Here is a 111,114-nt window from a genome sequence, read left to right as displayed (position 1 = left end):
TCGACCAGGATGCAGGTACGGCCTTCGACATCACCGATGATGTGCATCACTTCGGAGTGGTTGGCCTTCTCGCGACGCTTGTCGATGATGCCTAGGTCGACGCCCAGCGACTTGGCCACGGCGCGTGCACGCACCACGCCACCAATGTCGGGGGAAACGATCATCAGGTTCTCGAAGCGCTGGTCTTCGATATCGTCCACCAGAACCGGAGAACCGTAGATGTTATCGACCGGGATATCGAAAAAGCCTTGAATCTGGTCGGCGTGAAGGTCGACGGTGAGGACACGGTCGATGCCCACTACGGTCAGCATGTCGGCGACGACCTTGGCGCTGATTGCCACACGGGCAGAGCGCGGACGGCGGTCTTGACGAGCGTAACCGAAGTAGGGGATCACGGCGGTGATTCGCGAAGCCGAGGAGCGGCGGAAGGCATCGGCCATCAGCACCAGTTCCATCAGGTTGTCGTTGGTCGGCGCACATGTAGGCTGGATAATGAAGACGTCTTTACCGCGAACGTTTTCATTGATCTCGGTGCTGATTTCACCATCGGAAAACTTGCTGACGGAGACATCACCGAGAGGGATATGCAGCTGACGCACAACGCGTCGAGCCAGATCGGGGTTTGAGTTCCCCGCAAAGACCATCATCTTGGACACGCGCAGTACCTGCCGGCTGAGGGTATACCTGGATGAGTATAGGAAAATGGCAGGGGCGGCTGGATTCGAACCAACGCATGGCAGGATCAAAACCTGCTGCCTTACCGCTTGGCGACGCCCCTGTAGCTTGAAACTTCCGAGTGCCCAGCACTCGTTTCCTGTTACAGACTCTCTGTTACAGACTCTGCAGCTTGCGATGCAACATCGAAACGTTGCTTCCCTTGGCCACGAACCCTGTAAGGGTGTCTGCAAGAAGGTGCGAAACTCTATCAGCTTCCGCTTTGCTTGGGAAGGCCCCAAACACACAACTTCCAGTGCCTGTTAGCCGAGCTTCAGTGAATTTGCCAAGCAAATTCAGTGCGTTACGTACATCAGGGTAACGACGCTCTACTACTGGCTGGCAGTCATTACGACTGTTTCCCTCAAGAACGGGGCGCACTTTAATGGGCGCCGAGTCACGTGTCAACAACGGATCCGAAAAAATTTCCGCTGTACTTACAGAGACTTGCGGTACAAGCACGAGATACCAGGGCTGTGGCAGTTCGACCGGGGTCAGTTTCTCGCCCACGCCTTCGGCGAACGCCGCATGGCCGCGCACGAACACCGGCACATCGGCGCCCAGGGAAAGCCCCAGCTGCGCGAGCTGATCTTCACTGCAGCCGGTCTGCCAGAGGTGGTTCAGGGCGAGCAGGGTGGTGGCGGCATCGGAGCTGCCACCGCCGATACCACCGCCCATGGGCAGTACCTTGCGCAACCAGATATCGGCGCCCAGTGCCGTACCCGTCAGTGCCTGCAGCTGCCGCGCGGCCTTGACGATAAGGTTGCTGTCGTGGGGCACGTCGGCTATCTGGGTGTGCAGGCACACCACGCCGTCGTCGCGAAGGGCGAAATCCAGCTCATCACCGTGGTCGAGAAACTGGAACAGCGTCTGCAGCTCGTGATAACCATCCGCGCGCCGGCCGAGGATGTGCAGCATCAGGTTGAGCTTGGCCGGCGCGGGCAGGGTCAGTACGGGGTTCATGGAAGTGCCTGCGCTCATGTCACTGCCCCAGCCGGCGCGGCTGCCAATCCTTGACCACCAGGGTCACGTCCAGGTCCTGGCCATGCAGCTTGATGCGTTCGGGGAGCCAGTAGCCGTTTTGTTCGGCATAGCTCAGGTACTCGACCGTCCAGCCGTCCTGGGCAAGCCCCGCGAGGCGGCTGTCGCCATCCAGGGTCAGTTGGCTCTTGCTGTCGGGGGCCGGCAGGCCGCGGACCCACCAGGACAGATGCGAAACCGGCAGCTTCCAGCCCAGTTGCTGTTCCAGCAGTTCTTCGGGGGTAGTGGCCTGGTAGCGGCCCTGGTTGGCCACCTCCAGGCTGACATCGCCCGGGCGTCCGGTCAGGCGCGCCGCACCGCGCCCCAGAGGGCCGGACAGGCGGATGTCGTAGTAATCCTGACGCTGCAGCCAGTACAGGGTGCCGGAACCGGAGTCCTTGGGCGCACGGATGCCGATCTTGCCGTTGATCTCCCAACCGTCGAGCTGGGTGAGTTGCTGTTTGTGCACTTGCCACTGTTGCGGGTTGCCCTGACCCTGCAGGGCTTCGTGGGAGCCCATGCCGGCGCAGCCGGTGAGCACGGCGATGAAAGTGGCAACCAGCAGGTGACGCATCATGTAGGAGGTAGGACGCAAAGACATGGATTAAAGATTCTCTGAACCGGTCAGGCGCAGGATGGTGCTGCGCAGGACAGGGCTGTCGGGTTGTTCTTGCAGGGCCTTGCCCCAGATTTTGCGAGCCTCGCGCTGCTTGCCGCTGGCCCACAGCACTTCGCCCAGGTGGGCGGCCACTTCGTGGTCGGGAAAGCGTTCCAGCGCGTCGCGCAGATAGCGCTCGGCGGCGTCGAGGTTGCCCAGTCGGTAATTGACCCACCCCAGGCTGTCCAGCACGGCTGGATCTTCGGGGTTGATCTGGTGGGCCCGCTCGATCAGGGTGCGGGCCTCCTCGAAGCGAGTGGTGCGGTCGGACAGCGTGTAGCCCAGGGCATTGAGCGCCATGGCATTGTCCGGCTCGCGAGCCAGAATGGCCCGCAGGTCCTTTTCCATCTGTACCAGGTCGTTACGCTTTTCAGCCAGCATCGACCGTGTGTACAGCAGGTTCAGGTCGTCCGGATTCTGTTTGATGGCGTTCTGCAGCACCAGCCAGGCGGCTTGGGTCTTGTCGTTGTTGGCCAGGGTTTCGGCTTCGATCAGGTACAGCTGGATTGCGTAGTCGGGCTGGGCATCGCGTGCCTCGGCCAGGCGCCGTGAAGCCTCGTCGGCGCGGCCGTTGGCGATCAGGATATCGGCTTGACGCAGCTGGGCGGGCAGGTAGTCGGTACCGACATCCACCTGGGCGTACTCATCGAGCGCTGCCTGTGGATCGCCGCGTTCTTCGGCGATGCGGCCCAGGTTCAGGTGTGCGGAGTCGACGTGGCTGCCGCGCTCCACCAGTTGCTGGAGGTAATTGTAGGCTTCGTCCCAGGCCTTGCCTTCGAGGCACACCAGGGCCAGCGAATAGCGCAGTTCGTCGTCGTCCGGGTATTGCTGAACGAGAATCGCGAACTGCAGCTTGGCGTCGTCCATGCGGTTCTGTTCGACCAGCATGCGCGCGTAGGTCAGGCGCAGACGCTTGTCGTCGGGGATTTTCTTGAGGTTTTTTTCCAGCAGTGGCATGGCTTCGCTGCCGCGATCCAGCGCGGCGAGCAGACGGGCGCGCAGCAGGATGGGGGCGATTTCACCTTCCTGGGGTGGATTGCCTTCCAGCAACGCCAGGGCGCCTTCGGTATTGCCATCCTGTTGCATCAGCAAGGCCTTGCCGAAGATCAGCTGGCCGTTGCCGGGGTACTTGCCCAGCAGGCGATCGAAACTTTGCAGCAAGCCGCGCCGGGTACTTTCGTCGGTGTCGGCCGCCGACAGCGCAAGAAAGTCGAAATGGGTGTCACCCTGGCCCTGCAGGACCTTCTCCATGTACACCAGCGACTCGTCGTACTTGCCATTGCGCGCCAACTGAATGGCAGCAGCACGCTGCGCGTCGAGGTCGGCGGGGGCGTTTTTCGCCCACAACTGCGCGGTCTCCAGCGCTGGCTGATCGGCGCCCAGGTATTCGGCGATGCGGAAAGCGCGTTCGGAAATGCCCGGATCCTGCGTCTTGCGGGCCTGGGTCACGTAGTTGCCCAAGGCAAGATCGAAGCGATCACGCTGCCCGGCCAACTCTGCACTGAGCAGGCTGAACACGGTTTCCTCGCTGAACGAGCCGTAGACCTTGGGCGTCTCGTCCGGCGCAGGCGCCGGCTGCGCCACGGGAACCGGAGTCGCCTGCTCTTTGGGTGGCCATGACTGGCAGCCCTGCAGCAAGGCGAAGGCGAGGAGCAACGTGGAGGTTCTATTCATAGAGGGGATTTTGGCGGCTTACCTGCGGTCGGATCATCATGACACAAGCCACAGGTCAAACCCATAACTCGAGGTTGCCTATTAGGACAATAGATAGCGGTGGTTGTTCTGGGCCGGACGAAGTAGGACAATTACCGGCTTCTCGACATCATCAGCGACCTTGAATGGCCTTTCTCGCCCTCGGTATCAACCATAAGACTGCTTCGGTAGACGTGCGCGAGCGCGTGGCGTTTACCCCGGAGCAGCTGGTAGAGGCCCTGCAGCAGCTTTGCCGGCTGACCGACAGCCGTGAGGCCGCGATCCTCTCGACCTGCAACCGCAGCGAGCTGTACATCGAACAGGATCACCTGGCTGCCGATGCCGTGCTGCGCTGGCTGGCCGATTACCACCGTTTGAGTGTGGAAGAGCTGCGCGCGAGCGCTTATGTGCACGAAGAAGATGCGGCTGTTCGTCACATGATGCGCGTGGCGTCCGGGCTCGATTCGCTGGTGCTGGGCGAGCCGCAGATTCTCGGGCAGATGAAATCCGCCTACGCCGTGGCCCGCGAGGCCGGCACCATCGGGCCGCTGCTGGGGCGTCTGTTCCAGGCGACCTTCAGCGCTGCCAAGCAGGTGCGCACCGACACCGCAATCGGCGAGAACCCGGTTTCGGTGGCGTTTGCCGCCGTCAGCCTGGCCAAGCAGATCTTCAGCGACCTGGCGCGCAGCCAGGCCTTGCTGATCGGCGCCGGCGAAACCATCACCCTGGTCGCACGTCACCTGCACGAGCAGGGGGTCAAGCGCATCGTGGTGGCCAACCGCACCCTGGAGCGCGCCAGCACCCTGGCTGCGCAGTTCGGCGCCCATGCCGTGCTGCTTTCCGATATTCCCCAGGAGCTGGTCAACAGCGACATCGTCATCAGCTCCACCGCCAGCCAGTTGCCGATCCTGGGCAAGGGCGCGGTCGAGAGCGCGCTGAAACTGCGCAAGCACAAGCCCATCTTCATGGTCGATATTGCCGTGCCGCGCGACATCGAACCCGAGGTCGGCGAGCTGGACGACGTCTACCTGTATACCGTCGACGATCTGCACGAAGTGGTTGCCGAGAACCTGAAAACCCGCCAGGGTGCCGCCCAGGCCGCCGAAGAACTGGTAAGCGTGGGTGCCGACGATTTCATGCTGCGCCTGCGCGAGCTTGCGGCGGTGGACGTGCTCAAGGCCTACCGCCAGCAGGGCGAGCGCCTGCGCGACGAGGAGCTGCAGAAGGCCATGCGCCTGCTGGCCAACGGCGGCAACGCCGAAGAGGTGCTTGCGCAACTGGCCCGGGGCCTGACCAACAAGTTGCTGCACGCACCCAGCGTGCACATGAAAAAGCTCTCCGCCGAAGGCCGCGTCGATGCGCTGGCCATGGCCCAGGAACTCTTTGCCCTCGATGAGGGCTCAACGGATAAACCGCCGCAATGAAAGCGTCACTGCTCAACAAGCTGGACACGCTCCAGGACCGATTCGAGGAACTGACCGCCTTGCTGGGCGACGCTGAAGTCATTTCCGAGCAAACCCGCTTCCGCGCCTATTCCAGGGAATACGCCGAAGTCGAGCCCGTGGTGCTGGGTTACCAGCAATGGGCCAAGGTGCAGGCTGACCTGGAGGGCGCGCAGGCGTTGCTCAAGGACAACGACCCGGACATGCGCGAGATGGCTGCCGAGGAAGTGCGCGAAGCCCGCGAGCAGTTGGTGCAACTGGAGGGCGCGCTGCAGCGCATGCTGCTGCCCAAGGACCCCAACGACGGTCGCAACGTTTTCCTCGAGATCCGCGCCGGTACCGGCGGCGATGAAGCGGCGATCTTTTCCGGCGATCTGTTCCGCATGTATTCGCGCTATGCGGAACGCCGTGGCTGGCGCCTGGAAATTCTTTCCGAAAACGAAGGCGAGCATGGCGGCTACAAGGAAGTCATCGCCCGCGTCGAAGGCGACAGCGTCTACGGCAAGCTCAAGTTCGAGTCCGGCGCGCACCGTGTCCAGCGCGTGCCGGAAACCGAATCCCAGGGCCGCATCCACACCTCGGCCTGCACGGTGGCCGTATTGCCTGAACCGGACGAGCAGGTGGCCATCGAGATCAACCCGGCCGATCTGCGCGTGGACACCTACCGGTCCTCCGGTGCCGGTGGCCAGCACGTCAACAAGACCGACTCGGCGATCCGCATCACTCACCTGCCGACCGGCATCGTGGTGGAATGCCAGGAAGAACGCTCGCAGCACAAGAACCGCGCCCGTGCCATGAGCTGGCTGTCGGCCAAGCTCAACGACATGCAGAGCAGCGCGGCGGCCAATGCCATCGCCAGCGAGCGCAAGCTGCTGGTGGGGTCGGGCGACCGTTCCGAGCGCATCCGCACCTACAATTTTCCGCAGGGCCGGGTAACCGACCATCGTGTCAACCTGACCTTGTACTGTCTGGATGAAGTGCTGGCCGGCGGCGTCGATGCAGTGATAGAGCCGCTTCTGGCTGAATACCAGGCCGATCAGTTGGCCGCGTTGGGTGAATAGAACATGACCATCATTGCCAGTCTGTTGCGCGCTGTCGAACTGCCCGATTCCCCGACCGCACGCCTGGATATCGAGCTGTTGCTGGCCGCGGCACTGGGCAAGTCGCGCAGCTACCTGCACACCTGGCCCGAGCGCATCGTGCCCAGCGAAGCTGCCAACGCCTTCGCCGCCTTCATAAAGCGTCGCCAGGCGGGCGAGCCGGTTGCCTATATCCTGGGCCAGCAAGGGTTCTGGAAGCTCGACCTGGAAGTGGCCTCGCACACATTGATTCCGCGTCCCGAAACCGAGCTGCTGGTAGAGGCTGCGCTGCAATTGCTGCCGACCAGCTCGGCGCGAGTACTGGATCTGGGCACGGGTACGGGAGCGATTGCCTTGGCCCTGGCCGGCGAATGCAGTGCCTGGCAAGTCACCGCAGTCGACCGCGTCGCCGAAGCGGTGGCCCTGGCCGAGCGCAACCGGGTGCGCCTGAACCTGGGCAATGCCCGGGTGCTCGAGAGCCACTGGTTCAGCGCCCTGCAGGGCGAGCGTTTCGACCTGATCGTCAGCAACCCGCCGTACATCGCCAGTGCCGACCCTCATCTGCGTGCCGGCGACGTGCGCTTCGAGCCCGCCAGTGCATTGGTGGCCGGCGAAGACGGCCTAGACGACCTGCGCCTGATCATCGGCCAGGCACCTGCACACCTGCATCCGGGCGGCTGGCTGCTGCTCGAACACGGCTACGACCAGGCGCCAGTGGTGCGTGAGCTGCTGGCTCAGCATGATTTCGAGCAGATCGAAAGCCGCATCGATCTCGGCGGTCACGAGCGCATCACGCTGGGGCGGTTGCTGTGCTGACCGATCAGGAGCTGCTGCGCTACAGCCGGCAGGTGCTGCTGTCGCAGGTCGACATCCAGGGCCAGCTGAGGCTCAAGGGCAGCCGGGCACTGATCGTCGGCTTGGGTGGGTTGGGCTCGCCGGTGGCGCTGTACCTGGCTGCTGCGGGCGTCGGCGAGCTGCATCTGGCAGACTTCGATACGGTCGATGTGACCAACCTGCAGCGCCAGGTGCTGCACGACAGCACCTCGGTGGGTATCAGCAAGGTCGATTCGGCCATTGCCCGGCTGGGTGCGATCAACCCCGAAATCGCCCTGGTGGCGCACCGCGCCGCGCTGGATGAAGACTCGCTCAGTGCAGCGGTTGCTGCCGTCGACCTGGTGCTCGACTGTTCCGACAACTTCGCCACGCGCCATGCGGTGAATGCCGCCTGCTTTGCCGCCGGCAAACCGCTGGTCAGTGGTGCCGCGATCCGCCTGGAAGGGCAGTTGTCGGTGTTCGACCCACGGCGTCCGGAAAGCCCCTGCTATCACTGCCTGTACGGCGAGGGCAGTGATGCCGAGCTGACTTGCAGCGAAGCCGGCGTGGTGGGTCCGCTGGTGGGGCTGGTAGGCAGCCTGCAGGCGCTGGAGGCGTTGAAGCTGCTGGCGCAGTTCGGCGATGTGCTGGTCGGTCGGCTGCTGTTGATCGACGCACTGGGCACCCATTTCCGCGAAATGCGGGTCAAGCGCGATCCCAAGTGCCCGGTCTGTAGCATGCGGCATGTCTGAAGCGCCTGTCGGCGTGTTCGATTCCGGCGTCGGCGGCTTGTCGGTGCTTGGCGAAATCGAACGGCTGCTGCCTCGCGAGTCCCTGCTGTACGTGGCCGACACCGGCCACATTCCCTATGGCGAAAAATCCAGCGAATTCATCCGTGAGCGTTGTGCCACGGTTGCGCATTTTTTTCACGGCCAGGGCGCCAAGGCATTGGTGCTGGCCTGCAACACGGCCACGGTCGCTGCAGTGGCGGATCTGCGTCGAGGCTATCCCGACTGGCCCATCGTTGGCATGGAGCCAGCGGTCAAACCTGCCGCGGCAGCGACCCGCAGTGGTGTCGTCGGTGTGCTGGCCACCACCGGCACCCTGCGCAGCGCCAAATTCGTGGCACTGCTCGATCGTTTTGCCAACGAAGTGCAGGTCATCACCCAGCCGTGTCCCGGACTGGTCGAACTGATCGAAACCGGCGATCTGGACAGTCCGGCGCTGCGTCTGTTGCTGCAGGGGTACGTGCAACCGTTACTGGACGCTGGCTGCGATACCCTGATTCTGGGCTGCACGCACTATCCGTTCCTCAAGCCCCTGTTGGCCACCATGGTCCCGGCCAACGTGGCGCTGGTCGATACCGGCGCCGCAGTAGCGCGTCAGCTACAGCGATTGCTGAGTGCCGGAAACCAGCTGGCTGATGGGCCGGCGCGGCCCGCGCAGTTCTGGACCAGCGGATCGGTAGATATTTTTCGAAATGTCCTACCGAAGCTGTGGAAATTTTCTGACAATGTGCAAGTATTCACGTTGTAAAAAAAATGTGAAAAAAACGGGGTGTAACACTGAACTTACGTTCCAAGTCCGATTCCATAGCATGTCCATTTTTTCGACAAAAATTCTTACAACTGCATTCGGTAGGATGTTTCTCATGAAGAGACTGTTCAGTTTGGCTGCGCTTGCGGCTTTGATGTTGGGGCAATCGGTGACCGCGAACGCGGCCGACCTATCGTTTTCCGCGGGCGAAACGGGCGAATCGTCCCAGGTCTATCGCATTGGCTTGCAATCCAACTGGGACAAGAGCTGGTTCCAGACCGACGTCGGTCGCCTGACCGGCTACTGGGATGCCGGCTATACCTACTGGGATGGCAAGGACTTCAAGGACAACCACAGCCTGTCGTTCGCGCCAGTATTCGTCTACGAATTCGGCGGCGGTTCGATCAAGCCCTACATCGAGGCCGGCATCGGTGTCGCCGCCTTCGCGCACACGCAGATCGAAGGCAACAAGCTGGGTTCCTCGTTCAACTTCGAAGACCGTATCGGCTTCGGTTTGCGCTTCGGTGGCGGTCATGAGCTGGGTGTGAGAGCGATCCACTACTCCAACGCCGGCATCAAAGAGCCAAACGATGGTATCGAAGCCTACACCCTGAACTACCGCATGCCGCTGTAAGCTGTCCCTCGGCCAGCATTGGCCGACGCGCGGGCAGGATTCTCTGCCCGCGATTGCTTCAATCCTTCTTCCCTATTTGGCTTTGCGTGGCAGATTCTTGAATGCCGCCAAGGCGCGTGCGCGTCCTTCCTTCAGATCCACGATCGGCCGGGCATAGTCGTTCTGCTTGAGCGCATCACCTGACGGCGCATGGACCTGCTTGCGATCCAGTCCTTCCAGCTCGGGCAGCCATTGCTTGAGAAACACGCCTTGCTCGTCGAAACGCTGCGACTGGCTCACCGGGTTGAAGATCCGGAAATAGGGCACCGAATCGGTACCCGTGGATGCACTCCACTGCCAGCCGCCGTTGTTGGAGCACAGGTCGCCGTCGATCAGGTGCTGCATGAAGAAACGCTCGCCCTCGCGCCAGTCGATCAGCAGGTTCTTGCTCAGGAACATGGCGGTAACCATGCGCAGGCGATTATGCATCCAACCGGTGGACACCAGTTGACGCATGGCTGCATCGACGATGGGGATGCCGGTGCGTCCTTCTTTCCACGCCTGCAACTCGCTGGGCGCCTTGCGCCAGGGCAGGGCGGCGTATTCCTCGCGAAACGGCCGGTGCATCGAGACGCGCGGATAGCCCACCATGATGTGCCGGTAGAACTCGCGCCAGATCAACTCGCCGATCCAGGTCACGGCGCCGACGTTGCCGCTCTCGAACTCACCGCGATTGCTGTTGAGCGCCGCATGCAGGCACTGGCGTGGAGAAACCACGCCGGAAGTCAGGTAGGCGGAGATCTGGCTGGTCCCAGGGTGGGCGGGTAGATCGCGCTCGACCTTGTAGTCTTCGATCGGTTGGTCGGTGAAGGTGTCCAGGCGCTTGTGCGCCTCTTGCTCACCGGCCGGCCAGAGCTTGAGCAGCGCCTTGTCGGGGACGGCGAAGCCCTTCACTTGATCGGGCACTGTGTCGGCGGCAATGTGCACCGGTTTCTGCGCGTGGGGCTTTTTCACCAGCGCCGGGACGGACTGGTGCAGGCGTTCGTAACACACCTTGCGGAACTGGCTGAAGACCTGGAAATAAGTGCCGCCTTTGGTCAGTACGCTGCCGGGCTTGAACAGCGCCTGATCCAGATAACGGTGCAGGGGAATGTCCACCTTGGCCAGGGCCGCTCCTACTGCCTCGTCGCGGCGGTTCTCGTTGACACCGAACTCGTCGTTGCAATGCACGGCCTCGATCTTGTGCTCGGCGCAGAGCGCGCTGATGACCTTCGGTGCCTTGTCCCAGGTATCCGCTTCACGCAGCAACAGGGGGATGTGCAGGGCCTTGAGGCTGGCGCTCAGTTCCTTGAGATTGCGCAGCCAGAAGTCGACCTTGTTCGGTGAGTCGTCGTGCTCCAGCCATTGCTTGGGGCTCAGCAGGAACACGGCCAGGGTCGGGCCCTGCTCGCAGGCGGCCGCCAGGGCGGGGTTGTCGTGCACTCGCAGGTCGCTGCGCAGCCAGATCAATTGCATGAAAGCCTCGTCATTCGAATTCAGGGTTGCCGGTCGGCCAACACGCCAGACGCCTGCAGCAACTGCTGGGCGTGCAACGGATCGGTCGCCAGGTGCAGATCGGCAATGGGGGAAGGGCCGTCGCCTGCGGCGGCGCGGTGAATGAGCACGGCCGAGCCCACCAGCCATTTGGGGCACGTGCAACCGACCAGCAACCGCCCCAGCGCCGCGAGGTTGAGGGCCTTGTCGGCGTACAGCACCAGCGCGCGTGCCTCAAGCTTGTCGCAGGCCAGGGCCAGCTCGCCCGCCGGCAGCGGCGCGTCGAACACCTGCACCGGGCAATCGCTGCTGCTGATCAGCCAGGCGCCGAGCCACAGGTAAGGGTCCGGAGTGACGTCGGCCTGATTGACCAACACCACGGGCGCACCGTTCAGCTGGCGGTTGTTGTGATAGAGGCGCGCACCCAGTTTGCTGCGCAGCCAGCCATGGAAGAACACCCGCTGCATCTGCGCGCCGAACTGGCCGGCCCAACGCTGCTCCAGATCGGTCAGCAGCGGCAGCAGCAAATGCTCGCACAGGGTGGCAGGTGGATACAGGGCCATCGCTTGATTGAACAGATCATCCAGTTGACGCTCGGCCATGTCGGCGATGGCCTGGATCAATGTCTGGCGCAGCTGCTGCCAATCGCTCTGGACTTGCGGCCGGGCATCGCGAGGAGCGTCGAGCAGTTGCTTCACCTGACTGACGGCCACGCCCCGGTTGAGCCAGGTCAGCACGTGCTGGATCCGTGCGATCTGCGCGGCGTCGTACAGGCGATGGCCCTTGGCGGTGCGGTGAGGCACGATCAGGCCGTAGCGCCGCTCCCAGGCCCGCAGGGTGACCGGGTGCACGCCGGTTTGCCGGGTGACTTCGCGGATCGGCAGCCAGTCGGTGCCATTGGCGTCAGATGGCATTGCGCAAGCTCAGGTTTTCCGGGTGCGGCTGCAGGTAGGTCTGCTGGGCGATGTACGGGTCCGGATGGATGCGGAACAGGTGCTTGAGCAGCGTCATCGGCACCACCAGCGGCACAATGCCCTCGCGGTACTGATTGATCAGTTGTTGCAGTTCTTGCTTGTCCTGCGCATCGATGTCGCGCTTGAGGTAGCCGCTGATGTGCTGCAGCACATTGCTGTGGGTGCCGCGGGTGGCGCAGCGCTTTAGCGCCTGCATCAGCTCACTGAAATACTGCGGGCCGATCTGCGCGGCATCGCCGCGGCCCATGCTGCCCAGCAGCTTGCCCAGAACCTTGTACTGCAGCGGGTTGTTGGCCATCAGCTGGTATTTGAAGCGCGAGTGGAATTCGGTCAGGGCGCGGCGCGTCAAGCCGTCCGCCAGCAGCGCTTGCCACTGGGCATAGGCGCCGACGCGCACGAGGAAGTTTTCCCGCAGCACCGGATCGCACAGGCGACCTTCCTCTTCCACTGGCAGATCGGGGTGGCGCGCACAGAACGCCTGGGCATAGATGCCTCGGCCACCTTCGCGCTGGGGAGCGCCGTTGTCTCGATAGATCTTCACCCGCTCCAGGCCACAGGACGGCGACTTCTGCATGAAGATGTAGCCACAGAGATCGGTCAGCTCGCCGGCCATCCGTTCGCCGTAGGCGGCCAGGGGCGCGGTGACGTTGATGTCGGGGTGTACGGTACCCACGGCCTGGGTGTGATCCTTGTCGCCGACCAGGCGAATCGGCTCGCGGGGCGTACCCAGGCCGATGGCGACCTCGGGGCAGACCGGGACGAACTCGAAATGCTCGACCAGGATCCGACTGCACCAGCGCGATTCCTTGTGCCCGGCGTTGTAGCGCACGGGTGCACCGAGCAGGCAGGCGCTGATTCCGATCTTGGGTTTGCTGACGCTGGGCTCTTGCATGACGGACCTCTTCTGAAACCTGTACATACTGACAACGCTGTACAGCATAGTTTCATCTTAGGTCCGTATTTGTACAGGCCAAATGCTTTGTACAGAAATACAGCTCTTGGCAGGGTGTCACTGCCAGCCCATTTTCCAGTTCTGCATATCCTGCAAAGCCTGCCAGGGCATGCGCTCGGCACGGTGTGTGAGAACCGCCTGCAACTCGACCTCCAGCACGACGCCTTCGTCATCGCAGAACACTTCGCTGACCAGGAAATGCTTTTCCCGGTTCAGCGGGCGCACGGCGGTCCATTTCGACAGCAACAACTTGCGCGGATTGAGCCGATGCCGGGCATTCATTGCAGGTGCTCGAGCAGGCGCCGCGCGGCTTCCTGGCCACTGAGCCAGGCGCCTTCGACGCGGCCTGACAGGCACCAGTCGCCGCACACGTACAGGCCCAGGTCGGGGTCGGCCAGCGCACCCCATTCATGGGGCTGAGCCGGGCGCGCGTAGAGCCAGCGATGGGCGATGCTGAAGCTTGGCGCAGGCATCGGGCAGTTCACCAGCTCGGCGAAGGCGCCATGCAGCTGTTCGATCACCGCCTCGCGGGACAGGTCGATGTGCTGTTTGCTCCACGCGCTGGTGGCGTGCAGTACCCAGGTGTCGCTGCTGTCGTCACGGCCGGGCTTGCTGCCGCTTCGCGCCAGCCAGTCCAGCGCACTGTCCTGCACGAAGCAACCCTGCATCGGCGTGTCCAGCGGCGTAGCGAAACTCAGTGCCACCGACCAGGTAGGGTCCATCTTGACCCCGGCCACCTGCGTGGCGAGCTTGGGCGCACTGGCCAGCAGCGCCGTGGCCTGGGGCGCCGGCACAGCGAGCACGACGTGGCTGAAGGGTCCATGGCTGGTGCCCTCTGCATCCAGCAGCTCCCAGAATTCCTCGCCCTTGAACACCTCGGCGATGCGGCAGGAAAAAGCGGCAGGCAGGTCAACGGCCATGGTCTTGGCAATGGCGCTCATGCGTGGTGCGCCGACCCAGCGTACCTGCTCGTCCGGCGACGGGCTGAGGCGACCCTGCTTGGCGTTGTACAGCAATGGCGACCACGGCTGCACGCAACCTTCGGCCTGCCATTGCTGGACCTGCGCCACGAAGCGCCGGTCGCGGGCCGTGAAATACTGCGCGCCCAGATCGATGGAGCCGACCTCGCTGCGTTTGCTGGACATGCGGCCGCCCACACCGCGCGCCTTGTCGAACAACTGCACGGCATGGCCAGCCTTGTGCAACGCCTGGGCAGCGGAGAGGCCGGCCATGCCGGTACCGATGATTGCAATGGATACGGTCGCTGCAGGTCCAGTCGTCGTAGATGAAGTCGGCGTAGGTAAACTCATAGTGCCCTCGTAACAGCTTCGTAAGCGCTATGCACACGTGTGTTCGGAAAAACAAACCTGTACAAAAGACTTAATAAGTATAAGTTAACGGGATCCTTTTTGCTCAGGTGTCCTATGGTTCATGAGAGAGGCACGCGGATGGAAAGTGCCTGTCTCATGAAAATAGACTAGCGCTGCAGACGCAACGCCACATTGGAGAAACCTTATGCACATATTGCTGACCGGCGGCACCGGGCTCATCGGCCGCAAGCTTTGCCAGCACTGGGTAGGGCAGGGGCATCGGCTGACGGTGCTCAGTCGCCAGCCGGGACAGGTCAAGCAGCTGTGCGGAGCCAGCGTGCGTGGCGTGGCGCAGCTCGAGGAAATCGGCGACGAAACCGTGGATGCGGTGGTCAATCTGGCCGGCGCGCCGATTGCCGACCGTCCGTGGACGGCGCGGCGCCGGGCGTTGCTGTGGAGCAGCCGGATCACCCTCACCGAGCGCCTTCTGGCATGGCTGGAAAGCCGTGCGCAGCGGCCCGAAGTGTTGATTTCCGGCTCGGCGGTAGGCTGGTATGGCGATGGTGGCGAACGTGAATTGAACGAGACCTCGCAACCGGTCAAGGAGGACTTCGCCAGTCACTTGTGCATTGCCTGGGAAGAGACGGCGCTGCGCGCCGAAGCGTTGGGCGTGCGGGTGGTGCTGGTGCGCACCGGGCTGGTGCTGGCGAGCCAGGGCGGCTTTCTCAAGCGCCTTGTGCTGCCGTTCAAGCTGGGGCTGGGAGGCCCGATCGGCAGTGGCCGGCAGTGGATGCCGTGGGTTCACATCGACGACCAAATCGCCTTGATTGATTTTCTCTTGCACCAGACCCAGTGCCGCGGTCCCTATAATGCCTGCGCGCCAGAGCCGGTGCGCAACCGTGAATTCGCACGACAACTGGGACGTGCCCTGCATCGCCCGGCTTTCCTGCCACTGCCGTCGCTGTTGCTCAAGGCAGGGCTCGGCGAGCTGTCAGGGCTGTTGCTAGGTGGCCAGCGCGCACGCCCGGTGGCGCTGCAGGCCGCAGGTTTCAATTTCCGCTACAGCGAACTATCCGCCGCCCTGACCGAACTGTCGCGGCGCCTCTGAGCTCTAAACGACGAACCTGAAATAGGACGCTGCATGACCGATCACGCCCTGCTGCTGGTCAACCTGGGGTCGCCCGCATCGACCCAGGTGGCCGATGTACGTAGCTATCTCAACCAGTTCCTGATGGACCCTTATGTCATCGACGTGCCATGGCCGCTGCGGCGTCTGATCGTGTCGCTGATTCTGGTCAAGCGCCCCGTGCAATCGGCACACGCCTATGCCTCGATCTGGTGGGAGGACGGCTCGCCGCTGGTGGTCCTGACCCGGCGCCTGCAGGCGGTCATGGCCGAGCAGTGGCGCCATGGTCCGGTGGAAGTCGCCATGCGTTATGGCGAGCCTTCGCTGGATACGGCGCTCGCGCGCCTGGCCGAGCAGGGGGTGCAGAAAGTTACCCTGGCTCCGCTTTATCCTCAGTTCGCCCAGAGCACCGTGACCACGGTGATCGAGCAGGCACGCAAAGTGGTGCGCGAGCGCAAGCTGGCCATGCAATTCAGCGTGCTGCAGCCCTTCTATGACCAGCCGGAATACGTGGATGCCTTGGTGGCCAGTGCCAAGCCCTACCTGGCGCAACCCCATGACCATCTGTTGATGAGCTTCCACGGACTGCCCGAACGGCACCTGACCAAGATCGACCCTACCGGCGGCCACTGCCTGCGTACGGCCGACTGCTGTCAGAATGCACCGCCTGAAGTGCTCGCTGTCTGCTATCGCGCGCAGTGCCTGCGTACGGCCAGTGCCTTCGCCGAGCGCATGGGCCTTGCCGACGGTAGCTGGTCGGTGTCCTTCCAGTCGCGACTGGGCCGGGCCAAGTGGATCGAGCCCTACACCGAGGCGCGTCTGGATGAACTTGCCAAACAAGGGGTGAAGAAGTTGCTGGTGATGTGCCCGGCGTTCGTCGCCGATTGCATCGAGACCCTGGAGGAGATCGGCGACCGTGGGCGCGAGCAGTTCTGCGAGGCGGGGGGCGAGGAGTTGGTGCTGGTGCCGTGCCTGAATGATCACCCGCAATGGGGTGAAGCGTTGAATACCCTGTGCGAGCGGGCACCCTTGATGCTTTGACGCTGAATCTGCCAGCAGGGAGCGCCGCCATGGCGCTCCCTGACGGCTTCAGGCCTGCGAGTCCTTTTTCCAGTCACCATGCCCCGGCAGCAACAGGTTCAGGGCAATCGCCACCACGGCGCACAGGGCAATGCCCTTGAGGCCGAAGTCATCGGGCCCGGTTCCGGTGCCGACCAGCACCCCGCCGATACCGAACACCAGGGTTACCGAGACGATCACCAGGTTGCGCGCCTCGGCCATGTCGACCTTGTGGCGAATCATCGTGTTCAGGCCCACCGCTGCGATGGAACCGAACAGCAGGCACAGGATGCCGCCCATCACCGGTACCGGAATGCTCTGCAGCAGCGCGCCGAACTTGCCGACGAACGCCAGGCTGATCGCGAAGATCGACGCCCAGGTCATGATCTTGGGGTTGTAGTTCTTGGTCAGCATGACCGCGCCGGTCACTTCCGCGTAAGTGGTATTGGGCGGTCCGCCGAACAGGCCGGCGGCAGTCGTGGCAATGCCATCGCCAAGCAGGGTGCGGTGCAGGCCGGGCTTCTTCAGGTAGTCACGACCGGTCACGCTGCCCACGGCGATCACGCCACCGATGTGCTCGATGGCCGGTGCCAATGCCACGGGCACAATGAACAGGATGGCCTGCCAGTTGAACGCCGGCGCCGTGAAGTGTGGCAGGGCCAGCCAGGAAGCTGCGGCGATCTTGGCCGTGTCCACCACACCGAAGACGAATGCCATGGCGAAGCCCACCAGCACCCCGGCGATGATCGGCACCAGGCGAAAGATGCCCTTGCCGAACACGGCGACGACGATGGTGGTGAGCAGCGCCGGCATGGAGATCCACATGGCTGTGGCGTAGGGGATCAGTTCGGTGCCATCGCCGGCCTTGCCCATCGCCATGTTGGCGGCGATCGGCGCCATCGCCAGGCCGATGGAAATCACGACCGGGCCGATTACCACGGGTGGCAGCAGGCGGTCGATGAAGCCGGTGCCCTTGATCTTCACCGCAAGCCCGAGGAAGGTGTAGACGAATCCGGCCGCCATGATCCCGCCCATCGTCTCGGCCAGGCCGAACTGGCCCTTGGCGAGAATGATCGGCGTGATGAAAGCAAAGCTCGATGCCAGGAATACCGGCACCTGACGACCCGTCACCAGTTGGAACAGCAACGTGCCCAGGCCCGCAGTGAACAGCGCCACGTTCGGGTCAAGGCCAGTGATCAGTGGCATCAGTACCAGCGCGCCGAACGCCACGAAGAGCATTTGCGCGCCTGACAGCACCTGCCGCCAGAGCGGATCGTTGAACTCGTCCTGCATGGGTCAGGCGTCCTTCTGCTTGGTGCCGAAGATCTTGTCACCGGCATCGCCCAGCCCGGGGATGATGTAGCCATGCTCGTTCAGGCGCTCGTCGATCGAAGCAGTGTAGATCTGCACGTCGGGATGTGCCTTTTCCACGGCGGCAATGCCCTCGGGGGCAGCCACCAGCACCATGGCGCGGATTTCCTTGCAGCCGGCCTTCTTCAACAGGTCGATGGTGGCAACCATGGAGCTGCCGGTGGCCAGCATCGGGTCGATGATCATCGCCAGGCGCTCGTCGATTTCATCGACCAGCTTTTCCAGGTAGGTGTGCGCCTGCAACGTATCTTCGTTGCGCGCAACGCCGACGGCGCTGACCTTGGCACCCGGGATCAGGCTGAGCACGCCGTCGAGCATGCCGATGCCGGCGCGCAGGATGGGCACCACGGTGATTTTCTTGCCCGCGATTTTTTCGACCACCACCGGGCCGGCCCAGCCTGCAATTTCGTAGTTTTCCAGGGGTAGATCCTTGGTGGCCTCGTAGGTGAGCAGGGCTCCCACTTCCTGGGCGAGCTCGCGGAAGTTCTTGGTGCTGATGTCGGCACGGCGCATGAGGCCGAGCTTGTGGCGGATCAGCGGGTGGCGGATCTCACGGATAGGCATGGGGAAAGGCTCCGAACGGGCAAAAAAACGGCGGTAGATTAATCTATTGTATCGGGCTGTCCTATAGACATACTGCACGTTAGTGCATGAAAGCCTGGATTGTGCTTGATTCATGCCAGGTGTGTGCGTACCTTTGCCCGCTTTTCTTCCACCGCCCCCCTTGGAGAGCGTCATGTCCGCTGATCTCGAGCACATCCGTCAAGTCATGCGAGAGGCCGACTGCCTGTACACAGAAGCCCAGGTCGAGGCTGCCATCGCCAAGGTCGGCTCGCAGATCAACGCTGAACTGGCCGACCGCAACCCCGTGGTGTTCTGCGTGATGAACGGCGGGCTGATCTTCTCCGGCAAGCTGCTGACCCATCTGGATTTCCCGCTGGAGGCGTCGTACCTGCACGCCACCCGCTATCGCAACGAAACCCGCGGCGGCGATCTGTTCTGGAAGGCCAAGCCGGAAATCTCTTTCATCGACCGCGACGTGCTGATCATCGATGACATCCTGGACGAGGGCCACACGCTCAGCGCCATCATCGATTTCTGCAAGCACGCCGGCGCCCGCGCCGTGCACACCGCCGTGCTGATCGACAAGGACCACGACCGCAAGGCCAGTCCCGACCTCAAGGCCGACTTCGTGGGTCTGCCGTGCATCGACCGTTATATCTTCGGTTACGGCATGGACTACAAGGGCTACTGGCGCAACGCTGCGGGTATCTTCGCCGTCAAGGGGATGTAAGGCCTCCCTCCCGAAACCGACCCCGGGTTTATTGCATTCCTCCAGACCCATGGCACGCACCGCCGACGCGGCTTGCGCCGCTGCTACAGGGATTGCGTGTGCTGCCGGACGCGGCTCGCGCCGCTGCTACCGGGATTGCGGGCGCTGCCGGACGCGGCTCGCGCCGCTGCTACAGGGATTGCGGGCGCTGTCGGACGCGGCTTGCGCCGCTGCTACAGGGGTTGCGGGCGCTGCCGGACGCGGCTTGCGCCGCTGCTACAGGGGTTGCGTCGTTCTTGTAGCAGCGGCGCGAGCCGCGTCCGGCCTCGCCGCAGACCCGCCCCCCTTGCAACATGCTAAAGTCCGCGGCTCTTCCACAAGGAGCCGCCCATGCGCCTGACCGTTGCCGCCATTGCCTTGCTGACCTGTCTGCCGCTGGCCGCAGCGCCTGTGCATGGGCTCGTACATGAACAGTTCCTGCCGCCCGATGAGCAGTCCCTGCGCGAAGGCGATCCGCAGCAGCAACTGGTGCAGGTGACCAGCTACTCGGTGGTCATGGGCAATCAGCGCCTTTCCAACCAGCAGCCCATACCGGTGACCGCGCCCATGCTGTTGCGCTTGAAGGGCAAGGCATTGAGCAAGGACGCGAAACTGGCCGAAGTGCTGATCACCTTCGATGGCGAGAGCAAAAGCCTGAAGCGGCCAGCCTTCGATGCGGCCACCGGCACCTTGGCCCTGACCTATCCGCTGAGCCAGTATCGGATCCTGCTCGACCTGCTGCGAAACGACACCGTTTACGTGCAGTTCCTCAGCTACCCCAATGGGCATGTCTGGGCCGATCTGCACACCGGCAGCCTACGCGCGCGTTGAGCCCATCGCCAAGCCGAGGGTAAACTGCCTGCCCCGTGAATGACCGTGATAGCGAGTTGGAGTCGGTAATGCGTAAAGACAAGAAGCAATTGATTGGCGACGAGATCGGCGATGAGCAGATCAAGCTGTTCCTGAATTTCGAGCCGGTCGATGCCACCTCGCCGTCGCTGCACAAGCTGATCAAGGCGTACCGTGGCCTGCGCGTCGATGATTTCGCACGCTTTCTGGTGTTCTTCAAGGAAGCCGGTTACGACCTCGACGGCAAGGACGAGCACGGCAACGATTTCATCACCTTGATTCGCGACCAGCGCAACGCCCAGGAATACATCGACCTGATCCAGCGAGCCTGAAACGACCCCTGTAGCAGCGGCGCAAGCCGCGTCGGCGGCACGCGCGGTGTGTCTGTAGAAACGCGGTGAGCCCGGACGCGGCTTGCACCGCTGCTACAAGGGCGGTGCGCCCGGGCGCGGCTTGCACCGCTGCTACAAGGGCGGTGTGCACGGACGCGGCTTGCACCGCTGCTACAAGGGCGGTGCGCCCGGACGCGGCTTGCACCGCTGCTACAAGAGCGATGCAATTCCCTGTAGCAGCGGCGCGAGCCGCGTCGGCGGTACGTGCGGTGTATCAGGCGTAATGCTGCACGCCGTCCGCTTTTTCCGCGAGTTCGAGCGCCACGTCGCTGTCATGGCTGACGCGACGGTAGGTTTCGGCATCGTTCGCCAGCACCTGTTCACGGGCAGGGAAGATCTCCGCCAGCTTGGTCGCCCACGCCTGTGATTGGGTCTGCTCGGGGAAGCAGCGTTCCAGCAGGTCGAGCATGATCGACACGGTCACCGAGGCTCCTGGTGATGCACCGAGCAAGGCCGCCAGCGAACCGTCGGCGGCAGACACCAACTCGGTGCCGAATTGCAGCACGCCGCCTTTCTTCGGATCCTTCTTGATGATCTGCACGCGCTGGCCAGCCACCTCCAGGCGCCAATCCTCGGCCCGGGCCTGCGGGTAGAAGCGCCGCAGCGAATCCAGGCGCTGCTCCATGGACTGACGCACTTCGCTCATCAGGTACTTGGTCAGGTCCATGTTGTCGCGGGCCACGGCCAGCATCGGGCCGATATTCGCCGCGCGCACCGACAGCGGCAGGTCGAGGAACGAGCCGTGCTTGAGGAACTTGGTGGTAAAGCCGGCGTAAGGGCCGAACAGCAGCGACTTGTTGCCATCGACCACCCGAGTGTCCAGGTGGGGCACGGACATGGGCGGTGAGCCCACCGCCGCCTGGCTGTAGACCTTGGCCTGGTGCTGCTTGACCACCTCGGGATTGTCGCAGCGCAGCCACTGGCCGCTGACCGGGAAACCACCGAAGCCCTTGCCCTCTTCGATCCCGGACATCTGCAGCAGGGGCAAAGCAGCACCGCCTGCGCCGAGGAATACGAATTTGGCGTCGATTTCGCGGGTATTGCCGGTGTTGACGTCCTTGACGCTGACCGTCCAGCCGGTGCCCTTGCGCGCCAGGCCGGTGACCTTCTTGCAGTACTTCACCTGCGCGCCGGGTGCGCTGGCCAGATGAGCCAGCAGCTTGTTGGTCAAGGCGCCGAAGTTGACGTCGGTACCGCCCATCACACGGGTGGCACTGATGTGCTGGTCGGCGGGACGCCCCGGCATCATCAGCGGCATCCACTCGGCCATCTTTGCCTTGTCTTCGGTGTATTCCATGTCGGCGAAGGCATGGTGGGCCTTGAGCATTTCATAGCGCTTCCTGAGGAAGGCCACACCCTTGTCACCCTCGACATAGCTCAGGTGCGGGACCGGGCTTATGAACGAACGTGCCGAGCCGAAGCTGCTCTTCCTGCTCAGGTAGGCCCAGAACTGCTTCGAGACCTCGAACTGAGTGTTGATCTGTACGGCTTTCTTGATGTCGATGGAGCCATCGGCGGCCTGCGGCGTGTAGTTGAGCTCACACAGGCCGGCATGGCCGGTCCCGGCGTTGTTCCACGGATTGGAGCTCTCCGCGGCACCGGAGTCCATGAGCTCGACGACTTCCAGCTTCAATGCCGGGTCGAGTTCCTTGAGCAGTACGGCCAAGGTGGCACTCATGATGCCGGCCCCTACCAATACCACGTCGACTGCTTCGTTTTGCGCCATTTAACGCGTCTCCAAAATCTTCAGCACCCATTGACAGCATGGGACCCCGGTACGTCTGTGCAGGCCTGGGTCGCCATGTCCGAATCTTCGCAACTGCATCGCTGAAATGGCCTGTGCCGACAAGTCTGCCGGGCATTGCCCATGAACTCACGTTCGGCCCGCCAACGCCATAGGACCATGGTTGATACGTGCGTTCAGCGAACTGGAGCCATCATGCGAAGCGTTCGATCCTTCCTCGTTGGGCTGTTCGGGACGCAGATAGTGCTGGTACAGATCCAAGACTTTTCATTTGCTCGCCACACTCTTGTGAAGTTGTGAAACCCGTTTATTTCACGCTCTTTTGGAGTCGTGAACCTCAAGAAGGCTGCTTGGAGGATCGGCAGCGGCAGGGTGGCACGAGCGAATGGAAACGCCAGCGCGTGACCTGCGTGGGCGGCTCTCTGTGGGCGGTGCGGAGGCCAAGACGAGTGTGTTGGCAGTGCTGCGAGGCCCGATCAGGAGACGTCCTTATAATCGGGGGAAGATTATAGCGATGAAACGCGGCGAGTTGATCGTTATTTACAGGCTTTTGGTGACCGGCCGGTCAGGCGTGCACGGCCCGAATCCCGCCAGCCCCCGTAGCACGGGAGCTGACGCGGGCATGGGCAGGCAATGGCTGGCCCAGCCATTGTGGGCGAATATCGCCAACCTCGACCCAACCCTCGCCGACGGGCGCCTGCTGGCACTGCTTGAAGGCGCGACACAGGCCCTGCTGGTCGAGCGCGACGTAGCAACGGTAGGGCTGGCTGGCGCTGAACAGAGACTTGAGAAAACCCATGAGCGATTCTCCGTGCGATGGCGTGCGGTGGACTGTAGACGCGATACTGCCCGCCGACGGTGACAGGCTGATGACACGGACCGCACCGCACTGGCCTGCACGTGTTTCATAACTGGTCCATTGCCCGCAGGCCCCGCTATACTCGCGGCTTATCCACTGCCCGTTGCCGGAGAGATGCGCATGTTGCACCGCCTGTTGTTCGCTATGATCGCTGTGACCAGTCTGACGTTGGTCGGTTGTGCCAACAGCCCGCAACAACTCAGCCCGCAGCCGCGCCTGACCTCGCAGTTCGCCGCCGTAGGCCAGGGCCAGGCAGTGGCCGTGCGTGTGGTCGACGGTCGACCTTCGCCGACCCTGGGCACCCGTGGCGGCCTGTATCCGGAAACCAGCGCGGTCAGCGTTGCCGCCAACGACGTGCTGCCCAAGCTGCAGGCCCAGGCCGAAGCGGCCGTGCGCCTGCTCGGCTTCACGCCCACCGGCAACAACGGCAGCGCACCCACGTTGACCATCACCCTGGCCGAGCTCAAGTACCAGTCGCCCAAGGACAAGATGTACGTCACCGAGGCCAACATCGGCGCCACGTTCAAGGCCGACGTCACCAACGGTGGCCGCCACTACAGCGGCCGCTATGGCGCTTCCTTGAACCAGCGTTTCGGCATGGCGCCGAACCAGGAAACCAACACCAAGCTGGTCAGCGATGTGCTGAGCGATGCGCTGACGCGCGTGTTCAAGGACGCCACCATCGGCCAGACCCTGTCCCAGAGCAATTTCTGACAGCCTGTGCCAGCCATGAAAAAGCCCGCGATGTTCGCGGGCTTTTTCATGGGCCGGATTCGACTGCGTGCAGGCTTCAGGCCGCCTGCAGGTGGAAGTCGAGCACGCTGATGCCCGTGCCCAGGTCCAGATCGGGCCAGTCACCGTGCTGATGACCGCCTAAGGCGCAATACACCAGCCACTGTCGGTCCTGGACATTGAACGCCAAGGCGTCGATCAGGGCTTCCTGCTCGTCGCTGGCGGTAATGTGGTAGAGACGATCCTGGTTCAGGGCGTGCAGCATGACGGGCATCCGAAGCGTGTTGGGTGAGGGTGCAACACGATGCCTGTTTTGTATGAAGGGTGCATGAAGGGCGCATGACAGAACCATGACGGCCGCGTGGCACCCCATGCCCAGAGTGACCCTAGAGCGGCAGCCCTGCCTTGACGCGATACTGGTTGCGCACCGGTGTGGCGTATTGCACCACCAGGAACGGTCGTTGTTCCACCGGGCACTCGCGCAGCCGTCGCAGCCATTCGGCACGCGCCTTTTCCAGCTCGGCGGCCGGAAATACATCGGCTGCCACAGGCACCTGCAGCTCGGGGTCGGCATCCGTCCACTGCGCGTAGGCCAGGTAGTGCACCGGGAACAGGCGATAGCCGCCCAGGATCTGCCGATCGATCTCCATGGCCAGCTGCTTGGTGTCTTCGAACGACTCGGTGATGGGCGAGGCAAAGTTGATGTGCACGCGGCCCTTGTAGCCGGTAATGCCCTGGGCAATGCTGACGTCGTCTTCGCCAGGCGCCTTGTTGTAGGCGCCCTTGGTTGCACGGATGTACAGCTCGCGCGCCTTGGCCTGATCGCAGGGGTCGTATTCGTAGCTGATCGACACCGGCGTCAGGTTCAGCGCCTTGATGGTTTCGCCGAAAGGCTCGTCCTTGCGGCTCATGTGAAACATCTTGAGGATCGCCGAGTCGGTGCGGTCGTCGCCGTCCTTGGCGCGGCCTTCGGCCTGGGCAATCCAGATCGAGGCGCAGTCGTGGCGGATCGAGTGGTTGATGTAGGCCGAGAGCAGCTGGTAGGACGCCAGCTTTTCACGCCGCCCAACCAGCGAGCGATGAACGATGAAGCTTTTGTTCAGGCGCATCAGGTCGCTGACGAAAGGCTTCTGCAGCAGATTGTCGCCGATGGCAATGCGCGGCGTCGGCAGGCCTGCGTGGTACACGGCGTAGTTGACGAACGCCGGGTCCATGACGATATCGCGATGGTTGGCCAGGAACAGGTACGCACTGCCGGACTTGAACTGCTCGACACCGGTGTAGGTCACACCGTCGGTGGCGCGGTCGATGGTGTGGTCGACGTAGAATTCGACCTTGTCCTGCAGGGTGGCGACGTTGTTGACATCCTTGAACTCGCGGCGCAGGCGCCGTGCGATCAACGGCTTGAGCAACCAGCCAAAGGTCTTGGCCTGACGCGGGAAGCGGAAGTGGGTGAGGATATCCAGAAATGCCGGGTCGCTGAGCAGCCGTGCCAGAACGGCAGGTACTTCGGCGTCGTCGTACGGTCGGATGGCATCGAATTCGCCCATCATGCTCTCTTGTTGGAAACGGCTAAGGTAAAGGTACAGGCGCAAGGTTGTGGGCAAAGGGTAGGGGCCCATGTAGCCAACGGCCTGCAAACAGAGTGGCGATTATACGCACAAGTGAGCCGTGGAGGCCGCGATGCTGGAAACCCAAGATTACGATTGCCCCTATTGCGGAGAACCGGCCGAAGCGGTGCTCGACCTGTCGGGTGGCGATCAGCACTATATAGAAGACTGCCCGGTGTGCTGCCGCCCCATCGTGTTCGCGTTGCACACCGACGGCGAGCAATGGTCGCTGCACGTGCGCAGCGAGAACGAGTGATGCAGCGCATCTACGAGCCTGCAAGCCTGCTCGAAGCGCAGATGCTTTTGGGCATGCTGGAGAACGAAGGAGTGGGTGTGCATCTGGCTGGTCGGGATCTGGTTGGCGGCATGGGCGACCTGCCCGCGATGGGACTGCTGGGTTTGCTGGTGGCCGACGAGCAGGCCGATTACGCACGGCAGTTGATCGGTGAGTACAATGCCGCGCTGCCCATGTCGGGCGACGAGCCTGACAGTTTCCCCGGGGTTCTGCTGTGCTAGACCCCTCAAGAGTTTTTGCCTGATGTGTGGACGTTTTGCCTTGTTTCGCTGGTCACCCGGTTTCGCCGCACAGGAGGGCTTTCCCGAAGGCCAGCAGGCGCAGTGGAATATTTCCCCGGGTGATTCGGTGCTGATCCAGCGTCGGGATGGAGAACGCTCGACCCTGGCCAAGGCTCGTTGGGGGCTGACCCCGCCGTGGCTGACCGATCTGTCGCGAACCCCCGCCCATGCACGGGCCGAGACGGTGGCCGAGCAGCCGATGTTTCGCGAGGCCTTGCGTCTGCGGCGTTGCCTGATTCCGGCCAACGGTTTCTACGAGTGGCGGGGCAATGTGCGCAAGCGGCCTTTCTGGCTGACGCCAGGGGAGGGTTCTTCATTGTTTTTCGCGGGTATCTGGGAAGCCTATCCGGTGCAGGAGCAGGTCTGGTTGAGCACTGCAGTGGTGACTCAGCCGGCCATGAGCCAGCGCCGGCCGTTGATCCTCGATGCCGCCGGGCAGGCAGCCTGGCTGGACCCAGAAACGCCCCTGGCTGCCCTGCAGTCGCTGCTCGCCGCGCCCCAGGCCGCCCTGCGCGAGCGTCCGCTGGCCAATCTGGTCAACGACCCCAAGCTCAACGCCCCGGAGTGCCTGACCCCGGCGTGAGTCTTTGCACAGACCGCGTCGCCTGTTCGCGGCCACGGACCGCTCCTACGGGCGCGCGGGGTACAACTGTACCGACCGCGTCGCCTGTTCGCGGCCACGGACCGCTCCTACGGGCGTGCGCGGGGTACAACTGTACCGACCGCGTCGCCTGTTCGCGGCCACGGACCGTTCCTACGGGCGCGCGGGGTGCAACTGTACCGACCGCGTCGCCTGTTCGCGGCCACGAACCGCTCCTACGGGTTCGCGCGGTGCAACTGTAGGAGCGGTCATCGGCCGCGAAACAGGCACCGCGGTGCATCGGCCGGACTGCTTGCGCAGGTGTCGTGTCCGATACTCACCGTGTAGGATACCCGCCAGGTTTCCCAGGAGAGTCCCAATGGGCAAGTTCTTCATTCCGGCCACCTTGGCCGTCAGCCTTCTGCTGGCCGGTTGTCAGGCCGTCAACACCACCAGCTCCGGCGCCGTGGGTGTCGATCGCAAGCAATACATGTTCAGCATGTTGTCCACCGATGAAGTGAACAAGATGTACGCCCAGTCCTACCAGCAGACCTTGACCGAGGCCAGTGGCAAGGGCGTGCTCGACAAGACCAGCGCCGAAGCCAAGCGCGTCCAGGCGATCGCCGATCGGCTGATCGCCCAGGCGCCCAAGCTGCGCCCGGATTCGGCACAGTGGCAATGGGAAGTGAACCTGATCAAGAGCGACGAGCTCAACGCCAACTGCGGTCCCGGCGGCAAGATCATTTTCTACACCGGCCTGATCGACAAACTGAAACTCACCGACGACGAGATCGCCGCCGTGATGGGCCATGAAATCGCGCATGCCTTGCGTGAGCACGGCCGCGAGTCGATGTCCAAGGCCTACGGCATCCAGATGGCCCGCAACGGGGCAGGGGCGCTGCTGGGGCTGGGCGAAGACAGCCTGAAGCTGGCCGATACCGTGGTCAACTACAGCCTGACCTTGCCCAACAGCCGCGGCAACGAGAACGAAGCCGACCTGTTCGGGCTGGAGCTGGCGGCGCGTGCAGGGTACGACCCCAATGCCGCCATCACCCTGTGGAACAAGATGACGGCGGCAGCAGGCAGCAATTCGCCACCGGAATTCATGAGCACACACCCGGCTTCAGCCAGCCGGATATCGTCACTGCAGGCGGCCATTCCCAAAGTCATGCCGCTGTACGAGCAGGCGAAGAAATCCTGATGGATCGCGGCGCCTGATTCGCGGGCAGAGACCCGCTCCCACAGGGGACTTCCCATACAAGAATCCCCTGTAGGAGCGGTCAGCGGCCGTGAAAGCCGCGCCGCCGCTCCGAGCACCTTACACCCAGCCGCTGACCTTCATCGCCTGATACACCGCAACGAACGCCAGAATGAAAAACGCCCCCGAGGCCAGCCGGCGGATCAGCGTCAGCGGCAGCTTGTCGGCGGCAAAATTGCCCGCCAGTACCACCGGTACATTGGCAATCAACATGCCCAGCGTGGTGCCGATGATGACCATCAGCAAGTGCGGGTACTGCGCAGCCAGCATCACCGTCGCGACCTGGGTCTTGTCGCCGATCTCGGCAATGAAAAACGCGATCAGCGTGGTCATGAACGGCCCGTAGCGCCGCGCGGTGTTGGCTTCGTCGTCGTCGATCTTGTCCGGTATCAGGGTCCACAGAGCGGTCGCGGCGAAGCTTGCCGCCAGGATCCAGTGCAGGGCGGCGTCGGAGAAGAAGCCGCTGAACCAGGCGCCTACTGCACCTGCCGCCGCATGGTTGGCCAGGGTTGCGGCGACGATGCCGGCGATGATCGGCCAGGGCTTGCGAAAGCGTGCCGCAAGGATCAACGCGAGCAACTGGGTCTTGTCGCCAATTTCGGCCAAGGCCACCAGCCCGGTAGGGACAAGCAGGGATTCCAACATCAGGAGCGTTCCTATGGGGGCGGGTCGACACGGCTATGACACGAACAGCCTCCCCGCCCCGGGTAAGGTGTGCGTGTCATAGGTCTTGTCAAACCCGGGCCGTCTGTGCGGCCGCTGGGTCGCACGCGCCATGGCCTGAGGGCCAAGTATGTTGACGCGTGCCATGCGAGCTGGCGCTCGCGGGAGACTACTCCCCTAGGACGGTGCGGATTCTGCCTAGGCAATCACGATAGGGCAAGCGAAGATTTGGCTATTTGATGGCACGATAGACCTTGAAGCCGCGCCCCTCGGACAGCGTCTGGCAGCGCCCGAAAGCGCCCTCGATCAGCGGTTGATAACGCAGGAAACTATTGGCAACCAAGCGAAGTTCGCCGCCTTTTTTCAGATGTTGGCTGGATTTTTCCAGCAGATTCTCTGCGGCGTGGTAGCTGGTGTGCACCCCGGCATGGAACGGCGGATTGCTGATGATGGCATCCAGATGCAGCGGCGCGGCGTCGATACCGTCACCGGTAATGACATCGGCATCCAGCCCGTTGGCCGCCAGGGTCAGACGGCTGCTGGCGGTGGCGAAGGCATCGACATCGAGCAAGGTCAGCTGGTTGTCCGGGTAGCGCCGCTTGAGACTGGCGCCGACCACGCCGGCGCCGCAGCCGAAGTCCAGCAGATGGCCGCGAGGAAGGCCACCGATGTGATCGAGCAGCAGTTCGGTACCACGGTCCAGCCGACCATGGCTGAATACCCCCGGCAGGCTGATCACGGTCAACGGCTCACCGGCGATCTCCAGCTCATAGCGCTGCGCCAGGCTTTCCAGGTCCACGGCCGCTGGTGCCTGGTCGACAGTCACCTGCCACAGCTGGCAATGCCGTGCGCTGTCCAGCTTGCGCGGTTTGCCGAAGGCATGCAGCAACTTCGCCGCGCCCTCGATGCCGCCACGCTTCTCGCCCACCAGGTACAGCTCACGCCCCTGCAACCGAGCGGCCAGGGCATTGAGCAGGTAGCTGGTCAGGTCGCGGGACTTGGGCAGGAACAACACCGCGCCATCGAACGGCGTCTCGGGGACGTTGACGCCGAAATGGCTGCGACCCTCGAAGCGCGCGTCCAGCGCTGCCTGGTCGCCGGCATGCCAGCACCAGCCGGCGGCGTTCGGCAACTGGCCGAAGAGGTCGTCGGCAGGCAGCCCGGCCAGCAGCAGTTGCCCTTGAAACAAGTTGGCCTGACGAAGCAGCACTTCACTGCGCGGGTCCATGGGAGGGCTCCTGGCAAAAGCGCGGATTCTAGCAGACCAGGGCCGGTTTCAGACGCTGCGGATGGGCTGGCCAGCGAAGAAGGCCGTGGCATTTTCCGCCAGTTGGCCAATGATGCGCTGGCGCGCCTCGACACTGCCCCAGGCACTGTGCGGGGTAATGATCAGGCGTGGGATATCGTCGGCCAACAGGGGGTTGCCGTCTACCGGTGGCTCGACGCTGAGCACGTCGGTGGCCGCACCGCCCAGGTGGCCACGACGCAAGGCATCGGCCAGGGCCTGCTCGTCGATGATGCCGCCGCGCGCGGTGTTGACCACGAAGGCGCTGGGCTTGAGCAGCGCCAGCTCGGGTGCGCCGATCATGTGTCGGGTGTGCTCGTTGAGCGGGCAGTGCAGGGTCAGCGCGTCGATCTGCGGCAGCAGTTCATGCAGCGGCAGGCGATCTGCGCGTGCCGGGCGGCCGGGAATCTGCCCCGACAGCACGCGCATGCCGAAGGCTTCGGCCAGCCTGGCAACCGCGCCGCCCAGCTCGCCATGGCCCAGCAGGCCGAGGGTCTTGCCCTCCAGTTCGACGATGGGGAAATCCAGCAGGCAGAACTGCTTGGCTTGCTGCCATTTGCCGGCCGCGATGGCGCGCTGATAGTCGGGCAGTCGGGTCGCCAGGGCGAGCAACAGCATCAAGGTGTGCTGGGCCACCGATGGGGTGCCGTAGCCCTGACAGTTGCACACGGTGATACCCAGCTTGCGCGCGGCCGCAAGGTCGACGTTGTTGGTGCCCGTGGCCGACACCAGTACCAGCTTGAGGTCCGGGCAGGCCTGCAGGGTCGCGGCATTCAGGGCGATCTTGTTGCTGATGACCACGTTCAGGCCGCGCAGGCGCTCGGGCAGTTGCGCAGGCGTCGTGCTGGGGTAGAACTGCAGGTCTTCGAAGCAGGCCTTGAGCGCGGCAGGGTCCAGGTCACCCAGGTCCAGGGAGCTGTAGTCGAGGAAGGCGGCACGGGTAGCGGGCATGGGTGAACCTCTTGAAGGGGATGTGGATGTTCTACCATAGCTGCTGGATGAAAATCTTGTGGCCCTGGCCTGCTGACCTGAGGTAGCGTCCGGGGCTGTTTTTTGCAATCACCGTGTTTGCATCTGCCGCGCCTGGAGCCTGCCGTCATGTACTGGACCGAATTTCTCACCGTTGCCTTCATCCACTTGCTGGCGGTGGCCAGCCCGGGTCCGGATTTTGCGGTGGTGGTGCGCGAAAGCGTCAGCCACGGACGCCGGGCCGGTCTGTGGACCGCGCTGGGGGTGGGCACGGCGATCTTCGTCCACGTGGGCTATTCACTGCTGGGGATCGGCCTGATCGTGTCCCAGTCCATCGTGCTGTTCAATGTGCTGAAGTGGGCCGCTGCGGCGTACCTGCTCTACATCGGTTTCAAGGCCCTGCGCGCCAAGCCGGCCGCGGTCGACGTGCAGGCCAGCAGCGCGGCGCCGGTCCAGCGCACGCCCAAGGGCGCGTATGTGGCCGGGTTCATGACCAATGGCCTGAACCCCAAGGCCACCTTGTTCTTTCTTTCCCTGTTTACCGTGGTCATCAGTCCGCACACGCCGCTGCCGGTGCAGGCCGGTTACGGCGTGTACCTGGCGCTGGCCACGGCGCTGTGGTTCTGCCTGGTCGCCATGCTGTTCAGCCAGCGCCGGGTGCGCGAAGGCTTCGCGCGCATGGGCCATTGGTTCGACCGCGCCATGGGCGTGGTGCTGGTGGCGCTGGGGGTGAAGATCGCCCTCAGTGAAATACGCTGAAACCTGCCGCGCGCTGGCGTCGGATAGCGCTTCTGGCTGGCTATAATGGCGGCGCAGTGCCCCTTGCCAGCACCCTAACGAACAGAGAACAGCGGAACATGGATCAGCGTCGATGAACTCAGTACACCTGTCCTGTCGCCGGGCCAGATTACCCCTGGCAGTTGGTCTGGCGACGCTTGCCGGGCCGGCGCTTGCCGTCAGCTTCAACATCGGCGAAATCGAGGGGCAGTTCGATACCGCGCTGTCGGTCGGCGCCAGCTGGTCCACGGCCGGGGCGAACCGCAACCTGATCGGCGCCAACAATGGTGGCTCGGGCCTGTCGCAGACAGCCGACGACGGTCGCTTGAACTTCAAAAAGGGCGAAACCTTTTCAAAGGTCTTCAAAGGGCTGCACGACCTGGAACTGAAATACGGCGACAGCGGCGTGTTCATTCGCGGCAAGTACTGGTACGACTTCGAACTCAAGGACGAAGGCCGTCCCTTCAAGGACATCAGCGACGTCCATCGCAAGGAGGCCGCGCAGTCCTCCGGCGCGCAGCTTCTCGACGCGTTCGTCTACCACAACTACGCCATCGCCGATCAGCCAGGCGGCGTTCGTCTGGGCAAGCAGGTGGTCAGTTGGGGCGAGAGCACCTTCATCCAGAATGGCATCAACGCCCTCAACCCGATCGACGTCTCGGCCTTGCGCCGACCCGGTGCCGAGATCAAGGAAGGGCTGGTCCCGGTCAATCTGTTCTACGTCTCGCAGAGCCTGACCGACAACCTCTCGGCCGAGGCCTTCTACCAGCTCGAATGGGACCAGACGGTGGCTGACAACTGCGGCACGTTCTTCGCCCGGGCAGACGTTGCCGCCGATGGCTGCAGCGACAATCTGCGCCTGCTGAGCAAGCGCTCGGGCCTGCCTGCCGCTGATCTTCCAGCGCTTGCCGCTGCCGGTGTGAATGTCAACGAGGAGGGGGTGCTGGTGCGCCGCGGTGCGGACCGCGATGCGCGCGACAGTGGCCAGTTCGGCGTGGCGCTGCACTACAACTACGACCCCCTGGACACCGAGTTCGGTGCCTACTTCATGAATTACCACAGCCGCCTGCCGCTGTTCAACGCCACCGGCGCATCGACCGCGACCTATGCGTCAGCGTCGCGCGCCGGGGCCTTGGCGCCGTTGCTGGTGGCCGGCAATTCCAGCTACTTCTACGACTACCCCGAAGACATTCGTCTTTACGGGCTGAGCTTTTCCACCACGCTGCCTACCGGCACTGCCTGGAGTGGCGAAGTCAGCTACCGGCCCAATGCACCGGTGCAGCTCAACACCACCGACATTCTCTATGCCGGTGCGCGCCCGCTGGGCGGCACCTACAGCAATGCGTCGCTGCTCGACGGCACGCCCGGCCAGGACTTGAAGGGCTACCGCCGCAAGGAAATCACCCAGCTGCAGACCACCCTGACGCATTTCTTCGATCAGGTCATGGGCGCAGATCGGTTGACCGTGGTGGGCGAGGTAGGCGTTACCCATGTCGGTGGCCTGGAGAGCAGTTCGCGCAGGCGCTACGGTCGCGACGCGGTGCATGGTCCCGGTGCGTTGCCCGCCACCAATGGCCTGGACACCTGCGCAACCCTGCTCAACAGCGCTACCCTGGCCGCTGCGGGTCCAGGTGCCTCGACCAGCAATCGTTCGCGCAACTGCACCGACGGCGGTTTTACCACCAGCACCGCATGGGGCTATCGTGCCCGCGCCATCTGGGACTACAACAGCGTGCTCGCCGGGATCAACCTGCGCCCCAGCGTGGCGTGGTCGCACGATGTGTCCGGCTATTCGCCGAGCCCCGGCGGCAACTTCGAGGAAGGTCGCAAGGCGGTCAGCCTCGGGCTCGATGCCGAGTACCAGAACACCTACACGGCGAGCCTGTCGTACACCAACTTCTTCGACGGCAAGTACACCACGGTGGATGACCGCGACTTCCTCGAACTCAGCTTCGGCGTGCATTTTTAAGCGGCTCTTTGCAAGCTGCAGGCGTCGAGCCTGGTCGGCCCGGTGTGGGGAATCTTTCCCGGGGTTTGCCGTCCAAAGCAGTCATAGGTCCATGACCCGCCGTATTTTGTTTTGCAGATTTCCGCCTTCTTGTAGTAGGAGTTGCCCATGTTTACCTCGCGTCGCTTGATCACTGCCGCCGCTGCCATCGCCCTGTTGTCCGGGTGCGCGTCGCAGAATCCGTATGAAAACCAGGGCCAGGCCCAGGGTTCGTCGGGCATCAGCAAGACCGCCAAGTATGGCGGGCTGGGTGCACTGGCCGGTGCCGTGGCCGGTGCCGCCATCGACCACAACAACCGCGGCAAGGGTGCCTTGATCGGCGCTGCCGTGGCGGGTGCCGCTTCGGCAGGCTATGGCTACTACGCCGACCGCCAGGAAGCCGCGCTGCGTGAAAGCATGGCCAACACCGGGGTCGAAGTGCAGCGCCAGGGCGATCAGATCAAACTGATCATGCCGGGCAACATCACCTTCGCCACCGACTCGTCGAACATCTCCAGCAGCTTCTACTCGCCATTGAACAACCTGGGCAATTCGTTCAAGCAGTTCAACGAGAACAACATCGAGATCGTCGGCTACACCGACAGCACCGGCAGCCGCCAGCACAACATGGACCTGTCGCTGCAACGCGCCCAGGCGGTCAGCAACTACCTGACCTCCCAGGGTGTCGATGGCTCGCGCCTGTCGGTCCGCGGCGCAGGTCCCGACCAGCCGATCGCCAGCAATGCCGACGCCAACGGCCGCGCCCAGAACCGCCGTGTCGAAGTCAACCTCAAGCCGATTCCAGGCCAGCAATACCCGCAGCAGTAATCACTGCTTCGGCCATGAAAAATCCCGCTCTGACAGCGGGATTTTTCATGGGTGATCAGTGTGTCTCGAGTCGCTCGAGCGTCGCGTCCTTCTGCGTCCACAGCGCGTTGACCCATGCCTGGAAGCGAGCCCGGTACTCGTCGTCCTGATCGTAGCTGTGGCCGATGAATTGCGCCGGAATCGGCAGCTCTTCGAACAGCACATGAATCTCGCCCACCCGACCGCACAGCAGATCCCAGAACCCGGGGGCGCCCTTGGGATAGAACACCGTCACGTCGACCATCGACTGCAGTTGCTCGCCCATGGCATCGAGCACGAAAGCAATGCCACCGGCCTTGGGCTTGAGCAGGTGGCGAAACGGTGATGCCTGGGCCGCGTGCTTGGCCGGGGTGAAGCGCGTGCCTTCGGCGAAGTTGAAGATGGCGGTCGGCTTGCCGCGAAACTTGGCGCAGGCGCGCCGCGTGGTGAGCAGGTCTTCGCCTTTCTTTTCCGGATGCCTGGCCAGATAGGCCTTGGAGTAGCGTTTCATGAACGGGAAGCCGAGCGCCCACCAGGCCAGGCCAATGACCGGCACCCAGATGAGCTCGCGCTTGAGGAAGAACTTCAGCGGGCGAATGCGCCGGTTCAGCACGTATTGCAGCACCAGGATATCGACCCAGCTCTGGTGGTTGCTGGTCACCAGGTAGGAGTGCTGGTAGTCCAGGCCTTGCAAGCCCTCGACTTTCCAGCCGATACCGCCGAGCAGGTTCATCCAGCCCTTGTTGTTGCTGATCCAGGCTTCGTGGATGTGGCGCATCAGTTCGTCGGTCACACGCTGCGCCGCCGCGAACGGCAGGCACAGCTTGATCAGGCTGACGATGAACAGCGGCGTGCAGCAAACGAGGGTGTTCAGCGCCAGCAGCAGCGCGGCGCACAGGCCGGTAAGCGTTTTCAAGAGAAGGGTCCTAGAGGTCGATGGTGCGGTTGGCCTGGATGGCAGTCAGGGCAATGGTGTAGACGATGTCATCGACTTGAGCGCCACGCGGCAGGTCGTTGACCGGTTTGCGCAGTCCTTGCAGCATCGGCCCCAGGCTCACGCAATCGGCGCTGCGCTGGACCGCCTTGTACGTGGTGTTGCCGGTGTTCAGGTCGGGAAACACGAACACCGTCGCGCGGCCGGCGACCCGGCTGTCCGGGGCCAGTTGGCGCGCCACGTTTTCATTGGCGGCCGCATCGTATTGCAGCGGGCCGTCGATCAGCAGGTCGCGCTGGATCTCCTGGGCCAACTGGGTGGCCTCACGCACCTTCTCGACTTCTTCGCCACTGGCCGAGTTGCCACTCGAATAGCTGATCATCGCCACTCGCGCGGCAATGCCGAAGGCTTCGGCGGAGTCGGCGCTCTGCAGGGCGATCTCTGCCAGTTCCGCAGCGCTGGGGTGCGGGTTCATCACGCAGTCGCCATACACCAGCACCTGATCGGGGAACAGCATGAAGAACACCGAGGACACCAGGCTGCAGCCGGGCGCGGTCTTGATCAACTGCAGGGCCGGGCGGATGGTGTTGGCAGTGGAATGGACGATGCCCGACACCAGGCCATCCACTTCATCCAGGGCCAGCATCATGGTGCCGATCACCACGTTGTCTTCCAACTGCTGCTCGGCCATGGGCGCGTTCAGGCTTTTGCTCTTGCGCAGGGCAACCATCGGCTCCACGTAGCGACCGCGGATCAGGTCGGGGTCGAGTATCTCGAGCCCTTCGGGCAGTGCGATGCCGTGGGCGCTGGCGACCGCCTGCACCTCGTCTGGCTTGGCCAGCAGCACGCAGCGTGCAATGCCGCGCGTCTGGCAGATGGCGGCCGCCTGGATGGTCAGGGGGTCGTGACCTTCGGGCAGCACGATGCGCTTGTCGGCCTGTTGCGCGCGTTGGATCAGCTGATAGCGGAACACCGCCGGTGACAGGCGCAGTTCGCGCGGGGTACCACAGCGCTGGTGCAACCATTGGGCATCCAGATGGCCAGCGACGAAATCGGTGATGATCTCCGCGCGCTCGCGGTCATCAATGGGGATTTCCTTGTTCAGCTGGTTCAGGCGCGTGGCGGTGTCATAGGATCCCGTGCTCACCGACAGCACCGGCAGGCCGGCCTGCAAGGCGCCCCGACACAGCTCGAGAATGCGCGGGTCGGGAAGGGTGTCGCTGGTCAGCAGCAGCCCGGCGAGGGGCATGCCGTTCATGGCGGCCAGGCTCACTGCCAGAATGATGTCGTCACGGTCGCCTGGGGTGACCACCAGAACCCCCGGTTTGAGCAGCTGCACGGTATTGAGCACTGTGCGCGCGCAGATGATGATCTTGTTCATGCGCCGCTGCTCGTAGTCACCGGCGTTGATCACCTGGGCGCCGAGCAGCTCGGCCACGTCGCGCGTGCGCGGGGCGTTGAGGTCGGCCTGATAGGGAATGCAGCCGAGCAGGCGAAAATCGCCGCCACGCAGCAGGGGCGAGTGTTCCTTGAGACGGGCGGCGAAGACGTCAATGCCTTCATCGGTGCGGACCTTGTTGAGGATGACGCCCAGCACCTTGGGATCACGCGGGCCCCCGAACAGTTGCGCCTGCAACTCGACCCGGCCGGAAAGCTCGGCGAGCACTTCGTTCTCGGCACTCGACACCAGAATCACGTCGGCATCCAGGCTTTTCGCCAGATGCTGGTTGACCCTGGCCGCATAACTGGCGTGGCGCGTGGGCACCATGCCTTCGACGATGACCACATCGTTGCCGACGCAGGCCTGCTGGTACAGCGTCAGGATCTCTTCGAGCAACTCGTCGAGCTGACCGTCGCCCAGCATGCGTTCCACATGCGCCAGGCCCAGGGGCTTGGGTGGTTGCAGGCCATGGGTACGGGCCACCAGTTCGGTCGAGCGTTCGGGGCCCTGATCGCCGGGGTGTGGCTGGGCAATGGGCTTGAGAAAGCCGACTTTCAGGCCGGCGCGCTCCAGGGTGCGCACCAGCCCCAGGCTGATGGAGGTCAGGCCGACGCCAAAATCGGTCGGCGCGATGAAAAATGTTTGCATGCGAGCTTCTCGGGTGAGCTTCGGGCTGCACGCTACAAGCATCACGCCACGGCCCGCAAGTAGAAACGAATCGCGCCGCAGGCAGTCATAACCTCAAGATGCGTGCAGAAGGCCCAACGGCCGCGCGCATCGTGTCCGGTCGACCACTGGCCGAGTGGGTTCGCTTTCACGCCATCCCTTGGTTACACTTGGTCGTTCTACATTCTTATGCAAAAGGTCTTACCTCATGCTGATCGCCGCCAACAAGGCTGTCTCCATCGAATACACCCTGACCAACGACGCCGGTGAGGTTATCGACAGCTCCGCCGGCGGCGCGCCGCTGGTCTATCTGCAGGGCGCTGGTAACATCATCCCCGGCCTGGAAAAGGCGCTGGACGGCAAGCAGGTCGGCGACGACCTGGACGTCGCCATCGAGCCTGAAGATGCCTATGGCGAGTACGCGGCCGAGCTGGTCAGCACCTTGTCGCGCAGCATGTTCGAAGGCGTCGACGAGCTGGAAGTGGGCATGCAGTTCCACGCGTCCGCGCCTGATGGCCAGATGCAGATCGTGACCATCCGCGATCTGGATGGCGACGACGTCACCGTCGACGGCAACCACCCGTTGGCCGGTCAGCGTCTGCACTTCAAGGTCAAGGTCGTCGACATCCGCGACGCCAGCCAGGAAGAAGTCGCCCACGGCCACGTGCACGGCGAGGGTGGTCATCACCACTGATCTGGGCAAGGCGCTCTTGCGAGCGGCCAGGCGCAGATGCAAAAAAGGGGCACGTCTGCGACGTGCCCCTTTTTTTTGCCCCGCCACATCTCTACCTCTGTACGAGCGGTCAGCGGCCGCGAAGGGGCGCTGCGGTGTTGGCCAGGGCCACTGGAGACGTCACGTAGCACGCACCGCTCAGCTGCTTCTCGAACTGCTCGACGATGGCCGCCCAGCCCTGACGGCTGGCATGTCGGCGCGCATTGAGGCGGACCCGCCGCAAGTTCTCTTCATTTTCCAGCAACCAGCCCGCCGCCTCGAGAAACGCCGCCTCGTCGCCCGGCATGGCCAGCGCGCCACTGTGCCCGTGGCGAATGTGCTGCGCGGCGGCGGCCTCATCGTAGGCCACCACGGCCAGCCCTGATGCCTGCGCTTCCAGAACCACGTTGCCGAAGGTTTCAGTAAGGCTGGGAAACACGAAGATATCGCCGCTGGCGTAGTGTTCAGCCAGCACCTCGCCGCGCAATGCCCCGCAGAATATCGCCTCGGGCATCTTTTGCTGCAGGTTGCTTCGCCGCCCCCCGTCACCTACCACGATCAACTTCATCACGCGCTGTGGATACTGCGCCTGCAGATGGCTGAAGGTGCGTGCGAGCAGGTCCAGATTCTTCTCCCGCGCCAGGCGTCCGACATGGATCACCGCCAGGTCGCCCTCCGCCAGTCCCCAACTCTGGCGCAACGTCAGGCCGCGCCGCGCAGGATGAAACAGCTGACCATCGACGCCGCGCGCCAGCAGATGCAAGCGCTCGAAGCCGCGTCGTTGCAATTCCAGGCGTTGGCCGTGGCTGGGCACCAGGGTCATGTGCGTACGGTTGTGAAACCAGCGCAGATAATGCGTCACCACACGCGTCAACAGCCCCAACCCACTTTGTGCTGCGTATTGCTGGAAGTTGGTATGAAAGCCGCTGACCACCACGATACCCAGCAGCCGTGCCGCGCGCAGTGCGCTCAAGCCCAGTGGACCCGGTGTGGCGACATACACCACATCGGGCCGCCTCGAGCGCCAGTGCCGCACCAGCCGTCGCCCGGACGACTCGCCCCACTGCAGCCCCGGATAGCCGGGTATCGGCCAGCCGCGACACAACATCACATCGTCGCCGAGGCCTCTGTCCTGTGCCTGTCGCGGACGCACCACATCCACTCGGTGCCCGCGGCTGCGCAACCCTTCGCACAGATACTCGAGCGTACTGGCGACCCCGTTTATCTCGGGGGTGAAAGTTTCGGTAACCAGGGTGATATGCAGAGAGGGAGCTGTCATCAGCTCAGTTTCGAAGCGTTGTGTTGCGCGAGTATGGCGCTTTCATGAGGTTTTTATGACTTCAAGTTTCCAGTCGAACAGTATTTCGCGTAATTCCTGCCACGGATGTTGTGGCTCGCAGCTGTCATTAGCGCATTTCGCCAAGTGATTCGAATTGAAAGGCTGAGAAGAGGTTGAATACGTTTGCAATCCGCCGCACTCGACGCAAAAGATTTCACGTTCCATGATATGCCAGGAAACATGCCAGTGCTTCAGTCGTTTATCAGCGGAAAAAGTCGGAATCATCACAGCCTCGCGATGGTTGCAATTGCGACGTGGGAGCAAGCGTACAGTATCTTGATAGAGTTTCATGACGAAGCGACCGAGCCTACACATGGGCGGGAATCTTCAGATCATTTTTCTCGCCCATGGCTCTGCCCACCCAGCCTCCGATCAATCCGCCCATGATCGGCGCGAGCCAGAACATCCAAAGCGCTGCTGCCGCGGCTATCGCTCCAGCAACCTGAGCCAGTACGTAGGGCAATACTTCACTGGAAGAGATCCTGCCACCGGCCCACAGTCCAACGGTGACGGCAGGGTTGAAGTGCCCCCCCGAGATAGGCCCTACCGCATACGCCATGGTGAGCACGGTCAAACCGAACGCCAGCGATACACCCGCGAATCCAATACCCAGTTCCGGGAATTTGGCGGCGAATATGGCACTTCCACACCCCCCGAACACAAGCCAGAATGTGCCCAGGAACTCAGCTGCCAGTTTCCGATTCATATTGATGATGCTCCAGTAGTTCAAGGTGATAGTTGCAAATCAACCTGACCACTGGAATGCACAGGTTACATCTTGAAGGCGCGATGTAAGGCAGTGGGATGTTACCGTTGCCAACCGCTGTGCGCGGCGTGGCTGGAAAGAACTGAAGAAACGTGTCAGGCGTTTGTCAATGACGCAAACGTTTCTGGGTAGAGGTAGAATAGTCGATTATGAACTGGCCGTAATCATTAACGACCAGTGGTTATCGCCAAAGACTTATTGTCGCTCGCGCACCCAGAACAATGTCGCGCCTGCCACCGCTGCAGGCATCATCAAAACGTTTACTCCCGGGATCAGCAGTGCCAGGTAAACGATGCCGCCGAAACTGAGGCTGCGCCAGCGCTTCTGCCGCAGCCAAGCGAGCATGTCCTGCCAACTCATCTTGTGGTTGTCGGCGGGGTAGTCGATATATTGAATAGCCATCATCCAGACCCCGAACAGCAACCACAGAGGGGCGGCAATGATATTGAGCATAGGGATGAACGACAGTACGAACAGTGCCAGGGCGCGGGGCAGGAAATAGCCGAGCTTGCGCGCTTCGCGAGCCAGCGTACGTGGGATCATTTCAAACAGTTCGGTCCAGCGGAAGGCAGGGAAGTCGTCCTTGCCCCGCGCGACCACCTCGACCTTCTCGGAGAGAAAACCGTTGAAAGGGGCGGCGATGATGTTGGCCAGCATGGTGAAGCTGAAGAACACCATGAAGGCTACGAGCACCGCAAACAGCGGCCAGAGTATGAAGCTGAGGAAACCCAGCCAGTTGGGCAGGCTTTGGATCAAGTGGTCGACCCACCCGCTGAACAGGTGGCCGGCGAAGTAGATCAGGCCAACGAACAGCACCAGGTTGATGCTCAATGGCAGCAGTACAAACAGCCGCAGCCCGGGGGACAAGACCATTTTCAGGCCCTCGCGCAGGTATTGCGGGCCGGACAGTGCAGGGACAGGCATGGACAACTCCGAGACAGGGGAAACGTGCTGACAGTACCGGCTTTGCCGACGCTCGGGAACCACGGCAATGGCCGGTAACAACCTTGCGTGCTCTGCACGAATGGCCCGTTCGCGTATAGACGAGGGCTATGGGTTGGATTGCCAAAGGGTATTTCCCTAATCGGGCCCACCTCGTTAAGCTTGGACACATCGAATTTCAACCCTTTCCCATCTTCGCTTCCAAGGAGTTCTTCATGAGCATTCTGGTCAACCGCCAAGCCCCTGACTTCGACGCCGCTGCCGTACTGGGCGACGGTTCGATCGTCGACAGCTTCAAGTTGTCGTCCCTGCGTGGCAAGTATGTGGTGCTGTTCTTCTGGCCGTTGGATTTCACTTTCGTGTGCCCATCGGAAATCATCGCCCACAACAACCGCATCGCCAAGTTCCGCGAGCTGGGTGTCGAAGTGGTCGGTGTGTCCATCGATTCGCAGTTCACTCACCACGCCTGGCGCAGCACGCCGGTGGAGAAGGGCGGTATCGGTGAGGTCGAATTCACCATGGTCGCCGACGTCAAGCACGAGATCGTCCGCGCCTACGGCGTCGAGCACGAAGATGGCGTGGCCCTGCGTGCCTCGTTCCTGATCGACCAGCAAGGTGTCGTGCAGCACCAGGTGGTGAACAACCTGCCGCTGGGTCGCGATGTCGACGACATGGTACGACTGGTCGAAGCGCTGCAGTTCACCGAACAGCATGGTGAAGTCTGCCCGGCCGGCTGGCGTCCGGGCCAGAAAGGCATGAAGGCCGATGCCCAGGGCGTCGCCGACTACCTGGCTGGAAATGCCAAGAGCCTGTAAGCGCTGACCCTGCCTGGATTTCACGGGCAAGTTTCTGGGCTGGCGGCGTTGAACCTTCCCCAAGGTGCCTTGCCAGTCCTTTTTATTCCAGCCGCACCGGATCGGCGCCAACGTCCGGCAGTCAGGAGTTAGTCATGTCTCAAACCCGTCATTCCCGCGTGATCATCCTGGGCTCCGGCCCTGCCGGTTACAGCGCTGCCGTGTACGCTGCGCGCGCCAACCTCAAGCCGCTGCTGATTACCGGCATGCAGGCAGGCGGTCAGTTGACCACCACTACCGAAGTCGACAACTGGCCAGGCGACCCCCATGGCTTGACCGGCCCGGCCCTGATGGAGCGCATGCGCGAGCACGCCGAGCGCTTTGAAACCGAAATCGTCTTCGACCACATCAATGCCGTTGACCTTGCTGCCCAGCCGTTCACCTTGACGGGTGACGGCGCAACCTACACCTGCGACGCGCTGATCATCGCCACCGGCGCCAGCGCGCGGTACCTGGGCTTGCCGTCGGAAGAGGCGTTCATGGGCAAGGGCGTTTCGGCCTGTGCCACGTGCGATGGCTTCTTCTATCGCAACCGCGAAGTTGCGGTAGTGGGCGGCGGCAACACGGCGGTCGAAGAGGCGCTGTACCTGGCCAACATCGCCAGCAAGGTGACCCTGGTCCATCGTCGCGATACCTTTCGCGCCGAGAAGATCCTGATCGACAAGCTGCATGCTCGCGTGGCCGAAGGCAAGATCGAACTCAAGCTCAATGCCACGCTGGAAGAGGTGCTGGGCGACAACATGGGCGTGACCGGTGCGCGCTTGCGCAACAACGATGGCATTGCCGAAGAGCTGAAGGTCGATGGCGTGTTCATCGCGATCGGTCACACGCCGAACACTTCGTTGTTCGACGGGCAATTGGCTCTGAAGGACGGCTACATGGTGGTTCAGGGCGGGCGTGAAGGCAACGCCACCGCGACCAGCGTCGAGGGCGTATTCGCTGCCGGCGACGTGGCTGACCATGTGTACCGCCAGGCAATTACCTCGGCCGGTGCCGGCTGCATGGCAGCGCTGGATGTAGAGCGTTATCTGGATGGGCTGGCCAACGCTTCGTTCTGATCCAGAACCGCAGCGCGGCTTTCGCGGGTAGAACCCGCTCCCACAGGGTGTTGTACTCATAGTGAGGGACACTGTCCCTGTGGGAGCGGGTTCTACCCGCGAAGAGGCCCCAAAGCCGGGCAGAAAAAAACCGACCCCTGCAGGTCGGTTTTTTCATGCCTGCCCGTTAGCCCCGACGGGTCAGCGGCTGTTCGGAAAACTTCACCCCCGCCAACCCATGCGCCATCAGGTTGCGGATATTACCGTGATCACTGCCCTCGGGCGTCGCCACCACCGAACGGTAGTGTTCGCCAAACGCCAGCAGTGCCTCTTCATCGCTCAAGCCTTCCAGCAGTGCCAGGCCCAGGGTCTTGCAGGACCCTTCGTTCTGCCCGGCAGCATTGTCCAGAGCGCCGTTGCTGAATGCCTGTGGCTCATAGGCATAGTGCTCGGCGACGAAGGCCAGCGTCGCGGCGAACTGATGTTCACCGCTGGCCAGGCTGGCGCGCAGCGAATTTACATCACGCATTGGGCGTCCCCTTGGCGAAGGCCGCCTGCTGTTCGGCGCTGGCTTCCTGCTGGTATTGCGCCTTCCACTGCGCATAGGGCATGCCGTAGACGACTTCGCGGGCCTCATCGAGGCTGACCTCGACCTGCTGCTCGTCGGCGGCCGCCTTGTACCACTTGGACAGGCAATTGCGGCAGAACCCTGCCAGGTTCATCAAGTCGATGTTCTGCACGTCCTTGCGTTCGTCCAGATGCTTCACCAGGCGGCGGAAAGCCGCTGCTTCCAATTCCAGGCGTTGTTGTTCGTTCATGTCGCTCTCCTGCTGGGCGGCAACCGGTCAGCGGCTGCCGGCGAGGGTGATCGAAACCGATTCGGCGAAGCGCAGCGCATGGGGCTTGTCGACTTCCACTTCGGCATAGCGCACGGCGGTGTTCTGCATGACCAGATCGAGAATCTCCTGGGTCAGGCGTTCGAGCAGGGCAAACCGGTTGCCCTCCACATGCTGGATCACCGCCTTGGTGATGGTGCGGTAGTTCAGGGCATGCTCGATATCGTTGTCGCGCACCGCTTCGAGCGCCGGATACAGGACGGTGAGGTTGATCAACACATCCTGCTTGTTGACGATTTCGTCTTCGTTGATACCGATGAAGGTGCGCAAGCGCAGGTCCTTGACCCGGATGCGTGCCATTCCTGGCTGCAGTGGTGCCATCGTTGTGTGCTCCGCAGAATGTTCGGGGCCAGCGTCGTGCCGAACCGACGCAGGCATGCCTATTTTACGTGTCTGCCGCCGTTGACGGTCAAGGTCGTGCCCGTCACATAGGGGTTTTCCAACAGGTAGCGCAGGCTCTGGTAGATGACCTCGGCACCCGGCTCGATGCCCAGGGCCGACTTGGCCAGCGATTTGTAGCGATAGTCGGCATCGTCATCCGGGTTGAACAGAATCAGCGCCGGGGCAATCCCGTTCACTTTGATCGCGGGCGCGAACCGTGCCGCGAACGACAGCGTGAGGTTGTCGAGTCCCGCCTTGCTCGCGCAATAGGCCATGTGCTTGGCGCTGCCCTTGCGCGTCACGTCATCGCTGATGTGCACGATGTCGGCAGGTTTCGACGCGCGCAGCAGGTCGGCGCAGTGCAAGTTGATCAGATAGGGCGCCAGCATGTGCACATTGACCATCTGCTGGAACGCGGCGGCTTCGTCTGCGGCGCTGTCCGCGATCCAGGCCGAGGCATTGTGCACGATGGCACGCAGCTGGGTGGTCTGCGCCTTGAGTGCGTCGATGAAGGCCAGGATGCCGGCTTCGCTGGCGAAGTCGGCATGGATGGTCACCGCGCCCATCTCGCGCAGGTGCGCAACGGTTTCGCGCTCCTGGCGATAGCTGATGATGACCGGTTGGCCTTCGCCCAGCAGGCGTTCGGCACAATGCAGGCCGATGCGCTGGCTGGCGCCGGTAATGAGGATCGGGTGAGGCATGGGGCGAGCTCTTCGTCGGCAGGTTGCTGAGCCGATTTATATCACAAAGCGCAGCAGGTCCGGCCGTTCACGCCACCTTGGCCTTGGGCAGCGGCGCCCGGCTCGGCGTGGCGTGCAACCAGCCGCGCAACAGGCGCGTCGACAGCGGAATGAAAAAGAACACCATGAGCGGGGTCAGGGCCAGGGTGCTGAGCATGACTCTGGGCACCAGGCTGATCTCGTTCAGCACGTGACCGAACAGGAAGTTGAAGATCAGCGATACCGGAAAGAACGCCAGCCAGATGGCCACCGCCTGTTTCCAGCGCGGCGGGCGCTGCAGGCCACTGTCGCCGAACCAGCCTTCGGTGCCGCTGACCCGGTGCACGTGTGGCTGGGCGAACAGTTCACTGCCACGGCCAAGCCAGGAGCGACGGGAGGCAGAATGCTCCCATGCATGCAGCGTGGTTTCATCGGCAAAACGGAAGATGATCTGGAATTCGTCATCGCCCGGCGCGGGCGCCAGAACGCCTGAACCCAGGTAACCTGGAAAATCGGTGGCCAGTTGTTCGCCCTCATGCAGCCAGGCGATCAGGTCCTGATATTTGCCATCGGCCACGCGGCGCGCAACCATCAGGGTAACGGGGGAGGTAGACATCGTGTATCTCCAGGCAGTCTGGCGCTCCGGGTAGGAGCCTCCATCGAATGCAGCGCCGGGGTGGTGGCGTGCATCTGAAATCAAGCAAGTATTATTCCCGAAAACCGCTGCGTGCACATCTACCGTCGGTTGGATCATCCACAAACCCCAAGCCTCTGCCAGCGGTTACACTGTGCGTTCCTGTTCCTGGCGGCGGTTGACTAGCAATGAGCGAATCCGGCACCCGATTGCCCGGCGTGCAAGACCACGCGCTGGACGAGCTGTACCCCATTCGCGAGGTGGCCCGGTTGACCGGGATCAACCCGGTCACGCTGCGTGCGTGGGAGCGCCGCTATGGTCTGGTGCAGCCTACCCGCACCGAAAGTGGGCACCGCCTGTACTCCCTGGCCGATATCGAAGAGGTGCGCAGTATCCTGGGCTGGATAGAGCGGGGCGTGGCGGTGAGCAAGGTGGGCAAGATTCTGGCGCGCACCCAGCAGGCCAGAACCGCGCTGCCCGGGCCCTGCGACGAGCACGGTGAATGGCAGCAGTGGCAGGAGCGGATTCGCCAGTGCGTACGTGAGTTTGCCGAAGCTCGGCTCGATCAGATCTACGGCCAGGTGTTTTCCAGCTATCCGCTGGCCGTGGTATTCGAACAGGTATTGATGCCGGTCTGGCAGGAGCTGCTGGTGCATCAGGGCCACTTCGGCCGGGCCAGCGAATGGTTGTTCCTCGACACCTTCCTGCGTGCCCGCACGCTGCAACGGCTGCGCCTGGCTTCCGATCAGGGCCAGGACAACCGGGTATTGCTGGTGGCCATACCAGAGCAGTGCCGGGAACTCGAGCTTCAGGTCGCAGGCCTGCTGCTGGGCGGACCGCAAGTCGAAGTGCAACTGCTCGGTCTGGGCCAGCCGCTCGAAGAGCTGAGCCTGGTCTGTGAAAAGCTCGCGCCCCAGGCAGTGGTGCTGTTCTCCAATCGCCCAGCGCCACCGGCACTGCCACGGCAGCTGGCCAGACTGAACAACGCCCTGAGCTGCCCGTTGCTGTTGGCCGGAGAGCTGTCCGAAATCATGCAGGACAGCCTGCGATCCACTGAGATCGCCTGCCTGGGCAGCGATGGACGTTTGATGCAACGGCGTTTGCAGCAGTACCTAGCCGGGCATCTGGACAGCTGATTCGGCGCATTCAGGTGTGCAGTTGCGGATGCACCAGCTGGTGGTGCATCAGAATGAACTGGCGCAAGGACTCTATCGCCTTGGCGTTGTTCTGGCTGAGCCGGTAGGCAAACAAGCCGTGCTCGGCCTCGCGAATCATCGAACCGCGCAACGGGATCGGTGCGCACCCTTCGGGGGTGAACCACAGCTGGAATTGCGAGGGGGCCTGTGCCCCATTGCGGACCTCGAGCAAGGCGCCCTTGAAGGAAATGTCACGGACCCAGAAGTCGCTGTCACGCCCTTCGCCGTCGCGCAGCACGATCGGCTGCGCGAGGCTCAGCCGCCACGGGCGCAACATCGGTCCGTCCTCATAGATGCTGGGTGCCCCGAGCTCCAGGTGCGCCGCCTGGAACTCGTCTTCCACGACCTGCAGCGGAAAGCTGATCTGCTGGTTTTCCAGGTGTGCTTCGATGGTGACCTGTTCGTGGGATGCCAGACGCATCAGCAGATCGCGAACCTGCGGTCCACCCTTGATGGAAAGGTTGAGCAGGGTATCGCGAACATTGAGCTGCGGGTTGGCCTGCATCGCCCGCAGAAACTCCAGTTCGTCCTGGGTCAGCAACACATCAGGCGGCATGGCGTGCACTCGCGGCAAAGGGTGACTCGAAGCAACATTGGAAAACGTCCATGGCGGTCATACCGCACCGGGCGGGGCAGGGGTTTCGAGTTCGACGATGCGCTGTTGCAGCGCCGCCACCTGCTGCTCGAGCGCGACGATGCGCTGCTGCGCTTCGACCTCGCTGCTGACATCTTTCTGGATGCCGATGTAGTACATCAGTTGATCGCTGTCGTTGTGTACCGGGGTGATCGACAGCTCATTCCAGAAGAAACTGCCGTCCTTGCGGTGGTTGCGCAGCACCTCGCGGCACGCCAACCCCTGGTCGATCGCCTCGCGCACGCGCTGGCGCGCAGGCTGGTCGCGGTCGTCACCCTGCAGCAGGCGGCAGTCCTGGTAGAGCATTTCCAGTGACGTATAGCCGGTCATGCGCTCGAACGCCGGATTGACGTAGATGAGGATGTTGTCCTCGCCTTCCTGTTCGGCGACGACGATGCCGTCGTTGGACGCATCGATCACCAGTTGCAGCAGCTTCGCATTGATCATGTCAGGGTTCCCTAGCGTGCAGCGTAGTCTAATTCATACGGGCTGCGGGAGGGATCCCAGTACGTCAGATCCTGTCTTTCAATGCGCGGTCGGGCTGGTAAGATCAGCGCTTTCAACGGTCCGAGACAGTCATCATGAAAGTTGCCATCCTCAGCGGTTCGGTCTACGGCGCGGCCGAGGAAGTCGCCCGGCATGCCGAGCAGCTGCTAAAGCGACAGGATATCCAGGCCTGGCACAACCCGCGAGCCACTCTGCAGGACGTGCTGGCATTCGCGCCCGAGGCTGTTTTGGCGGTGACCTCGACCACCGGCATGGGCGAACTGCCGGACAACATCATGGCGCTGTACGCTCAGCTTCGCGATGAACTGCCGGCGGCGCTGCGTGGCCTGCCCGGTGGTGTGATCGCGCTGGGCGACTCCAGCTACGACACCTATTGCGGCGGCGGCGAGCAGTTGCGCGAGTTGTTTGCAGAGCTGGGCGTGCACGAGGTTCAGGACATGCTGCGCCTGGACGCCAGCGAAAGCGTCACCCCGGAAACCGACGCAGAGCCCTGGCTGGCCGAGTTCGTGCAAGCGCTGCAGGCCTGACGATCAGGCCTGCTCGGCGGGGTCGGCCGTAGCCGTGAGCAACTCGTTCAGGGCATCGGGCTGACTCTTGAATGCCTTGGCGAAGATGTCGCGGTTTTTCGCCATGTAGATACCGGCGTCTTCGACCTGTTTGTCATCGAGTGACGGGACGGCTTTTTTCAGTACGTCTGCCAGCAACTCAGCCAGCTCGAGCATTTTGTCGTGACGATCGGCTTCAGCTTTGTCCATAAACAGGCGCTCCAGATCTCGGCTGCTGCGGTATACCACTTCGACGGCCATTGACCACCTCATTTGCCTAGGGAATGGTTTCAGTAAAACTACTGTTCGTTTATACAGTGCCAAGCATAAGGCAAATCGGCAGGCTTGAACAGAGGTGCCGACGAGGGGCCCTGCGACAGTCTGGCTGCTTCTCACCAGCCATGCCTGGCCCTTATGCTGCAGGCCCTGAACGAGCATAGGCGTTCAGGCGCATCTCACCATCGGTTGGCAAAAGGAATACAGGCAATGAAATGGGCCGAAAAGCTTCGCGGGAGCCTGCACGCCCAGGCCGATTCGCTGGGCAATCTGTGTGTTGAGGCGTTCCACTATCTGGCACTGTTCGGCATTGGCGCCATTACCGCCTGGGCGGCCGTCAGCGCTTTTCTGGGGATGGTAGAGAAGGGCAGCGTGAGCGTGGACGACATCCTGCTGCTGTTCATCTATCTGGAGTTGGGGGCGATGGTGGGGATCTACTTCAAGACCAACCACATGCCCATCCGCTTTCTGCTGTACGTGGCAATCACCGCCTTGACTCGCCTGCTGATCGGCGATGTCTCGCACCACAATGCACCGGATCTGGGCATCATCTACCTGTGCGGTGGCATCCTGCTCCTAGCTTTCGCCATTCTGGTGGTGCGCTATGGGTCTTCGCGCTATCCATCGGTAAAGGAGAAGTCCGACAACTGAGCCGCACGGCGGCTCATTGCAGGCTGGCGGCGACCGGTGAGGTGTGCGCGGCGTTGGCGCGGAGGGCTGGCTTGCTGCCCAGCTTCTCGACGTTGCCGGCATCGGTCATCGCCGCCAGGATCTGCATGGCGCTGCCACCTTGCTCGATGGCCATGCCGAACTGAATGCTTTCGATCAGCCGACGCATGCGCTTGGGGTCGTTGCGCTGTTCGGCGGTGATCACGCGCTTGGCGGCAACGCCGCGCTCGTTGGACAAGGTCAGCATGATGCTGCCATCCAGGCGCTGAATGCTCAGGTTGACGCGGTACTCGGGTTGGAACGCATCGCTCAGGGCTTGGAATGGATTATCCATGATGTACTACCTGCAATAGTCGAACTTCGTTAATGGACTAGGCGATTAGTTACTGGTTCAAGACCGCTGGTCGGCACCGCGTTTCATCTTTTGCTATATGTAACTGCCGCCCTACTTTGTCGCAATTGATGTAGCAATCGCCGTGCCCGGACTGAAAAACTTATTCGCAGGCAATAAAAAAGGCGAGCCCAGGGCTCGCCTTTTCCTACGTTGCAGGGCTCAGGACTTGCTGTTGAGCACCTGTTCGTTTTCCAGAAACTCTTCCTCGAGCAAGGCTTCGTTCGGACCATCGGGAATGGTTTGCTGGTTGGCTGCACGCTTGTTGCGCAGCCTGCCGAACATGTGCTCCAAAGCGTGGCTGAGCTTCTCGGCGGCGCCATCGACCGCCAGGTCCAAGGTTTCAGCCTTGTGCGTCACGGAAATGGGCTGGTGACCTTTTGGACGCGCTTCCATCTGGCAGCGCATGTCGTCGGGCCCGGATTTCTGGCCGTTTTCGTCGGCGAGATGAACCTCGATACGGGTGAGATCCTCCTGATAATGCTCGACTGCGTTTTCCACTACGGTGCGTACCCACTCCTGCAGGCGGGCATCGCCTTGAATATGGTTATCGCTATTGACCTGGATCTGCATAGTTCATCCCTTATTCGGCTTGCTAGCTAGAGATTCGATGACACTGATATTCATCGCCTCTTGAAGTACAAGGTCAGGGAGTTGAAGAAACAATTCAACCCCCTGACGAAGATAAATATTCAGTAACTTTTTCGAACTTTTTCCGAAATAAGTGCGAAACCCGAAACTCTGCGGGGCGCAATTCCGGCCTCCGACCCGCTGCCACAGGGGTTCAGCGGCAGCAGGCGCACGCTGCCAGCGTCAGAAGGCGACGGAGGTTTGCACGTAGACGGTGCGCGGCTCGCCCACGTACTTGCCCTTGTTGTTGTCGTCGAAGGAACGGGTGTAATACTGGTGATTGAAAATGTTCTTCACGCCCACCGCGACGTTCAAGTCGGACAATTGCGGGCCGAAGTCGTAGCCGGCGCGGCTGCTGAAGAGCATGTAGCCTGGGATGCGCCCGGTGCTGCCGTCGGCGCTTTCGGCCTGGGTGTTGGCGTTGTCGGCGAACTGGCTGCTCTGGTAGCTGCTGTCCAGGTCGAGCTTCCACGGGCCCTGGGTGTACCCGACGCCCAGGGTGCCCTTGTGGCGCGAGGAGAACGGCACGCGGTTGCCCTTGTTCGGGCCGTCTTCGCGGATGGTGGCATCGACGAACGCGTAGCTGGCGTGAACGTCGAAACCGGCCAGGGCCGGGCTCAAACCGTCCAGTGCGTAGTTGATGCTGGTCTCGATACCCTGATGGCGAGTCTCGCCGCGAGCGATCACCGTGTCGTTGGTCTGGTTGCTGTCGTACTGGTTGTCGAAGTTGATCAGGAACGCACCGATTTCCGCGCGCAGATTGCCGTTGTCGTAACGCGTCCCCAGCTCCCAGGTCCGGGCCTTTTCCGGCTTCACTTCGCCGCCGGTCACACGGTTGGGCATCTGGCTGTACTGCACACTGCCGAACGAGCCTTCGGTGTTGGCGTACAGGTTCCAGTTTTCGTTGACGTGATAGAGCACGTTCAGGGCCGGCAAGGCGGTGGTGTAGTCGCCCTGGTATTTGACGTTGGTGAGGTTGTTGGTCTGCTGCGAGTCGATCATCTCGTAGCGGATGCCGGGCGTGAACGTCCAGCGGCCGATATCGATGCGGTCGTCGACATAGAAGGCGTGGGCCTGGGTGCCGCCGCGGGTATCCCGGTCGTTGCGGCTGTCGGTGCTGGGCAACTGCTGGTTGGCGCTGATCGGCGTGCGGTAGCGCAGCTCATGGCCCGCCTCGCTGATGTAGCGGTAGCCCACGCTCATTTCGTGCTGTGTCTGGCCCAGATCGAAGCCTTGGGAGAAGCGCGTCTCTACACCGCGTACCCAGTACTCGCGGGGCGACAGTGAGAGAAAGTTGCCCTGGTCCAGGTAGCCGCTGCGCAGGGTCTTGGTGAAGAAGGTGTTGGCGGTGAATTCGCGGCGATCTTCCTGGTAGCGGTAGCCGAAGTTGACCATGGTGCGGCGCCCCCAGAACTTGTCGTAGCGGCGGGTCGACTGATAGGGGTCGGCCTTGTAGTCGGCTGCGCTGAGGCCACCGGGCATGTCGGCCTCGCCTTCGTAGTACTGCGCCTGGGCATTGAGGCTGTTGGCCTCGTCGATCTGGTACTTGCCCTTGAGAATCAGGTCGTCGATCTGGGTATCGCTGTGCTCGCGCCAGTCGCCGCCGCGCACGCCGGAGTAGAGCAGGGCGCCGCCCAGGCCGTTGTCGGCAGTGCCGCCCGCCAAGAGATTGCCGGTGGTCTTGAAGCCGTCCTGGCTCGACGAAGGGCTGGCCTGGGTCTGCAAGCCGCCCTTGACGGTAGGGGCATCGGGAATCGCGCGGGTCACGAAGTTGACGATGCCGCCGACGTTCTGCGGGCCGTAGCGCACTGCGCCGCCGCCGCGCACCACGTCCACGGCGTCCATGTTGCCCATGCTGACCGGGGCGAACGACAACTGCGGCTGGCCATAGGGCGCGAACGGCACCGGGATGCCGTCCATCAGCACCGTGGAACGGGTCGCCAGCCGTGGGTTGAGCCCACGGATGCCGAAGTTCATCGCCATGTCATGGCTGCCCGTGCCGTTGTTCTGTGGTGCATTGACACCCGGAATGCGGTTGAGGACATCGCGCGCGCTGGTGGCGCCAGTGCGTTCGAAGTCTTCGCGGCGCACCACGTCCCGGGCACCGGCGTGCTCGAACACGTTGGTCTGTTCGGCGGCGCCGAGCCAGTCGCCCACGACACTGGACGCACCCAGTTCGACCGTAGCACCGGCGCTGCCAGGCTGGGCCACAGGTGTGGCTTCCAGGCTGTAGGCGCCATCGCCCAACGGCTGCGCGTGCAAGCCGGTACCTTCAAGCAGTACCGCCAGTGCCTGTTCGACGCTGTAGCTGCCTTGCAGGCCACGGCTGGGCTGGTCTGCCAGGGTCGTCGAGCCGAATGAAATCAGTACACCTGCCTCGCGGCCGAACTGATTGACCGCGCTTTCGACCGACGCGGGCGCGATGTGGTACTGGCGGGTAGAGCCCTCGGCGGCCATGGCGTGCGGCAGTTGAGCCACGCTCACGGCAGTGCCGAGCAACAGACAGCGCAGGGCGCGGGCGAGTGGGGTGGGCAGGTTGGACATTCGGCGTTTCCAGGCAGGATGTAGTGGGAGTTACCCTGTCTGTCACGCGAGCAAGGCAAAACGGCTCACCGAGGGTGTAAATAAATGCTCGCCGCCAAACCTGGCATGGCTAGACCCGGGATTGCACCGTGACCCAATAGCGGGTGAAGCGCCGGACTTTCACTGGCAGCGCCGCCTCCAGTGAATCGAGAATTTTCTCGGTATCGCCCAGGGGGAAACTGCCGGAGAGCAACAGATTGGCAGCGCGGGCGTCGCAGTCCAGCTGGCCGCGGCGATAACGGCCTACCTCGGCCAGGAAGTCGCCCAGGCGCATGCGCGCGGCGATCAGCATGCCGTCGACCCAGGCGCCACTGTTGGCGTCCAGTGGTCGCGCCGGATTGAAGCGCTGGCGTTCGAACTCGAGCTGCTGGCCTTCGGCCAGGCGCCGTGGCTCATCGTGCAGCCCGGCGGCCTCGAGGGCGACGGCGCCCTGCAGTGCCTGCACCTGGGTGCTGCCCGGCAGTTGGCGAACATTGACCTGCCCCCGGCCAGCGGTGATCAGCCCTTGGTCGGTGCCGATGAGCAGGGGCCGCGCATCGGCACCCGCCGTGAGCATGATCTCGCCTTCGAGCAAGTGGATCAGGCGCCGACCCGCATCGAAGCGCACGTCCACGGCGCTGGTGGTGTTGAGGTGGATCCGGCTGCCGTCGTCCAGTTGCAATTGGCGGCGCTGGCCCAGCGGGCTGCGGTAGTCGGCCACCAGCGGCGGCAGCCAGTGCTGTTGTCGCAGGGCCAGGGTGGTTGCACCGGCCATTCCCAACAGCAACAGCGCCTTGAGGGCGCGTCGGCGGCCGGGCGAGTGGGGTGCGCCCACGGTAGCCTGCGCCAGGGAAGCGGGCAGGCCGGCGAACTGCTGATTGACCTTCTGGATGTGATCCCAGGCGCGACGGTGCTCGCCGTCGGCGTGTAGCCAGCGCTGCCATGCCTGCTGCTGGCGCGGATCGAGCGGGCCTTGTTGCAGTTCAAGCAGCCACTGCACGGCCTGTTCGGCCACGTGCGGAGAAAAACTGCGGGCTTCGTTCACAGCGCGAAGTAGCAGCGCAGGGCTGCCTTGTGCAGATGGCGCTTTACCGTAGCCAGGGATATACCGAGTTCACTGGCGATTTCGCGGTAGCCCAGGCCATCGACCTGTGCCATCAGGAACGCACGCTTGACCGTGACCGGCAGACCTTCGAGTAGCGCGTCTAGCTCGAGCAGGGTCTGCAGGATGATCGCCCGGTGTTCTTCGCAGGGTGCAAGGGGCTCGGGCATCTGGCTCAAGGCCTCTAGATACGCGCGCTCCAGATCCTGGCGACGGTAGTGATTGAACAGCACGCGCTTGGCCACTGTGGTGAGAAACGCCCGCGGTTCACGGATGGGCGCGACCTCGCGCGCGGTCAACAGGCGCATGAAGGTGTCCTGGGCGAGGTCGGCAGCGTTGTCCGGGCAGCCCAGACGGCTGCGCAGCCACTCGGTCAGCCAGCGGCGATGGCCGAGGTAGAGGCCCTCGACCGAATGCGAGGCAGGGGAAGTCACAGAGCTCACCGCGAACACTCCGGCGCCATGGGTTGCGCAGCAGAATAAGAATTGTTCGTATCTTACGGATGAGCCGCCGTTTGAGCAAGGTCGACAGCCGTCCCAGCGTCGGCAAAAAGTGTTGCAGCACAAGATAAACGTCAACGGTCTTTGCGCATGAGAATATTTATCATTATTATCAGCACGATTCAGTGCCGCGTTCGTACGTTTGAAGGTCTTTCATGAGAAGCAGAATCGGCGGGGTACCTGCCTCGTATCGTTGGGCGGTGGCCTCTCGCATCGTCGCGGCCGTGTTTGGCGGCTACGTGCTGGCGGCACTTGCAAGCGTATGCATCGCCTGGCTGCTGCCCATGGCACGCGGCGAGGCCGTGGTCAGCGCCATGATGCTGTCGTTCCTCGTGTATCTGGTGGCCGTGCTCTGGTGTTTCGCCTCGCACAGCGCCGGTCGAGCCTGGTTGGGCCTGGCCATTCCGGGCCTGATACTGGCCGCGATGGCGGGTCTTCTGCACTGGCAGCACCTGCCGTGAGAGAAGGCTTCCGCCAGGCGATGGCGTGGTTGCATACCTGGGCGGGGCTGGTGTTCGGCTGGTTGCTGTTCGCCATCTTCCTCACCGGAACATTGTCCTATTTCAAGGACGAGATCAGCCACTGGGCGCAGCCCGAAGTGCCGGTGCGCGTGCTCGACGCTCGGGCCAGCCTGACGCAGGCGCAGAGCTACCTGCAGGCCAATGCCGGGCAATCGTCACGCTGGTTCATCAGCCTGCCGGATGCGCGCGAGCCAGCGCTTTCGGTCATGTGGCAGGACCCGAACAAAAGCGGGCGCGGCAGCTTCACCCGGCATACCCTGGACCCGCAGACCGGGCAGCGAATCGAGGCGCGCGACAGCCGCGGCGGCGACTTCTTCTATCGCTTCCACTACCAGCTGCAAATGGGCTACCCCTGGGGCCGCTGGCTGAGTAGCCTGGCGGCGATGGTCATGCTGGTGACGCTGGTCACCGGCATCATCACCCACAAGAAGATCTTCAAGGAATTCTTCACCTTCCGCCCCGGCAAGGGCGCGCGTTCCTGGCTCGATGGGCACAACGCGATCGGCGTGCTGGTGCTGCCTTTTCACCTGATGATCACCTACAGCAGCCTGGTGATTTTCATGACCATGCTCATGCCGGCGAGCATCAACAGCCGCTACGATGGCGATACCCAGGCGTTCTTCAGCGAGGTCTATCCGGGCAACCAGCGTTTGGTCGCCGCCGGGCAGCCTGCGCCGCTGGTGAATCTGGGAGGGCTGTACGACCGTGCGCTGCAGCAATGGCCCGGAGGCAGCATCGGCCGGGTGTCGGTGCAGATGCCGGGCGATGCCAACGCCCAGGTGCAGTTCAGCCGCCATGACGGCGATAGCGTGAGCCGCGACCTGGGCGCAGCCATCACCTTCGCCGGTACCACGGGCGCGGTGCTCGAGCAGCCGCGCGAAAGCTCCACGCCAATAGCCATCGCGGGCACGTTCTATGGGTTGCACATGGGGCTGTTCGCCGGGCCCGTGCTGCGCTGGCTGTATTTCTTCTGCGGCCTGGGCAGCACCTTGCTGATCGGTACGGGCCTGGTCATGTGGCTGGGCAAACGTCAGCTCAAGCATGCCCGCAGCGGTGTGCGGCCCTTCGAGCTGCGTCTGGTGGAAGTGTTGAACGTGGCCGGCATGGCCGGGCTGGTGCTGGCGGTGGCAGGCTTCATGTGGGCCAACCGGCTGCTGCCGGCGACCTATCCGGAGCGTGCCGGCATCGAGGTCGACAGCTTCTTCGTGGTTTGGCTGTTGAGCATCGTGCATGCCGCTGTGCGCAGTGGCAGCAAGGCCTGGATCGAGCAATTGGGCCTGGCGGCGATTGCCCTGGCGGGCGTGCCGTTACTGAGCCTGCTCACCACCAACCATGGCCTGCCGGCGTCCATCGCCGCCGGCGACTGGGTATTGGCAGGCGTCGATCTCAGCGCCCTGGGCTGCGGCCTGGTGCTGGCGTGGGTGGTCATGAAGATACGTCGCCGCGCAGTGCTGGCGGCATTGCCGGCGGCGCGGACGGTGCGTGCGCGTCCTACCATGCCTGGCGAGGTGCACTGATGTTGGCTGCAGGTTTGCTCAGTTATGCCGGCTTCAGTGCCCTGTGCCTGGCCATGGAACGTCATCATCAGGAAATGCTCGGGCATCGACCCAGCCCTTCGCGCAAGGTGCAATTGCGCATGGCAGGCTGGGCTTTGCTGGCCTTGTCGCTGTGGGTCTCGGTGCTCAGCGCTGGCTGGGCCATGGGGCTGGTGCGCTGGACCGCAGTGTTGATGGGCAGCGCGGTATTCCTGGTGTGGCTGTTGCCGTACCGACCACGCTGGGCCCTGGCATTGGCCGCAGTCGGCCTGCTGCTGGGGCCGTTGGCGGCAGTGGCACACTGGTAGCGCGAGCTGCTCGCCAGTCTGCCGTCAGGTGCAAGCCAGGCGATATTCGCCTGGGGATACCGCACTTGCCTGGCGAAACCGATTGCTGAAGTGACTGGCGCTGGCGAAGCCGCATGCCAGCCCCACCTCGCCCAAGGGCAGGTGCGTCTGTCGCAACAGCGTGCGGGCGCGGGCGATCCGTCGAGCCAGCACGTATTGATGCGGCGGCAAGCCAAAGCTGGTGCGAAACATCCGTGCGAAGTGGTACTCCGACAAGCTGCACAAGGCTGCCAGTTGGCCGAGGCTCAGAGGTTCGGCCAACTGCGACTCGATGAAGTCGCGAAGCAGGCGCCGCTGATGAGGTGCAAGCCCGCCTTTGAGCCGAAGCTGCGGACGCGCGATCGCTTGGCTGAGCAGAGCGTGGGCGAGCATCTCGTGGGCCAGGCTGCTGGTCAGTACGCGCTCCCCGGGTTCGTTCCAGTTCAACGTGATCAGACGAGCGAAGCGTCGTGCCTGTGCCGGGTCCTCGAGGAAGGTATTCTCGCGCAACTGCATTTCGCGGGGCTCACGGTCCAGCAGCGTCACGCAGCCCAGCGCAAACTGCTCTGCGCTGAAATAGAGATGGGCCAGGCGGATATCACCGTTGATCACCCACGCCGACTCATGCCCGGCCGGCAGGATGCACTGCTTGCCGGGCGCGCCTTTCTCCCAAGGGCGATCGCGGCGAAAGGTGCCCGTGCCGCCGCCGATGTAGCACGACAAAGTGTGATGGGTCGGCGCCTGATACTCCTGGGCATCGTGGTGATTGCTCCACAACGCCGCCACCATCGAGTCGCCCAGTTCGGCACTGTGCTCGAGGCGCGCGTGGCGCGAGTTGTTCAGCGCCTGAAACACTTGCAGGTCCAGCAAAGCAGTCATGGTCGATACCTCCGTGGCCATGGTACTGCGTCGCGGGAAAGCTGCCAGTGCAGCGGCAGAAAAAGCGCAAGTTTGTGCAAGCCGGGATCGGCCGCTGCTCGGACAATGGGCCCCTGACCCCGGAGGGCCTTGTCATGAACCTATCGTTGTATCTGCTGACCGTACTGATCTGGGGAACGACCTGGATCGCCCTCAAGCTGCAACTGGGCGTGGTCGAGATTCCCGTGTCCATCGTCTACCGCTTCGGCCTCGCCGCGCTGGTGCTGTTCGTGATCCTGCTGGCCACCCGGCGACTGCAGGCCATGGGTCGGCGTGGTCACTTCATCTGCCTGGCCCAGGGGCTGTGCCTGTTCTGCGTGAATTTCATGTGTTTTCTCACCGCCAGCCAGTGGCTGCCGACCGGGCTGATCGCGGTGGTGTTCTCCACGGCGACCTTGTGGAATGCACTCAACGCGCGGATCTTTCTGGGGCAACGGATCACCGCCAGCGTGATCGGTGCAGGTGGTCTTGGCCTGCTTGGCCTGGGCCTGCTGTTCTGGCCGGAGCTGGCCGGCCATGATGCCAGCCCGCAGACCCTGCTCGGCCTGGGCCTGGCGCTGCTGGGCACCTTGTGTTTCTCGGCGGGCAACATGCTCTCCAGCGTGCAGCAGAAAGCCGGGTTGAGGCCGCTGACCACCAATGCCTGGGGCATGTTGTACGGAGCGCTGCTGCTGGGCGGCTATTGCCTGCTGCGCGGCACGCCGTTCACCATCGACTGGAGCATGCGCTACGTCGGCTCGCTGCTGTACCTGGTGATACCCGGCTCGGTGATCGGCTTTACCGCCTACCTGACCCTGGTGGGTCGCATGGGCCCCGAGCGCGCCGCTTACTGCACGGTGCTGTTCCCGGTGGTGGCGTTGAACGTCTCGGCCTATGCCGAAGGGTACCAATGGACCGCACCGGCCCTGGGCGGGCTGGTACTGGTGATGCTCGGCAACGTGCTGGTGTTTCGCAAGGGCGCCAGGCCGGCGACGCCCCCGTCGACTGGGTCGCTGGGGGCGCAGCCGGTGCCGGGCGGCGCGGCGCTGGTTCGCCCTAGCCCTTGAACGCCTGCGGGTTGACCAGATCCTGAGGGCGTTTGCCGAGCAGCGCCGCCGTCAGGTTGTCGATGGCGCGATAAGCCATGGCATCACGGGTCTGCGCCGTGGCCGAGCCGATGTGCGGCAGCGTCACGACGTTGCCCAGCTGGAACAATGGCGATTCGGCCAGCGGTTCCTTCTCGTAGACATCCAGGCCGGCGCCGCGCAAGGTGCCGTCGCGCAGCGCCTGCACCAGCGCCGCTTCATCGACCACCGGCCCGCGCGAGATATTCACCAGAATGGCGCTCTTCTTCATTTGCGCCAGCTCGGCGGTGCCGATCATGTGCCGCGTCTTGTCGCTGAGCGGCACCACCAGGCAGACGAAATCCGCCTCCGCCAGCAGTTGCTCGAGGCTGCGAAACTGCGCACCCAGTTCCTGCTCCAGTTCAGGCTTGCGGCTGTTGCCGCTGTACAGGATGGGCATGTCAAAGCCCAGCCGTCCGCGGCGTGCCACTGCCGCGCCGATATTGCCCAGGCCGACGATGCCCAGCGTCTTGCCGTATACATCGGTGCCGAACTGGTCGGGGCCAACGCTGGCTTTCCAGTTGCCGGCCTTGGTCCAGGCGTCCAATTCGGCCACGCGCCGGGCGCTGCTCATGATCAGGGCGAAGGCCAGGTCGGCGGTGCTTTGGGTCAGTACGTCAGGGGTGTTGGTGAGCATGATGCCGCGCTCGTCGAAATAGCTGACGTCGTAGTTGTCGTAGCCCACCGACACGCTGGAAACCACCTCCAGGTTGGCGGCGTCGGCCAGCTGCTTGCGGCCCAATGGCCGGCCGGCGCCGATCAGGCCGTGGGCCTTGGGCAGCGCCTCGTTGAACTGCGCGGCGATGTCCCCCGCCTTCGGGTTGGGCACGATGACGTCGAAATGCGCTTCGAGCCGCTCGACCATGGCAGGGGTGATACGACTGAACGCGAGGACGGTTTTTTTCATTGGGCGTGTGCTCGTCGGGAGGTAATGAGAGCACGCTAACATTCCCGCTCGAGCAGAAACAATCCCGGCTCAGTTGGCGATCTGCAGGTCGAAGGTCTGCAGGTCGGCGTCGTGCGCCGCCAGAATGTCGGGCAGCGAACCGCGCAGGTATTCCACCCAGGTCTTGATCTTCGCATCCAGGTACTGACGGGACGGATAGATGGCGTACAGGTTCAACTCCTGCAGGCGGTATTCGGGCAGCATGCGTACCAGCGTGCCGTTGCGCAGGCCATCGATGGCCGCGTAGATAGGCAGCACGCCCACGCCCATGCCACTGCTGATGGCGGTCTTCATCGCATCGGCGGAATTGACCTGGAACGGTGCGTTGCTGATGTTGACCATTTCCTGACCATCGGGGCCCTGAAACAGCCATTTTTCCAGTTGCACCACCGGGCTGACCAGGCGCAGGCAGGCATGGTCGCGCAGATCGCCGGGCGTGCGCGCCGAGCCATGAGCCTTCACGTATTCGGGGGAGGCGCAGACGATGCTGTAGGTGATGCCCAGGCGTTGCGAGACGAAGCCCGAATCGGGCAGCTCGCTGGCCAGGACGATGGACACGTCATAGCCTTCGTCGAGCAGGTCCGGGACCCGGTTGGCCAGGGTCAGGTCGAAGGTCACGTCCGGATGGGTACGCCGGTAGCGCGCGATGGCGTCGATCACGAAGTGCTGGCCGATGCCGGTCATGGTGTGCACCTTCAACTGCCCCGAAGGCCGCGCATGGGCGTCGCTGGCCTCGGCCTCGGCTTCCGCCACATAGGTGAGGATCTGCTCGCAGCGCACCAGGTAGCGTTTGCCGGCCTCGGTCAGGGCAATGCGTCGGGTCGTGCGGTTGAGCAGCCGCGTCTGCAGGTGGGCTTCGAGGTTGGACACCGCGCGCGAGACGTTGGCGGTGGTAGTGTCCAGTTGCGCGGCGGCGGCGGTGAAACTGCCGGCTTCGGCCACACAGGTGAACGCACGCATGTTTTGCAAGGTGTCCATGATTCGGTCTCTGGTTCGACGGACAAATTGTCGCATGAAGCAACAATTATACAGAAGGATTATCACCGGTTCGGTAACAAAGATTCGCAGTAATTCCAGCTTATCGCCGCTGTGCACCCGCTCTAGAATGCCGGCCCAGACCCCTCCGCACGCCTACCCCCTTTCCGGAAATCGCCGCAGTGCCGCGCCGCCTCATCGACGAGTTGAAAACCCTCAGTATCTGGATCTTGACCCTGGCCTTGACCGGCTGTATCGGCACTGCCGGCATCGCTCCTGAGGGCGAAGCCTTGTCGGCCGATGCGCTGGCCACCGACGCTGCCATTCAAACCGCCGTCCAGGATGCTCGCTGGCCTGAGGGCCAATGGTGGCAAGCGTATGGCGACAAGCAGCTCGATGCCTGGGTGAGCCTGGCCTTGCTCGGCAGCCCGAGCATGGCCATGGCGGCCGCCCGCGTGCGCCAGGCCAAGGCCATGGCGGGGCTGGCGGAGTCCGCCGAATCCCTGCACATCGACGCCAGCGCTCATTTGCATCGCCACGCCTGGCCTGCCGACCCCTTCTATGGTCCCGGCGACCTGTCGCGCCAGACCACGTGGGACAATGACGCCGGTCTGGGCTTCACCTATGCGCTGGACCTGTGGGGCCGTGAGCGCAATGCCAGCGAGCGCGCCGTCGACCTTGCACACATGAGCGTCGCTCAGGCGCGGCAGGCCCGGTTGGAGCTTGCGAGCAACGTGGTGCAGGCGTACATCCAGCTCTCATTGCACTATGCACAGCGCGACATCGTGCACAGCACACTGACCCAGCAAGAGCAGATCCTGGCGCTGGCGCAGCGGCGTCTGCGCGGCGGCATCGGCACCCATCTGGAAGTCAGCCAGGCCGAGACCCTGCTGCCGGAAACCCATCGGCAAATCGACGCCCTGGATGAGCAGATTGCTCTGGCCCAGAACCAACTGGCCGCACTGGCGGGCAAAGGGCCGGGGCAGGGCAGCCAACTCATGCGTCCAGGCCTGTCTCTGCAAGCGCCGCTTGGGTTGCCCTCGGTGCTGCCCGCGCAGTTGCTGGGGCAGCGCCCGGATGTGGTCGCCAGCCGCTGGGCGGTGGCGGCGAACGCACGGGGTATCGACGTGGCCCATGCCGGCTTCTATCCCAATGTCGATCTGGTCGGCAGCCTGAGCTATTTGGCCACTGGCGGCGGCATGCTGGAGTTCCTCGCCGGCCGCAAGCTGAGCTACAACGCCGGCCCCGCATTGAGCCTGCCGATCTTCGATGGCGGTCGGCTGCGTGCCCAGTTGGCCGATGCATCGGCCGGCTACGACCTGGCGGTGGCACGCTACAACCAGACGCTGGTGGAGGCGCTCAAGCAGATCTCCGACCAGCTGATTCGGCGCGCCTCCATGGACAAGCAACAGGCCTTCGCCGAGCAATCGGTGGCTTCGGCGCGCAAGAGCTACGACATTGCCCTGATCGCCTACCAGCGCGGTCTGACCGGCTACCTGGAAGTGCTCAATGCACAGACCCTGCTGTTGCGCCAGCAGCAGATCGAGCAACAGGTGCAGGCTGCGCGGCTGGCGGTGCATGCGCAGTTGGTCACGGCCCTGGGCGGTGGTCTGGGGGCGGGCAGCGATACCCCTGCCGCGCAGCGTCTGCAGGTTCCCAAGCCACTGGTGGTGATCGGTAGATGACCACTTGGCTGGGCAGCCTGCCCTGGCGCCGGGGTTTCTTCGACTGGGCACGCAGCGATGGCGTCACCTGGATCTACATCTTCAAGGTGCTGCTGGCCGCATTCACCACGCTGTGGCTGGCCATGCGCCTGGAGCTGCCACAACCGCGTACCGCGATGATCACTGTGTTCATCGTCATGCAGTTGCAAAGCGGCCACGTCTTCGCGAAAAGTTTCTATCGTCTGCTCGGCACCCTCGTCGGGTCGGCCGTGACGGTGGTGTTGATCGCCCTGTTCGCGCAGAACACCGAGCTGTTCATGTGCGGCCTGGCGCTGTGGGTCGGCCTCTGCTCGACCGGTGCCATGCGCTGCCGCAACTTCCGCGCCTACGGCTTCGTCTTGGCTGGCTACACCGCCGCCATGGTCGGTCTGCCGGCCCTGGCCCATCCGGACGGTGCCTTCATGGCGGCGGTCTGGCGCGTGCTGGAGATTGCCCTGGGCATTCTCGTCGCGACGGCGGTCAGCGCGGCCATTCTGCCGCAGTCGGCCTCCGCTTCGATGCGCAACGCCTTGTATCAGCGCTTCGGCGTATTCGCCCGGTTCGCCGCCGATGGCCTGCGCGGTGGCAGCGCACGGGAACAGTTCGAAGCCGACAACGTGCGCTTCATCGCCGAAGCGGTGGGCCTGGAGAGCCTGCGCAGTGTGACGGCCTTCGAAGACCCGCACATGCGCCGGCGCAATGGTCGGGTCAGCCGACTGAACAGTGAATTCATGGTGGTGACGACCCGCTTCAATGCGCTGCACCAATCACTCGAGCGTATCCGCGCGCGCGGTCATCGCCAGGTGGTAACCGCCATCGAACCGGCCTTGCAGGCATTGACGCAGGTGCTGGACGACTTCGCCGGGCAGGCCTTGACCGATGCCGATGCCGCACGTTTGGCCCGGCGCATGGTGCAGTACAAGGACGCGCTGCCAGCACAGGTGCGCAGCTTGCGTGACAGCTTCGAGCAGAGTGGTCCGGAAGATGACGACCTGCTGGACTTTCACACCGCTTCGGAGTTGCTCTATCGCTTCGTCGAAGAACTGCACGGCTATGCCCAGACGCATGCCTCGCTGGCCGAGCATCGGCATGCCCGCGAGCGCTGGGACGAGCCGTACCGGGCGCAGACCAACTGGCTGGCCAGCGCCGCCGCCGGTATTCGCGGCGCGCTGGTGTTGCTGCTGCTGGGCGGCTATTGGATAGCGACGGCCTGGCCCAGCGGCGCGACCATGACCCTGGTGGCTGCCGCCACCGTGGGCCTGTCGGCGGCGTCACCGAACCCGCGGCGGATGTCGTTCCAGATGGCCTGCGGCACCTTGCTGGGGGCGCTGGTCGGCTTCTACACGACCTTTTTCGTGCTGCCGTGGATCGACGGCTTCGCGCTGCTGTGCCTGACCCTCGCGCCGGTGCTGACGCTGGGCGCCTTCCTTGCCTCTCGACCTCGCTTCGTTGGCTACGGCCTGGGCCTGCTGATCTTCTTTTCCATGGGCTCGGTGCCCGGCAACCTCACCCAGTACGATCCGTATGCGTTCATCAACGACTACATTGGCATGGTCCTGGGGATGCTGTTCTGCGCTGCCGCTGGCGCGGTCATCCTGCCGCCCAACAGTCGCTGGATGTGGCAGCGCCTGGAGCAGGACCTGCGCGCTCTGGTGGTGTTCGCCATCAGCGGCAGGCCGCGCGGCCTGGGCTCGGCCTTCGAGAGTCGCACCCGCGACCTGCTGCATCAGGCCTATGGCCTGGCGGCCGGGCAGCCACAGGTGCAGCGCAACCTGCTGCGCTGGATGTTCGTGGTGATGGAGGTGGGGCACGCCATCATCGAACTGCGTCGCGAGCAGGAGCGCTTGCCGGTGCACCCGGCCTATGCCCCGTGGCAGCCGTGGCGCCAGTCGATCCGGGTGCTGGGGCGTGCGCTGATTCGCCTGTTCATCCAGCCCCAGGCGGGCAACCTCCAGCGCGCGTTGGCGGCCGTGGAGCAGGCCATTCACCTGGTCAGGAACACCGACGAGCCCTTCGCCCGACATTTCGATACCTCGGCGCTGCGCCGGGTGCAGAGTTACCTGCACTTCATTCGCAGTTCGTTGCTGGACCCGCAATCACCCCTTGCCGAACTGGCCGCGCCTGGAGCCGAGCATGCCCCGTGAGATCGCCTTCCATGGTCTGTACATGCCGACCATGACCCTGTTGTTCGTGCTCGCCGCCGGGTTGGCCTGGGCCTTCGACCGGCTGTTCGCCAGCCTCGATGTGTACCGATTCTTCTGGCACCCGGCGCTGTTGCGCCTGAGCCTGTTCGTCTGTCTGTTCGGCGCCATGGCGCTGACTGTCTACCGGTGAGAACCTGCGCAATGAAAAAGTTTTTCAGCCTGTTGGCGACCCTGCTGGTGCTGGCACTGGCGATCTTCATCGGTCGCCAGTTGTGGGTGCACTACATGCAAACACCCTGGACCCGCGACGGACGCGTGCGCGCGGACATCGTCAACGTCGCCGCCGATGTGTCGGGCTACGTCACGGCGGTGCCGGTGCGCGACAACCAGCGTGTGCGCAAGGGCGACGTGCTGCTGCAGATCGATCCGGCGCACTACCGCCTGGCGGTCAAGCAGGCGCAGGCGCTGGTGGCGTCGCGCAAGGCCGCCTGGGACATGCGCAAGGTCAATGCCAGCCGTCGTGCCGATCTCGATGAACTGGTGATCTCCAGGGAAAGTCGCGAGGACGCCAGCAACGTCGCCGCTTCGGCGCTGGCCGACTATCAACAGGCCGAGGCGCGCCTCGAGGCCGCGCAGCTGGACCTGGACCGCACCCGTGTGCTGGCCACGGTGGATGGCTACGTCACCAACCTCAACGTGCATGTCGGTGACTACGCGCGGGTGGGCGAGGCCAAGCTGGCCGTGGTCGATGAACATTCGTTCTGGGTCTACGGCTATTTCGAAGAAACCAAGCTGCCCCATGTGCATGTCGGCGACGCGGCGCAGTTGCAGATGATGAGCGGCGAGACCCTCAAGGGCCATGTGGACAGCATCTCGCGCGGCATCTATGACCGCGACAACCCGCAAAGCCGCGAGCTGACCGCCGACGTCAATCCGTCCTTCAACTGGGTTCGCCTGGCGCAGCGAGTGCCGGTGCGCATCCAGCTGGACGAGGTGCCCGAAGGCATGCTGCTGGCAGCCGGCACGACCTGCACGGTGATCGTCACGCCCGCACTGCGGTGATCACTGCGCAAGCGTTCGCCATTACCGATGCTTATTGGGAAAAACTGCCCTGCAAGCGTTCGGCGCGGAATTCCAGGGTCTGCGGGCGATAGCCGGGGCGCAGTGGCGGCAGCGGCAGGCAGTCCTGCCAGTCGGCACCGGCCTGCAGTTCACCAGGGCCGCGGTAGCGAGGTGCGGTGTAGAGGTTTTCGGCCAGGTTGGCGGTCTGGCCGGGCGCGTAGGCAGCTATCTGCCACTGCAGTTCCTGCATCGGTACGTTGTTGCCGTTGTTCAGGTTCAGGCGCAGCGGACGGTCGCCCGGACAGCCCTGCGGATCGTAGGTGATGCGCATTTCCAGGCGCGCCAGGCGGTGGGCTTCGCGGGTGTCGCTCCAGATCACCCACAGCGAGAGCAACGCCAGGCTGAACAGGGCAGCACCGGAGATCGGCAGCGCCTTGGACGGGTAGCGGACCAGCAAGACGATCCAGGTGATGACCAGAAAGATGCCGATTAACATGACTGCCAGCCTTGGTTGGGAAGAGAGAGGTATCGTACAGAACGTTGGCGTGTCAGTGGCAGGCGCACCCACGCCAGGTCAATCATCCGGGTGATCGCGCAGGAACACCAGGTGGTCGGGCCGTGACTGCTCGGCGCTGTAGCGATAGCCCTGGCGGTCGAAGCCCTTGAGCTGCAGGGGGTCGTGGAGTTTTTCGTCGATCACGAAACGCGCCATCATGCCGCGGGCTTTCTTGGCATAGAAGCTGATGATCTTGTACTGGCCATTCTTCAGGTCCTTGAAGTCGGCAGTGATCAGGCGCGCCTGCAAAGCCTTGCGCTTGACCGCCGAGAAATACTCGTTCGACGCCAGGTTGAACAGCACGTCGTCGCCTTGTTCGGCCAAGGCCTGGTTGAGCCATTGGCTGATGCGCTTGCCCCAGAACGCATAGAGGTCCTTGCCGCGCGCGTTGACCAGCTTGGTGCCCATCTCCAGTCGGTACGGTTGCATCAGGTCCAGTGGCCGCAGCAGGCCATAGAGGCCCGACAGCATGCGCAGATGTTTCTGCGCGTAGTCGAAACCCGCTTTGTCCAAGGTGGTCGCGTCCAGTCCGGTGTAGACGTCGCCCTTGAAGGCGAGCAACGCCTGCTTGGCGTTGGCTGGCGTGAAGTCGGGTGTCCAGCTGCCGAAGCGTGCCGCGTTGAGGCCGGCCAGCTTGTCGGAGAGATGCATGAGCTCGGCGATCTGCGCGGGGCTGAGCTCGCGCAGTTGTTCGATCAGCACCTGGGAATGGTCGAGAAATTCAGGCTGGGTGTGGCGCTGGATGACCGGCGGGGTATCGAAGTCGAGGGTCTTGGCGGGGGATATCACCATCAGCATGCAGAGGTTCTCCTGTGAGCGTGGGCAAATTCTGGAGCAGTGCCCGGAGCGCGTCCACCATTAAGCGTGGGTGCATCCAGATGGACCGCAGCGACCCCGGACGCGGCCCGCGCCGCTGCTACAGGAGATCGCTTGTGCCGTTGGTACGGCGTTCCTCTGTAGCAGCGGCGCACGCCGCGTCCGGCAACACCGCGAACCCTCTGGCACACCACCCACCCCCAACCGTATTGACGCCATCGATCCCACTCCCCCACAGTGCCCGGAAAAAGGAAATCCGCGCATGGACTACGCACTCATCGACTGGAGCATCATGCTTCTGGCAATCGCCGCCGCCTACATCGTCTTCGGCATTGCCGGCTTCGGCACGGCACTGGTTGCAGGCCCGGTACTCATCCACTTCATGCCACTGGCGACGCTCATCCCGCTGCTCGTGGTACTCGATTTCATCGCCGCCTTCGGCAATCTGCTTCCTGCCCGGCAATCGGTGGTGGGCGTGGAGCTCAAACGCCTGCTGCCGTTCATGGCGCTGGGCTGCACCCTGGGCGTGGTCTTTCTGCTCAACCTGAAATCCGACCTGCTGTTGCTGCTGATGGGTATGTTCATCACCGGCTACGCCCTGTACATGCTGCTGACCACGGCGCGACCCGCACGGTTGTCGCCCTGGTGGTCCGTACCGATGGGCACCATCGGCGGGCTGTTCGGGGCCTTGTTCGGCAGCGGCGGGTTTCTCTATGCGATCTACCTGGGCGCGCGGCTGGACGACAAACAGCAGGTGCGCGCCACGCAAAGCGCGCTGATCAGCTGCAGCACTATCGTGCGCCTGACCCTGTTCATCATTGCCGGGGTCTACGCCGACACCCAGCTGCTGCTGACTGCCGCCTGCCTGCTCCCAGCCATGGCAGCAGGCCTGTTGATCGGACGACGATTGACCCTGCGCATGTCCCGCGAAGCGTTCGTGCGGCTGGTGACCTGGCTGGTGCTGGCCAGCGGCCTGGCGTTGCTGTACCGCTATTTCAACCCTTGACCTGCGCGAGCAGGGGACTATCCTGCCGCTTTTGCGTACTGTCGGGCCCTTGCATGAACACTCAGAACATTCTCGTTCCGCGCCTCTCCACCCTGCCGGTGCACGAGCCGCGTGCGCGGGCAATCCTGCGCTGGCTGGTACGCAAGGACATCGTCGAAGAACAGCTGAGCACCTGTGGCCGCAGCGGCAACCGCATGGCCTACGCCATCGGCCCGGGCGCGCGCCAGGTCGTCGAAAACCCTGAGGTGCTGCCCTACGGACAAACGGTCAACGGGCTGGAAGTGGTCACCGATCGCTGCATTTTCACGCCCGTGGACGGTTTTCTGCACGAGGCCGGCTGCCCCGAATGCCGTCAGGAAGTGGGTGAAGCGCTGTTCGACAGCCTCGAGGAATGGATGCCCGGACTGACCGACAACTTCACTTGCCCGCTGTGCGGCCATGAAGATGACATCAATGGTTTTCTGTTCCTGCAGCCCTGCGCCTTCTCCAATCTGGGTTTCATCTTCAATAATTGGGGCCAGACCCCCTTCAAGGCGGAGTTCATCGCCGAATTCGCCGATTGGCTCGACCAGCCGATTGCGCAGGTGCTGGTAAAGTTCCAGGACAATTGACCGCCAGGCCATCTTTGCCTTTCTTGTGGGGGCATGTGTGGGTATAATGGCGCGCTTCCATTTTCCCGCTCGGGAGCCCCCGCATGCTGCGTATCAGCCAAGAAGCCCTGACCTTCGACGACATTCTTCTAGTGCCCGGTTATTCCGAAGTACTGCCCAATGAAGTCAGCCTCAAGACCCGTTTGACCCGCGGCATCGAGTTGAACATCCCGCTGATCTCCGCGGCGATGGACACCGTGACCGAAGCCCGCCTCGCCATTGCCATGGCTCAGGAAGGCGGCATCGGGATCATCCACAAGAACATGACCATCGAGCAGCAGGCTGCCGAAGTGCGCAAGGTCAAGAAGTTCGAGGCCGGCGTGGTCAAGGACCCGATCACCATCGAGGCTGATGCCACCGTTCGCGACCTGTTCGAACTGACCTCGCTGCACAACATCTCCGGCGTGCCGGTGCTGCACGACGGCAACCTGGTGGGCATCGTCACCTCGCGCGACGTGCGCTTCGAAAACCGCCTGGAAATCCCCGTCCGCGAAGTGATGACGCCCAAAGAGCGTCTGGTCACCGTCCGCGAAGGGGCCGACAAGGACCTGGTCCGCGACCTGCTGCACAAGCATCGCATCGAAAAGGTCCTGATCGTCGACGCCGAGTTCCACCTCAAGGGCATGATGACCGTCAAGGACATCGAGAAGGCCAAGGCCTACCCGCTGGCGAGCAAGGATGACCAAGGTCGTCTGCGCGTTGGCGCGGCCGTCGGTACCGGCAAAGACACCGGCGAGCGTGTCAGCGCTCTGGTTGCAGCCGGCGTCGACGTGGTCGTGGTCGATACTGCCCACGGTCACTCCAAAGGCGTGATCGACCGTGTGCGCTGGGTCAAGCAGAACTTCCCCGACGTGCAGGTCATCGGCGGCAACATCGCCACTGGCGAAGCCGCCAAGGCCCTGGCCGAAGCGGGCGCCGATGCCGTCAAGGTCGGTATCGGCCCAGGCTCCATCTGCACCACCCGTATCGTTGCCGGTGTCGGCGTGCCGCAGATCAGCGCCATCGCCAACGTCGCCGCAGCCCTGGAAGGCACCGGCGTGCCGTTGATCGCCGACGGCGGCATCCGCTTCTCCGGTGACCTGTCCAAGGCCATCGTCGCTGGCGCCTACTGCGTGATGATGGGCTCGATGTTCGCCGGTACCGAAGAGGCGCCAGGCGAAATCGAACTGTTCCAGGGTCGCTCCTACAAGGCCTACCGCGGCATGGGCTCGCTGGGCGCCATGTCTCAGGCCCAGGGCTCTTCGGACCGCTACTTCCAGGATTCCTCGGCCGGTGCCGAGAAGCTCGTGCCTGAGGGTATCGAAGGCCGCGTTGCCTACAAGGGCGGCCTGTCGGCGATCATCCATCAGTTGATGGGTGGCCTGCGTTCTTCCATGGGTTACACCGGCAGCGCCGACATCCAGGAAATGCGCACCAAGCCCGAGTTCGTCCGCATCACCGGCGCCGGCATGGCTGAATCCCACGTCCATGACGTGCAGATCACCAAGGAAGCGCCCAACTACCGCGTGGGCTGACCCCGGTAGTCCGCCTGCCGGCCGGTGCACACCCGGCGGCAGACGGAAATTCAATCCAGCGGGGCTGTTCACTACAGCCCCGTGTTGTTTCCGAATACATCTGACGAGAATGAGTCATGGCCCTCGACATTCACGCCCACCGTATCCTGATCCTCGATTTCGGTTCCCAGTACACCCAGCTGATCGCCCGCCGCGTGCGCGAAATCGGCGTGTACTGCGAGCTGCACCCGTTCGACATGGACGATGAAGCGATTCGCCAATTCGCCCCGCGCGGCGTCATCCTCGCCGGTGGCCCCGAGTCGGTCCACGAAGCCGACAGCCCGCGCTGCCCACAGGCGGTGTTCGACCTGGGCGTGCCGGTCTTCGGCATCTGCTACGGCATGCAGACCATGGCCGAGCAGTTGGGCGGCAAGGTGGCCGGTTCCGATATGCGCGAGTTCGGCTACGCGCGCGTCGACGTGGTCGGCAAGAGCCGCATCCTGGAAGGCATCGAAGACCACATCGACGCCGATGGCGTGTTCGGCCTGGACGTGTGGATGAGCCACGGCGACAAGGTCACCGAGATTCCCCAAGGCTTCAATGTGCTGGCCAGCACCCCGAGCTGCCCGATCGCCGGCATGTTCGACGACGACCGCCACTACTACGGCGTGCAGTTCCACCCGGAAGTGACCCACACCAAGCAGGGCGAGCGCATTCTGTCGCGCTTCATCATCGACATCTGCGGCTGCGAAGCACTGTGGACCCCGTCGAAGATCGCCGAAGACGCCATCGCTCAGGTCCGCGCCCAGGTGGGTACCGACAACGTCCTGCTGGGCCTGTCCGGCGGCGTCGACTCCTCGGTGGTCGCGGCCCTGCTGCACAAGGCCATCGGCGATCAGCTGACCTGCGTGTTCGTCGACAACGGCCTGCTGCGCCTGCACGAAGGCGAGCAGGTCATGGCCATGTTCGCCGAGAACATGGGCGTCAAGGTGATCCGCGCCAACGCCGAAGACCAGTTCCTCGACAACCTGGCCGGCGAAGCCGATCCGGAGAAGAAGCGCAAGATCATCGGCCGCACCTTCATCGACGTGTTCGACGCCGAGTCGTGCAAGCTGGACAACATCAAGTACCTGGCCCAGGGCACCATCTACCCTGACGTGATCGAGTCGGCCGGTGCCAAGAGCGGCAAGGCCCACGTGATCAAGTCCCACCACAACGTCGGCGGCCTGCCCGAGGAGATGAACCTCAAGCTGGTCGAGCCACTGCGTGAGCTGTTCAAGGACGAAGTCCGCCGTCTGGGCCTGGAACTGGGCCTGCCGTATGACATGGTCTACCGCCATCCATTCCCCGGCCCAGGCCTGGGCGTGCGCATCCTGGGTGAAGTGAAGAAGGAATACGCCGACCTGCTGCGTCGCGCCGACCACATATTCATCGAAGAACTGCGCAAGGCCGACTGGTACCACAAGGTCAGCCAGGCGTTCGTGGTGTTCCAGCCGGTCAAATCGGTCGGCGTCGTCGGCGACGGCCGTCGCTACGCCTGGGTCGTCGCCCTGCGCGCCGTGGAAACCATCGACTTCATGACCGCTCGTTGGGCGCACCTGCCGTACGAGCTGCTGGAAACGGTGAGCGGCCGCATCATCAACGAGATCGAAGGGATTTCGCGGGTGACCTACGACGTGTCGAGCAAGCCGCCGGCTACGATTGAGTGGGAGTGATGGGGTGGCCGGTATCTTCCGGCACTCGTTGATAAGAAATGCCCTGGAGCCCGCGTAATTGCGGGCTTTTGGCTTTTTTGGTCTGGCAAATTCTGGCAGCTTTGTGCATCGCCAAGCACCGTGTTTGTATGGCATGGTACGGGGCATTGACTGAGCTGAATGCCATGTTCGGTGCTTGATACCATGTCGACCTAGTAGGGAAGGGCATGGTATCAAATCTCATCATCAGCCCGGTTTCATTGGGTTTTATCGTGGTGCATGAGTGCTTTTCTGAGCATGGTATTTTTTCCATGGAATCCGTAACTGCCATGCTGACCGATACCAAGCTGCGTAACCTCAAACCGAAAGAAAAACTCTACAAGGTGAACGACCGCGACGGGCTGTACGTGGCCGTCACTGCTGCCGGTTCCATCTCATTTCGTTACAACTACTCAATCAATGGCCGTCAGGAGACCATAACGTTCGGTCGTTATGGCGTGGGTGGCATCACACTTGCGGAAGCCAGAGAGCGCCTGGGCGAGGCTAAAAAGATGGTTTCGGCGGGTAAGTCACCTGCCAAAGAGAAAGCCCGTGCCAAGGCACGCACCAAAGGGGCAGAGACGTTTGATGCGTGGGCTGAGAAATCGCTGCGTGGGTATCAGATGGCTGACTCGACGCGCGACATGCGCCGATCGGTTTACGAGCGCGAGCTAAAGCCGCACTTCGGTAATCAGAAACTGGTGGAAATTAATCATGAGGATCTGCGAACGCTGACTGATGCAATTGTGGAGCGTGGAGCTCCCGCCACGGCCGTTCACTCCCGCGAGATTGTGATGCAGGTATTCCGATGGGCGATAGAGCGTGGCCAGAAGGTCGAGAATCCGGCTGATCTGGTTCGTCCTGCAAGCATCGCTACATTCGAGCCACGTGACCGTGCTTTGGGCCTGACGAAATCGCGTTGATGTATCAGTACCTGGACCGCATCGGCACCGCCTCCTCCGTTAGGGTGGCCGCTAAGCTGTTATTGCTGACCATGGTCCGCAAAAGTGAGTTGACCAACGCTACCTGGAACGAGATCAATTTCAGCGAAGCCTTGTGGACCATTCCGAAAGAGCGGATGAAGCGCCGCAATCCTCATTTGGTGTTCTTATCTCAGCAGGCTTTGGATTTCTTCATTGCGTTGAAGACGTTTGCTGGCGGTTCAGACTACGTCTTTCCCTCCCGGTACGATTCTGATTTGCCAATGAGCACCGCGACGATCAATCAGGTGCTGACGCTCACGTACCGGCTTGCGCAGAAAGAAGGGCAGCCGCTGAGCAAGTTCGGACCGCTGATTTGAGGCGCACAGCGAGCACGCTGCTGCATGAAGCGGGTTACAACTCAGACTGGATTGAGAAGTGCCTTGCGCACGAGCAGAAGGGCGTACGGGCCGTCTATAACAAGGCTGAATACCGCGATCAGCGTCGGGCGATGTTGCAGGATTGGGCGGATATGATTGACGAATGGACGCGTAAGAGCACACGTTCAGAAAGTTGATTGCGTTTTGCGTGATGGGGTAATCGGCAGCTGATCTAGTTTTCCCTATCAAAAAACCACATTCGTGGTGTTTTTTCTGTCCGGAAACTACCCGTTTGTGGGACACATTTTTCCTGACGTCTTTGACGAAAAAAACTCCCGAAAGAACAACGACATCGCGTTGTTTTTCTGTCCCGAAACTATACGTTTGTAGGACAGTAAGATACTGATTTTAAAGGGAATAAATCAATAAATATCTGTGGAGTGCTCTGGAAATATGGGGTAATAATCGAACCTCAAATGCGACAAAACGAGGAGTTCGGTGTGGAAAAAGAATCGAGGAAGTCGAGCAAAGTGCTCATTAGCAAAAAGCAATTGCTAGCAATGATCCCCTTGTGTGAGCGGACGATTTATAACTTCGAAAAGCAGGGGAAATTCCCTCGTCGTATTGCCGTTAGCAGCCGGAAGGTCGTTTGGGATTTGGAAGAGGTCGAGACATGGATTGATACGTGCAGGCAATCCGGCCCCGCGACGCGTCCCGGAATGGGAGCTTAAATTGTGGTGATTGATGTACGGGCAGCGTTCGAGAATGAGCCGCCGCCGCTGGATTATGTTTTGCCTAGCATGGTCGCCGGTACCGTTGGTGTGCTGGTTTCACCCGGAGGAGCCGGTAAATCCATGCTTATCATGCAACTGGCCGCACAGATCGCTGGTGGCCCTGACCTTTTGGAGGTGGGAGATCTGCCCTTTGGCCCGGTAATTTACCTGCCGGCTGAAGATCCGCCCGCAGCGATCCATCATAGGCTGCACGCCCTCGGTGCGCACCTCAGTGACAAGCAGCGCGAAGCAGTTGCCGCTGGCTTGTCTATTCAGCCACTCCTAGGCAGCCAACCCAACATAATGGAGTCTGACTGGTTCGATTGGCTTAGGCGGTATGCCGAAGGCCGTCGTCTCATGGTTCTGAACACTTTGCGGCGGTTCCACGTCGAGGAGGAGAACTCTAGCGGTCCAATGGCTCAGGTGATTGGTCGTATGGAGGCTATAGCGGCCGAGACCGGTTGTTCTATCGTGTTTCTGCACCACGCTAATAAGGGGGCAGCCATGACTGGTGCAGGTGATCAGCAGCAAGCTAGTCGAGGGTCGTCCGTGTTGGTCGACAACATTCGGTGGCAATCGTATCTGTCCGGCATGACCCAAAGCGATTGTGAGGAATGGGGGGTCGATGCTAATCAGCGGGGGTATTTTGTTCGCTATGGTGTCAGCAAAGCCAACTACGGCACGCCCTTTCAGGAGCGTTGGTTCCGGCGGCATGAGGGGGGAGTGCTTAAGTCTGCTGTTCTGGAGAGGCGGCACAAAGCAAAGAGGGCGCGACTTGTCGCAGCGACATATTAAACCTGCCTATGCCCTGCTAGATCCTGCTCATGTATTTGATGGGCTGTTCGTACCTACCAAGGGTAAAAAACGTGGGCGTCTGCTCGTTGAGCCACGACGATTCCGCGAATTAGAGATTGGGTTCCAAGGTTTTGAACAGCTTGGGGCCGATGACCAATCCATCTTGTACGCCCTGACTGCCCAGCTAGGCATTGCAAAAACTGTGATCGAAAGTTCTTCAGCCGGGCCAATTAATAAGCAGCTACGCCTAGCGTTGGAGTTTAACCAAGATGACGGCGCACCTTTAGCGAGCAAGCGTACCAGCCTTCGGAGCCTCCTTGTTGACGCCGGATATCAAGACCCTGAGAGTGGACGGGCGCTAAAAGCTGCAAAAGAGAGCTTGAATCGTCTGGCCAACACACAGATTCGAGAGGTCAACCGCCAGACTGGGTGGGATCGGCGTTGTAACCTGATTTCGGTCAGCTTTAACCATAAGACAGGCGAGATACACGTCGCTGCGAACCCGCGTCTTACGGGCGCAGTTTTTCATGCGCAGTATGTCCAGTTCTCGCTGTTTGAACGACACGGGCTTGAGACAGAAGTGGCCAAAATTCTTCACGCTTGGCTTTGTTCGAATATTCGTTTAGGTCGAGCGTTGGGTAATGGAAACGGCGCGCATCTCGATACTATCGCACCGCATGTTTGGGGCGGGGCGGCTTGGGGTGGCTTCGCCGCATCGGATCGCAGCAAAAAGCGTGGCCAACTGCGGGCCGCTTTGCAAGAGATTGCTGACCAAACCCGAAGCCTACATGGTGGCTATGGCTGGTCTGTTGACCAGATGAGCAGTGGTCTGGTTCTAGTCAGTCGCCCGAAGCGTGTGCCACTGATCGAACAGTGTTCAGGTGGCAATAGGCAGTGAGCATTGCTGCATAGGTTAAGCCCCGGCGTAAGTGGCAACATCCCCTGGCCTAAGTGGAAAGTGCCCCCGGCGTAGGTGGCAACAGATCATTTGGAATACGTGGACGCAACGCTTTGCTCCTTATGCCCCCAAGCCTATTCGCGGAATTCCGCTCTAAGAGTTTCTAGGAAACTTCTAGCCTGCGCACGAAGTGCCGCGCCTTCAGGCGCAGCCCTTCGCTTGCTGCTCTTAGGTCTGCCTCCGGCCGTTTGACACCAAAAGGAAGAGCTGGGGGTCAAAATGCTTTGCACCCTTGCAGGAAGGCTGCTGGTGCCCTCAGAGAAGCTGTTTGGTACAAGGTCCGTTGTATAGCTGCTCAGCCCCTGCACAGAGGCTTTCGGGGATCCGTAATAGCTGACTGAGTCAGGTGCATGCGTATTACCAATAGCGAAAGCCGTGTTTTTAGGGGGCGTCTGCTGGTTCAGATCCTTGATCTGGTGAAGAGAGAAATGGCAATAATCGTCAGTGTAGCCAATTAGTCCGCTGCCGAAATGCTGGGGCAATTGCACTGACTTAACCACCCGTTTGTATCGAGCTTGACCTACACGATTCGTAGCCTGGACAGGCAGAAATCGACCTAAAACCTACATCGAGTCTTACCCACGATTTGGTTCGTTCTTACTCATATGCTTACATGCGAGGTACGAGCCATTCCTCGATAATTTTTTTGCGACAATGAGCTGTGGTCATTGGGAAGAAGCGATGATGACTGCGGTATGGGTACGTGAACGGCGTATGCGGTGCGAGGGAGATGCATTTTTGGAACTTGAAATAATGAAAGAAAAAAGTACGCCTATACATACTACGTTATAATTTAGTACTTCCGGAAGCTTAGAATTTGAGTTGAATAGATCATGATTTACATACTCAATATATAACGATCACAGATTTTTCAATAAAAATAATCAGAGGTATAAATTTTCAGGCTGTTTTTGTTGGTTGTTGGTTGTTGTGTGCGTAGGTGCTCTAAAAAAAATAAATTGTCCAATAAAATACGGTTAAATATCGCATCTTGCCTTAGCCGCCAAAAAACGTCGGTGCCATAAGGTGTGCGTAATAACGTAGATTTGTTATCGTTTGATTCACCATTTATGCGATGCGCGATGGTTGTGGTTTTATGGGTGTTGCCTGCAGGCGCTAGCAATCCCAAACAGATGAATAAAGCGGAAACCGTGATGGGCATCCTAGTGTGGTGGCTGTTGGTGAGTTATAAAGTGATCCGCCTACACAATAAATGCATGTCAAAAGTTCAGCTAAAAAATAATCCGTTCTCATCACTGCCAATTTCTTGGTGGATTTGGTACTTTACTTTACACCTGAAAAATTTACGAAATTTCAGTGTTGCCTCAAGAGCCCTTTACTTCTATAGTTGAGACCAACCTGCTGTCAAGTCGGTAAAAATAAATCGCTGTTTTAGGGGGTGGAGATGGCATCTAAGCGCATAAGCATACCGGCAAATCTTTCAGAAAGACTACTTTACGAGTCTGCATTCACCTGTTGCGTCTGCAAAGATCCTGAAGTGCACGTTGAAATTCATCATATAGACCATGACCCATCCAATAATATAGAAGAAAATCTAGTAGTGGTATGTAAGGGTTGCCACTCAAAAGCGCACTCTACTAATTCCATGGCGCAAAACTTAACCCAGGCGCGACTGAAAGCCATAAAGATTCGCTGGTTATTGGAAGTAAAACATAATGCGTCTAAAGCAATGCTCCCAAGCTCAAATATGGAGCAGGCTATGTGGACCTATATAAATCACCAACGTTTGCCTGACGTAATGAGAGCCATGGGTGTAAAATTTAACAGCTTCAGATTGATTCCTTTGGTAAAAAAAGGGATGTTAACAGAGGGCGGCTTACCTATATTTCAATTGCCACCTAAGAAATATAAGTTCTCTACCATCTATGATAGATTTGAATGGGATGTGTCCATGCAGATCCATGATTTATATAGAGATGCAGTTGATCACTTGATTGTAAAATCAAACCCGATTGAGCTTGGAGCGATTTGGGGGCGAAGAAGTATAAAAAACCTTGTTGGTCCAGGAGATATTTGCTTTTGCTTACGGGGCTTCAATTTTAGCCGGGGGGAAATATCTCGTGGTGAGGAAGATCGTCTAGTTGTAGGTCGATCAAAAGGAATTGAAATTAGATTTATGGCGAATACTCGACATATGTGGGGTTCCTCAGCGATCCTTTCAAATTTCGTCGGTAGCTCATTTTCTGCCGTGCTTCTTCTTGTAAAGAATGTTTTTGTTGATGGTAAGTATTTGGTTGTTGAGGGGACTCCCCTAGCAATGGGAGCAGGATTTTTGGGAAGATCATATAAGACCCCACACAAGCTAAAGTATGGTTGGAGTGGTGGCAGTGTATTTTCGGGTTCGAGGTATGATGGTGATATAGAAGAATCAGAGGATGTAGATTTCGACGAGCTATTTTAAAAATATGTCTTACTGAACCTCAATATATTAAAAAACTGATGTGCATAGGCTAACCAGAACCCCACGCTCGGGTGGGGTCATCTGAGGGGCAGGTCGTTTGTCAGCGATTGTCAGGGTTCCCTCGATTTTGTATTTCCTGCGCTGCTCGGATGGTCACCAAAACCTGCTGGTTCGAGTTAGCGTTGGTCTTGCTACCCAGCAATGGCAGCCGATTCAGAGCCTTTGCCCCTACAAACATGTGATATGAAGCGGACATTGCGAGCGGGCTAACGCGAAGCTGCAACGCCGTGTACTGGCGATCCAGCTTATCTAGCTGCGGCCCGTAACCTTTGCTTCGCAGCCACCGGCCGAGTGCCCACATGCCGACGGCGAACGTAAAAGCGAATACTACGAACCCAGCGAACATCAGAAAACCCATCATGACTATTTCTCCGTTTTTTCGTTGTTGGAAGCCGTACCCGGCACACTCAGCGAGGCTAGGCGACCATTAGTAGGGCATGCGTCCGAGGCTGGACGGATCACGTTGGAATCCCCCTGCTCGGAATTAGCGGCTAAATCTCCACCGCTGTTTATCGGGGCCGAATTGCCCTCGCTATTTGAAGGTGGGGTTGATCCAGCACCAAGGGACAGGCCGTGCGCATTCTCCATGCCCGGTACAGCCATTGAAGCCATCACCCCAAGCACCTTTGCACCTCCATTCGCCGCTTGAGAAAGGGCATTTCCAGAGCCTTCAGTACCCCTTTTTGGTGTCTCTTGCTGTTTGTCTTTGTCGTCGTTGTCTTGCATTGGCTTTCCAGCCTGCTTGGCGGCCTGCTGTACGCCGCTGTTAGATTGCTGGGCAGGGCTAGTCCTCGCATTAGCCGTACTGCCGCCTACGCTCGATCCCGCTGATGTAGAGCCCTTGAGGGCTGCGCCGCCACCAGTGCTGGCACCCGCTCCAGAGGATGCGGCTTTGTCCATTGACGCTCGAGCTCTGCGACAATCGTTTTTTTCGGACTGTTGAACCAGCGACTGCCGGTTACGAGCTTGCAATCTCGTGGATGCGAGGAAAGAGCTATGGGGAAATTTTTAAACAAGCTACAAGCATGCACGTCAAGAAGCAGGCCGGTAGCCGGAAGCAAAAGGTTAGTGACGATGACATTCTCGATTTCCTCGAGAGCGCTTTGGCGTTTGACTGTGGACTCATCCTAGCGGCAATTGCGCAATTCCTCTTTACTCCACAAGAGCTTTCGGGAGACGAGGGGGAGTCATTCGCACACTTTCAAAAGAGCCTAAAGACCGGCCTACCGGATATCCTGGCTCTCAACGCCTATGGAGCAGGCTTTGCGGACCGCTTCCTAGCACAGGCGATACGCGATGCGCTTCTAGAAGATGGTTTTCAGGGTGATTACTTTGAAGATGCAAAAAAAAAATAACCTTAGCGCGATTCAAAGCATAGTCGCATCAACTCCAGCGTATTTTTCTAGAATTTTGAACGGTGCCGGAGTCAGCTAATAGGCAACGAACTGATAACTTTGCGAGCAGCGACCTATGAAAATTCTGTGGTGCGTAATTAGGTTTAGACAAAGTTTTGCTTAACAGGTGATGGATGAAGTGACTGGACTGACCTTGAATGAGAATTATAAGAGTCCTAAGTGATCACGCAAAGTCCTATGCATCCACGAGCTCGCTGCGGTGCTATCTGGATTCGTAGGATATGAGTGTGGCACAGCCACAAGTGAGTGTCGAACCTTCCGGGGATTTGACGTTTCACCTAAACTTAATCATGGTCTTACGTGCGTGCGAATTCCTGAAGTTGATCATGAGTTGGTATTTGTTGTGAGACGTATAAGAGAGGTTTTTAGTTTGCTGGATTGTATAAGTCTATTTTATCCGTCTATAGCGTAGTGGGAGTGTCCCCACCATTAGCTGATATACCAGAGCCCGCATGATAGCGGGCTTTTGTTTTTTTGATTCCTTATACAGTTTGTAATTAAGCCTGCTCGTACTCGTGAACTGTCTTGCTTACAATGTATTTTATTGGCGCGGCGGGAGTTAACGAGTCTCCGTCGAAGAAGACATAGTTTTTCCCCTGGCCGAAGGAGCTATTAAAGACGATTCCGTCAAATTTTGCTTCGCTTTTAATGAATTCGCATAGAAACTGAGTAGGGATATAATCTAGGTTGCTATTTTCAGGTCTAATAGGTTTAGAAAGCTCATTGGAGAACAGCTCAAGCAACCCAAGAAATCCTAATACAGCTGATAGCTGTTCCTCACCGAACGCTGAGGCTGAACAGTGTTTTCTAGGTGTCGTTAAGTCAAGTACTGACAGTTCTCGTACAGGGGTCACTTGCGCAACATATACTCCACTTGAATTACTCGGTCTTACCTCGCTTATACAAGTAATTAAACTGTCCGCCACATAAAGATATGGAATTCCCAGCGGGTTCGCACGTCCACCGGTAACTACCTCGCGTGGGGGACAGCCCATTTGGACAGCATTTAAGGGTTCTTCTGATATTCTAGCCCTGAAGAAGCTTTCCCTCACATCAACTGGGATTTTTAACTGTTCTAAAAGTTGAAATAATACGCCTTCGTTACTGCCAGGTGTCAATCTGCTAAATAGGGAGGAGTGTATTGTGGCCTTTGGGAAAAAACGATTTTTGTGCTTCAACTCAAATTTGAAGTCTTCCCATTCATCAGTATAGCTGGCAACGTCAAAATTAAATGAAAATCGCTTGTTTGCTGTATTGTTTCCGAAAATATCATTAACAAGTATGTCTGTTTGCCGAACGCCATTACTCAAAACCCCATACGATTTCAATATGTCAGCAAATGAATATCCATTTTCATCCTCGCGCAAGCCATAGGTGAATAGTTCAAGTTTGTCAGCTAGGCCAGAGGGGTCGATACAGGAAACCTGATTTGTACCACAATAGCTGCATCGGCTTATCGCGCCTTCTGCATTTATTTTGGCGACTATTACGGAGTCGTGAAAGCACTGAACGCAGCATTTAGGCATCATGCACCCCTAACGAAGTTACATGTGGTTTCAATATGATGCTTTATCGAGTACTTCTTAACCTGACCTAGTCCAGGGAATGGATTGCCTCTTAATGATACAAGCTCTTGAAATCCTTGAGTTTGGTTGAAAATTCCGGGGTTGGATACGGAAAAATCCCATAACTTTTCAAGCGCTGATTTGAATTTGCCGCCTGGGTTGGCGGGCGAATCATCATTGAAAGATGAAAAGTGGCGAACGTACATAGCGTCAAATTCGGCTGGATTAATATAGCTTAGGTGGATAGTTACCACATAGGCGGGTCCACCAGCCTCACTATATTCCTCACTCAATATTGTATAATCGCCAAATCCAATAGCATTTGAATAGGATCTCCATTCAGTGTGTAATGCAGAGTAAAAGGATTTTTCCTCGTAGTCTGCATTTCGAATTTTTTTATCAAAAAAATCGCCAAATAACACGACGTTCTTCAACAACGACAGAGCGCCGGGATGGATTTTCTCTTTATTGACAAGCACGCAAGATGCAAAAGTAAGTTCTTCTACGAATGCTTTGTCGATGCCGCCATCTATTAGGATGGCGCTCTCAGACATCGAGAAGCCAAGATCTGATAGTAGAGACAGATCTGAGATGCTTTTGGCTTTTATACAAGGTATAAAAGAATCTCGATCTCCTGCAATCTCGAGTAGGATTTTTTCACTTTTTGAAAAGTCCCCGATGCTCGGGTTGATAATTACAAGAGGTTTAATTCCGGACTTGTTCAGTGCTTCAATTGTTTTGTGTAGGGGGGCAAGGTTACCCCGCACAGGCTCAATGACAGGGCGGATTAGCTCAGGAGAGATGGTTTCTGCAAGCTCTCTCAGAGCTATCAGTTCAAACTGTTTGCCTCGTAATATTGGGTAGTACATGTAGTATCCTTACTAAAAGTTTTATTTAGATTTTCTGCCAGGCTGCGTCGATGATCAGTACGCAGTTTAAACCCAATGCCAGCCATTAATAATGAACGCGGGAGAGATGAAATAAATTCTTTCTCTATCTTTCTGCTTTTTTTAAGCGTTGCGCAAAAGGCTCTTCTAACGTCAGTAGAATTCATTTTCTGTAAAATGCTTTCGCACGCCGAAAAGATTTCTGTGTTTGGGAGGTCGATGTTTTGATCTGATAGTGTAGATACAATATCCCGATATTCATGTACGCGAAGTGATCTCATCAGAATTGAGATATCTACTGGCTCTGTCGATATCTTAGCTTCTCTGATTATTCGAAGGTTTTTCCTGGGGGTCAGTTCCAGAATTCCTACATCCTCCTCACAGGAACTTAAGACTTTAGATAAGTGTGATTGTCCTACTACTACGTACACCTTGTCGAATAGTTTTTTGTAGGAGGCTAGCTGCTCCGGCAGTCGATCTAAATTATCGAAGTCAGATTTTATTTCATAGCATGTGGAACTGCCATTTAAAATAACGCAGTCGGCCTTGTTACGTCCTACTCGAAATTCCGGTAATACGGTTGCTGTGTTAAGGGAGTGTCTACCCAAAAGTAGGCGCTCAGCGACAATATTTTTAAAAAAATATTCTGTCCTGTATTCTTTTGATAGGGCTGAATATGAGCACTCAAATACTTCGGCGGCAGTAAACTCTTCGCGAAGCCCATCTCCATAATGAGTCGCAACTTTCAGGAGAAAATCGAAATTTCCGGATGCTACTTCCGTAAGCCGTTTGCTGGAAAACAGTCTCGCTGCATCTCTTGTAGTGAACACTCTCTGGACCTCGTACACCATCATGTCAGCCATCGTCAAAACCTGTGGTGAGCGTCTTGTCGACATACGGTGCTATTTTTCATTAATACGCCAGCCAGAACGCGCCCTGTGCACATTCGGTCAGGTAATACGGGGAGCATGTCCCATGCCCTTAGGATACGCCAACATGCAAGGCTTCGCATGATCATCATGCCTCCTTAACTTCATGATAGCGGCGTAGCCAGTTGAAATCGGAGGAGAGGCGTGTCCCGCGAGCAGGAGCGGCCCTATGGACTCAGATTTCACGGAGCAACGTGCTAAAAAGGCGCCTTCACCAACCAGTCCTCTGGCATTTTGAGAGCCGACATTTTCAACAGAATCAGCCGATTTCTGTCAGTCGCCGCAAGCAGCAACGACCAGAGGCTGGCGGATTTGTAGTGGCCTGTGCAAGGCTACTCCTGAGGCTGAGGGCATTTACGAATCGGGGCAATTAATGAAAGACCGTAGTCATGACGAGGCAGTTGCAGAGCTTTTCCAGGCCGATCCTTTTTATGCGGCGGAGCTGCTGGCCGAGGTTGTTCAGGATGGTAGCGCGGATGAGTTGGCCATCCTGGAGAGGCAGCTATCGGTAGCCTTTGCCACGAGAGAGATTAATCCGAATTCTTGAAAATTTTAATGTGCATGGCATTTTTCATGGTTATTCCACTTTTATGTATCTTAACTAATTGAATTTCAAAGAGTTTATTGTTCGGTTGATGATAGAGTGGGAGTGATGGGGCGTCCGGCGCTGTCCGGCACGATCTAGCAAGAAATGCCCTAGAGCCCGCGTAATTGCGGGCTTTTGGCTTTTTGGGTCTGGCATTTTCTCGGAACGCCCAAACGGTCCCTTTGCGCTGCAGTCGTCGCTACAAGTAGGATAACCAGCGTAACGAAATGCCACCACCTGTGCCATTGCGTTCAGATTGCTAAAGTGCAACCAATCGCAGCATGGAGGGATACGAGATATGCCATCCATTACCGTTCGAAACGTCTCTGATGAGGTCTATCGCGCCATCCGTATACGCGCTGCTCAACATGGCCGCAGCATCGAAGCTGAGATGCGCGAAATTCTCGAGTCTGCCGTGAAGCCGGAAGGTCGGGTCAAACTGGGTTCGCTGTTGGCCCAGACTGGTTGCAAGGTTAAGTTGACGGATGAAGAGCGTGCGGTCTTCCAAAGCGCACGCGACAAAGCCCCCGCCCGCGCAGTGAGCTTGGAATGATCCGTCTGGACACCAATTTGATTTCGGAGCCTCCACGCTAATCGCTTTTGATCCACGTCATTCAATGGATCGACGAGCAGGCATTGGAAACGCTTTACCTGTCCGCCATGGCCGTGGCTGAGCTTCGTGCAGGTATAGCGCTGATGCCGGTTGGGCGACGTCGCCACTCGCGATACTCACCCGTTCCGGGCTGCAGGTCTGGCGGTCATCAATCCTTGGGAGCTATAGAGCAAGCCTTGCTGCGAAGCCACGAAATGACAGGAAAAACGTAGGGCGCCGTGGTCGATGACCAATCAGCTCACTTCAACACATGCCCCGCAATCAGCCGCGAAATCTCCACCATCGACGTCTTCCCCGAGAACTCGAAGCGCACCTTCCCCAGCGCCGAAAAATACACCTCCAGCTCCGAATCCAGATCGAACGTGCCCGATGTTTCGATCGAGTACGCCACGATGTTCTTGTAGGGCAGGGAGGTGAAGTCCTTCTTGCTGCCGGTCAAGCCCTGCACGTTCACCGCGATGATCCGTTTGTTGGTGAACACCACGCCGTCGCGCATCGACTTGTAGGCGTCGACCACCTGCTCGTCATCCAGCAGCAGGGCGGTGACGCGTTCGGCGTATTCGGCGTTTTGCTTGAGTTTGAAGAAGCCTTTGTTGTTGAAGTCGATCATGGCCTGGAGTCCTGTATATAGGGGTGGCCAGAGTTTACCTCGATGGCGGTGGCAGCAAGGGTGTTGGGTCGCAGTAAGGTGCCTGAATGGTGAGGCCAAATATGTAGGCCAGGAGGGTCCAGGGCACTTGCCACACTCGCAGCTCCTTCAGAAACCGATCCCTTTGATATGACTGATGTACTTCCGAATACGCAATTAGGCGATGTGCTCGCAGGCATCGCACGGCAGGTCACACAACAAGTGCCGGATCTGCACCAAATGGCTGTCGCCACTGCCACCCAACTGCTCACGTCCATGGCCATCGACACCCACCCCGACGCCTTTTACTGGCATCGCTTCGACAATGCGCAGTCCAGCCATCGCTCCTTCAGTGGCTACGCGCACATGGGCCCGCCCAGTGAAACGATGACGTTTACCGAACTGGTGATGCGGCGGTTCCGAGCGAGCGACCAGGATAATGCCGACTTGCTGCATGTCATGGGCGGGTTCTACACGGGCGATGCGCGGGCAGGCTGGTTCGATGAGCGCAACGAGGTAAGACTGGCGCCCGACAAGGTGCTCAACGCGTTATGGCACATCGATTTCGCGGCGGCCTATCGCCAGGCGCTGGCGACGTTCTGGACCGACAATGGGCCAGGGGTGCAGACGCTGATCCGCATCAACTGCCTGCGCGCCGCCGTGGATGCAGCTCAGGCCGGGGCCATGATGCGCCAACAGGTGCAATGTGTGTTCGACGGTCTGGGTTGCGAGTACGCCATGGCACCGACCTTGGCCGACTTGACCGGTAGCCATCCGCCGAGCCACGGCGTTACGGTCAGCACGCTGCAGATTGCCGGCCACGGGTTCGCCAGTGTGTTGTGTTTCAAGGCCAGCGGCGGCGAGTGTCTGTTGTACCTGGCCGGTCGCGACAAGGCGTTTGAAGTGTTCGCCGATGTGAAAGCGGCGCAGGCATGGTTGCACCAGCAGCTGCAGGACGTGCAGCGCCGGGAGCGCTTGCTCGATCATGGCAGGTTGCTGGAGCCGGCGGCTGCATTGGCGCGTGCGCGCAGCCTGGCGCTGCTGGCGAAGAAGCCGCTGGCGCTGTTCGCAGCAAAGGTGTCCTGGCCATCCATCGCAGCCGATGCGGCGCACTGGCTGCAAGGGCAAACCCGCGAGCAGATGCTGGCCGAGGCCAACCTGCAGTTGCACAGCAACAGCGAGTTGCGCCAGCAGTTGTGGATCGGTTATCTGGGTGCAGGCGTGCACTTGTTCGGCGCGGCAGCCATGGTCAGCTGGCCGATCGCATTGATCGTGGTAGTGGCGAGCGCCGGAAAATTCGCCCTCAATGTGGAACGTGCGGTGAATGCGGGCGCCGCCACGGACCGTCGCGCCGCCTTGTATGCATCGATATTCAGCGGTATCGAGTTGCTGCTGAACATGACCCTGCTGATTCCCCAGCGAGCCGCGCAGAGCGCCGAACTGCAGCCACTGCAGTCGCGACCTCAGGTGTCAGCGCTGACGCCTTTGCTGCCCAGTGCCGAAGGGCTGTTGGCAGTCGAGGGGGAGCAGATGATCCGCTTGCACGGCGATCTGTATCGCGTGCGCTACGACCCCAGCCTGCGTTACTGGTTGATCGTCGATCCGCAGCGCCCCTATGCCTTCACCGGTAATTACCCGGTGCGTTTCAACGACCAATTGCAATGGGAACTGATGCCGACCGGTTGCCTGCGGGGCGGTGGCGGCTGCCTGAGCGTGTCACGGCAAATGGAACTTGAACCGCCACCGGTGAGCTACGTGCAGTTCGAGGTTTCGGCCACTCGCTACGAAGTACCGCTGGTGGCTCGCGCTGCCACCGGCGAGCTGTTGGGCGACCAGTTTCGCAAGATGCTCTCCGGTGAATACTTCGACCCCTACACGCCGCTCAATCCGGTGCTCGACAGCCTCAACAAGCTGCGTGTTCAACTGATCGAGGACGCCAACGCATTCATCGCCGAGTGGCGCTCGCCCGGCAGATCGCCGTTGCCTGTGCCCGATGCTTCGCTGCCGCCCTATATCGCCGTGCGCCGACTGTTGGACGAATCCGGGGCACTGGTCATCGGTGAGTCTCATCAGGCTATCGCCAGCAAGCGTTTCCTGATCGAGAACATGCGGGCGCTGGCCGGCGACGGTGTCGACACGCTGTACATGGAGCACTTGATGACCGATCTGCATCAGGCCGATCTGAACCAGGTGGCCAGTGATGGCCGGCTGCCCAGTGGGCTGCAGGACTATCTGCGCGATCAGGATCTTGGCCATCGTACCGATCCGGCTCGACAGTACAACTTCACCACGCTGGTGCAGGCTGCGCGGCGCGAGGGTATCCAGGTGCGCGCCCTGGATTGCGCGGCCAGCTATCGACTCGATGGCATGGACGACCTCTACGGCGCCGGCCAGACGCTGCGCCAGCGGGTGTTCAGCTACCACGCCAGTCGCGTCATTGCAGCACGCACCGCATTGCCCGGCCGGGGCAAATGGATCGCCTTGGTCGGTGACACTCACGCGTCCACCTACAAGGGTGTTCCAGGTCTGGCGCAACTGCACGACGTGACAGCACTGCGCATCGTCGATGCCGGTGCCGGCCAGCAGACCAACATCACCCTGGACCCAGGCGAGTACTACCTGCCGTCGATGGGCCACCCGGACGGAGTGGTCAAAGCCGATTGGCGCCTGGCGCTGACCGTACGCGAAGCGCCGTTCACCTACCTGGATCCGTCCCTGGCCCCACCGGGTATGATCAGGCCATGAACGCAGGGACAGGCATCACGCCCCTGTAGCAGCGGCGCATGCGATCTGTCTGACACCCAGCCGCACGGCAGCGCAAGTCTTAATCTTTCTCAATTGCAGGTGTATGGTGTCGGCCTTTCACGTTCATCACGCAGGTGCCCATAGCCATGTCTTTCACTCGTCGACGATTCCTCGGTGGCCTGGCGGGCGTTGTCGCGGTCGGCGTGGGTGCCGGGGGCGCTGCCCGTTATTGGTTGGGTACGCCTGTGGACCAGGCCGGCGTGGACTATCAGCTGATTGCCGCGCCGCTGGATGTCGAGTTGGTGGCAGGCCATCAGACCCCGGCCTGGGCCTTCGGTGGTTCGGCACCCGGGCGTGAGCTGCGGGTGCGCCAGGGCGAATGGCTGCGGGTGCGTTTCATCAACCAGCTGCCGGTGGAAACCACCATCCACTGGCATGGCATTCGCCTGCCGCTGGACATGGACGGCGTGCCCTACGTGTCGCAGTTGCCGGTCAAGCCCGGTGAATACTTCGACTACCGGTTTCGTGTGCCGGACGCCGGCAGCTACTGGTATCACCCGCACGTTGCCAGTAGCGAGGAACTGGGCCGCGGCCTGGTCGGGCCGTTGATCGTCGAGGAGCGCGACCCCACCGGCTTCGCGCATGAAGCGGTGCTCAACCTGAAGAACTGGCACGTGGACGAGGAGGGCGCGTTCCTGCCGTTCAGCATCCCCCGCGAAGCGGCGCGCAACGGCACCCTGGGCCGGCTGTCGACGATCAACGGGGTACATCGGGCGACGGTCGATCTGCCGGCGGGTCAAGTCGTCAGGGTGCGCATTCTCAACCTGGACAACACAGCCACCTATCGCCTGAACTTCCGTGGCAATGCCGACATGCGCCTGTATGCACTGGACGGCAACCCCATCGAACCGCGCGCGTTCGGCAAGGATTACTGGATGGGCCCCGGCATGCGGGTTTGCCTTGCAGTCAAGATGCCACCTGCCGGTGAAGAGATCGCCATACGTGACGGTCCGGTTCGCCTGGGCACGCTGCGCTCGGTGCAGGCCGCAGCGGCGCCGAGCGATTGGCCGCCGGCGTTACCGCCCAATCCGATCGCCGAGCCGGACCTGGCCAATGCCGAGAAGCTCAATTTCAACTTCGAATGGGTCGGCGAGGTGTCGGATACGACCGAGGGCAAGCCGCCCAGCCTGTGGCAGATCAACGGCATCGCCTGGGACATCACCGACAAGACCTGCGCCGACCGCCCCATCGCCAAGCTGCAGTTGGGCAAGAGCTACGTGCTGGAGTTGAAGAACATGACTCAGTACCAGCATCCTATCCACCTGCACGGCATGAGTTTCAAGGTGATTGCCTCCAACAGGCGCAAGATCATTCCTTATTTCACCGATACGTTCTTGCTGGGAAAGAACGAGCGTGCCCAGGTGGCGCTGGTGGCGGATAATCCTGGTATCTGGATGTTCCATTGCCATGTGATCGATCACATGGAAACCGGACTCATGGCGGCAATAGAGGTTTCCTGAACGTTGAAACAACCCAAGATCATTGATCGCAGCCGCGATCGGTTTTTCATGGCCCAGGCGCTAGAGCTGGCCGCCCAGGGTGCGGCGCTGGGCGAAGTGCCTGTGGGCGCAGTCGTGGTGCAGGACGGCGAGATCGTCGGCCGCGGCTTCAACTGCCCCATCAGTGGCAGCGACCCCAGTGCCCATGCCGAGATGGTGGCCATCCGCAACGCCGCGCAGTCCGCGCAGAACTATCGCCTGCCGGGCAGCACCCTGTACATCACCCTGGAGCCTTGCAGCATGTGCGCCGGGCTGATCGTCCATGCGCGCATCGCCCGGGTGGTGTTCGGCGCGCTCGAACCCAAGGCGGGCGTGGTGCAGAGTCAGGGGCAGTTTTTCAGCCAAGGCTTCCTGAACCATCGGTTGATGGTGGAGGGTGGCGTGTTGGCTGAAGAGTGCGGGGCGATATTGAGCGAATTTTTCAGGGCGCGTCGGGCGAAGGGCTGAGATTGAAGGAGGGAGTGCTGCCGAGGGCCTTTTCGCGGGCAGAGCCCGCTCCCACAGGATCACTCGGGTGCTCTTAGAGCGGCGGCGTCTGCTGTGTGGGCTTTGACTGGTCCACACCAGGCACGTGCAGGTTGCCATCGGCGACCTGGCTGCCTTCGAGCTGTGGCTGGGTCACCCAGGTGAGGATGTCGTAGTAGCGGCGGATGTTGGCCACGAAGTGCACTGGCTCGCCGCCGCGGGCATAGCCGTAGCGGGTCTTGCTGTACCACTTCTTCTGCGCCAGGCGCGGCAGCATCTTCTTCACATCCAGCCACTTGTTCGGATTCAGCCCTTCACCTTCTGCCAGCTTGCGCGCGTCGTCGAGGTGGCCACTGCCCACGTTGTAGGCCGCCAGGGCGAACCAGGTCCGGTCGGGTTCCTGAATGCCGGCGTCGAGCTGATCCTTGACGTAGGCGAAGTACTTGGCGCCGCCATTGATGCTCTGCTTGGGGTCCAGGCGGTTGCTCACGCCCATGGCCTGGGCAGTGTTCTGGGTCAACATCATCAGGCCCCGCACCCCGGTCTTGGAGGTCACGCTGGCCTGCCACATGGACTCTTGATAACCGATGGCGGCCAGCAGCCGCCAGTCGACCTTCTCCTGCTTGGCCGAGGCCTGGAAGGTTTTCTCGAACTTGGGCAGGCGCTGCTGCAGGTGCTGGGCGAAGGTGTAGGCGCCGACGTAGCCGAGCACATCGACATGGCCGTAATAGCGGTCCTTGAGGCGCTGCAGGGTGCCGTTGCCCTTGACCTTGTCGATGAAGCCGTTGACCTCGTTCAGCAGGCTGTTGTCTTCGCCCCCGGCAACGGCCCAGCGCTGGTCGCGGCCATCGCCCAGGTCGAAGGCGACCCGCACGTTGGGGAAGTACACCTGGTTCATGGCCACTTCGTTGGAATCGACCAGAGTCAGGTCGATCTGCCCCTCGTCGACCATGCGCAGCAGATCCACCACCTCCACCGCGTCGGACTCTTCGTACTCGAGCGCCGGGTACTGCAGCTTCAATTTGGCCAGTTGCTCGGCGTGGCTGCTGCCCTTGAGCACCATGATCTTCTTGCCCACCAGCTCGGCGGCATCGGTGGGGCGGTTCTGGCCGTTGCGATAGATGACCTGCGGCGTGACTTCCAGATAGGGGTGCGAGAAGCGCGCCTGTTGTTCCCGCGCCTCGCTGGTGACCAGCCCCGCAGCCGCCAGCACCGGGCCCTGGGGCTGGCTCAGGCCGGCGAAGATATCGTCGAGGTTGTCGGCGGTTTCGATCTGGAGTTTCACGCCCAGGTCATCGGCGAAGCGCTTGACCAGCTCGTACTCGAAGCCGGTTTCGCCATTGCGATCCTGGAAATAGGTGGCCGGGCTGTTGCGGGTTATGACGCGCAGCACGCCGTCCTCCTTGATCCGTTCGAGTGTGCTGGGTTTATCAACGCAGCCACTGAGCAGCAGGAGAAGTCCGGTTGCGAAGAGCCATTTGGCGCAGCGCGAGCGTAAGACGGTCTGGGTGAGCATGGGTGCAGTATACGCAAACGGTCGCTCGAGCCATATCTCGACAGCAGGCGAAGGAGTCTGGTAGAGCGAAGCGCAACCTCTTACTGGCCCCCAGCTAGGGATCTGACGAACGATCGCGCTGTTTTTCCATCCGTCGGGTGCCTAGGTGAACGGTTTAGGCTAGAATGCACGGCCTCCAAGCACACCCCCTTTCGAGGCTGTCCCGACGATGTTGATCCTGCGCGGCGCTCCTGCCCTTTCTGCCTTTCGCCACGGTAAATTACTCGAGCAACTGAGCCAGAAGGTCCCCGCTGTTACTGGCCTGTATGCTGAATTCGCCCACTTCGCCGAAGTCGAAGGCGAGCTGGCCAGCGACGACCGGCAAGTCCTTGCCCGTCTGCTCAAGTACGGTCCCAGCGTTCCCGTTCAGGAGCCCACCGGGCGGCTGTTCCTGGTGCTGCCGCGCTTCGGTACGATTTCGCCGTGGTCGAGCAAGGCCAGCGACATCGCGCACAACTGCGGCCTGACCCAGGTTCAGCGTCTGGAGCGCGGCATTGCCTTTTATGTGTCTGGTGATTTCAGCGAAGCCGAAGCCGAGCTGATCGGTGCCGTCCTGCACGATCGCATGACCCAGGTGGTGCTGGCCCGTCTGGAAGACGCCGCCGGCTTGTTCCGTCACGCCGAACCCAAGCCACTCACCGCGGTGGATATCCTGGGTGGCGGTCGTGTCGCGCTGGAACGGGCCAACGTCGAGCTGGGCCTGGCCCTGGCCGAAGACGAAATCGACTACCTGGTCAGCAGCTTCCAGGGGCTGGCGCGCAATCCGCACGACATCGAGCTGATGATGTTCGCCCAGGCCAACTCCGAGCACTGCCGCCACAAGATCTTCAACGCCAGTTGGGACATCGACGGTCAGAGCCAGGAAAAAAGCCTGTTCGGCATGATCAAGAACACCTATCAGATGCACAGCGAAGGCGTGCTGTCAGCCTACAAGGACAACGCTTCGGTCATCGTCGGCAGCGTCGCCGGGCGTTTCTTCCCGAACCCTGAAACCCGCCAGTACGGCGCGGTGCAGGAGCCGGTGCACATCCTGATGAAGGTGGAAACCCATAACCACCCGACGGCGATCGCGCCCTTTCCGGGCGCCTCCACCGGCTCCGGCGGCGAGATCCGCGATGAAGGCGCGACCGGCCGCGGCGCCAAGCCCAAGGCTGGCCTGACCGGTTTCACCGTGTCCAACCTGAACATTCCCGGTTTCGAACAGCCGTGGGAAAAACCCTACGGCAAGCCCGAGCGCATCGTCACCGCGCTGGACATCATGATCGACGGCCCGCTGGGCGGCGCGGCGTTCAACAATGAATTCGGTCGCCCGGCCCTGACCGGCTATTTCCGCACGTTCGAGCAGCGCATCGACACCCCCCACGGTGAAGAAGTGCGCGGCTACCACAAACCGATCATGCTCGCCGGCGGGATGGGCAACATCCGCGCCGAGCATGTGCAGAAAGGCGAGATCACCGTCGGTTCCAAACTGATCGTGCTCGGTGGTCCGGCCATGCTCATCGGCCTGGGCGGCGGCGCCGCTTCCTCCATGGCCACCGGCACCAGTTCGGCGGACCTGGACTTCGCTTCGGTACAGCGCGAAAACCCGGAGATGGAGCGTCGCTGCCAGGAAGTCATCGACCGTTGCTGGCAGCTGGGCGACAGGAATCCCATCAGCTTCATCCACGACGTAGGTGCGGGCGGCCTGTCCAACGCATTCCCCGAACTGGTCAACGACGGTGGCCGTGGCGGCCGCTTCGAGCTGCGCAACGTGCCCAACGACGAGCCGGGCATGGCCCCGCTGGAAATCTGGAGCAACGAATCCCAGGAACGCTACGTGCTGGCCGTGGACGCCGCCGACTTCGAGCGTTTCCAGGCCATCTGCGAGCGCGAGCGCTGCCCGTTCGCCGTCGTCGGCGAGGCCACTGCCGAGCCGCAGTTGACCGTCACCGACAGCCACTTCGGCAACAACCCGGTCGACATGCCGCTCGAAGTGCTGCTGGGCAAGGCGCCGCGCATGCACCGCAGTGCCGTGCGCGAGCAGGAGCTGGGCGATGACTTCGATCCGGCCCAGCTGGACCTGGCCGACTGCATCGAACGCGTCCTGCATCACCCTGCGGTGGCCAGCAAGAGCTTTCTGATCACCATCGGCGACCGCACCATCACCGGCCTGGTGGCACGCGACCAGATGGTCGGCCCGTGGCAGGTACCGGTGGCCGATGTCGCCGTCACCGCCACCAGCTTCGACGTCTACAGCGGCGAGGCCATGGCCATGGGCGAACGCACGCCACTGGCGCTGCTCGACGCCCGGGCTTCGGCACGCATGGCGGTCGGTGAAACCCTGACCAACATCGCCGCGTCCAGCATCGCGAAAATCTCCGACATCAAGCTGTCCGCCAACTGGATGTCCGCTGCCGGCCATCCGGGCGAAGACGCGCGTCTGTACGATGCCGTGCAAGCGGTCGGCATGCAGCTGTGCCCCGAGCTGGGCATCACCATTCCGGTCGGCAAGGACTCCATGTCCATGAAGACCCAGTGGAGCGAAGAGGGCACCGACAAGAGCGTGACCTCGCCGATGTCGCTGATCATCACCGGCTTCGCGCCCGTGGTCGACATTCGCAAGACCCTGACTCCGCAACTGCGCATGGACAAGGGTGAAACCGACCTGATCCTCATCGACCTGGGGCGTGGCCAGAACCGCATGGGCGCCTCGATCCTGGCCCAGGCACACGGCAAGTTGGCCAGCCGCGCGCCGGACGTCGACGATGCCGAGGACCTCAAGGCGTTCTTCGCTGTGATCCAGGGCCTCAACGCCGACGGCCACTTGCTGGCCTACCATGACCGTTCCGACGGTGGCCTGCTGGCCAGCACGGTGGAAATGGCCTTCGCCGGTCACTGCGGTCTCAACCTGCAACTGGCCACCGTGGCGCACAGCCGCGAGGAAATCGCAGCTGTGCTGTTCAACGAGGAACTGGGCGCGGTCATCCAGGTGCGTCAGGACGCTACGCCGATGATCCTCGCGCAGTTCAGCGCCGCTGGCCTGGGCAACGACTGCGTGGCGGTGGTCGGCCAGCCGATCAACAACGGCGCGGTGAACATTCGCTACCACGACGACGTGCTGTTCAGCGGTGAACGCCGCTTGTTGCAACGCCAGTGGGCCGAGACCAGCTACCAGATCCAGCGTCTGCGTGACAACGCTGCCGGTGCCGATCAGGAATTCGACGCGCTGCTCGAAGAAGACAATCCAGGGCTGAGCTTCAACCTCAGCTTCGACGTCAACGAAGACATCGCCGCCCCGTACATCAAGAAAAACGTACGCCCACAGGTGGCCGTGCTGCGCGAGCAGGGCGTCAACGGCCAGGTCGAAATGGCTGCGGCCTTCGACCGCGCCGGCTTCAACGCCATCGACGTGCACATGAGCGACATCCTCGCCGGACGTGTCGACCTGAACGAGTTCAAGGGACTGGTCGCCTGTGGCGGTTTCTCCTACGGCGACGTCCTGGGTGCCGGTGAAGGCTGGGCCAAGTCGGCACTGTTCAACGCCCGTGCCCGTGATGCCTTCCAGCAGTACTTCGAGCGCAGCGACAGCTTCACCCTCGGCGTGTGCAACGGCTGCCAGATGATGTCCAATCTGCACGAGTTGATTCCAGGCAGCGAGTTCTGGCCGCACTTCGTGCGCAACCGGTCCGAGCAGTTCGAGGCGCGGGTTGCCATGGTCCAGGTGCAGGAGTCCAACTCGATCTTCCTGCAGGGCATGGCCGGTTCGCGCATGCCGATCGCCATCGCCCACGGTGAAGGTCATGCCGAATTCGCCACCGCGGACGCCTTGGTGCAAGCCGATGTGTCGGGCTGCGTGGCGCTGCGCTTCGTCGACAACCACGGCAAGGTCACCGAGCAGTACCCGGCCAACCCGAACGGCTCGCCGCGCGGGATCACCGGATTGACCAGTCGCGACGGCCGCGTGACCATCATGATGCCGCACCCGGAGCGGGTATTCCGCGCTGTGCAGAACTCCTGGAAGCCTGAGGAGTGGAACGAGGACGGCGCCTGGATGCGCATGTTCCGCAATGCCCGCGTGTGGGTGAACTGACAGGTCGGTGAACCAGCAGATGTTCAAACTGGCCTTCTTCGTTCCCGACAGCCATGTCGAAGCCGTCAAGAGTGCCGTATTCGCCGCCGGTGGCGGTCGCATCGGTGCTTACGACAACTGCGCATGGCAGGTGTTGGGGCACGGTCAGTTTCGGCCATGTGATGGCAGCCAGCCATTTCTGGGTCAGGCCGATACACTGGAAAAGGTCGAAGAGTGGAAGGTCGAGCTGGTAGTGGCCGATTCACTCATTGAACCGGTGGTCCAGGCATTGCGCCTGGCCCACCCGTATGAAACCCCTGCCTTCGAAGTGTGGCGACTGCACGATCTGTGAGTCGCCACGTTCCCCTCAGCGGATGCGTACCTGCTCATACAACCGCTTGACCGCCTCCAGGCCTGTGTTGCCCGTGGCTAGCTTGTGGCTGGTCTGCAGTTCATGGGCGCCTGCTGCCATTGCGTGAGTCGTGCCTCGTGCAACTTTGAGGCTCATGGGCTCGCTGCTGAACATTCCGGATTGTTCGCTCACGCCCGTTTTGTCGGTGCGGGTGAACTCGAAATTGGCCTGTTCGACTTCGCCTTTGCCAGCGTTTGGCTGCTGCGCCAGAGCTTCCTTGACCGGCGAATTCCACTTGCCGCCCAGCGCTGCCACTTCATTGAGCATTGTGCCTGGAGCCGTACCTTCGGCCAGCACGACACGCCCCTCGACACCGAGGATTTGCGTGCTGTCGGCGCGATGAGTGATCGCCAGCTTGCCCTTGACGTTGCCGCTCAGGTTGTCGGCCTGCAGACGTGCGCCATCCAGACGTGCATCCATCTGGCTATCGAGCCTGAGCGTCGCAGCTCGCAGTTGCGCATTGTGCTGTGTCTGCTGCTGCTCGTTGCGGTAGCTGAGGCCAAGAGCCGGCTTGAGCGGATCACTGGCATCGGCGCTCAGTTGCTTGCGGTCCGATTGACGCTGGTCGCTGGCGCTTTCCAGATAGACACCGCCTGCGGTGGCCGCCAGCTTCATGCTGGCTGCGTCGGCCTGGACACCCTGCAGGTGCAGGGCGCGAGCCTTGCGGGCGCCGGCCTGCAGCGCCATGTCGCCCTTTACCTGCCACTGATTGCCGTGCTGATGTTGCGTGCTTTCGTCTCGTTGACCGAAGCTATGCAGACCTTCGGCACTCCTGGATTCACCACCACCCTTGAGGGTTGTCTTGTCCACGGCCGCGAGGCTGGTGAGGGTGCCTCCCGCCGTCACCTTCAGACTGCCAGCGGGCTTGTCCAGCGTGCCTATGTCCACACCGTTGAGCTGCACATCGCCGCTGGCGCGCAGGATCACGTCGCCTGGCGCATCGATCCGCGCCTTGCTCGCCGTGCGTTGCTGGTAAGCGCCGTCCTTGCCCATGCGGTCGAGGGTGGCGTGGGCGGGGTTGAACGCCAGGTTGGCACCGGCGTCGATCTGCACCGCGCCTTGCGAGGTGCCGATGCGGGTGCCTTCGTAGCGTCCACTGCCGGTCAGGCGGATGTCGATACCTTCGGCAGCGCTCAGGCTGCCGGCCTTGGCTGTGCTGGTGGTTGCCGCGCCCGCCTGGACCTTGTGCATGGCCGCTTTCATCTCATGGCTGTCGGCATGGATGGCGATCTTGCCCAGGGTGCTGGTGTACTCGGTGCCGGTATCAGCCAGTTTGCCGCTGATATCCAGCGATACCGTGCCGCCCTGCAGGCGACTTGAGCCGGTATTGACCATGGATGCCGCGTTGACCTTCAACAGGCCGCCGCTGTTGATCTCCGCACCCTGGCTGCGCACACCGTCGGCGAGCAGGCGCACATCGGCTTCGCTGGCCAGGCGTGCCGTGCCCAGGTTGAGCTGACGGCCGGCTGCCAGGTGGATCTCGCCCGCTCCGCCGTGCAGTTCGGTGGGGGTCTGTGGCTTGCCGGCGCGCGCAGGTGCATGCAGCGTGAGGTCGCCGGCCGATTCGATACGGATGCCTTGACCGGCCGTGAGTCGAGCGCCTGGCATCTTGATACCCGCGCCTTCCTCACTGCTGACGATGCGGATGCGCTTGTCTGTGGCCATCGCGCCGAGCAGGTTGGCATCGATGAGTTTGGTCGCGCGCGTGCTGCCGATCACACCATTGCTGGCGTAGTCGACGACATTGCTGCCCAGCACCAGGTCGATATCGGCGCCTGCGGCCATTGGCCCGCTGCTGACGATACTGGGTGCTATCAGCGCCAGGCTGCCGGCCGGGTTGCTGACACCGCCGCTGTCGACACGCAGCAACTGGTCGGTGGCCTGCGTATCGAACGTTGTCAGCCGACCGTCCTGGACAGTGGCCGCGCCGACCACGAAGGTGGCTCGTGGCGCGTTGACCAGGCTGGCGCCGTTGAGCGTGATGCCATTCGGGTTGGCCAGGACATAGTCTGCCGCCGCGCCGAAAACCACTTGCGGGCCGTTGATGTTGGAACGGTCGTGGCCGACCACCTCGTTGAGGATGGTGCTGGCGGCCATGCCGCCCAGTTGTGGATTGGCCTTCAGCTCGCCGGCCATTTCACTCTTTCCTGCCACCAGGCTGTTGTTGAGCACGACGCCCTGGGTACCGACGTTGTATTCGCTGTAGACGTTGTGCGAAAGGCCGTTGGCATTGGGCGCAACGATGTCGATGACCGGTACTTTGTACTGGCCGTTGATGATTGGCGCCGTTTCGCCACCCGCAAACGCGGTCAGGCCATCGGCCCAGGCAGGGGAGCAGGGCACCAGCAGCGCGCTGGCGATGGCCAGCGGCAGCGAGCGCAGGGTCAGGTGGCGCAATTGTTCCATGGTATGAGGCATCGAGGTCTTTCCTTAGGTCGAGGATTGGCTGTGCATCGACCTGGGGGCCGATGCACGAGAGCTACCTTAGGAAGGGTGGGTCGGACGCGATAGCGGCAGCGCGCGCGGCCCATCGTAGGATGCGGCCCAAACGGATGTCGGGCCGGCGGAGAGTCATGCTCAGAGCGCGAGTTTTTCCACGCCTCCTGTCAGATACTGAGTGCGGTTGTGCCCGCCTGCGCGGAACAGTCCGGTATCGATCATCACCTCTTCGGGCTTGTCCTTCTGCAGATGGCTGTACAGGTCCTTGATCGCACCCAGTGACGGCGTCAGCGCCAGCAGGGAGACCGTTACCAGTCGGTCGCGCGCAGTCAGGTCACTGGTCTGCATCGAGTTCGGGTGCGGGTGCAGCGCAGTGCCGCTGGTCTGCAATTGTGCGCCGACCAACTGGGTTGTCCCCAGGACCTCCAGGCCCAGGGTGTCGCGGCCATTGAGTACGGTACTCTGGGTCACGGTATCGCGCAGTTCGCGACGCATGTCGAAGCCCAGCTTGGCCGAGATATCGGTGGAGTAGGCCGCATTCAACTGGTCCAGGCGCTGCTTGCCCTTGCTTCCCCACTCGCCTGCCAGCTTTGCCAGGCTGCCGATCGCGCCCCACGGATCGCCACCCCTGCCGACTTCGGCCTCGGCATTGACCTTGGTCGCGTCAACGTTGTCCCTGACGCTGACTGCCCGCAGGCTGCCCACCGAACCGCTTATTGTGCCGGCATGCACTTGCGCGCCGCCCAGCAACAGCTCGCCCGGGCTGTTGTATTCCACTGTGCCCGCGGTGAGTCTGGCGTTGGCATAGGTGTCGCTCTTGAGCTTGTCGTAGTCGAGCTTGAACTGAACGTTGAACTCATCGAGTGCGTAGGACTGCTTCGCGCCGCCTGAATGGCCACCCAGGCTGAAGGTGGCGGAAATCAGCTTGTTGTCGCGCTCGCTGGTCGACCGCGCGGCGATCACGGCGATACCCCCCTTGCGTGCGTCCAGCTTGATCCGGTCGGCCGTGGCGTGCAGGCCTTCGAGCAGTATCGCTGCCGCATGGTCACTGCCTGCCGTGACCGCCATGTCGTTGAGCACATGCCACTGTGCGCCGCGACGCAGTGCCGAATCCTCCGCAGTCTGACCGAATTCGAAGCCTGCGCTGCCTGCCACCGGCAAGCCGCCTGTCGATGGCCTGGCGCTGACCTTGAGCGAACCGCTGCCGCCATAGACATTGCCTTGGGCCCTGGCAGTGTCGATGCCGGCCAGTGCCACGACACTCTGGCCAGCGTCGATCGACAGGCTGCCCACCGGCGTCTGTTGCGAGCCGATGGCAGTGCCCTGCAGCATCACGTTGCCTTGCGCGCTCAATGTAACGGCGCCGGGGGTGTCCAGCCTGGCGCCGACGGCGAAGGTCTGGGTACTGTCGAGTACGGTGTATTGCCCGCTGCCGCCGATGGCGCCACCCTGAACCACAGGGGCTGGTGCGACCACCCCATTGAGCTGCGCTGCGCCGCGCCCGCGCGTGCCATCGTCATGCTTGACGATACTGTTGCCGGCTTGCAGGAACTGCAGGTTACCGCCGCTGTGGATCTGGATTGGCCCCTGCACACTGCTCATGACCGTGCCTTCATACAGGCCATCGGTGCCCAGCTGGATACGGATACCGTTGTTGCCGAGCAGACTGCCGACTACTGCCGTATCCACCGTCTTGTATTGTGCGCTGCTGTGACCGCGGGCTGCGGCGCCCATGGCCCAGTCGGCGCCGGTCGAGGTTTCCAGCCTGGCAATGGCGTCCACCCCCAACGCGTCGATTGCGCTACGCACGCTGTTTCTGGCAGCGTCCATGACATGCCTGTCCGCGCTCAGCGCGATGGCGCCGATCGTGCTTTCGTACTGGGTACCGATATCGTGCAGCTTGCCGGTCACAGCGATATCGAGCTCACCCCCCTTGAACTGCGACACCCGGGCAATGTGCGTCAGCGACTGGGTATTGCGGTCCAGGTAGTCACCCTTGAGATTGATGCCCACGCTCCACGGCAGCAGGCCATCCTCCAGGCCACTGGCATACAGGCTGGTCTGGTCGACCCCGCTCCACAGCTTCTGTACCTGACGGGTAATGGCGCCGTAGTCCAGCGAGCTGCCCGCACTGAGCTTGATCTTGTTGTAGTCCAGGGCGGTCTTGGTGCTGTCGGTAACGGCCTGATTGTGGACACGGTCGGCGCGCACCTTCAACAACTGGCCTGCTTCCACCTGCGCTGCCTGGGTGGTCAGTGCCTTCGCGGTCAGGCGTACGTCGTTGCCGGCCTTGATCGAGCTGCGCGTGTGTACGTTCTCGCTGCGGCCGTCGGTGTCGGTCTGCAAGGCGAAAGCGGCGCCGGTACCGAAACGGTCAACGCCCGCAGTGATCTCGTAACCCACCGTTCTTCCGGTTTCCTGGTTGCGGAAACTGCGTTGCGCCTCGGTGGCCAGAATGCGCATGTCATCGGCATCGAGCAGCACGTTCTGTTCGGCTTGTACCGACGAGCCGACGATGGCCAGGCCCTGCCCGGCCTCGAGTGCGACGTTACCGCCCTTGAGCTGGCTGGCTTGATGCGTGTTCAGCCGGGCGGTGTCCAGCGTCCACTGTTGGCGCATCCCGGCACCGGCGTCCCACTGCCCGGCAGATCCCTGTGCGTCGCCTGGCTGGCCGGAGCCTGGCGTGGTCTGTTCGCCGAAAACGGTCAGTTTCCAGTCCTTGCCCTTGAGGGTGGATTCGCTGCTCTGCTGGCCGGCAGCGACCATCAGGTTGCGCTCGGCCTTGACCGTCAGATCGCCAGCGGTGGCAAGGCTCGAGCCCACGATCAGGGTGTCGCGCTTGCCGTCCAGAAGCAGGGCGCCGCTGGCGCTGAGGGAACTGCCTTGATAGGTACTTTGCCTGCGGTCGTAGCGGCGGTCGGACGCGCTGAACAGCGCCGTGTCCTGGCGCGCATTCTCGATACGCTGGTGGGCTTGGGCACCTTGTACCCTGAGGTCTTGCGCAAGGCTTCGCAGGTCAATGTCCCGGGCCTCCAGCTGCGCGGCTATCAGGTCCACGCGATCGGCCTGGGCGGCGAGCTTGCCATTGCCTGCGGCAAGCCGGCTGCCGCGGTGGTCCAGGGTCTGCTCGCGGTCGTGCAGTTCGGTCGCCGAACGGCGGACGATCACGTGGCCCTCGCGACTGTCCTGCGCAACCGAGCCATGCAGAACGACGGTACCGATCTCCACCGCTTCGGTTGCTGCGAGGTTCAGGTCGCTGCGACTGTTCAAGTCGCTGCCCATGACTGTTATTGCCCGTCCCGTGAGGCTGATCGATTGGCCGTCGATCAACGTCGAGGCTGCGCTCTGAGTGGTCTGGGTGGCCGTGCTGTCCAGGCGTTGAGCGCCCTGGCGTCGGTTGCTGACGGTGACGCGGTCAAGCTTGCGGTCGACGTTGGCGGTCAGCTCCAGCGTATTGCCCGCGCCAATGTCTACGTCGCCGAGGCTGTTGACGTGGGTGGCGGCGAGCCTGGCATCGTTGCCCGCAGTCAGGGTCACGAACTGCGTGGCGTTCAGCGCATTCGCCAGATGCTCGGTATGCGTCAGCTCGACGGTGGTAGTGGTCGCACCTGCAGGCAGGATGTACCAGTCGTTCTCCACACCGCTCCTGCGGCTGGATTCGACGGTGCGGGTCAACGTATCCAGGTTCAGATCGGCACCGGCGTCGGCGCTGATCGACGCGCCACTGATCGCCACCGACTTGATGTTCAGGTTCGCTGCCGAGCTCAGCCGCACATCGCCAGCGCCGGCGTCGAGTACACCCTGCGTGGCCAAGCCATCGCGCTTGGCGGTGCTGATCATGTTCAGTGCGCCCTGCGAAGCGATCTCGATGCCTTCACGCGCTGCGGTCCGACTGATGCCCATGTTGATGCCGGCACCTTCGCGGGTGCTCAGAATATTGATGCGATTGGCGTGCATGGCGCCCATCAGGCGCGCGTCGGTACTGAACGCGTTCTGCTGGACGTGGCTGACCTTCAGATCGCTGGCATCGACCTTGTGTGTGCCCAACAGAATGTCGAGCTTCTGCGCTGCGCTGATCGGCCCGCGCTGGTCGATCGTGGGGGAGATCAAAGCCAGCGAACCGCCGTTCACGGTCACCCCGCGGGTGTCTACCTTCAGCGCGGTGCGTGGGTCGATACCACCGTCGGTATTGAGCCCGGTGATCCTGCCGTTCTCGATCTGCGGCCGGCCGACCAGAAAGGTCGCCTGTTTGTCCATTTGCAGGTTGATCCGTGCGCCATTGAGCAAAATCCCGTTGGGGTTGCTCAGTACATAGTCGGCCGCTTGGCCGAAGATCACTTGTTCACCGTTGATGTCGGAGCGGCGTCGGCCGATCACTTCGTTGAGAATGGTGCTTGCCGCCTGGCCCTTGAACTGGCCGTTCGCCCGCACATTCAAGAATTCGCCGGCGACGTGCGCACGGCCGGCCTGCAGGCTGTTGTTCAGCACCACGCCGGGGACACCGACGTTGTATTGCTCGTAGCGGTTGTGCGAAAGACCGGCGGCATTGGGCGCCACGATGTCGACGATCGGGGCGGCACCGGCATTGGTCATGACGATCGGTTTGGCACCCGGCTCGAAGGCCGGCTGGATGACGTCGGCGCTGGCCATGTAAGGCGCCAGTACGACACCGGCGATTGCCAGGCGCAAGGCGTCGCGCTGAACACAACGTGATGGTTTGGTCATGGGGATATCTACCTGTTTTTCAGAAGACTTGCGAAAGCCCGAAGGTCCAGAAACCTGGTTCCGGCGAAGCGCTGGCACGCCGATGCAGGCCGCGCTGATAATCCAGAGTGATCTGGCCGTCTGCCCAGCTCAGGGTGGCCCCGGCGCTCAAGCCGATGGCGTGCTGGGTCTCGACCTGGTTGTACGTGTGCCGGCCCCAGCCAGAGTCCAGCCCCGCTTGGGGGGTCAGGTACAGGCCTTGGGCGAGTAGCTGCGAAGTGCTCAGGGTGTTGCGCAACGTGGCCCCCTTGGAGACCGGCTGGCTGTCCAGGCGATAGCCGCGCACGCTGGCGCTGCCGGCCAGGCGCATCTGCTCCAGGCTCGGTAGCGGGTCTGGGCTGTACTGCATGTCCAGTTCGCTGCTCCACGCCCAACGTCGATCGAGCAGATCGAACAGCGATCGGCGAGTGACGGTACCTCGGTATTTTTCGAAGTGCGGTTGCGGCGCGTCATGCCGCAGGGGTGTGCGATCGCCCCCCAGCCAACCCTGCCCGCGGGAGTAGCCCAGGGCGCCACTCCACACCGAATCACCCAGGTGAGTCAGGTTGAGCCCGACGCTGGCGACGCTCAGCGTGGTGCGACCGTTGCGTACGGTAGTGCCGTCGAACAGCAGATCGGTACGGGTCTGGTCCAGGCGCAGGTGCCCATTGAGCAGGGTCGTCTGGTTGCGCCACAGGCTGCGATCCAGCTTCAGGCCATAGCTGTCCAGGCTCTGCGCCACCTCATGGCGGTTGGGCAGCGGGGCGCGGGATTCGAAACGACTCGCCGAAGCGTTCAGGGTCCAGCGCCCGTAGGGTATTTCGTAGAACATCCCGCCTTGGCGACTGCGGCCCGATCCACCGTCCAGGCTGTTGGCATAGCTGGCAGCCAGCGAATCATTGAGACGAAACGGGTTGTCCAGGCTCAGGCTCAGCTGTGCCTGGTGGCGCCCCGATGCATCGCTGCCACGGTTGTTCAGTCCGGTGCCCAGGGTCCAGGATTTGTGCGTGCCCTGTGGGCGCAGAACGATTCGCGTACCCCCCACCTGCTCGCCGGGAGCGATGTCCAGGATCAGGTCGACGGAGCGCAGCCGGTTGAGCTGGTCCAGGCCACTTTCCACATCGGTGAGCTTGAGCGGGCGACCGATCATCCCAGGGAAAGCGCTGCCCAGCGCCAGGTCGTCACTGCCGTCGGCGATTTCAATGGATTCGATGAAGCCTTCGAGCATGGCGATGACCAGCTCGCCATCTGCTGCGGGCATGCGAACGATATAGGGCCTGGCGGCGATATAGCCGGCCTTCACGTAGGCACCGGTCAAGGCCAGCAGCATCTGGTTGATGTCATCGACGCCGCTGCACGGCGCCACCCATGGCTGCAGGACACCTTGCAGCGCAGCGGTGTCCAGCAGCTGGTTGTCCTGCACGCGCACCGCGGACACCGGCCAGCACTCGCCATCACCTTGCTCGACCCGCTGCGGTGCGCGGCTGGCTGGCTCCGCCGCGTCTTCACGAAGGGTTTCCAGCCGTTGCGCCTGTTCGGCAGCGGCGCGCTCGTGGCGCTGGGTATCGAACTGACGCAGGATCTGGTCATTCAGCGGTTGCGCGCCGGTTTCGCCCAGCGCCATGGCGGGTGCGAAAAGCAGTGCGGATAACAGCCGGTCCTTGCGGAAAATCGTCATTGCAGCCCAGCCCCAATCGTCGACCAATCAATAGGCGGCCACTTTAAGAGGGGGGACTTCCCAGGGAACGGGCAGGGGAGAGGGGTTGTTGGTAGGAAGAATCTGACAGACAGTAGGAAAGGGCGGATTCGAAAAAGGAACCAGTTGTAGGATGGTTCCTATGACAGCTGAAGGAAGGTCAAGGCTGGGTCGGTAAAGAGAACGCCGTGCTCACGGCCGGATCTCGATCATCGTGCCGTCCTTGACCAGGCTCCACACCTCCCGCATGTCGTCGTTCTTCATGGCGATACAGCCATCGGTCCAGTCCAGGGTGGCGAAGTACCATTCCGGGTACTCCTCGTCGATCGGCGTGCCGTGGATCATGATCATGCTGCCCGGTGGAACGCCCTCGCGGCGGGCGCGGGCCGAGTCGCTGATGTTGGGATAGGAAACGTGCATCGCCAGGTTGAAGCGATCGCTGACCTTGCGCCAGTCGAGCCAGTAGAAGCCCTCGGGCGTGCGCTTGTCGCCCTCGCGCGCCTTCGCGCCCTGGGGTTGCTTGCCCAGCGAGATGCGGTAACTCTTGAGCGGCTCGCCACCGCTGATCAACTGCAACTGGCGACTGGTCTTGAGCACCAGCACCTTGTCGATCGGGTCCACGCCCAGGCGCTTGCTCGATTGCACCGCAGGGGCGATCTGGTCGACCGGCTTGCGTTCAACGGTAACGGTGAAGGCAGCCTGGGCGCTCACGGCGAAGCACAGGCAGAACAGGGCGGTCAGGCAACGCATCTATGGGATATTCCTGCAATGGAAACGCGCCGCTGGCGCCGGTGCGATGGGTCAGGCCTGTGGCCAGCGCGCGAGCAGCGGCCCCAGGCACTCGTTGCGAACCGGGTAGCTGTGCTCCAGCCGGTCGGCGAAAAAGTATTCTAAGGTACGGCCGACGGTGGGGAAAGCCAGCTCCGCCCAAGGGATCTGATTTTGCGCGAACAAGCCCACTTCCAGGCTTTCCTCGCCCACGGCAAACGAAGGCTCGGACATTTCGGCTCGGTAGAACACCTGCACCTGGCTGATGTGCGGCAGATCGAACACGGTGTACAACGCAAGGTTGGTCACCTGTGCGCAGGCTTCTTCGACGGTTTCCCGGCTGGCAGCCTGTTGCAGCGTTTCGCCGTTTTCCATGAAGCCTGCCGGCAGGGTCCAGAAACCACGGCGCGGCTCGATGGCCCGGCGGCACAGCAAGACCTGGTCCTGCCACACGGCGATGCAGCCCGCGACCACTTTGGGATTCTGGTAATGGACGAGGTGGCAATGCCCGCAGACGAATCGGGGGCGAGTATCGCCGGTAGGGATGCGCAGGGTTACCGGGTTGCCGCAATGGCTGCAGAAATTCATGCTCAGATCCTTGATGGCTGCCGCTATCTTGGCCGTAGTGCCGAGGTGCCGCAAGCCTGCGGCACGGCAAATCGAGCTTGGGCTGCCAGCGGCTTTTGGTGCATCATGCCAGCAGGCCACGGATCGAGAAACGCCATGCTGGACGAGCTACTTCGCCGAGTGAGCAACCATACGCCACGCACACTGGAAACCGACAGCCGTTTTCCCGAAGCGGCCGTGTTGCTGCCCATCACCCGCAGCGACGAGCCCGAGCTGGTGCTGACACTGCGCGCCTCGGGGCTCTCGACCCATGGTGGCGAAGTGGCTTTCCCCGGCGGACGCCGCGACCCGCAAGACCCTGACCTGATATTCACCGCCCTGCGCGAAGCCGAAGAGGAAATCGGCCTGCCGCCCGGGCTGGTGGAAATCATCGGTCCGCTCAGCCCGCTGGTGTCCAAGCACGGGCTCAAGGTCACGCCATTCGTGGGCATCATTCCCGACTATGTCGAATACCGACCCAACGATGCCGAAATCGCCGCGGTGTTTTCCGTGCCGCTGGAGTTCTTTCGGCAGGACCCGCGCGAGCACACCCACCGCATCGATTACCAGGGCCGCAGCTGGTACGTGCCCAGCTATCGCTTCGGCGAGTACAAGATATGGGGATTGTCGGCGATCATGATCGTCGAACTCGTCAACCTGATGTATGACGCCCGGATCAGCCTGCATCGGCCTCCCGAGCATTACACCGCCATCTGACCGTCATCTGAACGTAGTGCGGCGGGGCGCCGTGCCGACCATTGCCGCGTCGAGGAGATCACATGAAATACCGTCTGGGCGACTCGCGCGTCGAAACCCATCCCGACAGCTGGGTCGCACCCAATGCCACCCTCATCGGCAAGGTGCGCCTGCAGGCCGGGGCCAGCGTGTGGTTCGGCGCCGTGCTGCGCGGCGACAACGAGCTGATCGACATCGGCGAGCACAGCAACGTGCAGGACGGCACCGTGATGCATACCGATGCCGGCGTGCCGCTGACCATCGGTCGCGGCGTGACCATTGGCCACAATGCCATGCTGCATGGCTGCACTGTGGACGACTTCAGCCTGATCGGGATCAACGCCGTCATTCTCAACGGCGCCAGGATCGGCAAGCACTGCATCATCGGCGCCAACTCGCTGATTGCCGAGGGTAAGGACATTCCCGATGGATCGCTGGTCATGGGCTCCCCGGGCAAGGTCGTGCGCGAGCTGAGCGAAGCCCAGAAGCGCATGCTCGAAGCCAGCGCCGCGCACTATGTGCACAATGCCCAGCGCTATGCTCGCGAACTGATCGAGCAGGACTCGTGAACCCTCTGCCCAAGCCGGTCAAGTCTCCGTGCATCAGTGTCTGCGCCCTGGATGAGCAGGATGTGTGCACGGGCTGCCAGCGCACCGCCGCGGAAATCACCCAGTGGGGGCGCATGAGCGACGACCAGCGCCGCGCCGTGCTGCGCCTCGCCCATGAGCGAGCCGTGGCCCAGGGCCTGGTATTTGCGGGCGGCTGATCCAGCCCTTGCCTGTGGGCGGCGAGACTGGCGCACGCAAAGCCGTGTTGAGTTAAAATGCCCGCCCCTGTCGGGTTGGCCTGCGTGCTGCCCCTCGATCCAGACGATTCCCTGAGGACCTGAAATGACCCGTATCGGAACCCCCCTGTCGCCGACCGCGACCCGCGTACTGCTGTGCGGCTGCGGCGAGCTGGGCAAGGAAGTGGTGATCGAGCTGCAACGCCTGGGCGTCGAAGTCATCGCCGTAGACCGTTACGCCGATGCGCCGGCCATGCAAGTGGCCCATCGCAGCCACGTCATCAACATGCTCGATGGCGCTGCCTTGCGGTCGGTCATCGAAGCGGAAAAACCGCACTACATCGTGCCCGAGATCGAGGCCATCGCCACCGCCACGCTGGTGGAGCTGGAGTCCGAAGGTTTCACCGTGGTGCCGACTGCGCGCGCAGCCCAGCTGACCATGAACCGCGAGGGCATTCGCCGCCTGGCCGCCGAAGAGCTGGACCTGCCGACCTCGCCGTACCATTTTGCCGACACCTTCGAAGACTACGCACGGGCCGTGCAGGACCTGGGTTTCCCGTGCGTGGTCAAGCCGGTCATGAGCTCTTCGGGCAAGGGCCAGAGCCTGCTGCGCTCGGCGGCCGATGTGCAGGAAGCGTGGGACTATGCCCAGGAGGGCGGGCGCGCCGGCAAGGGCCGTGTGATCATCGAAGGCTTCATCGACTTCGATTACGAGATCACCTTGCTGACCGTCCGCCACGTTGGCGGGACGACGTTCTGCGCACCGGTTGGCCACCGGCAGGAGAAGGGCGACTATCAAGAGTCCTGGCAGCCCCAGGCGATGAGCCCGGTGGCCCTTGCCGAGTCTGAGCGGGTGGCGCGTGCAGTGACCGAGGCCCTGGGTGGGCGCGGCCTGTTCGGCGTCGAACTGTTCATCAAGGGTGATCAGGTGTGGTTCAGCGAGGTCTCGCCGCGTCCGCACGATACCGGCCTGGTCACCCTGATTTCCCAGGATCTGTCCCAGTTCGCCTTGCACGCACGCGCCATTCTCGGGTTGCCGATCCCGCTGGTTCGTCAGTTCGGGCCATCCGCCTCGGCGGTGATCCTGGTCGAAGGCAACTCTCGCCAGACCGCCTTCGACAACCTCGGTGCGGCACTGGCCGAACCGGATACGGCGCTGCGTCTGTTCGGCAAGCCCGAGGTCAATGGCCAACGGCGCATGGGCGTGGCCCTGGCCCGCGACGAATCGATCGAGGCAGCCCGGGCCAAGGCCACGCGCGCCTCGCAAGCGGTCAAGGTCGAACTGTAAGGTCTGAGTCGACCGGTGCCTGCCGAGCGGCGGCGCCGGTTTTGCGAGGGCGCGACACCGCCGTCACGCTGCTGGCAGGCTGCTCGCGTGCCATATAAGCACCCGTGACGCGCGGTTTTCCTCGGTCTCGAGAATTTCCATGCGATAGCGACCGATCTTCAGGCACACCGCGCTGGCCGGAATGCTTTCCAGCGCCTCGGTGACCAGGCCGTTCAAGGTCTTGGGGCCATCGCTGGGCAAGTGCCAGCCCAGGCTCTTGTTGATGTCGCGAATGGAGGCCTGGCCTTCGACCACGAAGCGGCCATCCAGCTGCGGATGGATATGCGGATTGGCCAGCGCATCGTCATCTTCGAACTCGCCGACGATCTCTTCCAGAATGTCTTCCAGGGTGACGATGCCCTGCACCTCGCCATATTCGTCGACGACGATGCCTAATCGGCGTTGCTGCTTGTGGAAATTCAGCAGCTGCATCTGCAGGGGCGTGCTTTCCGGCACGAAGTAAGCCTCATAGCAGGCGGCCAGCAAGGCCTCGATGGTGAGTTCGCGGTGCGGCAGCAGGTGGCTGATCTGGCGGGTATTGAGCACCCGTTCGACATGGTTGATGTCGTTGTGGAAGACCGGCAGGCGGGTATGGCGGCTGATCATCAGCTGGTCGATGATCTCGTCCAGCGAATCTTCCAGGTTGATGCCGTCGATTTCGTTGCGCGGCACCAGGATGTCGTTGACGGTGATCTTGTCCAGCGCATGGATGCTGTTGGCCAGGTGCGGTTTGTTGCTGCGCGCTTCGGCGGCCAGTTCGTCCAGCACACTGCGCGGTATGGCAGGCTCCTGCTGGGCGCCTTTGCCGGGTTCCTTGCGGGCGAACGGCACGACCAGCAGCCGCGCGGCGCCGTCCAGTAGCCATGCCAGCGGCCAGACCAGCTTGAGTGGTGGCGCCAGGAGGGCATTGGCCATGCCGATGAACGGCCGCGGGTAGCGCTGGGCAAGGCGGCGTGGCAGGTAGTCGGCCAGCACCAGCAGGGCGAGCGTGGTGCCCAGGCCACCGAGCCAGGCGCCATGGGCGCCGCGCAGATAGATGCCAAGCGTTACCCCCAGCGTCACCGCCATGGCACGGGCCAGGGTATTGAGCAGCACCAGGCTGGGCAGCGGCGCCTGCAGCGCCGGTCGATCGCCATTGCGCCCGGTAGGGCGCTGTGCGGCCAGCGTGTGCAGCGCGGCTTCCACTGCGCAAAGCAGCGCGGCGAGGAGAATTGCCAGCGCCAGCGCGCCGAGCATCGGCCCTAGGGGCAGAGTGTCCATGGGTGACCTGTCAGATGTGCAGAATGTATTCGCGAACCAGCTTGCTGCCGAAATAGGCCAGCATCAGCAGGCAGAAGCCGGCCAGCGTCCAGCGAATGGCCTTGTGCCCGCGCCAGCCCAGGCGATTGCGTCCCCACAGCAGCACGCTGAAAACGATCCAGGCCAGGCAGGCGAGCAGGGTCTTGTGCACCAGGTGTTGCGCGAACAGGTTCTCGACGAACACCCAGCCTGAAATCAGTGACAGCGACAGCAGTACCCAGCCGGCCCAGATGAAACCGAACAGCAGGCTTTCCATGGTCTGCAGCGGCGGGAAATTCTTGATCAGCCCTGCCGGATGCTTGTGCTTGAGCTGGTGGTCCTGCAGCAACAGCAGCAACGACTGGAACACGGCGATGGTGAACATGCCATAGGCCAGGATGGACAGCAGGATGTGCGTGAGAATGCCTGGCTCTTCGTGGATCAGCGGTGCAGTCCCGCCGGGCGCGAACTGGGCGATCAGGATGGTTGCCAGACCCAGGGGAAACAGCAGCACCAGCAGGTTTTCCACGGGTATCTGGCTGGTGGCCAGCAGGGTCAGGGCGATCACCGCCACGGCGATCAGGCTGGCCGCGCTGAAGAAGTCCAGGCTCAGCCCCAGGGGGGTGAGCAACTGCGAGAACAACGCGCAGCCGTGGGCAATCACGGCCAGGAAGCCGAACAGGTAGAGCACGCGCTTGTCAGCCTTGCCGCCTTGGCCGATACGGGTTGCCTGATAGGCAGTCGCAGCGGCATACAGGCAGGCGGCGGCGAGGGTGGGGATTAGACTGGGTGACAAGGGGAGCATAGGTCCTGTGGAGCACAAGCCGGAAAGTGCCTGAGTTTGGCATCAAATGCCCGCCGACGAAAGACTG

At 61.8% G+C, this 111,114-nt stretch carries 108 protein-coding genes, 1 tRNA gene, 2 pseudogenes and 1 riboswitch (1 of these 112 only partly in view); of the genes and pseudogenes, 54 read left to right on the top strand and 57 right to left on the bottom strand.

From position 1 onward, the window contains the following. From IFT75_RS10410 to IFT75_RS10390, 5 genes are all read right to left on the bottom strand, one after another. On the bottom strand, positions 1–656 hold the 5' portion of the coding sequence (locus IFT75_RS10410; protein ID WP_043192909.1) for a ribose-phosphate pyrophosphokinase. 286 nt of this gene lie to the left of the window's left edge; only the first 656 of its 942 coding nucleotides appear in the window; the start codon lies at positions 654–656; the stop codon falls past the left edge of the window. 47 nt (positions 657–703) lie between these two features. After that, positions 704–778 (bottom strand) — tRNA-Gln (locus IFT75_RS10405). A 53-nt stretch (positions 779–831) separates the two neighbouring features. After that, positions 832–1,677, bottom strand: coding sequence for a 4-(cytidine 5'-diphospho)-2-C-methyl-D-erythritol kinase (gene ispE / locus IFT75_RS10400; protein ID WP_185795007.1), 846 nt, complete (start codon positions 1,675–1,677; stop codon positions 832–834). Positions 1,678–1,696: 19 nt separating this feature from the next. Continuing rightward, complete coding sequence (gene lolB / locus IFT75_RS10395; RefSeq protein WP_192054935.1) at positions 1,697–2,311, bottom strand: lipoprotein insertase outer membrane protein LolB; 615 nt, start codon at positions 2,309–2,311, stop codon at positions 1,697–1,699. A 27-nt stretch (positions 2,312–2,338) separates the two neighbouring features. Then, positions 2,339–4,066, bottom strand: coding sequence for a tetratricopeptide repeat protein (locus IFT75_RS10390; protein ID WP_192054707.1), 1,728 nt, complete (start codon positions 4,064–4,066; stop codon positions 2,339–2,341). Between the two features lie 164 nt (positions 4,067–4,230). On the opposite strand from IFT75_RS10390, the gene hemA reads away from it, so the two are divergent. The 6 genes from hemA to IFT75_RS10360 all read left to right on the top strand — a co-directional run bounded on the left by hemA (position 4,231) and on the right by IFT75_RS10360 (position 9,588). Continuing rightward, the gene (hemA, locus tag IFT75_RS10385; RefSeq protein ID WP_122475232.1) at positions 4,231–5,508 is read left to right on the top strand and encodes a glutamyl-tRNA reductase; all 1,278 of its coding nucleotides are present in this window, start codon (positions 4,231–4,233) and stop codon (positions 5,506–5,508) included. Beyond that, positions 5,505–6,587, top strand: a complete 1,083-nt coding sequence (prfA, locus tag IFT75_RS10380) for a peptide chain release factor 1 (RefSeq protein WP_122475230.1) — start codon at positions 5,505–5,507, stop codon at positions 6,585–6,587. The genes hemA and prfA overlap by 4 nt, the downstream gene beginning before the upstream one ends. Positions 6,588–6,590: 3 nt before the next feature. After that, the gene (gene prmC, locus IFT75_RS10375) at positions 6,591–7,421 is read left to right on the top strand and encodes a peptide chain release factor N(5)-glutamine methyltransferase (RefSeq protein WP_185795009.1); all 831 of its coding nucleotides are present in this window, start codon (positions 6,591–6,593) and stop codon (positions 7,419–7,421) included. Further along, positions 7,415–8,170: a molybdopterin-synthase adenylyltransferase MoeB gene (locus IFT75_RS10370; protein WP_185795010.1), complete on the top strand. Its 756-nt coding sequence runs from the start codon at positions 7,415–7,417 to the stop codon at positions 8,168–8,170. Before prmC ends, IFT75_RS10370 begins: the two co-directional genes overlap by 7 nt. Next, positions 8,163–8,954 carry a glutamate racemase gene (gene murI, locus IFT75_RS10365; RefSeq protein WP_192054705.1) on the top strand — a complete coding sequence of 264 codons (792 nt, stop codon included), beginning with the start codon at positions 8,163–8,165 and terminating at the stop codon, positions 8,952–8,954. Before IFT75_RS10370 ends, murI begins: the two co-directional genes overlap by 8 nt. 115 nt (positions 8,955–9,069) lie before the next feature. Continuing rightward, a complete protein-coding gene (locus IFT75_RS10360) occupies positions 9,070–9,588 on the top strand; it encodes an acyloxyacyl hydrolase (RefSeq protein ID WP_192054703.1) in 519 nt (172 codons plus the stop codon). Positions 9,589–9,660: 72 nt separating this feature from the next. Here the strand turns inward: IFT75_RS10360 and phrB are convergent, their stop codons facing one another. The 5 genes from phrB to IFT75_RS10335 form a co-directional block, all read right to left on the bottom strand. Further along, on the bottom strand, positions 9,661–11,082 hold the full coding sequence (gene phrB / locus IFT75_RS10355) for a deoxyribodipyrimidine photo-lyase (protein WP_192054701.1): 1,422 nt from the start codon (positions 11,080–11,082) through the stop codon (positions 9,661–9,663). Positions 11,083–11,102: 20 nt separating this feature from the next. Further along, positions 11,103–12,014 carry a MerR family transcriptional regulator gene (locus tag IFT75_RS10350; protein WP_122475220.1) on the bottom strand — a complete coding sequence of 304 codons (912 nt, stop codon included), beginning with the start codon at positions 12,012–12,014 and terminating at the stop codon, positions 11,103–11,105. Further along, complete coding sequence (locus tag IFT75_RS10345; RefSeq protein WP_122795335.1) at positions 12,004–12,966, bottom strand: YbgA family protein; 963 nt, start codon at positions 12,964–12,966, stop codon at positions 12,004–12,006. Before IFT75_RS10345 ends, IFT75_RS10350 begins: the two co-directional genes overlap by 11 nt. 117 nt (positions 12,967–13,083) lie before the next feature. Continuing rightward, a complete protein-coding gene (locus IFT75_RS10340; protein ID WP_122475217.1) occupies positions 13,084–13,308 on the bottom strand; it encodes a TIGR02450 family Trp-rich protein in 225 nt (74 codons plus the stop codon). Then, positions 13,305–14,336 carry an NAD(P)/FAD-dependent oxidoreductase gene (locus tag IFT75_RS10335; protein WP_192054699.1) on the bottom strand — a complete coding sequence of 344 codons (1,032 nt, stop codon included), beginning with the start codon at positions 14,334–14,336 and terminating at the stop codon, positions 13,305–13,307. The genes IFT75_RS10340 and IFT75_RS10335 overlap by 4 nt, the downstream gene beginning before the upstream one ends. 205 nt (positions 14,337–14,541) lie before the next feature. Between IFT75_RS10335 and IFT75_RS10330 the strand changes: the two genes are divergently transcribed. Both IFT75_RS10330 and hemH read left to right on the top strand, forming a co-directional pair. Beyond that, positions 14,542–15,444: a TIGR01777 family oxidoreductase gene (locus tag IFT75_RS10330; protein ID WP_185795015.1), complete on the top strand. Its 903-nt coding sequence runs from the start codon at positions 14,542–14,544 to the stop codon at positions 15,442–15,444. A gap of 33 nt (positions 15,445–15,477) precedes the next feature. After that, on the top strand, positions 15,478–16,503 hold the full coding sequence (gene hemH, locus IFT75_RS10325) for a ferrochelatase (protein ID WP_192054698.1): 1,026 nt from the start codon (positions 15,478–15,480) through the stop codon (positions 16,501–16,503). A gap of 48 nt (positions 16,504–16,551) precedes the next feature. Here the strand turns inward: hemH and IFT75_RS10320 are convergent, their stop codons facing one another. Together IFT75_RS10320 and upp are read right to left on the bottom strand one after the other, a co-directional pair. Then, positions 16,552–17,814, bottom strand: coding sequence for a uracil-xanthine permease family protein (locus IFT75_RS10320; RefSeq protein ID WP_122475210.1), 1,263 nt, complete (start codon positions 17,812–17,814; stop codon positions 16,552–16,554). A 3-nt stretch (positions 17,815–17,817) separates the two neighbouring features. Then, positions 17,818–18,456 (bottom strand): uracil phosphoribosyltransferase, encoded by a 639-nt coding sequence (gene upp, locus IFT75_RS10315; protein WP_122475209.1) that lies wholly within the window; start codon positions 18,454–18,456, stop codon positions 17,818–17,820. Positions 18,457–18,628: 172 nt separating this feature from the next. Here upp and IFT75_RS10310 point away from each other — a divergent pair, with 172 nt between their 5' ends. From IFT75_RS10310 to IFT75_RS10300, 3 genes are all read left to right on the top strand, one after another. Next, entirely contained in the window at positions 18,629–19,186 is a 558-nt protein-coding gene (locus tag IFT75_RS10310) for a hypoxanthine-guanine phosphoribosyltransferase (protein ID WP_192054696.1), read from the top strand. Between the two features lie 369 nt (positions 19,187–19,555). After that, positions 19,556–20,035, top strand: a complete 480-nt coding sequence (locus IFT75_RS10305; RefSeq protein WP_122475206.1) for a hypothetical protein — start codon at positions 19,556–19,558, stop codon at positions 20,033–20,035. 68 nt (positions 20,036–20,103) lie between these two features. Next, positions 20,104–20,385, top strand: a complete 282-nt coding sequence (locus tag IFT75_RS10300) for a PA4642 family protein (protein WP_192054694.1) — start codon at positions 20,104–20,106, stop codon at positions 20,383–20,385. A gap of 274 nt (positions 20,386–20,659) precedes the next feature. Here the strand turns inward: IFT75_RS10300 and mqo are convergent, their stop codons facing one another. After that, entirely contained in the window at positions 20,660–22,171 is a 1,512-nt protein-coding gene (gene mqo, locus IFT75_RS10295) for a malate dehydrogenase (quinone) (RefSeq protein WP_192054692.1), read from the bottom strand. 583 nt (positions 22,172–22,754) lie between these two features. After that, the gene (locus IFT75_RS10290) at positions 22,755–22,988 is read right to left on the bottom strand and encodes a hypothetical protein (RefSeq protein ID WP_122475201.1); all 234 of its coding nucleotides are present in this window, start codon (positions 22,986–22,988) and stop codon (positions 22,755–22,757) included. Between the two features lie 180 nt (positions 22,989–23,168). Between IFT75_RS10290 and IFT75_RS10285 the strand changes: the two genes are divergently transcribed. Further along, positions 23,169–23,762, top strand: a complete 594-nt coding sequence (locus tag IFT75_RS10285; protein ID WP_122475200.1) for a YajG family lipoprotein — start codon at positions 23,169–23,171, stop codon at positions 23,760–23,762. A 76-nt stretch (positions 23,763–23,838) separates the two neighbouring features. Here the strand turns inward: IFT75_RS10285 and IFT75_RS10280 are convergent, their stop codons facing one another. Together IFT75_RS10280 and IFT75_RS10275 are read right to left on the bottom strand one after the other, a co-directional pair. After that, positions 23,839–24,045, bottom strand: coding sequence for a hypothetical protein (locus IFT75_RS10280; protein ID WP_192054690.1), 207 nt, complete (start codon positions 24,043–24,045; stop codon positions 23,839–23,841). 121 nt (positions 24,046–24,166) lie between these two features. Beyond that, the gene (locus tag IFT75_RS10275; protein ID WP_192054688.1) at positions 24,167–25,333 is read right to left on the bottom strand and encodes a 1-acyl-sn-glycerol-3-phosphate acyltransferase; all 1,167 of its coding nucleotides are present in this window, start codon (positions 25,331–25,333) and stop codon (positions 24,167–24,169) included. A gap of 130 nt (positions 25,334–25,463) precedes the next feature. Here IFT75_RS10275 and IFT75_RS10270 point away from each other — a divergent pair, with 130 nt between their 5' ends. The 4 genes from IFT75_RS10270 to IFT75_RS10255 all read left to right on the top strand — a co-directional run bounded on the left by IFT75_RS10270 (position 25,464) and on the right by IFT75_RS10255 (position 27,747). Further along, a complete protein-coding gene (locus IFT75_RS10270) occupies positions 25,464–25,646 on the top strand; it encodes a CPXCG motif-containing cysteine-rich protein (protein ID WP_122475196.1) in 183 nt (60 codons plus the stop codon). Then, on the top strand, positions 25,646–25,906 hold the full coding sequence (locus IFT75_RS10265; protein WP_122475195.1) for a putative signal transducing protein: 261 nt from the start codon (positions 25,646–25,648) through the stop codon (positions 25,904–25,906). The genes IFT75_RS10270 and IFT75_RS10265 overlap by 1 nt, the downstream gene beginning before the upstream one ends. 22 nt (positions 25,907–25,928) lie before the next feature. After that, positions 25,929–26,549: an SOS response-associated peptidase gene (locus tag IFT75_RS10260; protein WP_192054686.1), complete on the top strand. Its 621-nt coding sequence runs from the start codon at positions 25,929–25,931 to the stop codon at positions 26,547–26,549. Between the two features lie 376 nt (positions 26,550–26,925). Next, on the top strand, positions 26,926–27,747 hold the full coding sequence (locus IFT75_RS10255) for a M48 family metallopeptidase (RefSeq protein ID WP_185795020.1): 822 nt from the start codon (positions 26,926–26,928) through the stop codon (positions 27,745–27,747). Between the two features lie 117 nt (positions 27,748–27,864). Here IFT75_RS10255 and IFT75_RS10250 read toward each other — a convergent pair whose 3' ends face one another. The 3 genes from IFT75_RS10250 to IFT75_RS10240 all read right to left on the bottom strand — a co-directional run bounded on the left by IFT75_RS10250 (position 27,865) and on the right by IFT75_RS10240 (position 30,703). Continuing rightward, positions 27,865–28,449: a TMEM165/GDT1 family protein gene (locus tag IFT75_RS10250; RefSeq protein ID WP_122475190.1), complete on the bottom strand. Its 585-nt coding sequence runs from the start codon at positions 28,447–28,449 to the stop codon at positions 27,865–27,867. A gap of 90 nt (positions 28,450–28,539) precedes the next feature. Next, positions 28,540–28,657: riboswitch (yybP-ykoY riboswitch) on the bottom strand. A gap of 42 nt (positions 28,658–28,699) precedes the next feature. Next, complete coding sequence (locus IFT75_RS10245; RefSeq protein ID WP_185795021.1) at positions 28,700–29,695, bottom strand: class I SAM-dependent methyltransferase; 996 nt, start codon at positions 29,693–29,695, stop codon at positions 28,700–28,702. A gap of 48 nt (positions 29,696–29,743) precedes the next feature. Next, positions 29,744–30,703 (bottom strand): 2-hydroxyacid dehydrogenase, encoded by a 960-nt coding sequence (locus IFT75_RS10240; protein ID WP_185795022.1) that lies wholly within the window; start codon positions 30,701–30,703, stop codon positions 29,744–29,746. Between the two features lie 147 nt (positions 30,704–30,850). Between IFT75_RS10240 and IFT75_RS10235 the strand changes: the two genes are divergently transcribed. The 3 genes from IFT75_RS10235 (at position 30,851) to IFT75_RS10225 (ending at position 34,313) form a co-directional block, all read left to right on the top strand. After that, positions 30,851–31,480 (top strand): LysE family translocator, encoded by a 630-nt coding sequence (locus IFT75_RS10235; protein ID WP_122475185.1) that lies wholly within the window; start codon positions 30,851–30,853, stop codon positions 31,478–31,480. A gap of 112 nt (positions 31,481–31,592) precedes the next feature. After that, the gene (locus IFT75_RS10230; protein WP_192054684.1) at positions 31,593–33,467 is read left to right on the top strand and encodes a DUF1302 domain-containing protein; all 1,875 of its coding nucleotides are present in this window, start codon (positions 31,593–31,595) and stop codon (positions 33,465–33,467) included. Positions 33,468–33,614: 147 nt separating this feature from the next. Beyond that, a complete protein-coding gene (locus tag IFT75_RS10225) occupies positions 33,615–34,313 on the top strand; it encodes an OmpA family protein (protein WP_122475182.1) in 699 nt (232 codons plus the stop codon). Positions 34,314–34,368: 55 nt separating this feature from the next. Here the strand turns inward: IFT75_RS10225 and IFT75_RS10220 are convergent, their stop codons facing one another. Both IFT75_RS10220 and pta read right to left on the bottom strand, forming a co-directional pair. After that, positions 34,369–35,247, bottom strand: a complete 879-nt coding sequence (locus tag IFT75_RS10220) for an acyltransferase (RefSeq protein WP_192054682.1) — start codon at positions 35,245–35,247, stop codon at positions 34,369–34,371. Between the two features lie 10 nt (positions 35,248–35,257). Then, positions 35,258–37,354: a phosphate acetyltransferase gene (gene pta, locus IFT75_RS10215; RefSeq protein ID WP_192054681.1), complete on the bottom strand. Its 2,097-nt coding sequence runs from the start codon at positions 37,352–37,354 to the stop codon at positions 35,258–35,260. 226 nt (positions 37,355–37,580) lie between these two features. Here pta and IFT75_RS10210 point away from each other — a divergent pair, with 226 nt between their 5' ends. Then, the gene (locus IFT75_RS10210) at positions 37,581–38,066 is read left to right on the top strand and encodes an FKBP-type peptidyl-prolyl cis-trans isomerase (protein ID WP_122475177.1); all 486 of its coding nucleotides are present in this window, start codon (positions 37,581–37,583) and stop codon (positions 38,064–38,066) included. Between the two features lie 109 nt (positions 38,067–38,175). Here IFT75_RS10210 and IFT75_RS10205 read toward each other — a convergent pair whose 3' ends face one another. From IFT75_RS10205 to cysZ, 4 genes and pseudogenes are all read right to left on the bottom strand, one after another. Next, positions 38,176–39,363, bottom strand: coding sequence for a glycosyltransferase family 4 protein (locus IFT75_RS10205; RefSeq protein WP_192054679.1), 1,188 nt, complete (start codon positions 39,361–39,363; stop codon positions 38,176–38,178). Positions 39,364–39,405: 42 nt separating this feature from the next. Continuing rightward, complete coding sequence (locus IFT75_RS10200) at positions 39,406–39,714, bottom strand: hypothetical protein (protein WP_192054678.1); 309 nt, start codon at positions 39,712–39,714, stop codon at positions 39,406–39,408. Between the two features lie 129 nt (positions 39,715–39,843). Next, a pseudogene (locus tag IFT75_RS10195) lies at positions 39,844–40,129 on the bottom strand (aquaporin); the annotation flags it as partial. A gap of 255 nt (positions 40,130–40,384) precedes the next feature. Continuing rightward, on the bottom strand, positions 40,385–41,113 hold the full coding sequence (gene cysZ, locus IFT75_RS10190) for a sulfate transporter CysZ (RefSeq protein ID WP_122795313.1): 729 nt from the start codon (positions 41,111–41,113) through the stop codon (positions 40,385–40,387). A 233-nt stretch (positions 41,114–41,346) separates the two neighbouring features. Between cysZ and IFT75_RS10185 the strand changes: the two genes are divergently transcribed. Both IFT75_RS10185 and trxB read left to right on the top strand, forming a co-directional pair. After that, positions 41,347–41,946 carry a peroxiredoxin gene (locus tag IFT75_RS10185; protein ID WP_122475170.1) on the top strand — a complete coding sequence of 200 codons (600 nt, stop codon included), beginning with the start codon at positions 41,347–41,349 and terminating at the stop codon, positions 41,944–41,946. Between the two features lie 134 nt (positions 41,947–42,080). Then, positions 42,081–43,043, top strand: coding sequence for a thioredoxin-disulfide reductase (gene trxB / locus IFT75_RS10180; protein ID WP_192054676.1), 963 nt, complete (start codon positions 42,081–42,083; stop codon positions 43,041–43,043). A 166-nt stretch (positions 43,044–43,209) separates the two neighbouring features. On the opposite strand, the gene IFT75_RS10175 is transcribed toward trxB, so the two are convergent. From IFT75_RS10175 to IFT75_RS10155, 5 genes are all read right to left on the bottom strand, one after another. Next, the gene (locus IFT75_RS10175) at positions 43,210–43,551 is read right to left on the bottom strand and encodes a HopJ type III effector protein (RefSeq protein ID WP_192054674.1); all 342 of its coding nucleotides are present in this window, start codon (positions 43,549–43,551) and stop codon (positions 43,210–43,212) included. Next, entirely contained in the window at positions 43,544–43,840 is a 297-nt protein-coding gene (locus tag IFT75_RS10170; RefSeq protein ID WP_049861226.1) for a DUF1244 domain-containing protein, read from the bottom strand. Before IFT75_RS10170 ends, IFT75_RS10175 begins: the two co-directional genes overlap by 8 nt. 27 nt (positions 43,841–43,867) lie before the next feature. After that, on the bottom strand, positions 43,868–44,239 hold the full coding sequence (gene folX, locus IFT75_RS10165; RefSeq protein WP_049861227.1) for a dihydroneopterin triphosphate 2'-epimerase: 372 nt from the start codon (positions 44,237–44,239) through the stop codon (positions 43,868–43,870). Between the two features lie 59 nt (positions 44,240–44,298). Continuing rightward, positions 44,299–45,000 (bottom strand): dihydromonapterin reductase, encoded by a 702-nt coding sequence (folM, locus tag IFT75_RS10160; RefSeq protein ID WP_122475165.1) that lies wholly within the window; start codon positions 44,998–45,000, stop codon positions 44,299–44,301. 67 nt (positions 45,001–45,067) lie between these two features. Beyond that, a complete protein-coding gene (locus IFT75_RS10155) occupies positions 45,068–45,634 on the bottom strand; it encodes an antibiotic biosynthesis monooxygenase (RefSeq protein ID WP_122475163.1) in 567 nt (188 codons plus the stop codon). A gap of 206 nt (positions 45,635–45,840) precedes the next feature. Here IFT75_RS10155 and IFT75_RS10150 point away from each other — a divergent pair, with 206 nt between their 5' ends. Further along, a complete protein-coding gene (locus tag IFT75_RS10150) occupies positions 45,841–46,788 on the top strand; it encodes a MerR family transcriptional regulator (protein ID WP_192054672.1) in 948 nt (315 codons plus the stop codon). Positions 46,789–46,798: 10 nt separating this feature from the next. On the opposite strand, the gene IFT75_RS10145 is transcribed toward IFT75_RS10150, so the two are convergent. Both IFT75_RS10145 and IFT75_RS10140 read right to left on the bottom strand, forming a co-directional pair. Further along, positions 46,799–47,404, bottom strand: a complete 606-nt coding sequence (locus IFT75_RS10145) for a hypothetical protein (protein WP_185795028.1) — start codon at positions 47,402–47,404, stop codon at positions 46,799–46,801. 57 nt (positions 47,405–47,461) lie between these two features. Beyond that, positions 47,462–47,929 (bottom strand): PAS domain-containing protein, encoded by a 468-nt coding sequence (locus tag IFT75_RS10140; RefSeq protein ID WP_122475159.1) that lies wholly within the window; start codon positions 47,927–47,929, stop codon positions 47,462–47,464. Positions 47,930–48,063: 134 nt separating this feature from the next. Between IFT75_RS10140 and IFT75_RS10135 the strand changes: the two genes are divergently transcribed. Next, a complete protein-coding gene (locus tag IFT75_RS10135; RefSeq protein WP_185795029.1) occupies positions 48,064–48,516 on the top strand; it encodes a flavodoxin in 453 nt (150 codons plus the stop codon). Between the two features lie 3 nt (positions 48,517–48,519). Here the strand turns inward: IFT75_RS10135 and IFT75_RS10130 are convergent, their stop codons facing one another. Next, a complete protein-coding gene (locus IFT75_RS10130; RefSeq protein WP_122475156.1) occupies positions 48,520–48,795 on the bottom strand; it encodes a YebG family protein in 276 nt (91 codons plus the stop codon). A 225-nt stretch (positions 48,796–49,020) separates the two neighbouring features. Between IFT75_RS10130 and IFT75_RS10125 the strand changes: the two genes are divergently transcribed. Further along, on the top strand, positions 49,021–49,461 hold the full coding sequence (locus tag IFT75_RS10125; protein WP_122795304.1) for a phosphate-starvation-inducible protein PsiE: 441 nt from the start codon (positions 49,021–49,023) through the stop codon (positions 49,459–49,461). A 13-nt stretch (positions 49,462–49,474) separates the two neighbouring features. Here the strand turns inward: IFT75_RS10125 and IFT75_RS10120 are convergent, their stop codons facing one another. The 5 genes from IFT75_RS10120 to IFT75_RS10100 all read right to left on the bottom strand — a co-directional run bounded on the left by IFT75_RS10120 (position 49,475) and on the right by IFT75_RS10100 (position 54,607). Beyond that, on the bottom strand, positions 49,475–49,813 hold the full coding sequence (locus tag IFT75_RS10120; RefSeq protein ID WP_192054670.1) for a DUF3509 domain-containing protein: 339 nt from the start codon (positions 49,811–49,813) through the stop codon (positions 49,475–49,477). A gap of 219 nt (positions 49,814–50,032) precedes the next feature. Beyond that, positions 50,033–50,443: an HPF/RaiA family ribosome-associated protein gene (locus IFT75_RS10115; RefSeq protein WP_122475152.1), complete on the bottom strand. Its 411-nt coding sequence runs from the start codon at positions 50,441–50,443 to the stop codon at positions 50,033–50,035. 240 nt (positions 50,444–50,683) lie between these two features. Further along, on the bottom strand, positions 50,684–53,044 hold the full coding sequence (gene fecA / locus IFT75_RS10110; RefSeq protein WP_192054668.1) for a TonB-dependent Fe(3+) dicitrate receptor FecA: 2,361 nt from the start codon (positions 53,042–53,044) through the stop codon (positions 50,684–50,686). Between the two features lie 109 nt (positions 53,045–53,153). Next, positions 53,154–54,107 carry a FecR domain-containing protein gene (locus IFT75_RS10105; RefSeq protein WP_192054667.1) on the bottom strand — a complete coding sequence of 318 codons (954 nt, stop codon included), beginning with the start codon at positions 54,105–54,107 and terminating at the stop codon, positions 53,154–53,156. Next, positions 54,104–54,607 carry a sigma-70 family RNA polymerase sigma factor gene (locus IFT75_RS10100; RefSeq protein WP_446731065.1) on the bottom strand — a complete coding sequence of 168 codons (504 nt, stop codon included), beginning with the start codon at positions 54,605–54,607 and terminating at the stop codon, positions 54,104–54,106. Before IFT75_RS10100 ends, IFT75_RS10105 begins: the two co-directional genes overlap by 4 nt. Before the next feature lie 212 nt (positions 54,608–54,819). On the opposite strand from IFT75_RS10100, the gene IFT75_RS10095 reads away from it, so the two are divergent. Genes IFT75_RS10095 through IFT75_RS10085 form a run of 3 tightly spaced genes read left to right on the top strand, consistent with a single transcriptional unit; the run spans position 54,820 to position 57,028 of the window. Then, positions 54,820–55,125, top strand: a complete 306-nt coding sequence (locus IFT75_RS10095) for a DUF3649 domain-containing protein (RefSeq protein ID WP_122475147.1) — start codon at positions 54,820–54,822, stop codon at positions 55,123–55,125. Further along, positions 55,122–56,702 carry a PepSY domain-containing protein gene (locus IFT75_RS10090; RefSeq protein ID WP_192054665.1) on the top strand — a complete coding sequence of 527 codons (1,581 nt, stop codon included), beginning with the start codon at positions 55,122–55,124 and terminating at the stop codon, positions 56,700–56,702. Before IFT75_RS10095 ends, IFT75_RS10090 begins: the two co-directional genes overlap by 4 nt. Beyond that, complete coding sequence (locus IFT75_RS10085) at positions 56,702–57,028, top strand: DUF3325 domain-containing protein (RefSeq protein ID WP_185795032.1); 327 nt, start codon at positions 56,702–56,704, stop codon at positions 57,026–57,028. Before IFT75_RS10090 ends, IFT75_RS10085 begins: the two co-directional genes overlap by 1 nt. Positions 57,029–57,052: 24 nt before the next feature. On the opposite strand, the gene IFT75_RS10080 is transcribed toward IFT75_RS10085, so the two are convergent. Continuing rightward, positions 57,053–57,925, bottom strand: coding sequence for a helix-turn-helix domain-containing protein (locus IFT75_RS10080; RefSeq protein WP_192054663.1), 873 nt, complete (start codon positions 57,923–57,925; stop codon positions 57,053–57,055). 134 nt (positions 57,926–58,059) lie between these two features. Here IFT75_RS10080 and IFT75_RS10075 point away from each other — a divergent pair, with 134 nt between their 5' ends. Continuing rightward, positions 58,060–59,010 (top strand): DMT family transporter, encoded by a 951-nt coding sequence (locus IFT75_RS10075; RefSeq protein ID WP_192054661.1) that lies wholly within the window; start codon positions 58,060–58,062, stop codon positions 59,008–59,010. Here the strand turns inward: IFT75_RS10075 and IFT75_RS10070 are convergent. Together IFT75_RS10070 and IFT75_RS10065 are read right to left on the bottom strand one after the other, a co-directional pair. Further along, the gene (locus tag IFT75_RS10070; protein ID WP_122475140.1) at positions 59,000–59,974 is read right to left on the bottom strand and encodes a 2-hydroxyacid dehydrogenase; all 975 of its coding nucleotides are present in this window, start codon (positions 59,972–59,974) and stop codon (positions 59,000–59,002) included. The genes IFT75_RS10075 and IFT75_RS10070 overlap by 11 nt on opposite strands. 69 nt (positions 59,975–60,043) lie before the next feature. Continuing rightward, positions 60,044–60,991, bottom strand: a complete 948-nt coding sequence (locus tag IFT75_RS10065) for a LysR family transcriptional regulator (RefSeq protein WP_122475138.1) — start codon at positions 60,989–60,991, stop codon at positions 60,044–60,046. Positions 60,992–61,170: 179 nt separating this feature from the next. Here IFT75_RS10065 and IFT75_RS10060 point away from each other — a divergent pair, with 179 nt between their 5' ends. From IFT75_RS10060 to IFT75_RS10045, 4 genes are read left to right on the top strand one after another with little or no spacing between them, the layout of a single operon-like run. Then, on the top strand, positions 61,171–62,673 hold the full coding sequence (locus IFT75_RS10060) for an efflux transporter outer membrane subunit (protein ID WP_192054660.1): 1,503 nt from the start codon (positions 61,171–61,173) through the stop codon (positions 62,671–62,673). Then, positions 62,670–64,835, top strand: coding sequence for an FUSC family protein (locus IFT75_RS10055; protein WP_192054658.1), 2,166 nt, complete (start codon positions 62,670–62,672; stop codon positions 64,833–64,835). Before IFT75_RS10060 ends, IFT75_RS10055 begins: the two co-directional genes overlap by 4 nt. Beyond that, positions 64,825–65,025 (top strand): DUF1656 domain-containing protein, encoded by a 201-nt coding sequence (locus IFT75_RS10050; protein ID WP_122475134.1) that lies wholly within the window; start codon positions 64,825–64,827, stop codon positions 65,023–65,025. Before IFT75_RS10055 ends, IFT75_RS10050 begins: the two co-directional genes overlap by 11 nt. 11 nt (positions 65,026–65,036) lie before the next feature. Continuing rightward, on the top strand, positions 65,037–65,897 hold the full coding sequence (locus IFT75_RS10045; RefSeq protein WP_192054657.1) for an efflux RND transporter periplasmic adaptor subunit: 861 nt from the start codon (positions 65,037–65,039) through the stop codon (positions 65,895–65,897). Between the two features lie 31 nt (positions 65,898–65,928). Here the strand turns inward: IFT75_RS10045 and IFT75_RS10040 are convergent, their stop codons facing one another. Further along, positions 65,929–66,393 (bottom strand): multidrug transporter, encoded by a 465-nt coding sequence (locus IFT75_RS10040; RefSeq protein WP_122475130.1) that lies wholly within the window; start codon positions 66,391–66,393, stop codon positions 65,929–65,931. Positions 66,394–66,471: 78 nt separating this feature from the next. Continuing rightward, positions 66,472–67,251 carry a peroxide stress protein YaaA gene (yaaA, locus tag IFT75_RS10035; protein ID WP_192054655.1) on the bottom strand — a complete coding sequence of 260 codons (780 nt, stop codon included), beginning with the start codon at positions 67,249–67,251 and terminating at the stop codon, positions 66,472–66,474. Positions 67,252–67,531: 280 nt separating this feature from the next. Between yaaA and IFT75_RS10030 the strand changes: the two genes are divergently transcribed. The 9 genes and pseudogenes from IFT75_RS10030 to IFT75_RS09990 all read left to right on the top strand — a co-directional run bounded on the left by IFT75_RS10030 (position 67,532) and on the right by IFT75_RS09990 (position 78,399). Beyond that, on the top strand, positions 67,532–68,275 hold the full coding sequence (locus IFT75_RS10030; protein ID WP_192054654.1) for a sulfite exporter TauE/SafE family protein: 744 nt from the start codon (positions 67,532–67,534) through the stop codon (positions 68,273–68,275). A 53-nt stretch (positions 68,276–68,328) separates the two neighbouring features. After that, entirely contained in the window at positions 68,329–68,886 is a 558-nt protein-coding gene (locus tag IFT75_RS10025) for a sugar ABC transporter ATPase (RefSeq protein ID WP_185795039.1), read from the top strand. Positions 68,887–68,969: 83 nt separating this feature from the next. Further along, positions 68,970–70,439: an IMP dehydrogenase gene (gene guaB / locus IFT75_RS10020; RefSeq protein ID WP_122475125.1), complete on the top strand. Its 1,470-nt coding sequence runs from the start codon at positions 68,970–68,972 to the stop codon at positions 70,437–70,439. A gap of 116 nt (positions 70,440–70,555) precedes the next feature. After that, positions 70,556–72,133, top strand: coding sequence for a glutamine-hydrolyzing GMP synthase (gene guaA, locus IFT75_RS10015; protein ID WP_185795040.1), 1,578 nt, complete (start codon positions 70,556–70,558; stop codon positions 72,131–72,133). Between the two features lie 308 nt (positions 72,134–72,441). Continuing rightward, positions 72,442–73,648: pseudogene (locus IFT75_RS10010) on the top strand (tyrosine-type recombinase/integrase). Between the two features lie 303 nt (positions 73,649–73,951). Beyond that, on the top strand, positions 73,952–74,182 hold the full coding sequence (locus IFT75_RS10005; RefSeq protein WP_024777066.1) for a helix-turn-helix transcriptional regulator: 231 nt from the start codon (positions 73,952–73,954) through the stop codon (positions 74,180–74,182). Between the two features lie 3 nt (positions 74,183–74,185). Next, the gene (locus tag IFT75_RS10000) at positions 74,186–75,019 is read left to right on the top strand and encodes an AAA family ATPase (protein ID WP_192054652.1); all 834 of its coding nucleotides are present in this window, start codon (positions 74,186–74,188) and stop codon (positions 75,017–75,019) included. Further along, positions 75,000–75,917 (top strand): replication protein C, IncQ-type, encoded by a 918-nt coding sequence (gene repC / locus IFT75_RS09995; RefSeq protein ID WP_192054650.1) that lies wholly within the window; start codon positions 75,000–75,002, stop codon positions 75,915–75,917. Before IFT75_RS10000 ends, repC begins: the two co-directional genes overlap by 20 nt. Before the next feature lie 1,558 nt (positions 75,918–77,475). Further along, on the top strand, positions 77,476–78,399 hold the full coding sequence (locus IFT75_RS09990) for an HNH endonuclease signature motif containing protein (protein WP_192054649.1): 924 nt from the start codon (positions 77,476–77,478) through the stop codon (positions 78,397–78,399). A 100-nt stretch (positions 78,400–78,499) separates the two neighbouring features. On the opposite strand, the gene IFT75_RS09985 is transcribed toward IFT75_RS09990, so the two are convergent. Both IFT75_RS09985 and IFT75_RS09980 read right to left on the bottom strand, forming a co-directional pair. Further along, entirely contained in the window at positions 78,500–78,820 is a 321-nt protein-coding gene (locus IFT75_RS09985; RefSeq protein ID WP_192054647.1) for a hypothetical protein, read from the bottom strand. Between the two features lie 2 nt (positions 78,821–78,822). Beyond that, a complete protein-coding gene (locus IFT75_RS09980) occupies positions 78,823–79,185 on the bottom strand; it encodes a hypothetical protein (RefSeq protein WP_199864091.1) in 363 nt (120 codons plus the stop codon). A gap of 173 nt (positions 79,186–79,358) precedes the next feature. On the opposite strand from IFT75_RS09980, the gene IFT75_RS09975 reads away from it, so the two are divergent. Further along, positions 79,359–79,814 carry a hypothetical protein gene (locus IFT75_RS09975; RefSeq protein WP_207186130.1) on the top strand — a complete coding sequence of 152 codons (456 nt, stop codon included), beginning with the start codon at positions 79,359–79,361 and terminating at the stop codon, positions 79,812–79,814. A gap of 557 nt (positions 79,815–80,371) precedes the next feature. On the opposite strand, the gene IFT75_RS09970 is transcribed toward IFT75_RS09975, so the two are convergent. The 3 genes from IFT75_RS09970 to IFT75_RS09960 are packed head-to-tail and all read right to left on the bottom strand — an operon-like array spanning position 80,372 to position 83,189. Further along, complete coding sequence (locus IFT75_RS09970) at positions 80,372–81,403, bottom strand: RES domain-containing protein (protein ID WP_207186129.1); 1,032 nt, start codon at positions 81,401–81,403, stop codon at positions 80,372–80,374. Then, on the bottom strand, positions 81,400–82,308 hold the full coding sequence (locus tag IFT75_RS09965) for a sce7725 family protein (RefSeq protein WP_192054640.1): 909 nt from the start codon (positions 82,306–82,308) through the stop codon (positions 81,400–81,402). The genes IFT75_RS09970 and IFT75_RS09965 overlap by 4 nt, the downstream gene beginning before the upstream one ends. Beyond that, positions 82,269–83,189 carry a sce7726 family protein gene (locus IFT75_RS09960; protein ID WP_192054638.1) on the bottom strand — a complete coding sequence of 307 codons (921 nt, stop codon included), beginning with the start codon at positions 83,187–83,189 and terminating at the stop codon, positions 82,269–82,271. Before IFT75_RS09960 ends, IFT75_RS09965 begins: the two co-directional genes overlap by 40 nt. A gap of 439 nt (positions 83,190–83,628) precedes the next feature. Between IFT75_RS09960 and IFT75_RS09955 the strand changes: the two genes are divergently transcribed. Further along, a complete protein-coding gene (locus IFT75_RS09955; RefSeq protein ID WP_192054636.1) occupies positions 83,629–83,802 on the top strand; it encodes a hypothetical protein in 174 nt (57 codons plus the stop codon). A gap of 337 nt (positions 83,803–84,139) precedes the next feature. Then, entirely contained in the window at positions 84,140–84,394 is a 255-nt protein-coding gene (locus IFT75_RS09950) for a FitA-like ribbon-helix-helix domain-containing protein (protein ID WP_192054634.1), read from the top strand. A gap of 298 nt (positions 84,395–84,692) precedes the next feature. On the opposite strand, the gene IFT75_RS09945 is transcribed toward IFT75_RS09950, so the two are convergent. Then, complete coding sequence (locus IFT75_RS09945; RefSeq protein WP_122475122.1) at positions 84,693–85,064, bottom strand: PH domain-containing protein; 372 nt, start codon at positions 85,062–85,064, stop codon at positions 84,693–84,695. A gap of 168 nt (positions 85,065–85,232) precedes the next feature. Here IFT75_RS09945 and IFT75_RS09940 point away from each other — a divergent pair, with 168 nt between their 5' ends. From IFT75_RS09940 to tadA, 3 genes are all read left to right on the top strand, one after another. Then, on the top strand, positions 85,233–87,827 hold the full coding sequence (locus IFT75_RS09940) for a membrane-targeted effector domain-containing toxin (RefSeq protein WP_342214376.1): 2,595 nt from the start codon (positions 85,233–85,235) through the stop codon (positions 87,825–87,827). A 146-nt stretch (positions 87,828–87,973) separates the two neighbouring features. Further along, positions 87,974–89,347, top strand: coding sequence for a multicopper oxidase family protein (locus tag IFT75_RS09935; protein ID WP_185795048.1), 1,374 nt, complete (start codon positions 87,974–87,976; stop codon positions 89,345–89,347). Between the two features lie 3 nt (positions 89,348–89,350). Then, entirely contained in the window at positions 89,351–89,833 is a 483-nt protein-coding gene (tadA, locus tag IFT75_RS09930) for a tRNA adenosine(34) deaminase TadA (protein WP_207186128.1), read from the top strand. A 73-nt stretch (positions 89,834–89,906) separates the two neighbouring features. Here the strand turns inward: tadA and mltF are convergent, their stop codons facing one another. Then, complete coding sequence (mltF, locus tag IFT75_RS09925) at positions 89,907–91,367, bottom strand: membrane-bound lytic murein transglycosylase MltF (protein WP_185795049.1); 1,461 nt, start codon at positions 91,365–91,367, stop codon at positions 89,907–89,909. Positions 91,368–91,575: 208 nt separating this feature from the next. On the opposite strand from mltF, the gene purL reads away from it, so the two are divergent. Beyond that, positions 91,576–95,475 carry a phosphoribosylformylglycinamidine synthase gene (purL, locus tag IFT75_RS09920; protein WP_192054631.1) on the top strand — a complete coding sequence of 1,300 codons (3,900 nt, stop codon included), beginning with the start codon at positions 91,576–91,578 and terminating at the stop codon, positions 95,473–95,475. 19 nt (positions 95,476–95,494) lie between these two features. Further along, positions 95,495–95,806: a Nif3-like dinuclear metal center hexameric protein gene (locus IFT75_RS09915; protein WP_122475694.1), complete on the top strand. Its 312-nt coding sequence runs from the start codon at positions 95,495–95,497 to the stop codon at positions 95,804–95,806. A gap of 15 nt (positions 95,807–95,821) precedes the next feature. On the opposite strand, the gene IFT75_RS09910 is transcribed toward IFT75_RS09915, so the two are convergent. The 5 genes from IFT75_RS09910 to IFT75_RS09890 form a co-directional block, all read right to left on the bottom strand. After that, on the bottom strand, positions 95,822–98,284 hold the full coding sequence (locus tag IFT75_RS09910; protein ID WP_192054629.1) for a two-partner secretion domain-containing protein: 2,463 nt from the start codon (positions 98,282–98,284) through the stop codon (positions 95,822–95,824). Between the two features lie 159 nt (positions 98,285–98,443). After that, positions 98,444–103,030, bottom strand: coding sequence for a hemagglutinin repeat-containing protein (locus tag IFT75_RS09905; RefSeq protein ID WP_192054627.1), 4,587 nt, complete (start codon positions 103,028–103,030; stop codon positions 98,444–98,446). A gap of 19 nt (positions 103,031–103,049) precedes the next feature. Next, on the bottom strand, positions 103,050–104,726 hold the full coding sequence (locus IFT75_RS09900; protein WP_185795053.1) for a ShlB/FhaC/HecB family hemolysin secretion/activation protein: 1,677 nt from the start codon (positions 104,724–104,726) through the stop codon (positions 103,050–103,052). A gap of 210 nt (positions 104,727–104,936) precedes the next feature. Next, a complete protein-coding gene (locus IFT75_RS09895; RefSeq protein ID WP_122475109.1) occupies positions 104,937–105,494 on the bottom strand; it encodes a L,D-transpeptidase family protein in 558 nt (185 codons plus the stop codon). 51 nt (positions 105,495–105,545) lie between these two features. After that, entirely contained in the window at positions 105,546–106,100 is a 555-nt protein-coding gene (locus IFT75_RS09890; protein WP_185795054.1) for an NUDIX hydrolase, read from the bottom strand. Between the two features lie 135 nt (positions 106,101–106,235). On the opposite strand from IFT75_RS09890, the gene IFT75_RS09885 reads away from it, so the two are divergent. The 4 genes from IFT75_RS09885 to purT all read left to right on the top strand — a co-directional run bounded on the left by IFT75_RS09885 (position 106,236) and on the right by purT (position 108,925). Next, positions 106,236–106,835 carry a CoA pyrophosphatase gene (locus IFT75_RS09885; RefSeq protein WP_122475105.1) on the top strand — a complete coding sequence of 200 codons (600 nt, stop codon included), beginning with the start codon at positions 106,236–106,238 and terminating at the stop codon, positions 106,833–106,835. A 62-nt stretch (positions 106,836–106,897) separates the two neighbouring features. After that, on the top strand, positions 106,898–107,422 hold the full coding sequence (locus IFT75_RS09880; RefSeq protein WP_192054626.1) for a gamma carbonic anhydrase family protein: 525 nt from the start codon (positions 106,898–106,900) through the stop codon (positions 107,420–107,422). Then, on the top strand, positions 107,419–107,619 hold the full coding sequence (locus IFT75_RS09875; protein WP_192054624.1) for a DUF1289 domain-containing protein: 201 nt from the start codon (positions 107,419–107,421) through the stop codon (positions 107,617–107,619). The genes IFT75_RS09880 and IFT75_RS09875 overlap by 4 nt, the downstream gene beginning before the upstream one ends. 124 nt (positions 107,620–107,743) lie before the next feature. After that, positions 107,744–108,925: a formate-dependent phosphoribosylglycinamide formyltransferase gene (gene purT, locus IFT75_RS09870; protein WP_122475100.1), complete on the top strand. Its 1,182-nt coding sequence runs from the start codon at positions 107,744–107,746 to the stop codon at positions 108,923–108,925. 63 nt (positions 108,926–108,988) lie between these two features. On the opposite strand, the gene IFT75_RS09865 is transcribed toward purT, so the two are convergent. Continuing rightward, a complete protein-coding gene (locus tag IFT75_RS09865) occupies positions 108,989–110,224 on the bottom strand; it encodes a transporter associated domain-containing protein (protein ID WP_122475098.1) in 1,236 nt (411 codons plus the stop codon). Between the two features lie 10 nt (positions 110,225–110,234). Beyond that, entirely contained in the window at positions 110,235–111,047 is an 813-nt protein-coding gene (locus IFT75_RS09860) for a cytochrome C assembly family protein (RefSeq protein ID WP_192054622.1), read from the bottom strand. Positions 111,048–111,114: the final 67 nt, after the last annotated feature.

The sequence above is a fragment of the Pseudomonas sp. CFBP 8758 genome (assembly GCF_014841725.1).
GTDB lineage: Bacteria > Pseudomonadota > Gammaproteobacteria > Pseudomonadales > Pseudomonadaceae > Aquipseudomonas > Aquipseudomonas baltica.
The sequence above is the reverse complement of the archived record's forward strand: the minus strand, read 5'-3'. Positions and strand labels throughout refer to the sequence as shown.

Coding starts and splice junctions, on each gene's coding strand:
- IFT75_RS10075 (WP_192054661.1), top strand. CDS start 58,060: ATGAACCTATCGTTGTATCTGCTGACCGTACTGATCTGGGGAACGACC.
- IFT75_RS09965 (WP_192054640.1), bottom strand. CDS start 82,308: ATGTACTACCCAATATTACGAGGCAAACAGTTTGAACTGATAGCTCTG.
- IFT75_RS09860 (WP_192054622.1), bottom strand. CDS start 111,047: ATGCTCCCCTTGTCACCCAGTCTAATCCCCACCCTCGCCGCCGCCTGC.
- IFT75_RS09890 (WP_185795054.1), bottom strand. CDS start 106,100: ATGAATTTCTGCAGCCATTGCGGCAACCCGGTAACCCTGCGCATCCCT.
- lolB (WP_192054935.1), bottom strand. CDS start 2,311: ATGATGCGTCACCTGCTGGTTGCCACTTTCATCGCCGTGCTCACCGGC.
- cysZ (WP_122795313.1), bottom strand. CDS start 41,113: ATGCCTGTCCCTGCACTGTCCGGCCCGCAATACCTGCGCGAGGGCCTG.
- IFT75_RS10270 (WP_122475196.1), top strand. CDS start 25,464: ATGCTGGAAACCCAAGATTACGATTGCCCCTATTGCGGAGAACCGGCC.
- IFT75_RS09945 (WP_122475122.1), bottom strand. CDS start 85,064: ATGATCGACTTCAACAACAAAGGCTTCTTCAAACTCAAGCAAAACGCC.
- IFT75_RS09935 (WP_185795048.1), top strand. CDS start 87,974: ATGTCTTTCACTCGTCGACGATTCCTCGGTGGCCTGGCGGGCGTTGTC.
- IFT75_RS10280 (WP_192054690.1), bottom strand. CDS start 24,045: ATGCTGCACGCCCTGAACCAGGATCGTCTCTACCACATTACCGCCAGC.
- yaaA (WP_192054655.1), bottom strand. CDS start 67,251: ATGCTGATGGTGATATCCCCCGCCAAGACCCTCGACTTCGATACCCCG.
- IFT75_RS10390 (WP_192054707.1), bottom strand. CDS start 4,066: ATGAATAGAACCTCCACGTTGCTCCTCGCCTTCGCCTTGCTGCAGGGC.
- fecA (WP_192054668.1), bottom strand. CDS start 53,044: ATGTCCAACCTGCCCACCCCACTCGCCCGCGCCCTGCGCTGTCTGTTG.
- IFT75_RS09985 (WP_192054647.1), bottom strand. CDS start 78,820: ATGATGGGTTTTCTGATGTTCGCTGGGTTCGTAGTATTCGCTTTTACG.
- purL (WP_192054631.1), top strand. CDS start 91,576: ATGTTGATCCTGCGCGGCGCTCCTGCCCTTTCTGCCTTTCGCCACGGT.
- IFT75_RS10275 (WP_192054688.1), bottom strand. CDS start 25,333: ATGATGGGCGAATTCGATGCCATCCGACCGTACGACGACGCCGAAGTA.
- IFT75_RS09970 (WP_207186129.1), bottom strand. CDS start 81,403: ATGATGCCTAAATGCTGCGTTCAGTGCTTTCACGACTCCGTAATAGTC.
- IFT75_RS09960 (WP_192054638.1), bottom strand. CDS start 83,189: ATGGCTGACATGATGGTGTACGAGGTCCAGAGAGTGTTCACTACAAGA.
- IFT75_RS10155 (WP_122475163.1), bottom strand. CDS start 45,634: ATGTCTACCTCCCCCGTTACCCTGATGGTTGCGCGCCGCGTGGCCGAT.
- IFT75_RS10125 (WP_122795304.1), top strand. CDS start 49,021: ATGAAATGGGCCGAAAAGCTTCGCGGGAGCCTGCACGCCCAGGCCGAT.
- folX (WP_049861227.1), bottom strand. CDS start 44,239: ATGGCACCACTGCAGCCAGGAATGGCACGCATCCGGGTCAAGGACCTG.
- IFT75_RS09865 (WP_122475098.1), bottom strand. CDS start 110,224: ATGGACACTCTGCCCCTAGGGCCGATGCTCGGCGCGCTGGCGCTGGCA.
- IFT75_RS10175 (WP_192054674.1), bottom strand. CDS start 43,551: ATGCGTGATGTAAATTCGCTGCGCGCCAGCCTGGCCAGCGGTGAACAT.
- IFT75_RS09880 (WP_192054626.1), top strand. CDS start 106,898: ATGAAATACCGTCTGGGCGACTCGCGCGTCGAAACCCATCCCGACAGC.
- prfA (WP_122475230.1), top strand. CDS start 5,505: ATGAAAGCGTCACTGCTCAACAAGCTGGACACGCTCCAGGACCGATTC.
- pta (WP_192054681.1), bottom strand. CDS start 37,354: ATGCAAACATTTTTCATCGCGCCGACCGATTTTGGCGTCGGCCTGACC.
- IFT75_RS10300 (WP_192054694.1), top strand. CDS start 20,104: ATGCGTAAAGACAAGAAGCAATTGATTGGCGACGAGATCGGCGATGAG.
- IFT75_RS10130 (WP_122475156.1), bottom strand. CDS start 48,795: ATGGCCGTCGAAGTGGTATACCGCAGCAGCCGAGATCTGGAGCGCCTG.
- IFT75_RS10145 (WP_185795028.1), bottom strand. CDS start 47,404: ATGCCGCCTGATGTGTTGCTGACCCAGGACGAACTGGAGTTTCTGCGG.
- IFT75_RS10235 (WP_122475185.1), top strand. CDS start 30,851: ATGTACTGGACCGAATTTCTCACCGTTGCCTTCATCCACTTGCTGGCG.
- IFT75_RS10065 (WP_122475138.1), bottom strand. CDS start 60,991: ATGGACACCTTGCAAAACATGCGTGCGTTCACCTGTGTGGCCGAAGCC.
- IFT75_RS10205 (WP_192054679.1), bottom strand. CDS start 39,363: ATGACAGCTCCCTCTCTGCATATCACCCTGGTTACCGAAACTTTCACC.
- IFT75_RS09900 (WP_185795053.1), bottom strand. CDS start 104,726: ATGACGATTTTCCGCAAGGACCGGCTGTTATCCGCACTGCTTTTCGCA.
- IFT75_RS10170 (WP_049861226.1), bottom strand. CDS start 43,840: ATGAACGAACAACAACGCCTGGAATTGGAAGCAGCGGCTTTCCGCCGC.
- IFT75_RS10360 (WP_192054703.1), top strand. CDS start 9,070: ATGAAGAGACTGTTCAGTTTGGCTGCGCTTGCGGCTTTGATGTTGGGG.
- IFT75_RS10260 (WP_192054686.1), top strand. CDS start 25,929: ATGTGTGGACGTTTTGCCTTGTTTCGCTGGTCACCCGGTTTCGCCGCA.
- guaB (WP_122475125.1), top strand. CDS start 68,970: ATGCTGCGTATCAGCCAAGAAGCCCTGACCTTCGACGACATTCTTCTA.
- upp (WP_122475209.1), bottom strand. CDS start 18,456: ATGCCTATCCGTGAGATCCGCCACCCGCTGATCCGCCACAAGCTCGGC.
- IFT75_RS10185 (WP_122475170.1), top strand. CDS start 41,347: ATGAGCATTCTGGTCAACCGCCAAGCCCCTGACTTCGACGCCGCTGCC.
- trxB (WP_192054676.1), top strand. CDS start 42,081: ATGTCTCAAACCCGTCATTCCCGCGTGATCATCCTGGGCTCCGGCCCT.
- IFT75_RS10210 (WP_122475177.1), top strand. CDS start 37,581: ATGCTGATCGCCGCCAACAAGGCTGTCTCCATCGAATACACCCTGACC.
- IFT75_RS10350 (WP_122475220.1), bottom strand. CDS start 12,014: ATGCCATCTGACGCCAATGGCACCGACTGGCTGCCGATCCGCGAAGTC.
- IFT75_RS10200 (WP_192054678.1), bottom strand. CDS start 39,714: ATGAAACTCTATCAAGATACTGTACGCTTGCTCCCACGTCGCAATTGC.
- IFT75_RS10045 (WP_192054657.1), top strand. CDS start 65,037: ATGAAAAAGTTTTTCAGCCTGTTGGCGACCCTGCTGGTGCTGGCACTG.
- IFT75_RS10135 (WP_185795029.1), top strand. CDS start 48,064: ATGAAAGTTGCCATCCTCAGCGGTTCGGTCTACGGCGCGGCCGAGGAA.
- IFT75_RS10225 (WP_122475182.1), top strand. CDS start 33,615: ATGTTTACCTCGCGTCGCTTGATCACTGCCGCCGCTGCCATCGCCCTG.
- IFT75_RS10115 (WP_122475152.1), bottom strand. CDS start 50,443: ATGCAGATCCAGGTCAATAGCGATAACCATATTCAAGGCGATGCCCGC.
- IFT75_RS10080 (WP_192054663.1), bottom strand. CDS start 57,925: ATGACTGCTTTGCTGGACCTGCAAGTGTTTCAGGCGCTGAACAACTCG.
- IFT75_RS10310 (WP_192054696.1), top strand. CDS start 18,629: ATGTCCGCTGATCTCGAGCACATCCGTCAAGTCATGCGAGAGGCCGAC.
- prmC (WP_185795009.1), top strand. CDS start 6,591: ATGACCATCATTGCCAGTCTGTTGCGCGCTGTCGAACTGCCCGATTCC.
- IFT75_RS10330 (WP_185795015.1), top strand. CDS start 14,542: ATGCACATATTGCTGACCGGCGGCACCGGGCTCATCGGCCGCAAGCTT.
- IFT75_RS10085 (WP_185795032.1), top strand. CDS start 56,702: ATGTTGGCTGCAGGTTTGCTCAGTTATGCCGGCTTCAGTGCCCTGTGC.
- IFT75_RS10335 (WP_192054699.1), bottom strand. CDS start 14,336: ATGAGTTTACCTACGCCGACTTCATCTACGACGACTGGACCTGCAGCG.
- murI (WP_192054705.1), top strand. CDS start 8,163: ATGTCTGAAGCGCCTGTCGGCGTGTTCGATTCCGGCGTCGGCGGCTTG.
- IFT75_RS10305 (WP_122475206.1), top strand. CDS start 19,556: ATGCGCCTGACCGTTGCCGCCATTGCCTTGCTGACCTGTCTGCCGCTG.
- IFT75_RS10240 (WP_185795022.1), bottom strand. CDS start 30,703: ATGCCCGCTACCCGTGCCGCCTTCCTCGACTACAGCTCCCTGGACCTG.
- IFT75_RS09950 (WP_192054634.1), top strand. CDS start 84,140: ATGCCATCCATTACCGTTCGAAACGTCTCTGATGAGGTCTATCGCGCC.
- IFT75_RS09915 (WP_122475694.1), top strand. CDS start 95,495: ATGTTCAAACTGGCCTTCTTCGTTCCCGACAGCCATGTCGAAGCCGTC.
- folM (WP_122475165.1), bottom strand. CDS start 45,000: ATGCCTCACCCGATCCTCATTACCGGCGCCAGCCAGCGCATCGGCCTG.
- IFT75_RS09940 (WP_342214376.1), top strand. CDS start 85,233: ATGACTGATGTACTTCCGAATACGCAATTAGGCGATGTGCTCGCAGGC.
- IFT75_RS10030 (WP_192054654.1), top strand. CDS start 67,532: ATGGACTACGCACTCATCGACTGGAGCATCATGCTTCTGGCAATCGCC.
- IFT75_RS10025 (WP_185795039.1), top strand. CDS start 68,329: ATGAACACTCAGAACATTCTCGTTCCGCGCCTCTCCACCCTGCCGGTG.
- IFT75_RS09910 (WP_192054629.1), bottom strand. CDS start 98,284: ATGCCTCATACCATGGAACAATTGCGCCACCTGACCCTGCGCTCGCTG.
- IFT75_RS09895 (WP_122475109.1), bottom strand. CDS start 105,494: ATGCGTTGCCTGACCGCCCTGTTCTGCCTGTGCTTCGCCGTGAGCGCC.
- IFT75_RS10050 (WP_122475134.1), top strand. CDS start 64,825: ATGCCCCGTGAGATCGCCTTCCATGGTCTGTACATGCCGACCATGACC.
- IFT75_RS10095 (WP_122475147.1), top strand. CDS start 54,820: ATGAGAAGCAGAATCGGCGGGGTACCTGCCTCGTATCGTTGGGCGGTG.
- IFT75_RS10055 (WP_192054658.1), top strand. CDS start 62,670: ATGACCACTTGGCTGGGCAGCCTGCCCTGGCGCCGGGGTTTCTTCGAC.
- IFT75_RS09955 (WP_192054636.1), top strand. CDS start 83,629: ATGAAAGACCGTAGTCATGACGAGGCAGTTGCAGAGCTTTTCCAGGCC.
- IFT75_RS10070 (WP_122475140.1), bottom strand. CDS start 59,974: ATGAAAAAAACCGTCCTCGCGTTCAGTCGTATCACCCCTGCCATGGTC.
- mltF (WP_185795049.1), bottom strand. CDS start 91,367: ATGCTCACCCAGACCGTCTTACGCTCGCGCTGCGCCAAATGGCTCTTC.
- phrB (WP_192054701.1), bottom strand. CDS start 11,082: ATGCAATTGATCTGGCTGCGCAGCGACCTGCGAGTGCACGACAACCCC.
- IFT75_RS10255 (WP_185795020.1), top strand. CDS start 26,926: ATGGGCAAGTTCTTCATTCCGGCCACCTTGGCCGTCAGCCTTCTGCTG.
- IFT75_RS10150 (WP_192054672.1), top strand. CDS start 45,841: ATGAGCGAATCCGGCACCCGATTGCCCGGCGTGCAAGACCACGCGCTG.
- IFT75_RS10230 (WP_192054684.1), top strand. CDS start 31,593: ATGAACTCAGTACACCTGTCCTGTCGCCGGGCCAGATTACCCCTGGCA.
- hemA (WP_122475232.1), top strand. CDS start 4,231: ATGGCCTTTCTCGCCCTCGGTATCAACCATAAGACTGCTTCGGTAGAC.
- IFT75_RS10340 (WP_122475217.1), bottom strand. CDS start 13,308: ATGAATGCCCGGCATCGGCTCAATCCGCGCAAGTTGTTGCTGTCGAAA.
- IFT75_RS10040 (WP_122475130.1), bottom strand. CDS start 66,393: ATGTTAATCGGCATCTTTCTGGTCATCACCTGGATCGTCTTGCTGGTC.
- IFT75_RS10285 (WP_122475200.1), top strand. CDS start 23,169: ATGTTGCACCGCCTGTTGTTCGCTATGATCGCTGTGACCAGTCTGACG.
- IFT75_RS10290 (WP_122475201.1), bottom strand. CDS start 22,988: ATGGGTTTTCTCAAGTCTCTGTTCAGCGCCAGCCAGCCCTACCGTTGC.
- IFT75_RS09885 (WP_122475105.1), top strand. CDS start 106,236: ATGCTGGACGAGCTACTTCGCCGAGTGAGCAACCATACGCCACGCACA.
- IFT75_RS10320 (WP_122475210.1), bottom strand. CDS start 17,814: ATGCAGGACGAGTTCAACGATCCGCTCTGGCGGCAGGTGCTGTCAGGC.
- IFT75_RS09980 (WP_199864091.1), bottom strand. CDS start 79,185: ATGCAAGACAACGACGACAAAGACAAACAGCAAGAGACACCAAAAAGG.
- IFT75_RS10265 (WP_122475195.1), top strand. CDS start 25,646: ATGCAGCGCATCTACGAGCCTGCAAGCCTGCTCGAAGCGCAGATGCTT.
- ispE (WP_185795007.1), bottom strand. CDS start 1,677: ATGAACCCCGTACTGACCCTGCCCGCGCCGGCCAAGCTCAACCTGATG.
- IFT75_RS10250 (WP_122475190.1), bottom strand. CDS start 28,449: ATGTTGGAATCCCTGCTTGTCCCTACCGGGCTGGTGGCCTTGGCCGAA.
- IFT75_RS10345 (WP_122795335.1), bottom strand. CDS start 12,966: ATGCAAGAGCCCAGCGTCAGCAAACCCAAGATCGGAATCAGCGCCTGC.
- purT (WP_122475100.1), top strand. CDS start 107,744: ATGACCCGTATCGGAACCCCCCTGTCGCCGACCGCGACCCGCGTACTG.
- IFT75_RS10140 (WP_122475159.1), bottom strand. CDS start 47,929: ATGATCAATGCGAAGCTGCTGCAACTGGTGATCGATGCGTCCAACGAC.
- IFT75_RS10245 (WP_185795021.1), bottom strand. CDS start 29,695: ATGGACCCGCGCAGTGAAGTGCTGCTTCGTCAGGCCAACTTGTTTCAA.
- guaA (WP_185795040.1), top strand. CDS start 70,556: ATGGCCCTCGACATTCACGCCCACCGTATCCTGATCCTCGATTTCGGT.
- hemH (WP_192054698.1), top strand. CDS start 15,478: ATGACCGATCACGCCCTGCTGCTGGTCAACCTGGGGTCGCCCGCATCG.
- IFT75_RS09905 (WP_192054627.1), bottom strand. CDS start 103,030: ATGACCAAACCATCACGTTGTGTTCAGCGCGACGCCTTGCGCCTGGCA.
- mqo (WP_192054692.1), bottom strand. CDS start 22,171: ATGGCGCAAAACGAAGCAGTCGACGTGGTATTGGTAGGGGCCGGCATC.
- IFT75_RS10120 (WP_192054670.1), bottom strand. CDS start 49,813: ATGGATAATCCATTCCAAGCCCTGAGCGATGCGTTCCAACCCGAGTAC.